Origin of the sequence: Sphingomonas sp. ID0503, assembly GCF_048565625.1 — a bacterium.
Lineage (GTDB): Bacteria > Pseudomonadota > Alphaproteobacteria > Sphingomonadales > Sphingomonadaceae > JBLZUR01.
The window spans coordinates 3,148,774-3,260,406 of sequence record NZ_JBLZUR010000002.1; the positions used below are offsets into that span (position 1 = coordinate 3,148,774).

At 65.9% G+C, this 111,633-nt stretch carries 115 protein-coding genes, 1 tRNA gene and 2 pseudogenes (2 of these 118 cut by a window edge); 53 read left to right on the forward strand and 65 right to left on the reverse strand.

Annotated elements, in window-relative coordinates; translation table 11 throughout:
* The 3 genes in view from ileS to ACM608_RS16440 are tightly spaced (at most 20 nt apart) and all read right to left on the reverse strand, a layout consistent with a single transcriptional unit that may run on beyond the window.
* On the reverse strand, window positions 1-294 hold the start of the coding sequence (gene ileS, locus ACM608_RS16430; RefSeq protein ID WP_419684648.1) for an isoleucine--tRNA ligase. The gene continues 2,658 nt to the left of window position 1, outside the view; the window shows 294 of its 2,952 coding nt (coding positions 1-294); its start codon is at window positions 292-294; its stop codon lies off the left edge, out of view.
* 10 nt (window positions 295-304) lie between these two features.
* The gene (locus ACM608_RS16435) at window positions 305-1,246 is read right to left on the reverse strand and encodes a bifunctional riboflavin kinase/FAD synthetase (RefSeq protein ID WP_419684649.1); all 942 of its coding nucleotides are present in this window, start codon (window positions 1,244-1,246) and stop codon (window positions 305-307) included.
* Between the two features lie 20 nt (window positions 1,247-1,266).
* A complete protein-coding gene (locus ACM608_RS16440; protein ID WP_419684651.1) occupies window positions 1,267-1,758 on the reverse strand; it encodes a dihydrofolate reductase in 492 nt (163 codons plus the stop codon).
* Between the two features lie 102 nt (window positions 1,759-1,860).
* Here ACM608_RS16440 and ACM608_RS16445 point away from each other — a divergent pair, with 102 nt between their 5' ends.
* Window positions 1,861-2,130: a GlsB/YeaQ/YmgE family stress response membrane protein gene (locus ACM608_RS16445; protein ID WP_419684653.1), complete on the forward strand. Its 270-nt coding sequence runs from the start codon at window positions 1,861-1,863 to the stop codon at window positions 2,128-2,130.
* A 4-nt stretch (window positions 2,131-2,134) separates the two neighbouring features.
* Here ACM608_RS16445 and ACM608_RS16450 read toward each other — a convergent pair whose 3' ends face one another.
* Both ACM608_RS16450 and thyA read right to left on the reverse strand, forming a co-directional pair.
* Window positions 2,135-2,353 carry a hypothetical protein gene (locus tag ACM608_RS16450; protein ID WP_419684655.1) on the reverse strand — a complete coding sequence of 73 codons (219 nt, stop codon included), beginning with the start codon at window positions 2,351-2,353 and terminating at the stop codon, window positions 2,135-2,137.
* Window positions 2,354-2,464: 111 nt separating this feature from the next.
* The gene (gene thyA / locus ACM608_RS16455) at window positions 2,465-3,421 is read right to left on the reverse strand and encodes a thymidylate synthase (protein ID WP_419684656.1); all 957 of its coding nucleotides are present in this window, start codon (window positions 3,419-3,421) and stop codon (window positions 2,465-2,467) included.
* Between the two features lie 137 nt (window positions 3,422-3,558).
* Between thyA and ACM608_RS16460 the strand changes: the two genes are divergently transcribed.
* Window positions 3,559-3,963: a JAB domain-containing protein gene (locus ACM608_RS16460; RefSeq protein ID WP_419684657.1), complete on the forward strand. Its 405-nt coding sequence runs from the start codon at window positions 3,559-3,561 to the stop codon at window positions 3,961-3,963.
* Here the strand turns inward: ACM608_RS16460 and prfB are convergent.
* From prfB to ACM608_RS16490, 6 genes are all read right to left on the reverse strand, one after another.
* On the reverse strand, window positions 3,960-5,087 hold the full coding sequence (prfB, locus tag ACM608_RS16465; RefSeq protein WP_419684658.1) for a peptide chain release factor 2: 1,128 nt from the start codon (window positions 5,085-5,087) through the stop codon (window positions 3,960-3,962). The genes ACM608_RS16460 and prfB overlap by 4 nt on opposite strands.
* Window positions 5,088-5,171: 84 nt before the next feature.
* The gene (locus tag ACM608_RS16470) at window positions 5,172-7,265 is read right to left on the reverse strand and encodes a RelA/SpoT family protein (RefSeq protein WP_419684659.1); all 2,094 of its coding nucleotides are present in this window, start codon (window positions 7,263-7,265) and stop codon (window positions 5,172-5,174) included.
* A gap of 161 nt (window positions 7,266-7,426) precedes the next feature.
* Window positions 7,427-7,768 (reverse strand): DNA-directed RNA polymerase subunit omega, encoded by a 342-nt coding sequence (gene rpoZ, locus ACM608_RS16475; protein ID WP_419684661.1) that lies wholly within the window; start codon window positions 7,766-7,768, stop codon window positions 7,427-7,429.
* 194 nt (window positions 7,769-7,962) lie between these two features.
* A complete protein-coding gene (gene nhaA, locus ACM608_RS16480; RefSeq protein WP_419685261.1) occupies window positions 7,963-9,066 on the reverse strand; it encodes a Na+/H+ antiporter NhaA in 1,104 nt (367 codons plus the stop codon).
* Window positions 9,067-9,200: 134 nt separating this feature from the next.
* On the reverse strand, window positions 9,201-9,629 hold the full coding sequence (locus ACM608_RS16485; RefSeq protein ID WP_419684662.1) for a glycine zipper 2TM domain-containing protein: 429 nt from the start codon (window positions 9,627-9,629) through the stop codon (window positions 9,201-9,203).
* A gap of 93 nt (window positions 9,630-9,722) precedes the next feature.
* Window positions 9,723-10,430 carry a DUF1134 domain-containing protein gene (locus ACM608_RS16490; RefSeq protein WP_419684664.1) on the reverse strand — a complete coding sequence of 236 codons (708 nt, stop codon included), beginning with the start codon at window positions 10,428-10,430 and terminating at the stop codon, window positions 9,723-9,725.
* Between the two features lie 198 nt (window positions 10,431-10,628).
* Here ACM608_RS16490 and ACM608_RS16495 point away from each other — a divergent pair, with 198 nt between their 5' ends.
* Entirely contained in the window at window positions 10,629-10,946 is a 318-nt protein-coding gene (locus tag ACM608_RS16495) for a 2Fe-2S iron-sulfur cluster-binding protein (RefSeq protein WP_419684666.1), read from the forward strand.
* A gap of 2 nt (window positions 10,947-10,948) precedes the next feature.
* Here ACM608_RS16495 and ACM608_RS16500 read toward each other — a convergent pair whose 3' ends face one another.
* From ACM608_RS16500 to hemC, 3 genes are read right to left on the reverse strand one after another with little or no spacing between them, the layout of a single operon-like run.
* Window positions 10,949-11,740 carry a hypothetical protein gene (locus ACM608_RS16500; protein WP_419684668.1) on the reverse strand — a complete coding sequence of 264 codons (792 nt, stop codon included), beginning with the start codon at window positions 11,738-11,740 and terminating at the stop codon, window positions 10,949-10,951.
* Entirely contained in the window at window positions 11,737-12,432 is a 696-nt protein-coding gene (locus tag ACM608_RS16505; protein WP_419684670.1) for a uroporphyrinogen-III synthase, read from the reverse strand. Before ACM608_RS16505 ends, ACM608_RS16500 begins: the two co-directional genes overlap by 4 nt.
* Complete coding sequence (gene hemC / locus ACM608_RS16510; protein WP_419684672.1) at window positions 12,429-13,316, reverse strand: hydroxymethylbilane synthase; 888 nt, start codon at window positions 13,314-13,316, stop codon at window positions 12,429-12,431. The genes ACM608_RS16505 and hemC overlap by 4 nt, the downstream gene beginning before the upstream one ends.
* A 56-nt stretch (window positions 13,317-13,372) precedes the next feature.
* Here hemC and tsaD point away from each other — a divergent pair, with 56 nt between their 5' ends.
* Window positions 13,373-14,407, forward strand: coding sequence for a tRNA (adenosine(37)-N6)-threonylcarbamoyltransferase complex transferase subunit TsaD (gene tsaD, locus ACM608_RS16515; RefSeq protein WP_419684673.1), 1,035 nt, complete (start codon window positions 13,373-13,375; stop codon window positions 14,405-14,407).
* Here the strand turns inward: tsaD and ACM608_RS16520 are convergent.
* Entirely contained in the window at window positions 14,404-15,162 is a 759-nt protein-coding gene (locus tag ACM608_RS16520; protein ID WP_419684675.1) for an NUDIX hydrolase, read from the reverse strand. The genes tsaD and ACM608_RS16520 overlap by 4 nt on opposite strands.
* Window positions 15,163-15,259: 97 nt before the next feature.
* Here ACM608_RS16520 and ACM608_RS16525 point away from each other — a divergent pair, with 97 nt between their 5' ends.
* Window positions 15,260-17,074, forward strand: coding sequence for a tetratricopeptide repeat protein (locus ACM608_RS16525; protein ID WP_419684677.1), 1,815 nt, complete (start codon window positions 15,260-15,262; stop codon window positions 17,072-17,074).
* A gap of 11 nt (window positions 17,075-17,085) precedes the next feature.
* Here the strand turns inward: ACM608_RS16525 and ACM608_RS16530 are convergent, their stop codons facing one another.
* Together ACM608_RS16530 and ACM608_RS16535 are read right to left on the reverse strand one after the other, a co-directional pair.
* On the reverse strand, window positions 17,086-18,249 hold the full coding sequence (locus ACM608_RS16530; protein ID WP_419684678.1) for an N-acetyltransferase: 1,164 nt from the start codon (window positions 18,247-18,249) through the stop codon (window positions 17,086-17,088).
* On the reverse strand, window positions 18,246-19,013 hold the full coding sequence (locus tag ACM608_RS16535) for a sterol desaturase family protein (RefSeq protein ID WP_419684680.1): 768 nt from the start codon (window positions 19,011-19,013) through the stop codon (window positions 18,246-18,248). Before ACM608_RS16535 ends, ACM608_RS16530 begins: the two co-directional genes overlap by 4 nt.
* Window positions 19,014-19,180: 167 nt before the next feature.
* On the opposite strand from ACM608_RS16535, the gene ACM608_RS16540 reads away from it, so the two are divergent.
* Entirely contained in the window at window positions 19,181-20,386 is a 1,206-nt protein-coding gene (locus ACM608_RS16540) for a glycosyltransferase (RefSeq protein WP_419684682.1), read from the forward strand.
* Here the strand turns inward: ACM608_RS16540 and ACM608_RS16545 are convergent.
* From ACM608_RS16545 to lptF, 3 genes are read right to left on the reverse strand one after another with little or no spacing between them, the layout of a single operon-like run.
* Window positions 20,383-21,909 (reverse strand): lipopolysaccharide biosynthesis protein, encoded by a 1,527-nt coding sequence (locus ACM608_RS16545; RefSeq protein ID WP_419684684.1) that lies wholly within the window; start codon window positions 21,907-21,909, stop codon window positions 20,383-20,385. The genes ACM608_RS16540 and ACM608_RS16545 overlap by 4 nt on opposite strands.
* A complete protein-coding gene (gene lptG / locus ACM608_RS16550) occupies window positions 21,906-23,003 on the reverse strand; it encodes an LPS export ABC transporter permease LptG (protein ID WP_419685263.1) in 1,098 nt (365 codons plus the stop codon). Before lptG ends, ACM608_RS16545 begins: the two co-directional genes overlap by 4 nt.
* Window positions 23,003-24,208 carry an LPS export ABC transporter permease LptF gene (gene lptF, locus ACM608_RS16555; RefSeq protein WP_419684685.1) on the reverse strand — a complete coding sequence of 402 codons (1,206 nt, stop codon included), beginning with the start codon at window positions 24,206-24,208 and terminating at the stop codon, window positions 23,003-23,005. Before lptF ends, lptG begins: the two co-directional genes overlap by 1 nt.
* Window positions 24,209-24,333: 125 nt before the next feature.
* Between lptF and ACM608_RS16560 the strand changes: the two genes are divergently transcribed.
* From ACM608_RS16560 to ACM608_RS16570, 3 genes are read left to right on the forward strand one after another with little or no spacing between them, the layout of a single operon-like run.
* Window positions 24,334-24,855 (forward strand): DUF2141 domain-containing protein, encoded by a 522-nt coding sequence (locus tag ACM608_RS16560; RefSeq protein ID WP_419684686.1) that lies wholly within the window; start codon window positions 24,334-24,336, stop codon window positions 24,853-24,855.
* Window positions 24,856-25,833, forward strand: coding sequence for a diacylglycerol/lipid kinase family protein (locus ACM608_RS16565; RefSeq protein WP_419684687.1), 978 nt, complete (start codon window positions 24,856-24,858; stop codon window positions 25,831-25,833).
* Complete coding sequence (locus ACM608_RS16570; protein ID WP_419684688.1) at window positions 25,830-26,720, forward strand: hypothetical protein; 891 nt, start codon at window positions 25,830-25,832, stop codon at window positions 26,718-26,720. The genes ACM608_RS16565 and ACM608_RS16570 overlap by 4 nt, the downstream gene beginning before the upstream one ends.
* On the opposite strand, the gene ACM608_RS16575 is transcribed toward ACM608_RS16570, so the two are convergent.
* Genes ACM608_RS16575 through ACM608_RS16585 form a run of 3 tightly spaced genes read right to left on the reverse strand, consistent with a single transcriptional unit; the run spans window position 26,677 to window position 30,207 of the window.
* On the reverse strand, window positions 26,677-28,659 hold the full coding sequence (locus ACM608_RS16575; protein ID WP_419684690.1) for an ATP-binding protein: 1,983 nt from the start codon (window positions 28,657-28,659) through the stop codon (window positions 26,677-26,679). The genes ACM608_RS16570 and ACM608_RS16575 overlap by 44 nt on opposite strands.
* Window positions 28,660-28,711: 52 nt before the next feature.
* Window positions 28,712-29,968 (reverse strand): serine palmitoyltransferase, encoded by a 1,257-nt coding sequence (gene spt / locus ACM608_RS16580; RefSeq protein WP_419684691.1) that lies wholly within the window; start codon window positions 29,966-29,968, stop codon window positions 28,712-28,714.
* Window positions 29,965-30,207 (reverse strand): acyl carrier protein, encoded by a 243-nt coding sequence (locus ACM608_RS16585; RefSeq protein WP_419684693.1) that lies wholly within the window; start codon window positions 30,205-30,207, stop codon window positions 29,965-29,967. The genes spt and ACM608_RS16585 overlap by 4 nt, the downstream gene beginning before the upstream one ends.
* Window positions 30,208-30,336: 129 nt before the next feature.
* Between ACM608_RS16585 and mgtE the strand changes: the two genes are divergently transcribed.
* Genes mgtE through ACM608_RS16600 form a run of 3 tightly spaced genes read left to right on the forward strand, consistent with a single transcriptional unit; the run spans window position 30,337 to window position 33,074 of the window.
* Window positions 30,337-31,737, forward strand: a complete 1,401-nt coding sequence (gene mgtE, locus ACM608_RS16590) for a magnesium transporter (protein ID WP_419684694.1) — start codon at window positions 30,337-30,339, stop codon at window positions 31,735-31,737.
* A gap of 28 nt (window positions 31,738-31,765) precedes the next feature.
* Window positions 31,766-32,170: a DUF1489 family protein gene (locus tag ACM608_RS16595; protein ID WP_419684695.1), complete on the forward strand. Its 405-nt coding sequence runs from the start codon at window positions 31,766-31,768 to the stop codon at window positions 32,168-32,170.
* Between the two features lie 22 nt (window positions 32,171-32,192).
* Window positions 32,193-33,074 carry a glycosyltransferase family 29 protein gene (locus ACM608_RS16600; RefSeq protein ID WP_419684696.1) on the forward strand — a complete coding sequence of 294 codons (882 nt, stop codon included), beginning with the start codon at window positions 32,193-32,195 and terminating at the stop codon, window positions 33,072-33,074.
* Here the strand turns inward: ACM608_RS16600 and ACM608_RS16605 are convergent.
* The 3 genes from ACM608_RS16605 to ACM608_RS16615 form a co-directional block, all read right to left on the reverse strand.
* Window positions 33,071-34,294, reverse strand: coding sequence for a polysaccharide pyruvyl transferase family protein (locus ACM608_RS16605; protein WP_419684698.1), 1,224 nt, complete (start codon window positions 34,292-34,294; stop codon window positions 33,071-33,073). The two genes, ACM608_RS16600 and ACM608_RS16605, sit on opposite strands and share 4 nt — an antisense overlap.
* Window positions 34,295-34,319: 25 nt before the next feature.
* Window positions 34,320-35,156 (reverse strand): glycosyltransferase family 2 protein, encoded by an 837-nt coding sequence (locus ACM608_RS16610; protein ID WP_419684700.1) that lies wholly within the window; start codon window positions 35,154-35,156, stop codon window positions 34,320-34,322.
* Between the two features lie 62 nt (window positions 35,157-35,218).
* Entirely contained in the window at window positions 35,219-36,370 is a 1,152-nt protein-coding gene (locus ACM608_RS16615; protein WP_419684702.1) for a glycosyltransferase family 61 protein, read from the reverse strand.
* A 36-nt stretch (window positions 36,371-36,406) separates the two neighbouring features.
* Here ACM608_RS16615 and ACM608_RS16620 point away from each other — a divergent pair, with 36 nt between their 5' ends.
* The 9 genes from ACM608_RS16620 to ACM608_RS16660 all read left to right on the forward strand — a co-directional run bounded on the left by ACM608_RS16620 (window position 36,407) and on the right by ACM608_RS16660 (window position 45,039).
* A complete protein-coding gene (locus ACM608_RS16620) occupies window positions 36,407-37,096 on the forward strand; it encodes a class I SAM-dependent methyltransferase (protein ID WP_419684704.1) in 690 nt (229 codons plus the stop codon).
* Complete coding sequence (locus ACM608_RS16625; RefSeq protein ID WP_419684705.1) at window positions 37,093-38,214, forward strand: hypothetical protein; 1,122 nt, start codon at window positions 37,093-37,095, stop codon at window positions 38,212-38,214. The genes ACM608_RS16620 and ACM608_RS16625 overlap by 4 nt, the downstream gene beginning before the upstream one ends.
* A 79-nt stretch (window positions 38,215-38,293) precedes the next feature.
* Complete coding sequence (gene gmd, locus ACM608_RS16630; RefSeq protein WP_419684707.1) at window positions 38,294-39,397, forward strand: GDP-mannose 4,6-dehydratase; 1,104 nt, start codon at window positions 38,294-38,296, stop codon at window positions 39,395-39,397.
* Window positions 39,394-40,347 (forward strand): GDP-L-fucose synthase family protein, encoded by a 954-nt coding sequence (locus tag ACM608_RS16635; RefSeq protein ID WP_419684709.1) that lies wholly within the window; start codon window positions 39,394-39,396, stop codon window positions 40,345-40,347. The genes gmd and ACM608_RS16635 overlap by 4 nt, the downstream gene beginning before the upstream one ends.
* Window positions 40,344-40,925 carry a class I SAM-dependent methyltransferase gene (locus ACM608_RS16640; protein WP_419684711.1) on the forward strand — a complete coding sequence of 194 codons (582 nt, stop codon included), beginning with the start codon at window positions 40,344-40,346 and terminating at the stop codon, window positions 40,923-40,925. The genes ACM608_RS16635 and ACM608_RS16640 overlap by 4 nt, the downstream gene beginning before the upstream one ends.
* A 31-nt stretch (window positions 40,926-40,956) precedes the next feature.
* Window positions 40,957-41,925: a hypothetical protein gene (locus ACM608_RS16645; RefSeq protein ID WP_419684713.1), complete on the forward strand. Its 969-nt coding sequence runs from the start codon at window positions 40,957-40,959 to the stop codon at window positions 41,923-41,925.
* 35 nt (window positions 41,926-41,960) lie between these two features.
* The gene (locus ACM608_RS16650) at window positions 41,961-42,599 is read left to right on the forward strand and encodes an FkbM family methyltransferase (protein ID WP_419684715.1); all 639 of its coding nucleotides are present in this window, start codon (window positions 41,961-41,963) and stop codon (window positions 42,597-42,599) included.
* Window positions 42,600-42,716: 117 nt separating this feature from the next.
* Window positions 42,717-43,424 (forward strand): hypothetical protein, encoded by a 708-nt coding sequence (locus tag ACM608_RS16655; RefSeq protein ID WP_419684716.1) that lies wholly within the window; start codon window positions 42,717-42,719, stop codon window positions 43,422-43,424.
* 28 nt (window positions 43,425-43,452) lie between these two features.
* The gene (locus ACM608_RS16660; protein WP_419684718.1) at window positions 43,453-45,039 is read left to right on the forward strand and encodes a DUF6492 family protein; all 1,587 of its coding nucleotides are present in this window, start codon (window positions 43,453-43,455) and stop codon (window positions 45,037-45,039) included.
* A 1-nt stretch (window position 45,040) separates the two neighbouring features.
* Here the strand turns inward: ACM608_RS16660 and ACM608_RS16665 are convergent, their stop codons facing one another.
* Complete coding sequence (locus ACM608_RS16665) at window positions 45,041-45,595, reverse strand: hypothetical protein (RefSeq protein ID WP_419684720.1); 555 nt, start codon at window positions 45,593-45,595, stop codon at window positions 45,041-45,043.
* 39 nt (window positions 45,596-45,634) lie between these two features.
* On the opposite strand from ACM608_RS16665, the gene ACM608_RS16670 reads away from it, so the two are divergent.
* Both ACM608_RS16670 and ACM608_RS16675 read left to right on the forward strand, forming a co-directional pair.
* Entirely contained in the window at window positions 45,635-46,030 is a 396-nt protein-coding gene (locus ACM608_RS16670) for a hypothetical protein (RefSeq protein WP_419684722.1), read from the forward strand.
* Between the two features lie 17 nt (window positions 46,031-46,047).
* Window positions 46,048-46,809, forward strand: a complete 762-nt coding sequence (locus tag ACM608_RS16675) for an FkbM family methyltransferase (RefSeq protein ID WP_419684724.1) — start codon at window positions 46,048-46,050, stop codon at window positions 46,807-46,809.
* Between the two features lie 70 nt (window positions 46,810-46,879).
* Here the strand turns inward: ACM608_RS16675 and ACM608_RS16680 are convergent, their stop codons facing one another.
* Together ACM608_RS16680 and ACM608_RS16685 are read right to left on the reverse strand one after the other, a co-directional pair.
* Window positions 46,880-48,013 carry a glycosyltransferase gene (locus tag ACM608_RS16680; RefSeq protein ID WP_419684726.1) on the reverse strand — a complete coding sequence of 378 codons (1,134 nt, stop codon included), beginning with the start codon at window positions 48,011-48,013 and terminating at the stop codon, window positions 46,880-46,882.
* Complete coding sequence (locus tag ACM608_RS16685) at window positions 48,010-50,295, reverse strand: glycosyltransferase family 2 protein (RefSeq protein WP_419684728.1); 2,286 nt, start codon at window positions 50,293-50,295, stop codon at window positions 48,010-48,012. The genes ACM608_RS16680 and ACM608_RS16685 overlap by 4 nt, the downstream gene beginning before the upstream one ends.
* A gap of 450 nt (window positions 50,296-50,745) precedes the next feature.
* On the opposite strand from ACM608_RS16685, the gene ACM608_RS16690 reads away from it, so the two are divergent.
* From ACM608_RS16690 to ACM608_RS16710, 5 genes are all read left to right on the forward strand, one after another.
* On the forward strand, window positions 50,746-51,051 hold the full coding sequence (locus ACM608_RS16690) for a hypothetical protein (RefSeq protein WP_419684730.1): 306 nt from the start codon (window positions 50,746-50,748) through the stop codon (window positions 51,049-51,051).
* 186 nt (window positions 51,052-51,237) lie between these two features.
* Entirely contained in the window at window positions 51,238-52,044 is an 807-nt protein-coding gene (kdsB, locus tag ACM608_RS16695; protein ID WP_419684732.1) for a 3-deoxy-manno-octulosonate cytidylyltransferase, read from the forward strand.
* Window positions 52,041-52,640, forward strand: coding sequence for a histidine phosphatase family protein (locus ACM608_RS16700; RefSeq protein WP_419684734.1), 600 nt, complete (start codon window positions 52,041-52,043; stop codon window positions 52,638-52,640). The genes kdsB and ACM608_RS16700 overlap by 4 nt, the downstream gene beginning before the upstream one ends.
* Window positions 52,630-53,457: a 3-deoxy-8-phosphooctulonate synthase gene (gene kdsA, locus ACM608_RS16705; protein ID WP_419684735.1), complete on the forward strand. Its 828-nt coding sequence runs from the start codon at window positions 52,630-52,632 to the stop codon at window positions 53,455-53,457. The genes ACM608_RS16700 and kdsA overlap by 11 nt, the downstream gene beginning before the upstream one ends.
* Window positions 53,458-53,527: 70 nt before the next feature.
* Entirely contained in the window at window positions 53,528-54,538 is a 1,011-nt protein-coding gene (locus ACM608_RS16710; protein WP_419684736.1) for a KpsF/GutQ family sugar-phosphate isomerase, read from the forward strand.
* Here ACM608_RS16710 and ACM608_RS16715 read toward each other — a convergent pair.
* The 7 genes from ACM608_RS16715 to ACM608_RS16745 are packed head-to-tail and all read right to left on the reverse strand — an operon-like array spanning window position 54,535 to window position 58,502.
* Complete coding sequence (locus ACM608_RS16715; protein WP_419684737.1) at window positions 54,535-55,215, reverse strand: ATP12 family chaperone protein; 681 nt, start codon at window positions 55,213-55,215, stop codon at window positions 54,535-54,537. The genes ACM608_RS16710 and ACM608_RS16715 overlap by 4 nt on opposite strands.
* Window positions 55,212-55,436: a hypothetical protein gene (locus ACM608_RS16720; RefSeq protein WP_419684739.1), complete on the reverse strand. Its 225-nt coding sequence runs from the start codon at window positions 55,434-55,436 to the stop codon at window positions 55,212-55,214. Before ACM608_RS16720 ends, ACM608_RS16715 begins: the two co-directional genes overlap by 4 nt.
* Entirely contained in the window at window positions 55,433-56,092 is a 660-nt protein-coding gene (locus tag ACM608_RS16725) for an HAD-IA family hydrolase (RefSeq protein WP_419684740.1), read from the reverse strand. Before ACM608_RS16725 ends, ACM608_RS16720 begins: the two co-directional genes overlap by 4 nt.
* Complete coding sequence (locus tag ACM608_RS16730; RefSeq protein WP_419684742.1) at window positions 56,089-57,180, reverse strand: RluA family pseudouridine synthase; 1,092 nt, start codon at window positions 57,178-57,180, stop codon at window positions 56,089-56,091. The genes ACM608_RS16725 and ACM608_RS16730 overlap by 4 nt, the downstream gene beginning before the upstream one ends.
* The gene (gene crcB, locus ACM608_RS16735; RefSeq protein WP_419684744.1) at window positions 57,173-57,550 is read right to left on the reverse strand and encodes a fluoride efflux transporter CrcB; all 378 of its coding nucleotides are present in this window, start codon (window positions 57,548-57,550) and stop codon (window positions 57,173-57,175) included. Before crcB ends, ACM608_RS16730 begins: the two co-directional genes overlap by 8 nt.
* A 17-nt stretch (window positions 57,551-57,567) precedes the next feature.
* Window positions 57,568-58,296, reverse strand: coding sequence for an extensin family protein (locus ACM608_RS16740; protein ID WP_419684746.1), 729 nt, complete (start codon window positions 58,294-58,296; stop codon window positions 57,568-57,570).
* Window positions 58,297-58,325: 29 nt separating this feature from the next.
* Window positions 58,326-58,502, reverse strand: coding sequence for a DUF1674 domain-containing protein (locus ACM608_RS16745; protein ID WP_419684748.1), 177 nt, complete (start codon window positions 58,500-58,502; stop codon window positions 58,326-58,328).
* A 51-nt stretch (window positions 58,503-58,553) separates the two neighbouring features.
* Here ACM608_RS16745 and ACM608_RS16750 point away from each other — a divergent pair, with 51 nt between their 5' ends.
* The 6 genes from ACM608_RS16750 to ACM608_RS16775 all read left to right on the forward strand — a co-directional run bounded on the left by ACM608_RS16750 (window position 58,554) and on the right by ACM608_RS16775 (window position 64,759).
* On the forward strand, window positions 58,554-59,843 hold the full coding sequence (locus ACM608_RS16750; protein ID WP_419684750.1) for an RsmB/NOP family class I SAM-dependent RNA methyltransferase: 1,290 nt from the start codon (window positions 58,554-58,556) through the stop codon (window positions 59,841-59,843).
* Between the two features lie 31 nt (window positions 59,844-59,874).
* A complete protein-coding gene (gene rpe, locus ACM608_RS16755; protein ID WP_419684752.1) occupies window positions 59,875-60,531 on the forward strand; it encodes a ribulose-phosphate 3-epimerase in 657 nt (218 codons plus the stop codon).
* 9 nt (window positions 60,532-60,540) lie between these two features.
* The gene (locus tag ACM608_RS16760; protein ID WP_419684754.1) at window positions 60,541-62,235 is read left to right on the forward strand and encodes a heparinase II/III family protein; all 1,695 of its coding nucleotides are present in this window, start codon (window positions 60,541-60,543) and stop codon (window positions 62,233-62,235) included.
* Window positions 62,236-62,266: 31 nt separating this feature from the next.
* Window positions 62,267-63,526 (forward strand): dipeptidase, encoded by a 1,260-nt coding sequence (locus tag ACM608_RS16765; protein ID WP_419685265.1) that lies wholly within the window; start codon window positions 62,267-62,269, stop codon window positions 63,524-63,526.
* A gap of 68 nt (window positions 63,527-63,594) precedes the next feature.
* Window positions 63,595-63,900 carry a reverse transcriptase-like protein gene (locus ACM608_RS16770; protein WP_419684756.1) on the forward strand — a complete coding sequence of 102 codons (306 nt, stop codon included), beginning with the start codon at window positions 63,595-63,597 and terminating at the stop codon, window positions 63,898-63,900.
* A gap of 37 nt (window positions 63,901-63,937) precedes the next feature.
* The gene (locus ACM608_RS16775) at window positions 63,938-64,759 is read left to right on the forward strand and encodes a metallophosphoesterase family protein (protein WP_419684758.1); all 822 of its coding nucleotides are present in this window, start codon (window positions 63,938-63,940) and stop codon (window positions 64,757-64,759) included.
* 97 nt (window positions 64,760-64,856) lie between these two features.
* On the opposite strand, the gene ACM608_RS16780 is transcribed toward ACM608_RS16775, so the two are convergent.
* The 8 genes from ACM608_RS16780 to ACM608_RS16815 form a co-directional block, all read right to left on the reverse strand.
* Window positions 64,857-65,528: a glutathione S-transferase family protein gene (locus ACM608_RS16780; protein ID WP_419684759.1), complete on the reverse strand. Its 672-nt coding sequence runs from the start codon at window positions 65,526-65,528 to the stop codon at window positions 64,857-64,859.
* A gap of 72 nt (window positions 65,529-65,600) precedes the next feature.
* Entirely contained in the window at window positions 65,601-70,136 is a 4,536-nt protein-coding gene (gene gltB / locus ACM608_RS16785; protein WP_419684760.1) for a glutamate synthase large subunit, read from the reverse strand.
* Complete coding sequence (locus tag ACM608_RS16790; RefSeq protein ID WP_419684761.1) at window positions 70,133-70,621, reverse strand: hypothetical protein; 489 nt, start codon at window positions 70,619-70,621, stop codon at window positions 70,133-70,135. Before ACM608_RS16790 ends, gltB begins: the two co-directional genes overlap by 4 nt.
* Entirely contained in the window at window positions 70,618-70,914 is a 297-nt protein-coding gene (locus tag ACM608_RS16795; RefSeq protein WP_419684762.1) for a hypothetical protein, read from the reverse strand. The genes ACM608_RS16790 and ACM608_RS16795 overlap by 4 nt, the downstream gene beginning before the upstream one ends.
* 9 nt (window positions 70,915-70,923) lie before the next feature.
* Window positions 70,924-71,496, reverse strand: a complete 573-nt coding sequence (locus ACM608_RS16800) for a DUF2059 domain-containing protein (protein WP_419684763.1) — start codon at window positions 71,494-71,496, stop codon at window positions 70,924-70,926.
* Entirely contained in the window at window positions 71,496-72,950 is a 1,455-nt protein-coding gene (locus ACM608_RS16805) for an NAD(P)-dependent oxidoreductase (protein ID WP_419684765.1), read from the reverse strand. Before ACM608_RS16805 ends, ACM608_RS16800 begins: the two co-directional genes overlap by 1 nt.
* Before the next feature lie 159 nt (window positions 72,951-73,109).
* A complete protein-coding gene (locus ACM608_RS16810) occupies window positions 73,110-73,913 on the reverse strand; it encodes an undecaprenyl-diphosphate phosphatase (protein ID WP_419684767.1) in 804 nt (267 codons plus the stop codon).
* A gap of 5 nt (window positions 73,914-73,918) precedes the next feature.
* Window positions 73,919-74,875 (reverse strand): complex I NDUFA9 subunit family protein, encoded by a 957-nt coding sequence (locus tag ACM608_RS16815; RefSeq protein ID WP_419684769.1) that lies wholly within the window; start codon window positions 74,873-74,875, stop codon window positions 73,919-73,921.
* A 105-nt stretch (window positions 74,876-74,980) separates the two neighbouring features.
* Between ACM608_RS16815 and ACM608_RS16820 the strand changes: the two genes are divergently transcribed.
* The 3 genes and pseudogenes from ACM608_RS16820 to ACM608_RS16830 all read left to right on the forward strand — a co-directional run bounded on the left by ACM608_RS16820 (window position 74,981) and on the right by ACM608_RS16830 (window position 76,391).
* Window positions 74,981-75,067: transfer RNA gene (locus ACM608_RS16820), tRNA-Leu, on the forward strand.
* 176 nt (window positions 75,068-75,243) lie between these two features.
* Window positions 75,244-75,444: pseudogene (locus tag ACM608_RS16825) on the forward strand (Arm DNA-binding domain-containing protein); the annotation flags it as partial.
* A 192-nt stretch (window positions 75,445-75,636) separates the two neighbouring features.
* A protein-coding gene (locus ACM608_RS16830) for an IS5 family transposase (protein WP_419681115.1) occupies window positions 75,637-76,391 on the forward strand; the annotation gives its coding sequence in 2 pieces (ribosomal slippage) (window positions 75,637-75,978 and window positions 75,981-76,391; 753 coding nt in all).
* Between the two features lie 9 nt (window positions 76,392-76,400).
* Here the strand turns inward: ACM608_RS16830 and ACM608_RS16835 are convergent.
* Together ACM608_RS16835 and ACM608_RS16840 are read right to left on the reverse strand one after the other, a co-directional pair.
* A complete protein-coding gene (locus ACM608_RS16835; protein ID WP_419684770.1) occupies window positions 76,401-76,523 on the reverse strand; it encodes a hypothetical protein in 123 nt (40 codons plus the stop codon).
* Window positions 76,524-76,993: 470 nt separating this feature from the next.
* On the reverse strand, window positions 76,994-78,148 hold the full coding sequence (locus ACM608_RS16840; protein WP_419684772.1) for a DUF4238 domain-containing protein: 1,155 nt from the start codon (window positions 78,146-78,148) through the stop codon (window positions 76,994-76,996).
* Window positions 78,149-78,182: 34 nt separating this feature from the next.
* On the opposite strand from ACM608_RS16840, the gene ACM608_RS16845 reads away from it, so the two are divergent.
* The 7 genes from ACM608_RS16845 to ACM608_RS16875 all read left to right on the forward strand — a co-directional run bounded on the left by ACM608_RS16845 (window position 78,183) and on the right by ACM608_RS16875 (window position 85,406).
* Window positions 78,183-79,136: a hypothetical protein gene (locus ACM608_RS16845; RefSeq protein ID WP_419684774.1), complete on the forward strand. Its 954-nt coding sequence runs from the start codon at window positions 78,183-78,185 to the stop codon at window positions 79,134-79,136.
* Complete coding sequence (locus ACM608_RS16850; protein ID WP_419684775.1) at window positions 79,070-80,965, forward strand: hypothetical protein; 1,896 nt, start codon at window positions 79,070-79,072, stop codon at window positions 80,963-80,965. Before ACM608_RS16845 ends, ACM608_RS16850 begins: the two co-directional genes overlap by 67 nt.
* Before the next feature lie 7 nt (window positions 80,966-80,972).
* A complete protein-coding gene (locus ACM608_RS16855) occupies window positions 80,973-81,413 on the forward strand; it encodes a very short patch repair endonuclease (protein ID WP_419684777.1) in 441 nt (146 codons plus the stop codon).
* Between the two features lie 33 nt (window positions 81,414-81,446).
* Entirely contained in the window at window positions 81,447-81,920 is a 474-nt protein-coding gene (locus tag ACM608_RS16860) for a hypothetical protein (RefSeq protein ID WP_419684780.1), read from the forward strand.
* A 190-nt stretch (window positions 81,921-82,110) separates the two neighbouring features.
* Window positions 82,111-82,701 (forward strand): hypothetical protein, encoded by a 591-nt coding sequence (locus ACM608_RS16865; protein ID WP_419684782.1) that lies wholly within the window; start codon window positions 82,111-82,113, stop codon window positions 82,699-82,701.
* Window positions 82,702-82,706: 5 nt separating this feature from the next.
* Entirely contained in the window at window positions 82,707-84,005 is a 1,299-nt protein-coding gene (locus ACM608_RS16870; protein ID WP_419684783.1) for an ImmA/IrrE family metallo-endopeptidase, read from the forward strand.
* A 252-nt stretch (window positions 84,006-84,257) separates the two neighbouring features.
* On the forward strand, window positions 84,258-85,406 hold the full coding sequence (locus tag ACM608_RS16875) for an HNH endonuclease (RefSeq protein WP_419684785.1): 1,149 nt from the start codon (window positions 84,258-84,260) through the stop codon (window positions 85,404-85,406).
* A 3-nt stretch (window positions 85,407-85,409) separates the two neighbouring features.
* On the opposite strand, the gene ACM608_RS16880 is transcribed toward ACM608_RS16875, so the two are convergent.
* A complete protein-coding gene (locus ACM608_RS16880; protein WP_419684787.1) occupies window positions 85,410-85,706 on the reverse strand; it encodes a hypothetical protein in 297 nt (98 codons plus the stop codon).
* Window positions 85,703-86,665, reverse strand: a complete 963-nt coding sequence (locus ACM608_RS16885) for a helix-turn-helix domain-containing protein (RefSeq protein WP_419684789.1) — start codon at window positions 86,663-86,665, stop codon at window positions 85,703-85,705. The genes ACM608_RS16880 and ACM608_RS16885 overlap by 4 nt, the downstream gene beginning before the upstream one ends.
* Window positions 86,666-87,401: 736 nt before the next feature.
* Between ACM608_RS16885 and ACM608_RS16890 the strand changes: the two genes are divergently transcribed.
* Both ACM608_RS16890 and ACM608_RS16895 read left to right on the forward strand, forming a co-directional pair.
* The gene (locus tag ACM608_RS16890; protein ID WP_419684791.1) at window positions 87,402-87,677 is read left to right on the forward strand and encodes an Arm DNA-binding domain-containing protein; all 276 of its coding nucleotides are present in this window, start codon (window positions 87,402-87,404) and stop codon (window positions 87,675-87,677) included.
* 243 nt (window positions 87,678-87,920) lie between these two features.
* Window positions 87,921-88,043: pseudogene (locus ACM608_RS16895) on the forward strand (IS481 family transposase); the annotation flags it as partial.
* Here ACM608_RS16895 and pdeM read toward each other — a convergent pair.
* The gene (pdeM, locus tag ACM608_RS16900; protein WP_419685267.1) at window positions 88,006-88,728 is read right to left on the reverse strand and encodes a ligase-associated DNA damage response endonuclease PdeM; all 723 of its coding nucleotides are present in this window, start codon (window positions 88,726-88,728) and stop codon (window positions 88,006-88,008) included. The pseudogene ACM608_RS16895 and the gene pdeM overlap by 38 nt on opposite strands.
* Window positions 88,729-88,911: 183 nt before the next feature.
* Window positions 88,912-90,156 carry a putative DNA modification/repair radical SAM protein gene (locus ACM608_RS16905; RefSeq protein WP_419684794.1) on the reverse strand — a complete coding sequence of 415 codons (1,245 nt, stop codon included), beginning with the start codon at window positions 90,154-90,156 and terminating at the stop codon, window positions 88,912-88,914.
* Between the two features lie 78 nt (window positions 90,157-90,234).
* Here ACM608_RS16905 and ACM608_RS16910 point away from each other — a divergent pair, with 78 nt between their 5' ends.
* A complete protein-coding gene (locus tag ACM608_RS16910) occupies window positions 90,235-92,016 on the forward strand; it encodes a DUF885 domain-containing protein (protein ID WP_419684796.1) in 1,782 nt (593 codons plus the stop codon).
* Here the strand turns inward: ACM608_RS16910 and ACM608_RS16915 are convergent.
* The 10 genes from ACM608_RS16915 to ACM608_RS16960 all read right to left on the reverse strand — a co-directional run bounded on the left by ACM608_RS16915 (window position 92,004) and on the right by ACM608_RS16960 (window position 99,270).
* Window positions 92,004-93,287, reverse strand: a complete 1,284-nt coding sequence (locus ACM608_RS16915) for a calcium-binding protein (RefSeq protein WP_419684798.1) — start codon at window positions 93,285-93,287, stop codon at window positions 92,004-92,006. The genes ACM608_RS16910 and ACM608_RS16915 overlap by 13 nt on opposite strands.
* Before the next feature lie 91 nt (window positions 93,288-93,378).
* Window positions 93,379-93,777 (reverse strand): hypothetical protein, encoded by a 399-nt coding sequence (locus ACM608_RS16920; RefSeq protein ID WP_419684800.1) that lies wholly within the window; start codon window positions 93,775-93,777, stop codon window positions 93,379-93,381.
* 59 nt (window positions 93,778-93,836) lie between these two features.
* Window positions 93,837-94,226: a hypothetical protein gene (locus ACM608_RS16925; RefSeq protein WP_419684802.1), complete on the reverse strand. Its 390-nt coding sequence runs from the start codon at window positions 94,224-94,226 to the stop codon at window positions 93,837-93,839.
* Window positions 94,227-94,447: 221 nt separating this feature from the next.
* Entirely contained in the window at window positions 94,448-94,960 is a 513-nt protein-coding gene (locus tag ACM608_RS16930) for a demethoxyubiquinone hydroxylase family protein (protein WP_419684804.1), read from the reverse strand.
* Complete coding sequence (locus tag ACM608_RS16935; protein WP_419684806.1) at window positions 94,957-95,412, reverse strand: disulfide bond formation protein B; 456 nt, start codon at window positions 95,410-95,412, stop codon at window positions 94,957-94,959. The genes ACM608_RS16930 and ACM608_RS16935 overlap by 4 nt, the downstream gene beginning before the upstream one ends.
* Window positions 95,413-95,419: 7 nt before the next feature.
* On the reverse strand, window positions 95,420-96,760 hold the full coding sequence (locus tag ACM608_RS16940) for a S41 family peptidase (protein ID WP_419684808.1): 1,341 nt from the start codon (window positions 96,758-96,760) through the stop codon (window positions 95,420-95,422).
* Window positions 96,761-96,903: 143 nt separating this feature from the next.
* Window positions 96,904-97,512, reverse strand: coding sequence for a murein hydrolase activator EnvC family protein (locus ACM608_RS16945; protein ID WP_419684810.1), 609 nt, complete (start codon window positions 97,510-97,512; stop codon window positions 96,904-96,906).
* Window positions 97,513-97,815: 303 nt separating this feature from the next.
* Window positions 97,816-98,238: a 23S rRNA (pseudouridine(1915)-N(3))-methyltransferase RlmH gene (locus ACM608_RS16950; RefSeq protein WP_419684812.1), complete on the reverse strand. Its 423-nt coding sequence runs from the start codon at window positions 98,236-98,238 to the stop codon at window positions 97,816-97,818.
* A 1-nt stretch (window position 98,239) separates the two neighbouring features.
* A complete protein-coding gene (gene rsfS / locus ACM608_RS16955; RefSeq protein ID WP_419685269.1) occupies window positions 98,240-98,560 on the reverse strand; it encodes a ribosome silencing factor in 321 nt (106 codons plus the stop codon).
* Between the two features lie 68 nt (window positions 98,561-98,628).
* A complete protein-coding gene (locus ACM608_RS16960; RefSeq protein WP_419684814.1) occupies window positions 98,629-99,270 on the reverse strand; it encodes a nicotinate-nucleotide adenylyltransferase in 642 nt (213 codons plus the stop codon).
* 87 nt (window positions 99,271-99,357) lie between these two features.
* Here ACM608_RS16960 and ACM608_RS16965 point away from each other — a divergent pair, with 87 nt between their 5' ends.
* Window positions 99,358-99,867, forward strand: coding sequence for a hypothetical protein (locus ACM608_RS16965; protein ID WP_419684815.1), 510 nt, complete (start codon window positions 99,358-99,360; stop codon window positions 99,865-99,867).
* Window positions 99,868-99,907: 40 nt separating this feature from the next.
* Here ACM608_RS16965 and ACM608_RS16970 read toward each other — a convergent pair whose 3' ends face one another.
* The gene (locus ACM608_RS16970) at window positions 99,908-101,767 is read right to left on the reverse strand and encodes an ABC-F family ATP-binding cassette domain-containing protein (protein ID WP_419684817.1); all 1,860 of its coding nucleotides are present in this window, start codon (window positions 101,765-101,767) and stop codon (window positions 99,908-99,910) included.
* A 74-nt stretch (window positions 101,768-101,841) separates the two neighbouring features.
* On the opposite strand from ACM608_RS16970, the gene ACM608_RS16975 reads away from it, so the two are divergent.
* Window positions 101,842-102,285 (forward strand): GreA/GreB family elongation factor, encoded by a 444-nt coding sequence (locus tag ACM608_RS16975; RefSeq protein ID WP_419684818.1) that lies wholly within the window; start codon window positions 101,842-101,844, stop codon window positions 102,283-102,285.
* Window positions 102,286-102,298: 13 nt separating this feature from the next.
* Window positions 102,299-104,071 carry an SLC13 family permease gene (locus ACM608_RS16980; protein ID WP_419684819.1) on the forward strand — a complete coding sequence of 591 codons (1,773 nt, stop codon included), beginning with the start codon at window positions 102,299-102,301 and terminating at the stop codon, window positions 104,069-104,071.
* Window positions 104,072-104,074: 3 nt separating this feature from the next.
* On the opposite strand, the gene ACM608_RS16985 is transcribed toward ACM608_RS16980, so the two are convergent.
* From ACM608_RS16985 to ACM608_RS17000, 4 genes are read right to left on the reverse strand one after another with little or no spacing between them, the layout of a single operon-like run.
* Entirely contained in the window at window positions 104,075-105,682 is a 1,608-nt protein-coding gene (locus ACM608_RS16985; RefSeq protein WP_419684820.1) for an FAD-dependent oxidoreductase, read from the reverse strand.
* Window positions 105,683-105,685: 3 nt separating this feature from the next.
* Window positions 105,686-106,438 carry an anti-sigma factor family protein gene (locus ACM608_RS16990; RefSeq protein WP_419684821.1) on the reverse strand — a complete coding sequence of 251 codons (753 nt, stop codon included), beginning with the start codon at window positions 106,436-106,438 and terminating at the stop codon, window positions 105,686-105,688.
* Window positions 106,431-106,958 (reverse strand): sigma-70 family RNA polymerase sigma factor, encoded by a 528-nt coding sequence (locus ACM608_RS16995; RefSeq protein WP_419684822.1) that lies wholly within the window; start codon window positions 106,956-106,958, stop codon window positions 106,431-106,433. The genes ACM608_RS16990 and ACM608_RS16995 overlap by 8 nt, the downstream gene beginning before the upstream one ends.
* A gap of 43 nt (window positions 106,959-107,001) precedes the next feature.
* Window positions 107,002-107,874 carry a peptidylprolyl isomerase gene (locus tag ACM608_RS17000; protein ID WP_419684823.1) on the reverse strand — a complete coding sequence of 291 codons (873 nt, stop codon included), beginning with the start codon at window positions 107,872-107,874 and terminating at the stop codon, window positions 107,002-107,004.
* Window positions 107,875-107,964: 90 nt separating this feature from the next.
* Here ACM608_RS17000 and otsB point away from each other — a divergent pair, with 90 nt between their 5' ends.
* The 3 genes in view from otsB to ACM608_RS17015 are tightly spaced (each overlapping or abutting the next) and all read left to right on the forward strand, a layout consistent with a single transcriptional unit that may run on beyond the window.
* Window positions 107,965-108,708: a trehalose-phosphatase gene (gene otsB / locus ACM608_RS17005; RefSeq protein WP_419684824.1), complete on the forward strand. Its 744-nt coding sequence runs from the start codon at window positions 107,965-107,967 to the stop codon at window positions 108,706-108,708.
* The gene (locus ACM608_RS17010; protein ID WP_419684825.1) at window positions 108,705-110,489 is read left to right on the forward strand and encodes a glycoside hydrolase family 15 protein; all 1,785 of its coding nucleotides are present in this window, start codon (window positions 108,705-108,707) and stop codon (window positions 110,487-110,489) included. Before otsB ends, ACM608_RS17010 begins: the two co-directional genes overlap by 4 nt.
* A protein-coding gene (locus ACM608_RS17015; protein WP_419684826.1) for an alpha,alpha-trehalose-phosphate synthase (UDP-forming) crosses the window boundary here: on the forward strand, window positions 110,486-111,633 show its 5' portion. 262 nt of this gene lie beyond the right edge of the window; 1,148 of the gene's 1,410 nt are visible here — the first part of the coding sequence; the start codon lies at window positions 110,486-110,488; its stop codon lies beyond the right edge, outside the window. The genes ACM608_RS17010 and ACM608_RS17015 overlap by 4 nt, the downstream gene beginning before the upstream one ends.

A 111,633-nucleotide genomic window follows, 5' to 3' on the forward strand; every position in this document is an offset into this window, starting at 1 on the left:
ATACGGCGCGTCGAACCCCTGCAGCGTCTTCGACCGGACGATGATGTCCTTCAGCACCTTGTTCAGCGCATGGCCCATATGGATGTCGCCATTGGCGTAGGGCGGGCCATCGTGGAGGATGTAGCGCGGCTTGCCGTTCCGCTTGGCGCGGACCTGGCCGTAGAGGTCCGCCGTCTCCCATTCCGCGAGAATGGCCGGCTCCTTCTGCGCGAGGCCGGCCTTCATCGGGAAGTCGGTCTTGGGCAGGAACACGGTCGCCCGGTAATCGGGGGCTTGATCGGCGGAATCGGACATGGCCTGCCGCTTAGGGGAGGCGGGATGTCCTCGCAAGGATGGCGCGGGCCTCGGCACAGTCCTTGTCCATCTGCGCGGTCAACGCGTCCAGCGTGTCGAACTTCGCCTCCGGCCGGATATAGCCGACGAACTCGACCCCGATCGTCTGTCCATAGAGGTCGCCCGCATAGTCGAAGAAGAACGCCTCCAGCAGCTCGATAGGCGGGTCAAAGGTCGGGCGGACGCCGATATTCGCCGCCCCCTCCAGCTCGCGGCCATCGGGCAGATGCCCGCGCACCGCATAGATGCCGTAGCGCGGCCGGATGTACCCGCCCAGCGCAACGTTGGCGGTCGGGTAGCCGATCGTCCGCCCCAGCTTTGCGCCATGCTCGACCTGCCCCTCGATCACGAAGGGACGGGTGAGCAGCGCCGCCGCCGTTCCGCAGTCGCCCTCGCGCAAGGCTTGCCGAATGCGGGATGAGGAGATGATTCCCTCGGCATCCCGCACCGGCTCCACGGCCTCGACGGTCAGGCCGTGCCGACCGCCAAGGTCCCGTAACAGCGCGATGTCGCCGCTGCGCCCCTTGCCGAAGGTGAAGTCCACGCCGGTCACCACGCCTTTGGCACCGATCGCGCCGACCAGCCGCTTCAGCACGAAGTCGTCCGCACTCTCCTCCGCCATCCGCGCGTCGAAGGGGAAGACCAGCATCGCGTCGGCCCCGGCCTCAGCGAAGAAGCGCTGGCGCTGCTCCAGCGTGGTCAGCTGGAATGGCGGCGTGTCAGGCCGGAAGAAGCACGCCGGATGCGGCGCGAAGGTCGCGATGATCGCCGGCCCGCCAATGGCGCGCGCACGCGCGATCGCCGCATCCGCAACGGCGCGATGCCCCCGGTGAAATCCGTCGAAATTGCCGAGCGCGATCACCCCGCCGCGGAACCCGGCGGGAAGCACGCTGCCGCCGTCCAGCCGCTCCATGCCCGCGGCTATAGGGGGGCTCAACGCCGTATCAAAGTCACGAATGCGAAGCCGGGCCGCTCTCCCTCGGACCCGTGGACCTCACGCTCTACTTCGACCCACACCGCTGGGTCGGGCGCAGGGATGGATGCGTCCCCTTCATAGTCGCGATTGATCTCGGTCAGTTCGATTCTGTCGGCGATGTCCGCGAAGACGGCGAAGATCTCCGCCCCGCCGATCACCGACACGCGTGTCCCCTCGACCGCCGCCAGCGCCTCCTCGGCGCTGTAGACCGCCATCGCGCCCTCCGCCGACCAATGCGGGTCCCGGGTCAGCACGATATGCGCGCGGCCCGGCAGCAGGCCGGGCAGGCTGTCGAATGTCTTGCGCCCCATGATCATCGGCGCGCCCTGCGTCTTCGCCTTGAAATGCTTCAGGTCGGCGGGGATGTGCCAGGGCAGCTTTCCGTCCCGCCCGATCACGCCGTTTCGGGCGCGGGCGACGACAAACACGATCTCCGGACGGCTCGACATCAGCATTGCTTACGCGTTTCCGCGCATTTCCGGAACCGGGCGGAGGTCTCCTGCGTAATGCGGAAAACGGGTCATAGAGGCCCGGACCGCAGGAGTACGGATATGGGCCTGATCATTCTACTCATCGTCGGCGGCGTGCTTGGCTGGCTGGCGAGCATCGTCATGCGTACCGACGCGCAGCAGGGCATCTTCCTCAACGTCGTGGTCGGGATCGCGGGCGCACTGCTCGCAGGCTTCCTGCTGACCCCGCTGCTCGGCGGCGCGCCGATCACCAGCGGTGCGTTCGACGTCCGCTCACTCCTCGTCTCGTTCCTCGGCGCGATCGTCCTTCTGGCGATCGTAAACCTCTTCCGTCGCGGAACGGTACGTTAAGAGGTCACACCAGCGGCGGCTGGGTCAGTCCTAGACCTACCGCCGCTACGAGGCCGGCGAGCATCACGAACAAGGCCGCTGAAAAGGACATGAGGCCATAGGCGGTCCATGTCAGGATGGTCGGCCCCATCCGCGCCTCACGGGCGTTGCGGCTTACGCTCTGGACGACGAAGATCGCCACCATCGCGTAGGTAAACAGCGCAAACTGCAGAACTTCACTCATCACCCAAGTCCCCCCGGATCTGGTTCGCCCATTCTGTTCGCAATCGCCGCAGAACGGAAGAGGGTTTCGATGAGCCGCCTTTAGAGCGCCGTGGTTAACAGCCTCTAAAGTTCACACGGCCACTGGCGCGGGAATATGCGGCTGGGGCGCATAGTCCTCCACCACGAAGTCCTCGATCCTGTGATCGAACACCGTCTCGGGCCTCCGAACGATCCGCAGCCTCGGCTCCCCGCCGGGCACCCGCGCCAGCTGCGTCTCCACCAGCGCCTCGTGATTGAGGTAGAGGTGGACGTCGGCTCCGAACCAGACCAGCTCTCCCGCTTCCAGATCGCATTGCAGCGCAATCATCCGCGTCAGCATCGCCGCCTCGAACAGGTTGAACGGCACGCCGAGCGCGAGATCGCAGGATCGCTGGTAGAGGCTGCACGACAGCCGCCCGCCCGACACATAGAACTGGTAGGTCATATGGCAGGGCGGCAGTGCCATGCCTTCCAGCTCCGCCACGTTCCAGCCGGTGAACAGCAGCCGGCGGGAGGTCGAGTTGGTCCGGATGGCGGTGATCAGATCGGCGATCTGGTTGATGCCCTGCGGATCGCGGGCGAACAGGCCCTCGCCCGCCGGCACATACTTCGGCCAGCGCACCCATTGCGCGCCATAGACGGGGCCTAGGTCGCCCCACTCCTCGGCAAAGCCCGGCTCCGCGATGATCCGCGCCTCGAAGGCATCACGGTCGATCGCCTCGCCCGTCGCGCGCCGATACCGATCCAGCGGCCAGTCCGTCCAGATATGCACGCCCTGCTCCACCAGCGGGCGGATCGAGGTATCGCCCGACAGGAACCAGATCATCTCGCGCGCCGCCGGTTTCCAATAGACCCGCTTGGTGGTCAGCAGGGGCACGCGATCGTCCGACAGGTCGAAGCGCATCGTCTCCCCGAACAGCGATCGCGTACCGACCCCGGTGCGATCCCGCCGCTCGTCACCCTCCACCCAGACGCGGCGCATCAGGTCGAGATATTGCTCCTCATAATGCGCCACAGGACGGTCGAGCGGGCGGAGGAGAGAGGCCATGGGCACTTAGTAAACGAGCCCGTCACTGCGCGAAAGGCTAGAAGAATGCTCCGAAATGAAGCGTTCTCTCAACGTGTTAACCATTCCGAAACAATCTTTAATTTGTTGAGCAGGCTTCTTGTGACGGAAATGGCACGGTGACTGCCCTCCATACCGTACCCGATGCAGACTACCTCCGAACGGAGGACGATCTAGCTGCGCTGTTCGAGGCCGAACTGTCGCGCGCCACCTTGGAAGAAGTCCGAGTCGCGCATCTCGACTCGTCCTACCGTCTGCTCGGCGTGGTGCGATGGTCCAGCGGCAGCCGGTTCGGGGCCGACATGCCCGTGCGGGCGATCGTCGAGGAGGCGTTCCGCCTCCGCTCGCGCGCGATCATCCTCGCCCACAACCACCCCTCGGGCGATCCGACCCCCAGCCGCGCCGATCACGCCGGCACCCGGCACCTCCGCGATGTCCTCTCGGCGGTCGAGATCACGCTGCTCGATCACGTCATCTTCGCCGGCGGAAACCGCTACAGCTTCCGGGCCAAGGGCCTGCTCTAGTCGACGTCCTCGACCTCGACGGTCTCGCCGGTCACCCGCTGCGACAGGGCGGCGGCCATGAACTTGTCGAGATCGCCATCCAGCACGTCCGAGGGGCTGGTGGAGGTCGCGCCGGTGCGCAGGTCCTTCACCAGCTGATAAGGCTGCAGCACATAGGACCGGATCTGGTGGCCCCAGCCGATGTCGGTCTTGGTCGCGTTCTGCGCATTCGCCGCCGCCTCGCGCTCGGCCAGCTCCCGCTCGTAAAGGCGCGCGCGAAGTTGGTTATAGGCCTCGGCCTTGTTCTTGTGCTGCGATCGCTGATTTTGGCACTGCACCACGATCCCGGTCGGCAGATGGGTGATACGCACCGCCGAATCGGTGGTGTTGATGTGCTGACCGCCGGCGCCTGACGCGCGATAGGTGTCGATGCGCAGGTCGCTCTCGACGATCTCAACGTCGATATTGTCGTCCACCACCGGATAGACCCAGACGCTGGCGAAGCTGGTATGTCGCCGCGCCGCCGAGTCGTACGGGCTGATGCGGACCAGGCGATGCACTCCGCTCTCGGTCTTGGCATAGCCATAGGCGTTCTCGCCCTTCAGCAGCATCGTGGCGGACTTGATCCCCGCCTGCTCGCCGGCGTGATGGTCGATCAGCTCGACCTTCAGCCCGTGCCGCTCCGCCCAGCGCTGGTACATCCGCTGCAGCATGCCGGCCCAGTCGTTCGATTCGGTGCCGCCCGCGCCGGAGTTGATCTCGACATAGGTGTCGTTGGCGTCCGCCTCGCCGGCCAGCAGCGCCTTGACCTTGTCCTGCTCCGCCCGCTCGGCCAGCGCCGCGAGCGCCGCCACGCCCTCCTGCGCCAGCGCCTCGTCACCCTCCGCCTCGGCCATCTCGATCAGCTCGGCCGTATCGTTCAGCTCGGTCTCGATCGCACGCGTCGCGCCGATCGCCTCGTCCAGCCGCCGCCGCTCGCGCATCACATCCTGCGCCGCCTTGGGGTCATTCCAGAGCGCCTGATCCTCGACGCGCGCGTTCAGCTCGTCGAGCCGGCGCAGCGCACGGTCCCAGTCCAGGAAGCGGCGGAGCAGGGCCAGCGCCTGGTTGATCTGATCGGCATAGGCTTGCGCTTCGGCGCGCATGGGACGGCTCCTGAACGGGAAGGCTATTAAGCGGGAGGCTGGGCAGATAGGTGCGCGGTGGCGCTGCTGGCAAGCCTCAGCCTGTCAGGCCCGCTCCGCCGAGGACACCGCGTCCGCCGCGCGCAGCGCCGCGAGGATGCGGGAGAGGTGCTGGTTGTCGTCCACCTCCAGATCGACCTCATAGGTGTGGAAGGCGTCCCGCGTGGTCAGCTTCAGGTTCAGGATGTTCGCGCCATGCTGCCCGAAGATGCCGGCCATCACGCCCAAAGCCCCCGGCTCGTTCTTCAGGATGACGCGGAGATGCGCGACGCTGCTCTCCCCGCCCGCCGTCCAGGACAGGTCCAGCCAGTCGGTATCGGCATCCACATCGGCCAGCGTCGAGCAGTCGATGGCATGAACCTCGATGCTCTCCCCCGCGCGGCGGAGCCCGACGATGCGATCACCGCGCACCGGGCGGCAACATTCGGCGAGGTGGAAGGCCACCCCCGGCGTCAGGCCCTGGATCGAAATCGCGTCCCGCGCCCGCCCGTTCGCGGCATGGCCATTGGCGCGCCCCGCCCCCGGCATCAGCGCATCCAGCACGGTCGCATCGTCGACCGTCCGCCGGGCGATCGCCTCCATCAGCGCCGCCTCGTCATGCAGCTTCAGCCGCTTCAGCGCCTCGCCCATCGCCGCCGCACCCAAGGGCGCGGGGAGGCGGGCGACGATCTCGTCGTAGATCTTGCGGCCGATGGCGATCGTCTCGTCGCGCTCCTTCTGCCGCATGAACCGCCGCACGGCCGCGCGCGCCTTGCCGGTGCCGGCGAAGCTCAGCCAAGCCGGATCGGGGTGCTGCGCCTGGGAGCGGAGGACCTGCACCTGATCGCCATTGTTGAGAACGGTGCGCAGCGGCACGACCCGCGAATTGACCTTGGCCCCGACCGCCTGATCGCCAAGATCGCTGTGGACCGCATAGGCGAAGTCGATGACCGTCGCCCCTTTGGGCAGCTGGATCAGCTCCCCCTTCGGCGTGAACGCGAAGATGCGGTCATGGTACATCGCCATGCGCGTATGTTCGAGCAGCTCCTCCGGGCTCTCCGCATTGTCGAGGATCTCGACCAGATCGCGGATCCAGGCGGATTGCCCGTCATGGTTCGACGCGCCCTGCTTGTACGCCCAATGCGCGGCGAGGCCGTATTCCGCCTGCAGGTGCATTTCCTGGCTGCGGATCTGCACCTCGATCCGCACCTTCTCCGAATGGATGACGGAGGTGTGGAGCGAGCGGTAGCCGTTGCGCTTCGGCGTCGAGATGAAGTCCTTGAACCGCCCCGGCACCATCGGCCAGCGCTGGTGGAGGAGCCCGAGGGCGCGGTAGCATTCCGGCTCGTCCGCCACGACCGCGCGGAACGCCATGACGTCCGACAGCTGCTCGAAGCTGATGTGCCGCTCGCTCATCTTGCGCCAGATCGAATAGGGATGCTTCTCGCGCCCGGAGACCTCGGCCTTGATGCCGTTCTTCTGGAGGAGGTGGGTGATGCCGGAGCGAATGCGCGCGATGCGGTCGCCCCCGCCGCCGTCCTTCAGCTGCTGGAGTCGCGCCGAGATCGAATCATACGCGTCCGGCTCCAGCTCGCGGAAGGCCAGAGTCTGCATCTCGCGCATGAACTCGTACATGCCGACCCGCTCTGCGAGCGGCGCGTAGATCTCCATCGTCTCCCGCGCGATGCGGCGGCGCTTCTCCGGATTGGGAATATGGTGGAGCGTCCGCATGTTGTGCAGCCGGTCCGCCAGCTTGACCAGAAGCACGCGGATGTCGTCCGACATGGCGAGCAGGAACTTGCGGAGGTTCTCGGCCGCCCGCTCGTTCTCCGACTGCGCCTCGATCTTGCTGAGCTTGGTGACCCCGTCCACCAGCCGAGCGACAGCCGGCCCGAACTTGGACTGGATCTCCTCCGGCGTGGCGACCGTATCTTCGATGGTGTCGTGGAGGATGGCGGTGGCGATCGTCTCGTCGTCCAGGCGCAGGTCCGTCAGGATGCCGGCGACCTCGATCGGATGGCTGAAATAAGGGTCGCCCGACGCCCGCTTCTGCGTGCCATGGGCCTGCATCGAAAAGACATATGCGCGGTTGAGCAGCGCCTCATCGGCATCGGGGTCATAGCGCTTGACCCGCTCGACGAGCTCGTACTGCCTTAACATCGCTCTTAGGATTTCATGGCTTGGCGCGGAAAAGCAACCTGCATTGCCGTGCAGGGCCACCAAATTGCGCATCTGCAACAAAAAAGCGCCGGGCGAGGCAATCCCCCGCCCGGCGCTCTGGTTCTCCGCAGGCTCTCCTCTCGGCCGAGGAGAGGCCCGGCTTATTCGTAATCGGGGCCGAGGTTCTGGTTGCGCGGCGGCGCCGCCGCGGTGAGCCGCAGGGCCTCCGCGGACGCGGCCAGCGATCCGATCTCGTCGGGCGTATCCTCGTCATCGACCTGGACGCGCTGCAGGCCGTTGACCAGAGTCTCCTTCAGGTCGTCCGGCGTGACCAGTTCTTCCGCGATCTCGCGCAGCGCCACGACCGGGTTCTTGTCGCGGTCGCGATCGAGCAGCAGCTCCGCACCGCCCGAAATCTGGCGCGCGCGCTGCGCGGCGAGAAGGACGAGATCGAAACGATTGGGGATCTTGTCGACGCAATCTTCGACAGTGACGCGCGCCATGAAACGCTCCGGGACAATGGAGATGAAGGTGAAGTGCGCGCCGCTAACAGGCGCAGCGCCAAGAGTCAAAGCGGATCGCGGAACCGCTGTCCTACAGCACGCCTTTCGAACCATAGAATCCGCATGTTGATTCGGCCCGCTCTCTCGCTCTCCGTTCGTCGCCGCCAGACGTTCGGTTGGTCGATGCCGCCGCGTTACGTATGCGTACCTTCGTTACCTTTGCCGCCCGCCAGCCACAGCACCGCAAAGCCCGCCAGCGCCGATGCGACCGATCCGCCGAGCACGCCCAGCTTCACTTCGTCGATCAGATGAGGATCGACGAAGGCGAGGCCGCCGATGAACAGGCTCATGGTGAAGCCGATGCCGCAGAGGAGCGCCACGCCGTAGACCTGGACCCAGCTCGTCCCGGACGGACGATACGCGATCCCCAGCCGGTCCGCTGCCCAGACCGCGCCGAAGATGCCGGCCTGCTTGCCGACAAAAAGGCCGAGACCAACCGCCAGCGGCAAGGTGAGATCGCCTGTTCCGCCGCCGATCGCCACGCCCGCGTTGACCAATCCGAACAGCGGCAGGATCGCATACGAGATCCAGGGGTGAAGGCCATGTTCCAGCCGGTGGAGCGGCGAATGATCGTCCCGGCCGAGCGGGATCGTGGCGGCGGCCAGCACACCCGCGACCGTGGCGTGGATGCCCGACGCCAGCACCGCACCCCAAAGCGCCACCGCCAGGATCAGGAACGGGGGCAGGCTCCGCACCCCACGGCGGTTCAGCCAGACCATCAAGAGGAGGACGACAGCCGCCATGCCCAAGGCGAGCAGGTTCAGCCCGCTGCTGTAGAACAGGGCGATGATCGCCACCGCCCCGATGTCGTCGACGATCGCCACCGTCGTCAGGAACAGCGCAAGCGCGGCGGGCGCACGCGGCCCGAGCAATGCCAGGACGCCGACCGCGAAGGCGATGTCGGTCGCCGCCGGCACCGCCCAGCCATGGTGCAGCTCCGGTCGTGCCGCCGCGATGGCGAGGTAGACGGCGGCGGGCATGGCCATGCCCGCAATGGCCGCGATCACCGGCAGGCGCCGGCCCCGCGGATCGGCAAGCCGCCCGCGCAGCAGCTCGCGCTTGATCTCCAACCCCACGCCCAGAAAGAACAGCGCCATCAGCCCGTCGTTGATGGCGTGATGCAGGTCGACCGGTCCCGCCCTCATGTGGATGAGGGCGGTGTAGAATGGCGCGGCCGAACTGTTGGCCAGCATCATGGCGACGGCGGCTGATGCGATCAGCACCAGTCCGGGCAGCATCCCCTTGTCGTGCAACTCACCCAGGCGGACTGGAAGGATTGCCGCACCCAGCCTTTGCCAGCTTCTCCGGTATCGCCGATTGTCACGCATCGTCCCCGCCTAGACGGCGGGGACCACGGATCAAGCGAAACCGGTCAGCGGCACTTCACGTCGCCGCGATCGATCTCGCGTCCGAGCAGGGCGCCACCGCCGGCGCCGAGCAGCGTGCCCAGCAACGACGAGCTGCCATTGTCGAGCGCGTTGCCGAGGACGCCGCCCGCGAGCGCACCGACGATCAGGCCGGTCGTGCCGTCATCGCGGCGGCAGTAATAGCGCCCGTCGCCGCCGCGATAGATGCGATCCTCGCGGCCCAGCGCACGCTCCCGATAATTGCCGCGCCGGTAGTAGCGCTCGGCATAATAGCGGTCGTCACGCTTGTCCCAGCGATCGTGATCATAGTCCCTGCCGTGGCGCCAGTCACGGTTATGACGACTGTTGGAATGGCGCGGCGGATCGGCGGCGGCGGGCGTCGCGAGCGGCAGCGTGGCTGCCGCGATCAGCGCCGCGATGATCGTCTTCTTCATGATGTCCTCCACGAAAGCCGAGGACAGAACCGCAGATCGGGAGGGCGGTTGCATGAACGGGAAACGACCCGCCGTTCATGCCGCGCACAGCGATCAGAACGGCAGGATGCGCGATTCCCGCGTGAAGCGCATGTAGCCGACATTCGCGCCCAGCCGCCATCCGACGCCCAGCCGGATGGGGATCGCCACGACATCACCGCGCCGCAGATAGCTCGCCGTGAACCCGCCGATCACATAGACATTTCCCTCCGCCGAGGGGAAGCTGCGGAACAGGTCGGCGGTGTCGTTGAGGTTGTAGAGCAGGACGAAGGTCTTGGCCCCGTTCGCGCCGAGGTCGAAGCCCAGCGAGGGTCCGGTCCAGTAAACCGGCATGTCGCCCTCGATCTTGTGGAACAGCGTGCCAGATCCGTAGCGGACGCCGATGGCGATCGCGCCGCCCGCCTCGCGCCCGGCGATATAGGCGCTCGGCTCGCCCTGGTCCTTCAGGACGCTCTCGATCATTTTGGCAAGACCTTCCGCGCCCTTGCCGAACACGCCCTCCGCCGCAGAAAGCACGTCGTTCTTCTGGTAGGTCGCTGTCTTGGCCGGAGCGGCGGCCGGTTGTGTCGCGGGGGCAGGTGCAGGTGCGGGCGGGGGCGCCTCCTCCTGCGGCAACGTCCCGCCGGTCTCGGGCTGGCCGCCGCCCTGAGACGCGGCCGCGTCATTGGGATCGATCGTTCTGATCTGGGCCGTGGCGGGGGGCGCGGTGATCGAGATCGTCAGGGCGACCAGCGCCGGGATGGTCCGAATGGTGAACTGCATGCGATCTCCCCTACCGGCGCAGTTATGGACCGCCAAGCTGTCCGCGCGGTGAACCGGCGTGACCATGCGGCCACCAGCCGCGAAAACTTGGCGAAACGCGTGGTTCGCGTCTCTTGCAAGTGGCCCCGCCACGCCATTATGGCGGCGGGGTATGCATCATCGCCAGCCTGTGCGGCGGCAATTCGGGGATCGATACCAATGGCTAAGCTGATCGTCACCACGCGCGAAGGCGCGGAGCAGGAATTCGAGGGCGCCGATGGCGTGTCGGTGATGGAGGTCATCCGCGACAACGGCGTCGACGAGCTGCTCGCTCTCTGCGGCGGCTGCTGCTCCTGCGCGACCTGCCACGTCTATGTCGATCCGGCTTTCGCCGATCAGCTGCCGGCGATGAGCGAGGACGAGAACGACCTTCTCGACAGCTCCGAGCATCGCAACGAGACCTCGCGCCTGTCGTGCCAGCTGCCCTTCAGCGCGGCGGTGGACGGCCTGCGCGTGACGATCGCGCCGGAGGACTGAGGTCAGCCGCGCGGCGCGAGCAGGGTCGCCATCTCGATCCGGTCGAGCGCGTTGCGGGAGGTCACGTAGCGCCTCGCCTCGCTGATCCAGCCGGCCGCCTTGTCGCGGCCGGGCAGGCGGGAGACTTCGGCCAGCGCGCGATCGACCTGGCCGTCGTCGATCAGGGTGCGTGCCCGGCTCAGCCGCTCGTCGGGTGTGACGACCGGCGTGTCGACGCGCTTGACGATCACGATGCCGGCCAGCTCGCGCTTGAACGATGGCCACCAGCCTTCGGACTTGTCCGCGACCAGCTCGCCCGTCGGCAGATCGCCAAGGCCGCGCCGGAGCTGATCGAGGGTGATCGGTCGCCGCGACGCCGCGATGATCGTCGCCACGGCCTGCGGGTCGCTTGCCCCGTAATGCTCGCGCAGCAGCCCTTCCAGGTAACCGAGCTCTAGGCCGCGATCCAGGGCACGGCGTGCCGCAAAGGTCAGCAACAGCCCCTCGGCTCGGTCGGCATTTCCGGCGACCTCGGCGCTCTTCTCGTCGACCTCGGCGACCTTCTGCTCAAGGCTGCCCAGCCTCGCCGCCACGGCCCGCACCGATGAGACCGGCTGCACCGGAACCGGCACCGTGCGGGTGACGACCACCGGGGCACCCAGCAGGCGGTTCCTCAGATCGGGCGAGCGGGCAAGCGCCCAGCCGGCAGCGATCAGCCCGATGACGAACGCGATAAGCACCGCCGCCAGCAGGCGCAGGACACCACCGCCTCGCCGGTCGATCGTCGCTACCGCGCTTTCGTCCATCTCGTTCATCCGGCTCCGTCCTGCCACGCTTGATCGCACAAGCGGCGCGCCGCTGCCAGCACCGCGTCATCGGTCGGGCTGGCCGCGACCGCGCTGCCCGCCCAGCCGCCCCCGGCTGCGGAGAGCGCAGCGGCACTGATCGCCGCCAATCTAACCGTGGCGCGGTCCAATGACGCAAGGTCCACCAGCATGGCGAAAGTGGCTCCGGCAACGGCCGAGTGGATCAATGCGATACAGCCGGCGTCGAGGGCAGCACGGGCAGCTTCGGGAAGCTGCGCAACCGGCTCCGCCGCATAGACCGTCCGGCTGATGATCCCGTCGATGGGCAGAGGCCGGTGCTCTGCGCCATGCGGATGGAGGATGGCGGCAGGGCTTCGGCCGCCCACTAGGCTGGCGAGGCTCTCAACGGTCCCGCCGCCGATGATAACATCGGTAAACCCCGCCTCCTCGGCCGCCGCAGCGGTGGCCGCAGCGACGGCGATCACCGGAATGTGGTGAAAGGCGGAAAGCTTCTCACCGCCATGCCGCACCGCATTCGCACTCGTCAGGACGAGCGCCTCGATCCCCTCAGGCGCGTCCCAGGAAACAGGTACGATCTTGAACAGCGGTGCCGTCACAGCGGCGAACCCCATCTTCATCGCCCGTTCCGCCGTTGTGGCCGCCCCCGGCTCTGGGCGCAGGACAAGGACTCCAGGGTTCATCCGGTGAAGAGCGCCCGGAGGCCTGGGCTTGCGCGGTCCAGCAGATCGCGCGCCAGCGCCTGCGGATCGGCGTCGGAGCCGCTCACGCACTCCCGCCCGTCCGGCGTCAGGATTTCGCCCCGGAACGACCCGTCACGCCAGAGCGCGGCAACGGGCGACCGGCAGTCCGCACCCAGAGCGGCGAGGAAGGCGCGTTCCGCCGCCACAGCCTCGGCGCTCGCCGCATCGTTCAGCGGGGAAAGCAGCCGGCGCACATCCTCTCGCTCGTCCAGCGTTTCGATCCCCACCGCACCTTGGGCGGGAGCCGGTAACATCTCCTCGACCTCGATGGCGTTACCGACCAGATAGCGTCCCAAGCGATCGAGGCCCGCCGCCGCCAGCAACGTTGCCGCCGCCTCCCCAGCGGAAAGCTTGGCGAGCCGCGTATCGACATTCCCGCGGAACAGCACGATCTCCAGATCCGGCCGAGCACGCAGCAACTGCGCAGATCGGCGCGGCGAAGATGTCCCCACCCGGGCACCTTCCGGGATATCGCCCACGCTGGCCGCTCCGATCAACCGGTCGCGGACATCGGCGCGCGGCAGGATCGCCGCGATCGCGATCTCTGGCGGGCGAATCGTCTCCACGTCTTTCATCGAATGGACCGCAAGATCGATCTCGCCTGCGATCAGCGCGCGATCGAGTTCCTTGGTCCACAGCGCCTTGCCACCGACCTCGGCAAGCGCCCGATCCTGGATGCGATCGCCGCTGGTCCGGATCGGGACGATCTCGACCGCAGTCGGGCCCCAGTCATGCGCGGCGCACAGCCCCGAAGCGACTATCTGGGCTTGGGCCAGTGCGAGAGGCGACCCGCGGGTGCCGAGGCGAAGGGGTTCGTGCGACATTGCACGCGGCAATAGGAGCCTTGTGCGGGGCGGACAACACGCACACATGCGCGCCGATGCCCGTGATCCTCGGCCTTGAATCGAGCTGCGACGAAACCGCTGCCGCCCTTGTGACAAGCGACAGGCAGATCCTCGCCCACAAGCTGGCAGGACAGGAGGCCGAACACCGGCCTTTCGGCGGCGTGGTGCCGGAAATCGCGGCGCGTGCGCATATCGAGGTGCTGACGCCGCTCGTCGAAGGGGCATTGGCAGAAGCCGGCATGGCCTTGTTCGACGTCGACGCGATCGCGGCCACCGCCGGCCCCGGCCTCATCGGCGGAGTGATGGTGGGCCTGGTGACCGGCAAGGCGTTGGCATTTGCGACGGGCAAGCCGCTCATCGCGGTCAATCATTTGGAGGGGCATGCCCTGTCGCCACGCCTCGCCGATCCGAACCTGAAGTTCCCCTATCTCCTCCTGTTGGTTTCCGGGGGCCATTGCCAGTTGCTGCTCGTGCAGGGCGGGGGACGATATCGTCGTCTCGCGACCACCATCGACGATGCGGCGGGCGAGGCGTTCGACAAGACCGCAAAGCTTCTCGGCCTCGGCTTTCCGGGAGGGCCGGCAGTCGAAAGGGCGGCCAGGGAGGGTGATCCGTCGGCGATCCGCTTCCCCCGTCCGCTGGTTGGATCGGCAGAGCCCCACTTCTCCTTCGCGGGGCTGAAGAGCGCGGTCCTGCGCGCACGCGACGCGGGCACTCACGCCACGGCTGATCTCGCCGCCTCTTTCCAGCAGGCGGTGATCGACTGTCTGGTCGATCGAACCCGCATCGCCCTGACTGCCCATAGCGATGTGACGGCTCTGGTGGTCGCCGGCGGCGTGGCGGCGAACGGTGCGATACGAAACGCGCTTTCCGCTCTGGCGGAGAGCTACGGCCTGCCGTTCAACGCGCCGCCACTCTGGTTGTGTACGGATAACGCCGCCATGATCGCCTGGGCCGGCGCGGAACGCCTGGCAGCAGGTCTATTCGATGATCTGGACGTTCCGGCCCGCGCACGCTGGCCGCTCGATCCCGATGCCGCTCCGGCTCGTGGTGCGGGCGTGAAGGCCTAGCCGTTCCAGATGTCGGATAGGAGGTGAGCGGTCTGCGGGTATCCGCTCCCTTCCGGAATGCAGATCCATTTCTCCCCGCCCCGCTCCTCGATCCAGGGGGACATGATGGCGAGACTGTCCGTGCTGCCGAGGTCCGGCAGGATTGCAGGCGCGACGTGCTGCGCCAGCCGTTGAAGATTGCACAGGGTCGGGAATACCAGCCGGTGCTGCTTCGCGGCCGCACCGTCCAGCGCGGCCTCCGCCGTCATCCACATGGCCCGTGTGATCTCTCCGCCGTCCGCTGTCGCACCGCCGTCCCCCTCGATCTCCGCGACGTAGAACCGGGTATCAAAGCGGCGATGACCCCAGCGGGGCATCCAGCGGGCGTAAGGCGCCAAGCGGTCCAGATCGAGGCTCAGCCCGTATGTGTTCAGAAGCCTTGCGAAGGGAACGCCATCCGCCAGCTCGGCGCGCATAGCCGAAATTGTCGCTGCGTCCGGCAGAGGATCCATCCCGACCGGCACACCGGCCTCTTCAATCGCCTCACGGATCGCCGCGACGCGGGCCGCCGAGTCGTCGGGCTCCAGCGCCGGGGCGATCTCCGCCCCGATCACCCGATCACCCACGTCCACCCGCCCACCGGGAAAGACCAGCGCCCCTGCTGCGAAGACGAGTGCTGTCGACCGTTCGAGCAGCAGGATCTCGGGCGCGGCACCGGCCTGGCTGCGTGTTACGATCAGTGTCCCGGCGGGGATCGGCTCAACCTGCTCTGCCATGAACGGTCGCTAACAGTCCGGATGGGGCGGTGGAAGGCGTCTGCCTTGCGGAGGCGCGACGATCGGCCTAGGGGCGGCGCGGTTCCGGAGATGAAAGTTGAGTGATCCGAGTAAGATGCTGATTGCGGTCAGGCGCGACGGGCTGCTCCCGCGCTTGGCGGCCCTGACCAACGCCCGACGCGTCGCGAAGGGGCTTGGCTGGAACTTCGGCTTTATCTGGCCGGCAGCGCCGGGGGTGCCCACCGCCGAGGCGTTGTTCGAGCCGGCCTTCGTCGCGGCGCATCTGGTGATCGACTACGATCCTCTCGAGTTCTCGGCGATGCCGCGGGGTCCCCTGCACGAGCGGACAGTCAAGTTGGTTGTCGAGGACGAGAAGCTGCGCGGCATTGCCGTCCAGCGGTCCGATCAACAGCTGACGCTCACCATGCGCAAGCCGCCGAAGCTGGGACCGGGTCTTCGCGAGGTCTTGTATGGTCTGCCTCTCCGCACGGAAACCCGGATGGTGATGGAACAGGTTCGGGACGCGATCGCGTCCGACGCCGTCGCGGTCGAGGTGAGCGCTTCGGTCGATCCGGAGACCTTCGTTCCCACCTCCATCCTGCGGCACCGGCTGGAGAGGCTGAAGGCGGCGGGTCGAACGACCGTTCTCGTCGGGGACGAGGACGAATTGATCCGGCCACTGGCAGGTCAGTACGGCGCCATCATCGCCCGCGATCTGGCCGCAGTCGACGGCGACGATCCACGCGCCCTCGCCGATGTCTCCGCGCTGCTCCGCTGCGGCGAACTGATCGGGGGCAGTCCTTCGGTCCGCGCGGCGCGTGCCATGGCTGACCGGCCGGTCAGCGCGATCGCTGATGGTCTCTCACCGGACGAACAGGCGCGGATTGTCGCGACGGAGGGTCTGGCCGCCCTCCGGCCCAAGTGGCGTGCGGCGACGCACTTCTTCCTGGCTGGCCTGTTGGACGAGGGCGGCGATGCGCAACTCGCCGCGCTTGAGGCCGCCCATGCTGACGATCCCGAAAGCAGCCTCTATGCCCGCAGGCTCGTCAGGCCGCTTGTCGCGCGTGGCCGCTTTGCTGAGGCGGAGACGATGATCCGCGAGAGTGCCGAACGGGCCTTCGAGGAATCGGGCAAGCGCGCCACCGGTCTCAAGGGCCTGCTGGACGATGCGGACAAGAAGGAGGAGGCGCGCCTCTTGAACGAGGCTTGCGCCGCTTTCCCCGGACCGTATCTTCACGCGCAACTGTCCGGCGTGCTCCACGATCTGGAGAGTTACGAGCGGTCCTACGCCGCCGCCCGTCGCGCCTTCCAACTCAATCCCTCCAGTGCGTTGCTCGCGCTTCGCCTGGGCGAACAGGCGTTCCGCGCGCGCCATCATGAGGTCGCGCGTGAGGCGTTCGCCAAGGCCGTTGAGGATGCGCCGGACAGCGCGATCGCTCATCTGGGATATGCCGACGCCCTGATCGCGCTCGGCAACTACAACCAGGCCTATGATTCCCTGTCGGAAGCGTCGAGGCTGGACCCGGAGAATGCCATCTATGTGGCCCGTTTGGCCTATATGGAGGAGGGCCGGAGCAATCCCGATGCGGCCGACACGCTGATCCTGCGGGCGACGGCCTTGGCCCCCGGAGATGCCGAGGTGCTGGGCGTCGTGTCACGCATCTACGAGATGCGGCGCGACTTCGGCCAGGCAATGCGGACGCTGCAGAGCGTCGACACGTCCGAGAAGGAGGTGCGCGGCATGAAGGGCCGCGAGAAGGTGCTGCGCAAGGCGATCCGCGAGGCGCAGTCCGGACCACCGAAGCGCCGGCCAGGCCGCGTCGAGAGCGCGGGCGAGAAGCCGCCGAAGACGAACCTTATCGTCGCGGTTCAGGACGCACTTACGAAGTGGTGGACGGCCGGAAAGAACTGACCAGCCCTGATTCAGAGCGTCTTGGAATAGACCCGGTAAACCTTATTGACCTGGCTATCGATCGTCTCTGCAATCGACCGCATGCCTTGATTGCTGTCGAGGATCCAGCCGATCTCGCTCCGCGTCGCACCATATTTGGCGACCGAGTCCTGACGAATGTATTCGATCATCATGAAGGCGAGTTGGCTGGCAAGGCGCGACGCCTGCAGCTTCTTCTTCACCCCCATCAGCGGCACGCGCATGGTGCGGACCTGCGGCCGACCGGAGAACCCGCCGTTCAGTCGCCAGAGCAGCTTGGCGAAACCGAAGGGGAATAGCCGCCCGCCCAAGTCTCGAGTGAGTTCGTTCAGGTCCGGCCAGGTCATCATGAAGGCGACCGGCTCGCCCTCGACCTCGGCAACGCGGATGAGATCCTCGAAGACGATCGGGCGCAGCTTCTTGCCGGCATAGGCGATCTCGGATGCGGTGATCGGCACGAAACCCCAGTTGTCGGACCAGGCGTCGTTCAGGATCGACAGGATCAGTGCCGCTTCCTCGTCGAACCTCGACTTGTCGACCTTGCGTATGCGGATGCGTGGGTTCTTCTCGCCCGACTGGATGATGCGCTGGATCAAAGGCGGGAAGGGCTTGGTGATGTCGAGGTCGTAGGTCAGCAGATCGCGGATGCCGCCATAGTCGAGCGATTCGATCCAGCCCTGATAGGCGGGATTGGCATGGCCCATCATCACCGTCGGCGGGTGATCATGCCCCTGCACCAGCAGGCCAGGCTCTTCCCAGATCGAGCAGCTGATCGGCGCCATCGCGCTGGTCATGCCCTTGGCGCGGAGCCAATCCTCGGCCGTCGCGATCAGCGCCTCAGCGGTCTCGCAATCGGCTGCTTCCAGCAGGCCCCAGTTCCCGACACCCGGCCCGCCACCTTGTTCCGCCGGCATGGACAGCAGCAGCTTGTCAATGTGAGCGGAGATACGGCCGACCGCCTCTCCGCTGCGATACGCCATGAAGAGCTGTTGCTCGGCATGTTCGTAGAACGGGTTCTTGCCAGGTGTGATCAACTCCAGCGCCTCGCTACGAAGCGGCGGTATCCAGTTGGGATCGCCCGCGTTCAGGCGAAAGGCCAGATCGACAAAGGCCTTGCGCTCAGCCTTCGTGCCGACCGGCTTGATCGTGAGGCTCACCGGGCGGATCGGGTGGTGGGACGATCGGGACCAACGCGGCCGGTCAGCCGTGCGACATGTGGATAGCGCTTCGCGACTTCGGCGGTGTAGCCGAGATTGTGGACCGTCGGGCTCTTCTTCCGCTCGCCGATCCGCTCGTAGTAGGTGCCGAAGACGCGATCCCACAGATAGTTGGTGATTCCGTAGTTCCCATCCTCGTTGTGGAAGTGATGGGCCAGATGGCGCTGCTTGATATGCGCCACCCACTTGTTCTTCGGCTTATAGCCAAGATGCTGGATGCAATGAAAAAACTCGTAGACGCAGGTGGTGACCAGGCCCGCCGCGATCGCCATGCACGCGCCCCCCCACCCGCCGATCAGCCAGCCGACCGGCGCCGTCGCCGCCAGGATCGTCGGCAGCGTGGTGTGCAGGCCGCCGAACAGCACCTCCAGATTATTGGGGTCTTGATGATGGTCGTAGTGTATCCGCTTCCAGGTGCCGGCAAGCAGCGAGGACCGCCACATCCACTTGGAATGCAGGACCCAGCGATGGAGCACATACCAGACGAGCGGGTAGATCAGCACCGCGGCAAGGATCGCCGCCATGGTCTGGAGCGGGGAGGACGGCCGGTACAACCAGCCGCCGAACGCCAGCGCCGCACAACCGATATAGGCGAGAATGGCGGGATACTGGAAATACGCGATCCACAGCTCGCGCAGGTTCATGCGGTCGAGATGATGCGTGCGGCTCCAGAAGCCGGTGCGGGAACTGGATACGGTGCTCACCAGTAAATGCCTCGTTCAGAAGCCGGGTCGCATCGCAGCGACCTTGCCGGCATGGGCCGTGGAAGTGAAGGCTCAATATGGCGGATTTAGGACTGCGCGGCCAAGATTCCATCGCAATCCAGCGCTACACCGTCACGAATGCAGATGATTATCAGTCGGTTGGCCCGATGAGCGCATCTTCGCCGCATCCCGGCACGGTGGCAATCGTGAACCGCTCGATGCATGGCACCGGCACGGTCGCAAAGTCGATTGAGATCGCGACCGCTCTTCATGAGGCGGGCATTCCGGTTGAGATCTGGGCGGCGCGGCCTGATGGCGTACTCGCAGGACGCGTGCCCGCCGGCGTGCCGCTGATTGATCTCGGCCGCGGACGGCGGCTGAGGGGTGCTGGGCGTGAGATGTTGGCGCTCGGGCGGACGCTTCGGGAACGCAAGCCGGCGCTTCTCCTCTCCGCAGGCAAGCATTTTCATCTTGTCGCGCGTGGCGGTCTCCTGCTCTCGCGACGGCGTTCGTCTACGGTGTTCGGCGGCAGGGCGAGCAACTCCGGGGTTCGGCCGGGTCGTGGACCGATCAGGAACGCCATCGCCAACATGCTCTACCGGCCCAAATATCGGGGCATGGACTTTATCGTGGCGGTATCCTCCGACATCGAGCGGGAGGTTGCCGGCAAGCTCGGGCCACACGCTCCGCCGATCCACTGCATCCCGAACGGCGTCGATCTTAGCCCGGCCTGGGCCAGCCGCATGCCCGCACGATCGCACCGCTGGATAGATGATCCCGCTCTGCGTGTGCTTGTCTCTGCCGGGCGCCTTGATCCGCAGAAAGGGTACGACGTCTTGCTCCGCGCCCTGGCTGAACTCCGCGATGTGAGCGATCTTCGCCTCCTTATCGCCGGCGATGGTGGTCCGGACACCCGCAAGACACTGGAGCGGCTTGCAGAAGGCCTTGGCGTCGCCGACCGCATCGACTTCCTGGGATACTTGGCGGATCCCTTTGCCCTGATCGGAAAGGGCGATCTGTTCGTCCTGCCGTCGAGATGGGAGGGCGCGAGCAATGCCCTGCTGGAAGCGATGGCCTGCGGGCTGCCCATCGTCGCCACCGATTGTCCAGGCGGTTCTCGCGAAATCCTGGGCGGCGGCGCGCATGGCCGGCTTACGCCTGTCGATGACCCTCGCGCCTTGGCGGCGGCGATCCGTGCCGAACTTGCGGAGCGGCGCGATCCCGCCATTCAGCGGGCGGCGGCGCGGCGCTTCGACCTGACCTCGTGCATGGACGAATATGTCAGCCTGCTCGATCGCTACCGCCGCCACGGTGCGGTCTCGAGCGTCGGGCAGCCTCTTTCGGCACCTCAGTACCGCCCGCGTTTCGGCTAGATCAGCCGCAGTTTACGCCCCATCTTGCCCAGGCTTTCCCGGTCTGCGGCGGGAAGGGCAAAGCGCAGTGACATCCAGAGCGTCGCCAAGAGGATCGCGATCAGCACGCCCACGCACGGAAGCGGCGGCCGCGCCGGCACCAGAAGGGCTAAAGCGCCTCCACCCAGGCAGATCACGAAGCTGCGCCAGACAACCTGCCAGAAGGGTTGTGGAAAGGGATGGATGCCGCCCTCCCACCACAGGGCGACCACAATTGCCAGTGATGACACCACCAAGCCCGACGAGACGGCAACCGCCATGCCAGTTGCGCCATATGTGCGCGTCAGAGGAGGTGCCAAGATCGCCGCTACGAGCAGGGCGGCCAGGCTGGTGAACAGCGGGATGTGGCGGGCGGATGCGACCTGTTGAATCGAACTGCCCGGCCCCGTCATCGCGTCGAACAGCCGCGCGATGATCAACGGCACGATCAAGGGCGCACCAGCCTGCGCCTCTGGCCCGAACAGCCCCAACACCGGCTCCCGTCCTGCGATGAGCAGCGTGGCGATCGGCAAGGCGAGAACCGTCGCCATCCGGGTCGCATAGGCATAGAGCGTCTGTACTTCACCACGGTCGTGCCGCACGGTCGCCGATACCAACGGGCCGATGACGTAGCCAAGCGCCACACGGACCATCTGCACCAGGCTCGAAAGCTTGCGGGCGATGCCATAAAGGCCCGCCGCCGCCGCTCCGCCGGCCCCCGGGATGATCAGGTTCAGAACGACCGGCGGCGCGTCCCCGAAGACCCGACTGACGATGTTCGTCGGCAGCACTGACAATCCGGCGAGCAGCGTGTCGCCCATGACGCCGGGGCGTCCGGGCATCCGGAACAAAAGGCCGAGATCGTAATATCGCCGCAGCAGCCGGATGCTCAGTCCCGCCGTGATCGACAACGAGATCAGATGCGCGACGATCAAGCCCAGCGTCGAAACGCCCGCCAGCCAGAGGGTCGCCGCGATGGCGAGGCGGATCAGCTGTTCCCAAACAATGCGAAGCCGTATCTCCGGACCGAAGGCCTGCCGCGCGCGGAGCGCGGAGGTGCAAACTTCCACGATCGCCCAGAGCGGCAGTGCCCAGGCGAAGATCGCCACCGCCGTTTCCAGCTGCGGCCGATCCGCCGCCGCGACATTCATCGCCCCAGAGATAAGGGGTGCGCCGAGGCTGCAGGCCAGCGCGATCAGCGTACACGGCACGAGCGCCAGGATCAGCGACGCCCGCAACGCGGCAACCGCCTCTTCCTCGCTCGCCGCCTGCGGCACCACGCGCTGCAGCGCGGAGGTCATGCCCAGATCCGCGATGTTCTCGATCAGGTTCACCGCCGCCCAAAGGACGGTGTAGAGGCCGTATGTCGCAAGCCCGAACATCGCCACATAAGCGGGCTGCGCCACGACCTCGATAACGGAGCCCAGGCGAGCCAGGAACGCGGCGCCCGCACCCCGGGCGATATCGCGATGAGTGGCCACGCCATCAACGCGGCGCCGGCTCATTCCTCCGAGCGGATCAGCACCGCCTCGCCGATCAGGAAGAAAAGGATGAAGGGCGCCCAGGCGGCGAGGAAAGGCGGGTAGGCGCCGAGATTGCCCATGGCCAATGCGAAATTGTCAGCGACGAAATAGGCGAAGCCGAGGACCATCCCGATCACCGCGCGGACGAACAGGAGACCGGATCGCGCGAGGCCGAACGCGGCAACCGACCCGAGAAGCGGCATCAGGATGGACGAGAGCGGTCCCGCGATCTTGTGCCACCAACCCGCTTCCAATGCACCGACCGGGCGGCCGGCAGCGGACAGGTCGGCGATGGCGAGGCGGAGCGCGCCCAGCGACTTCTCGTCAGGCGACACGCTGGCGAGGGTGAACTGCTCTGGCTTGACCTCCTTCGCCACCAGCGGCGAGCCGGCGTCGGAAAGCTTGCCCGTCGTCACGTCGAACCGGCGAGCGGTGCTCAGCCGCCAGGCGTCGCCCTCCGGCTGGCCGCGGTCGGCCCGGAGGATCGACACGAGGCGCCCGCCGTCGCGCTCGAAGATGCGGACGCCGCGCAGCCTTGTGCCGCTGCCCCTGCCGCCGGCCGCCTGTGCCTCGATCAGGTCGTCGCCATCGCGAACCCAGACATTGCGGACGATACCACGATCCGGCGGGATTGCCCCGTAGTCGGCGTCCTGCCAGGCGTTCAGCGTCTCCGTTGATCGGACGACCACGCGCTCGTTGAAGACGAACGAGGTGGCCGCGATGCCGATGCTGGCAACGACCAGAGGAGCCAGGATCTGATGGGCGGAGGCACCGGCCGCCTTCATCGAGATCACCTCGCTGTTCTGGTTGAGCGTGACGAAGGTGACCAGCGTGCCGAGCAGCACCGAGAAGGGCAGGAATCGCGCGACGATCTGCGGCAGGCGGAGCGTGACATAATGCCAGAGCGCCGCGTCGCCATTGCCCGGATGGGCAAGGATGTTCCCCGATTCACCCAGCAGGTCGAGCGTCTGCAGGACCAGCACCAGCGCCGCGAGGATCGCGAAGCTGCGGAGCAGGAACATCCGCGCCATGTAGAGGGCCAGGGTTCGCGACGGGAAGAAGCGCAGCATGTACATCATGCCACACCCCTCCGCCGCCACAGCCGGAGCCAGCCGAAGATCCGCGCGCCCACCTTGGCGGCGACGCGCTCAAGCGCGCCGATCGGTTGTCCGCCCGGCACATAGGCCAGCGTCCGGAACATCCACCAGGTCAGTCCGCAGAAGATCAGGAACGGTGTCCAGGACGCGATCACGGGATCGACCTTGCCAAGGGCACCAAGCGCCTCCGCATACTGGTTCACCTTGTGATAGGTGACGATCATCACGATCGAGAGGAATACGCCCAGCGCTGATGTCGACCGCTTCGGCGGCACGGCCAATGCCACCGCCAGCAGAGGCAGCAGGAACATCGTCGCGACCTCCACCATGCGGAAATGGAAATTGGCGCGCACCTGGCTTCGCTGTTGCGGGGTAGTGGCGGCATCGCGGTTGATGCGCACGAGTTCGGGAAGGGTCAGCTCGACATCTCCCTCGCCGCGATCTCGGAACGCCTCCATCTTCGGCAGGTCGATGGGCAAGTCGTGGCCCTTGAAACTGAGCACTCGCGGAGCGGAGAAACCCGGCGCGTTGTGGACTAACGTGCCGTTCGTCAGCCGAAAGATGATTGTATCGGGATCGTCGGTGGCGAGGAAGGTGCCATGCTCGGCCGTCACGGCCAAGGACTTCCCAATATCGCCACGCGCCATCACGAAGATGCCGGACAAGTCGCGCCCGCTGTTCGCGCTCTGCTCGACCCGCAGGGTCATGCCGCGTCCCAGCTTGCTGAACTCGCCGACCTTGATCGACGCGCCCAAAGCGCCCGATCGCAGTTCGAACCGGAGCCCTTCATAGGCATAGCGGGCATAAGGCTGTACGAAGCCGACCAGCGCTAGGTTCACGGCCGCGAGCGCGATAGCGAACATGTATGGCACGCGCAGCAGCCGGCCATAGCCCATGCCCACGCCGCGCAGGACGTCCAACTCCGATGACAGCGCCAGGCGGCGGAAGGCGAGCAGGATACCCAGCATCAGGCCGATGGGAATGCCGAGCGAAAGGTATTCGGGGATCAGGTTAGCCAGCATCCGCCAGACCACGCTGACAGGCCCACCCTGTTCGACCACGAAGTCGAACAGGCGCAGCATCTTGTCCAGGAGCAGCAACATGGCCGCAAGTACCAGCGTGGCCAGCAGCGGGACGGCAATGGCGCGCGCGAGATAGCGATCGACGAGACTGAGCCTGCTCAAGTTTTGGACGCCCGATCACCACATTTTAGCCGCAAGCAATCCCCAACTACGGGAGCATTGGGGGATGCTTGCCAGAACCGCCCGGATAGGCGGAGCCGGCTATAGCTTCCAGGAGTAGGCAGGTCATGTTGAAAAAGGCGGCGGCGATGATCGGGGCGGCTCTGCTCGCCGGGTCAGCCATGCCGGCGTCCGGCGCGGTGCTGGGCGAATATGCCGAAGCATGTGAGGCGGGCCGTGGCCCGGCCATGCTCGTTCACATCACCGGGTTGAAGACGCGGACCGGCATGTTGCGGGTGCAGAGCTACGGCGGCGCCCCGCGCAGCTATTTCGAAAAGGGCGCCTGGCAGCGTCGCATCGAGGTGAGGGTGCCGGCCACCGGGCCTGTAGACGTCTGCGTACCGGTTGCGGCGAACGGCACCTATGCCGTGTCCGTCCGCCATGATCTCAACGGTTCGGGCAAGACTGACATGAAGGACGGGGGCGGCATGTCAGGAAATCCGCACCTTTCGCTCTGGGACGTCATGCTGAAGCGCAAGCCTGAGCCGCAGGAGGTTCAGGTCTCCGTGCGCGGCGTCACGCGGGTTCCAGTCACACTGAACTACGTGCAAGGCGGGACTTTCAAGCCCGTCGCTCTGGCAGCACGCTGAGTGGCGCGCGTAGCTCTTCTGTCCAACCCGCGATCGACGGGAAACCGCGCGCACCTGCCACGGGTGCGCAGCTTCTGCGCGCGGCATAGCGACGTGTTCCACTATGAGGTGGAGTCGGTCGATCAGGTGGCGGAGGCGCTGCGTATCATCGCTCGGGTAAAGCCGAAGGTTCTGGTCATCAACGGCGGCGACGGCACGGTCCAGACGGCTTTGACCGAGTTGTACTGCGGCGGTCATTTCGATGGCGCGCCGCCCCCGGTCGCGGTGCTTCCGAACGGCAAGACCAACTTAATCGCGCTCGATCTCGGGGCAGGCGACGATCCGATCGCCACGCTCGAGCGCGTGATCGAGCTCGCCCGCTCCGACAGTCTTGCCGATCACGTCGTCGCGCGTGAGCTGATCTCGCTCTCGGGCGGTGATCACGAGGAGCGTCCGGTTCTCGGCATGTTCCTGGGTGGTGCGGGATTGGCCAATTCGATCCTGTTCTGCCGCAACAAGGTCTATCCGCTCGGCCTACCGAACGGCCTCAGCCATGTGCTGACCGCGATCGCCGTGTTGATCACGCTCCTGCTTGGCATCCGGGCCGCTTTCCTGCCGCCGCGCGCAAGGCCGGTCACCGTCTCGGTGATGAAGGGGGGCGCGATCGAGGGGCGCTATGCGCTCCTGATCGTCACCACGCTCGAACGCCTGCTCCTCAATACCGACGCGAAGCTGCCGGGTGAGAAGCGGGGCGCTCTCCAGCTCATGCTTGTCGAACAAAGTCCCGTGGCGCTTGTCCGCGCAATCATCGCGGGCGTCCTCGGGAAGCTCGGCAAGTCCGTGGTAGCCGGGGTGCATCTTGGCCGCGGCGACGAGATCCGGATTGAAGGCGATCGGTCTAGCGTCATCCTGGATGGCGAGATCTTCCAGGCCGGACATGGCCGCCCGATCGTGCTGACCCAGACTGCGCCCGTGCCCTTCCTCAAGTTGGCGGCGTGACCACGATACTGGTGTCGCTCATCGGAGCGGAACTGGGGGAGCGCGCGGATCCGCGTGTGTCCGACATGGCGGCGAAGATTGCGGCAGCATATCCCGGCACCGCCCGCGGGGTTCTCTTCTATGGCTCTTGCCTCTGGAAGCAGGGTCAGGGCCTCGACGGCCAGATGCTCGACTTCTACCTGATCGTCTCCAGCTACCGCGCCGCTTATGGCTCCGGATGGAAGGCGCTCGCCAACCACCTCCTTCCCCCCAACGTGTTTCCGTTCGCGCATGACGGGCTTGCGGCGAAATATGCCGTTCTGAGCGAGGCGGACCTTGCCCGCATGACACACGGCACCCGTGCTCGCGACGTCTCGGTATGGGCCCGCTTCGCACAACCATCGCGGCTGGTCTGGGTCGCGGATGAGACTGCTCGAGCGAAGGTCGTGGAAGCCATTTCCGGCGCTGCACCAACGCTGCTCCGCCTGACCCAGCCGATGACCGGGAATACAGACGCTCTCGATGTCTGGCGTGCCGGTTTTTCGCTCACCTACCGGAGCGAGCTTCGGGCGGAGCGCGGCGATCGATCGGACCAGGTCGTCGATCACGATCCTCAGCGCTACCGCGCAATTTACGACGCGGTTACGCGACCGTCGGGTGATGCGATGCTTTCAGCAACGCGTGCCGCGCGTCTCTGGGCCGGCTTCAGGCGCCGGGGCAAGGTCCTGACGCTGCTGCGTCTCGCCAAGGCGACGACGACCTTCGCCGGCGGCATCGACTATCTCGCCTGGAAGATAAACCGCCACGCCGGCACTGCGATCGCCATCAAACCCTGGCAGCGACGCTGGCCCTTGCTCGGTGCCATCACGCTTCTGCCGAAACTGCTGGCGGGCGGCGCGGTCCGCTGACGGCGCGCGCCAGCGCGTTGTCCACGCCGCGCTGCAAGGCGGCCAAGGTGAAGGGTTTGCGCAGGATCTCATAACCGCTCAGATCGCCGGTCTCGGCCTCGCCGGTGAAGCCGGTCACCATCAATATGGCGGTGCCTGGATGTTGCGACCCGATATGCCCGACCAACTCGACACCGCTCATGCCCGGCATGACGATGTCCGACACGACCAGCCGCACGTCCTGTCGACGTGCCATGACTTCCAGCGCCTCCTCCCCGCTGCCGCAGGGGAGCGGCGCATGGCCGAGTTCGGTCAGTCCCGCGATCGTTGTTGCCCGCACGCGGGGATCGTCCTCCACCACCAGAACCACACCGTCCACGGGCTTCTCGCCAGGGGGTGGAGCGGGTGCGAGGGCGGGGATTGCCGGCGCGCTTACCGTATCGCCATGCCGGGGAAGGTAGATCGACACCGTCGTCCCGCTCGACAGTTCCGACTTGATGGTAACCGCCCCATGTGACTGCCGCGCGAAGGCGAAGACCTGGGCGAGGCCGAGACCCGTGCCCTTGCCCACGGGCTTGGTCGTGAAGAACGGCTCGAACGCCCGCTCCATCACCTGCTCGGGCATGCCCTCACCCGTGTCCGACACGGCAATCCGGAGATAGGGGCCGGGGGCCAGCTCAGGTACGGTCCCTGTCGAAACGTGCACATTGGCGGTCTCAATGTGCAGCGTTCCCTCCCCCGCCATGGCGTCGCGGGCGTTCACGGCCAGATTGAGGAGGGCGTTCTCGAACTGATGGGGGTCGGCCCAGACCGGCCAGGGCGGCTCGGTAAAGTCGGTGTCAATCCGGATGCGCTCGCCCAAGGTCCTGTCGAGCAGCTCGGAAAGCCGGCCGATCAGCGCTTCGGCATCGACGCTCTCCGGAAGAAGGGGCTCGGACCGCGCGAGGGCGAGGAGCCGCCGCGTCAACTCGGCGGCACGGTTTGCCCCTTCCATCGCGTTTTCCAAATGTCGCCGCGCTTCGGCATCACGTCCGCTCAGCCGACGCAGCGCGATCTCGACTCCTCCGACGACGACCGCCAGCATGTTGTTGAAGTCGTGCGCGATACCGCCCGTCAGCTGCCCCACCGCCTCCATCTTCTGAACCTGGCGCAAGGTCGCTTCCGCCTGTGCCCGCTCCTGTGCCTCGGCACGAAGGCGGCGGTTGGCACCTTCCAACTCTCGGGTCCGCTCCGCTACTCGAGCCTCGAGCGTTTCCGCGCGCTCCTGTTCGCGTCGGAAGTTGCGGCGGGCGATGCCGCGCTGCGCCACCGCCTGCACCGTTGCCGCTCCCAGAGCCGCGGCACTGAGCACCAGACAAATACCGAGGAAGGAGAGTAGCGCGGCCATCATGTTCGACCGTTCGGCCGACGCCTGCGCTTCATCGGCACGGCGTGCGAGAAGACCCTGTTCGCGCAAGGCCAGCTGGCGCAGGATCGCGCGCATCGCCGGCCCCTCCGGCTTCTGCCCGACCTTGTAGAACAGCGAGATCGCCGCCCAGCCCTTTTTGTAGTTGGCTAAGGTCGCAGCCTGCGCGAGGTCCTTGCCGTGAAGCGCGTAGAGCGCCTCGAATCGGCCGACGAGTTTCGAGCTGGCCGGATCGTCGTAGGTGAGCCGCTTCAGCTTGCCCAAGGCCGAGCCTGCACGCAGCCATTCGTGATAGTACCGCGTCCCCACCTGCCGGTCGCCGCTCATCACATAGCGGCCGAGCGCCGCCTCCGACGACTCGATTGCTCCGCCGAGGCCGTAGGTGGTCGTCATCACCTCATAGCTGTGGCGTTCCCGCGCGTGATCCTCATCTCGTTTGGTGTTCGAGATGTAGACTAGGCCGACGAGCGCGATCAGGAGGATCGCGGCGGCGAAGGCGAGCAAGCTGGCCAGCCCGCGCCAGACGACGTCGGGAATGACCGGCTCGGCGGTCACGATTGGTGCCTCCTGGCCCATGGCCGGATTAGCCGCTTCGAAGCTTAGGAAGTCAACCGATCACGCCTGTGGCACGCCCCGCCGCGGCGAACTTCTCCAGGATCTCGCCCACCTGCGCGGACGTATGCTCGGCGCAGAGCGAGCAGCGCAGCAGGAACATGCCGGCCGGTGTCGCCGGGGGCCGCGCCATGTTCACGTAGACGCCGGATTCCAGCAGCGCCTGCCACATGGCGACGCCGCGCTGCTGATCCGGCAGGATCAGCGCGATGATCGCCGACTGCGCCGTCTCGGTGCCGAGCGTGAAACCGAGGTCGCGCAGGCCCTGGTGCAGGCGGCGGCTGTTCTCCCAGAGGTGCGTGCGCTTGTCCCCGGCCTGCATCAGTTTGCGGATCGAGGTCGCCGCCGTCGCCACCACAGACGGCGGCAACGATGCGGTGAAGACGTATGGCCGGCAGACGAGGCGCAGCACCTCGAACTTGGGATGGTTCGACACGCAGAAGCCGCCGACTGTCCCCACGGACTTGGAGAAGGTGCCGACCACGAAGTCGATGTCCTTCTCGCAACCCAGCTCCTCGTAGACGCCGCGGCCGTTCGGACCGAAAAAGCCCATGCCGTGCGCCTCGTCGCAGAGGATCATGGCACCGTGCTTCTTCGCGACCGCCACCATTTCGGGCAGCGGTGCGATGTCGCCGAGCATCGAATAGACGCCCTCCAGCACGACCAGCTTACCCGCTTCTTTCGGCAGCCGACCGAGCCGCTTGTCGAGATCCTCGACCGAGTTATGGCGGAACCGCACGATCTCCGCATCGCCGAGCCAGCAGCCGTCATAGATCGAGGCGTGGCTGTCGGCGTCGAGGATGATGTAGTCGCCCTTGCCGGCGATGGTCGAAATCATGCCGAGATTGGCCTGATATCCTGTCGAGAACACGATCGCGTGCTCGGTGCCGTAGAAGTCCTTGAGCGCGTCCTCGCACTCCTTGTGGCCCTGGTAAGTGCCGTTCAGCACGCGGCTGCCGGTTGTGCCCGCGCCGAAATCGTCCAGCGCCTTCTTCCCCGCCGCGACGACATCCGGGTCGAAGGTCATGCCCATGTAGTTGTAGGTGCCGAGCAGGATCGTCGGCTTGCCGTTGATGATCGCCTCGGTCGGCGACCGCACCTCGGTCATCACGATCGCATAAGGATCGCGCACGCCTGTCGCGAGCAGCGCCTCACGCTCCGCGATCAGGCCGTCGAACTTGGAGAAGAGGTCCCGTCCGCCGGTATCGTCACCCAGACGCGCGTCCTCGGGAGTCAGTGCGGCCTCGCTCATCCCTTGAGCTTCTCCACCGCATCGACCAGCTGGCCGACCGTCTCGATCTCGGCCTGCATGTTCATCGTGATGATGATGTCGAAGTCGTCCTCAACCGCCGCGACGAAGTCCATCACCGTCAGGCTGTCCCATTCGAGATCGCCGGCGAAGGTCGTCGCTTCGGTCAGGCTCACGCCCTTACGGTTGAAGGGTTCGATCAGGGTGGCGACCTTGTCGAAGGTCTCGGTACGCTCTGTCATCCGCGGTCCTTAGCCATATGGCCGGATCGATGCCAACCGATTGCGGCGGGAAGGGGGCGACGCGGCGTTGTCCTCATGCCGTTTCGCTCCTAAGCAGCGCGGGAACCCTGATCCGGCGCGGGAGGCGTGATGAGCGAAACCGACCTCGACGACGCGCTGCCCGAGGAAACCCGGCTGGACGAGGACGACCGGCTGAAGCCCGAGTTCGTCCGCGAAGTCGTCGCCTGTCTGGAGGCCGGCAATCCCGACGGCGCACGCCTGATCGTGGCACCCCTCCATGCCGCCGACATCGCCGATCTCTTCGAACAGGTGCCCGGCGAGTACCGCGCCCCCCTCGCCGCCGCCCTTGGCGAAAGCCTCGATGCCGACGTGCTCGCCGAGATGAACGAGTGGGTCCGCGACGAGCTGATCGAGGCGCTCGAACCGCATCAGGTCGCCGATATCGCGGCGCAGATGGATACCGATGACGCCGTCGCGATCATCGAGGAAATGGACGACGAGGACCAGCGTGCGGTGCTGCGCGCGCTGGAGCCTGACGACCGCGCCGCGATCGAAGAGGCGCTGTCCTATCCCGAGGAGTCCGCCGGTCGCCTGATGCAGCGCGAGCTGATCGCCGTGCCGGAGCACTGGCATGTCGGCGACGTGCTCGACTATCTCCGTCGCAATGCCGAACTGACCACCGACTTCTGGGAGATCTTCGTCGTCGATCCCGGCCACAAGCCGGTCGGCACCTGCAAGCTCAGCTGGATCCTGCGCACGCCGAGCGAGATCGCGATCGGCGACGTCATGCAGCGCGAACAGACGCTGATCCCCGTCGATATGGATCAGGAGGAGGTGGCCCTCCGCTTCCAGAAATACGCGCTGATCTCGGCCGCCGTTGTCGATGCGGCAGGGCGGCTGGTGGGCATGATCACCGTCGATGACGTCGTCCACATCATTCAGGAGGAAGCCGGCGAGGACATCCTCCGCCTCTCCGGGGCTGGCGAAGGCGACATCAACGAGCCGGTGCTCGACAGCTACAAGACCCGCGTCCGCTGGCTCATCGCCAACCTCTTCACCGCCTTGGTCGCATCCAGCATCATCGCCGCGTTCGAGGGCACGATCGCGCGGATGGTGGCGCTCGCGACGCTGATGCCGATCGTGGCCGGCGTCGGCGGCAATGCCGGCACGCAGACGATGGCGGTTACCGTCCGCGCGCTCGCCACCAACCAGCTGACCAAGTCGAACACATGGCGCAGCATCATGCGCGAGATCCGCGTCGCCATGCTGAACGGCGCGACGGTGGCGGCGGTGATCGGCTGCGGCGTCGGGATCGTCTTCCGCAATGGGGAGCTTGGTGCCGTGATCGCCGCCGCCATGATGACCAACATCCTGATCGCGGGCATGGCCGGCGTGCTGGTGCCGATCGGCCTCGAACGGACCGGCGCGGATCCCGCAATCTCCTCCTCGATCTTCGTCACCATGACGACCGACTCGATGGGGTTCCTCGCCTTTCTCGGTCTTGCGACGGCGGCAGGCTTGGGTGGCTGAAGCGGGTCGCGCTTCCTAGATAGCCCGCATGGGTTTGCACATCACGAAGGTCGCGGTTGCTTGTGAGACGGTGGACGATCTGCGGGAGCGGCTGGCAGGCCGCGCGGCTGGGGGAGAAGTCGCGGTCGTCACCCGCTACAAGCCGACCCGCGCGGCGGAACTGATCGGCGGATCGCTCTACTGGATCCACAAGCACCGCCTCATCGGTCGCCAGACGATCCTCCGCTTCGCCGAGACCGAGGAGGGCCGATGCGCGATCTGGCTAGACGCGCGTCTGATCCCCGTTGCCACCATGCCGAAGCGGGCGCATCAGGGCTGGCGCTACCTGGAGGCCTCGGCGGCTCCCCCCGATCTCGGCGGCGCGGCGGCAAGCGATCTGGCTGTCATGCCGCCACGGATGGTCGAGGAACTGGCGGCGCTGGCACTGCTCTGACCAATCGGGCACCAGTAAGGACATGGAGGTCATCACACCCTTCGATTTCCGCGACATGTTCGCGGAGGGCGGCTCGCTCGCCATCATCGGCAATGCGCCTTCTCTGGTTGGCGAAGGGCTGGGTGCCTGGATCGACAGCCACGATGTCGTGGTCCGCTTCAATGAGGCGGCCCTGGCCGGGTTCGAGGCGGATCTCGGATCGCGCACCGACATCCTTGTCACCAATCCTTATCCGGAGGGCCGCGACAGACCGCCGCTCGACGGCTTCGAATGCCGGATGGTGCTGGCGATCGCCCCGCTCACCCGCCGCGGCGATGCGGCGACCTTCGTCGTGGTCCGCTTCAATGAGGCGGCCCTGGCCGGGTTCGAGGCGGATCTCGGATCGCGCACCGACATCCTTGTCACCAATCCTTATCCGGAGGGCCGCGACAGACCGCCGCTCGACGGCTTCGAATGCCGGATGGTGCTGGCGATCGCCCCGCTCACCCGCCGCGGCGATGCGGCGACCTTCCGGGCTTGGGTGGGCGATCGCCGCGTGCTTTTCACCTATACGCCGGACCCCGGCGGGCTGGCTTCACCGCGCATCGGCGGGCTGACCACCGGGGTCGCTGCCTATCCGCTGCTCCGCCGCATCTTGCGACCGAGCGCGATCACGCTGGCCAACTTCACCATGTTCCAGGGTGAGACGGCGCATAGCTATTGGACCGAGGCGACCCCGCCGGGTGTCGCCAAGCACGACATGCGCTCCAATGCGCAGGCGCTGGTGGAGATGATCAATGGCTCGGGTAAAAACGGGATCACCGTCACCTCCGACCTGCGGTGGATGGCGGCGCAGGCTGGCGTGAAACTATCCAAATATGTGCAGGTAAAGGAGCTGACGGCGTTCCCGCCTGATGCCGGCTAGGCGGCGCTCTTCCGCCTCCTCGGTGCCACGAAGGGCAACAGTGCCGCATCGATCCCGTCCGCACTCATACGATCGCGGAGATACGCCGCCATGAACTGCCGCTGCTTCTCTGACGGCGAACTCGCCAACGCGTCGGCGATCCGCGCCCAATGCGCCTCGACGGCATCGAGCAACGCCGGGGAGGGGCCAAACGCTGGTCCCCGCTTACCCAGCCGTTCCGCTGCGGCGGCCATGGCCTGCTCCCACGATCCGACCGCATCTTCCTTCCGTCCTGCATGGCCGAGGAAACCGTCGAACTTCGCGATCGCCGGTTGCGCGACCAGAACGGCAGGAACGCAATATGAGAACGCGGTGATGTACCCGTGCAGCGAGGCGCCGACGAACACCTCCGCATGGGCGATCAGCGCGGCGATCTCCCGCAGCTCCCGCGCCCGGTCCAGCAGCAAGAGGGCGCCGCCGATCCGCTCGCCCAGACTGGCGGCAAGGGTGTCGTCGCCATGGCAGGGGCCGATCGCGACGAGAGCCGGCACTACGCCGTTGTCGCGGCAGAAGGTCGCGATCCGCGCGGCGACGGCCTCCTCTCCTTCCGCCTGAACCGCCCGCGCCTTCGCGTGGAACACCGCGACGCGGCTGCCTGCATCCAACCCGCTCTGCGCCAACATGTCCCTGAATACCGGCGTCAGGCTCTCGCGTGGCCACATCTGCGCCACCTCGACCGCGCTGTCGGGCATGATGGCGGGCGCGAAGCCCTCCGGCAGGTTCGCGGCACTCGCCGCGTCGCGCACGCTGAGGTAACTTGCGGCTGAAATCGCCAGCGGCACGGCCGGCGGCGCATCGGCGTCGAACGGCAGCGGCACGCCGGGCGCGTTCCAGATCAGCGGTACCTCCTGAGTCGACGCCGCCAGCGCCGCGCCCAACCAGAGCGAGAGATATGCCCAGGCCCGCATGTTGCCCTGTTGATAGTCGGGCAGCTTCACGGCCGAGCGATGGATGATGCTCCCGCCTCCCACCAGCACGGCATCCACCGGCCGCTCTCCCCGCATGAACGCTTCGACGGCCATCGGGCGGAGGGCGTCACGCCAGGGAACTGCGCTGCTAGTCGGAGATACCGGAACGACGTCGAAGCCGAGCCTCTCAAGCCGCCAGCGCGTGAGCAGCGGGAACAGGCAATCGCCGTAATTGGCGACGTCGAAAGTCCCGAAAACGGCGGCGGTCTTCATCCGACGGCCCGGCCAGCGATGCGGTTCAGGCGGCCGTTTCCACAGGCGTCCGCACTTCGAATGGTGCGAAGAATCCAGGTGCCTCCACCTGAGAGACGTCGATGCCGGCGGCGCGTTGCTCTTCCAGGAAGGCCGCGCGCTCGGCCTCGTCGTTCCACGGCATCCGGAACGGCGGCTCGCTCTTCAGCTGCTTGAAGATCTCCTTGTTGACCGCGACGGACGCATTGTCGCGCCAGCTTTTCGCGTCTTCCGCAAGGAGGCCACCCTTGATGTAGAGGTTGGCGCGCGGCCGCCTTCCGTCGGGAAGCTCGATGCGGCGAAAGCCGTAGCCGACATGCTTGATCCGGCTCGTCCACTCGGCGTGTCCGACGCCATAGCCGTGGAAGCGGGTGTCGAGGAAGCCCACCTTCTGCATTGCGCGGAGCGAGACCGCCGTGCATTGCGCCGTCGCCTTGTTGTTGACGTAGGGATCGGCGGCTGTCCCTGCTCCGGAGACGATCTGCGCGGCGATCTTGTCATGCGCATAGGCGAGGTGGTCATGCGCCTGCGTCGCGCGGTCCCACTCTTCTTCCCAGCCGAACTCGACAGGGTAGATGTCGTCTTCTAGCAGCAGCAGCGTCTCGCATCCGCGCGCAAGCAGCGCGTAGAGACCGCGGTTCTTGTTCCAGCAAACCCCCCGGTTCTCGCGCCCAATCACGGTGAACCCGGCCTGCCTGAACCAGTCTCCCGTGCCATCCGTGCTGCCGTCGTCCGCAATGACCAGCTCGATGGGGCTTCGCGTCTGCTCGATGACCCGTCCGATCACCTGCCGCGCGCGATCGAAGCGATTGTACGTGATCAGCGCAATTCCGATTTTCGCCATTCGATTTTCCTGTCTTGCGGGCGAGACTTGGCAGCGGGCGGCGCCTCCCGCAAGTCGCCTGTTCAACCGACCATGGTGTCGAGGGCGCGTGCCACCTCATCCATATCGACCGAGTAATCCTGATTGCGCGGAGACTGCGTCATGTCCGACGGGGTTCCAAGCACAAAGCCGCAGCGCGCCTGGCGGTAGGCTGCGATGATGGCATCGTCCGCGAACGTGAATGTCATAGGCGCGAGGATGATGGCGGTCTCCGGCCGCCGCTGGAACAGGGCCAAGTACGTCTGGCTGCCGATGGCGCCGGCGAGATGCTTGGCGCTCGCCACGGCTGCCATCTGTTCCAGAACGCTTAGTTGTTCAGGAAAGACAATTTCGTAGCCACGCTCTTGGAACAGTGCTTCCACCGCCTCTTCGTTCTGCAGGATCCGTCGCTTTCCCCAGCAGCGACGGCTCAGGTATACGCGCTCAGGCTGGCGGTAAGTCGCCAGCCGTGCCGAAAGAATTTCGGTGACTTGCATACAGGTCTCGAAGAATGCCGGATTTGCTCCCCGGTGGAGATCGTAAAGAGCAAGCGGCTTGAAAAGCCTGCTGAAACGCGCGGGCTCGTTGAGGATGGTGACATCTCCACGCGACAAGCCGACCGCCTCAAAGAATGGAGATTGGTAGGTCGCGCGCGATAGATCGTAGTCGGCATGTGCGACGATCTCGTAGCCGTACTCCTTTGCCCATTGAACGGGCCACAGGCGAGGCAGCAAATCGAGGAGGAAGTGGCCGAACTGCTTTGGAATTGTGCCCAGGTACAGCACGGGGCGCGTGAACTCGCGTCCGATTCGCACCTCCGCGCGCGCGACGAAACGTCTTCCCTCTCGAACGATGACATCCCCACGGACCGGCTTGCCGCCGTGTACCGTGGATTGGGCGAAGGTCCGGCCTGCTGCATTGGCCAAGCAGTCCTGACCGAGGTGCAACGCGTCTTTCAAACTCACCATTCTCGTGGGGATCGGCTTCGTCTCTCGGTCCCGCCAGCCCTCCATGTACAAGGCGCTTGCGGACGGAGCAGCCTCGCCGCACGCTTCTAGCGAAAGCGTCCGGCTGTCGGGCGCAGGCCCGATCTGATAGATTCCATCGGCAGCAGCACATCGAAGGGCCCTCAGGTCTGGGATGTGGTGCGGCTGAAGCTCTGTCGCCGCAAACAAGTGGCCTGCCTCGAAACGCATGCTTCCTCCGGATGCCCCGGAACGGTAGGGTGGGGCGTGACGAAGTGGAAGAGGGCGCAATCACAAGCGTCCGGAATGAGTCAGCTGTCGGGGTGGAAAATGAACGTATTGCCCTCGTTGCATGAGCTTGGGCTCGCCGCCGGTACTGACAAGGCCAGCAGGCACAATTACCTACACGCCTATCAGGCGGCTTTGGAAGCGCATCGCTCGACAGCGGACCTGGTCGTCGAAATCGGCGTCAAGGACGGCGCTTCGCTCCGCATGTGGAAGCGCTATTTTTCTAAAGCGCGGATCATCGGGATCGACATTCAGCCGCGCTGCATTGACCATGTCGAAGAACGCATCGCCGTGCACATTGGTGAGCAGACGGACACGGCCTTCCTTGATGCAACCTTAGGAGGCGCGCGACCCGATGTGATCATCGATGATGGATCGCACCGGTGGACGCACCAGATCGAAACCTTCCTGCACCTTTTTCCGAAACTCGCGCCAGAGGGCGTGTACGTGATCGAAGATCTTCAGACGAGCCATGTCACGCTGGCGAGCCGTTATGGCGAAGCGGGCAAGGAGACGGCGGTACACTATCTAGGACGCCTCGCCGCTTCGGTCATGGCGACTGGTGACATTCCGGATGCGCCGTCCGATCCAGTGCTGGAGGCTATCCGCAAGACCATCGAGCAGGTGACGCTCGGCCAGCGCTACTGCATCCTGAAGAAAAAGAGGTGAGCGGCGCCATCGCAGAACTGCCTGTGTCCCACGATGATGGATCGGGATTGAACCAAGGTACTGAGCGACTTCTTTTCCTGCACGTGGGTCGGGGGAAGACAGGAACCACGAGTCTGCAGGCTGCTCTCGCCGCCAATCGTGAGCGCCTTCTTCATGCCGGTTGCGCTTACCCGCTACCACCCGCGCAGGAAAACGACGGCCTGGGCCTAGTCGCTGCGAACGCCAGCTGGCTCTTCGGAAGCCCCGCCGCGCTCCCGTTCCAGTTGCAGGGTCAGGCTACGCGCGAGGACATGATCGTTGAGAACTTCCGTCGATGGCTTCCGCTGTTCCCTCCGACGCAGAAATGTATCGTCTCGAGCGAGTTCCTGTGGGGCCTTTCCGAAGATGCCCTCCGCAACATCGCCCACCTAATCGCCGCAGCAGGCTTCAGGCCGGTTGTGATCGCCTATCTGCGCGAGCAGGCAGATCACTTGGTTTCCTGGTACTGTCAGAACGTTCGGAAGCGCCGCATCGTCGCCCCCCTGGCAGAAGTGTTTCTCAAAAGAGCGACGAAGCTTGCGGCAGATGACACCGGCATGGACGCGTCGAACTACGACGTGGCGATAGGCAAACTTGAACGGGCGTTCGACTCAGAGAATATTCTACCGCGGGTCTGGCAGCGAGATCGCTTGGTCGGCGGAGGCACCTCGGCCGACTTCCTGGCCCAATTGGGCGTCGGACTCCCGCTATCTCTCTCCGAACCATCGATGAACCAGAGTGCAGGGGTCGTTGAGGTCGAAGCGATGCGGCGAATAATGATTTCGGGAGAATATCCTGATATTAGAATCTCAACGTTGAGCAAGATCGCGCTGAAGAGGGGCGCATTGCCGGTGCGCGATTTCATCGCTCAGGTCGCACCTGAGATCGTGGAAGACTTCCGTGCAGCTTATCGCGCGTCCAACGAACGTGTTCGGGCGCGGTATTTCAACAGTCAGACGCTCTTGTTTGATATGGCGCCCTTTGGCGAACAACCCTCGACTGCGACGATTGAAGCAGAAGTGGCCGATCTCGTGAGAGCATATAGGAAGCGGAGAGCGCGCGAAACGCGGCCTGCGAACTTACAAGCCGCGAACGGCTGACACCATCGTAGGGGATGTTGAACAAGCCAGATAGTCGGCGCTTTTCTTCGAAGGTTTGCCAGCGGATGTCTCACCAGCTATGCCGCTCGATATAGGGAGCGCGGGCTTGGGCGGACGGACGAAAGTTGCACTGATCACCGGGGTCACCGGGCAGGACGGCGCCTATCTTGCGCAGCTTCTCGTCGCCAAGGGGTACGAGGTTCACGGGATCAAGCGCCGGTCCTCCTCCTTCAACACCGCGCGCATCGACCAGATGATCCGCGATGCGCAGGACTCGGGTGCTCCGATCACCCTGCACTACGGCGACATGACGGATTCCACCAACCTGATCCGGATCATTCAGGAGGTTCAGCCGGACGAGATCTACAATCTTGCCGCGCAGAGCCATGTGCAGGTGAGCTTCGAGACGCCGGAGTACACCGCCAACGCCGATGCGATCGGCGTGCTGCGGATTCTGGAGGCAATCCGCATCCTGAAGATGGAGGACAAGGTCCGCTTCTACCAGGCGTCCACCTCCGAACTGTACGGCAAGGTGGTCGAAACGCCGCAGTCCGAGACCACGCCCTTCTACCCGCGCTCGCCCTACGGCGTTGCCAAGCTCTACGGCTACTGGATCGCGGTGAACTATCGCGAGGCCTATGGCATGTTCGCGTGCAACGGCATCCTGTTCAATCACGAAAGCCCGATCCGGGGGGAGACCTTCGTCACCCGCAAGATCACGCGCGCCGTGGCGGAGATCGCGCTCGGCCGGCGTGAGAAGTTCTGGCTCGGCAACCTCGACGCCAAGCGCGATTGGGGTCACGCGCGCGATTATGTCGAAGGCATGTGGCGCATTCTCCAGCATGACGAAGCAGACGACTTCGTGCTGGCGACCGGCGTATTGCGGTCGGTGCGCGAGTTCGTCGAATGCGCGTTCCGCCGGATCGACGTCGAAATCGCCTGGGAGGGCAGCGGCACCGACGAGGTCGGGCGCTGCAGCAAGACGGGCAAGGTCCATATCGGCATCGATCCGCGCTATTTCCGCCCGACCGAAGTGGATCTCCTGCTCGGCGACAGCACCAAGGCGCGAACGCGTCTCGGATGGGAGCCGAAGGTGGAGTTCGACGCTCTCGTGGAGGAGATGGTCGCCTGCGATCTCGTGGCGATCGCCGAAGAGAACCGCATCGCGCTGGACCAGAAATGAGCGGTTCTTCAGCCTCTCGTGGCCGGGTGCTGGTCTGCGGCCATCGCGGCATGGTCGGCTCGGCGCTCGTCCGCCGGCTGCAGCGAGATGGGGAAGAGGTGGCGACGCTCGGCCGCGCCGAGGTCGACTTTCTCGATCAGGCGGCGACCTTCGCCGCGATCGCTGCGCTCAAGCCCGACGCGATCATCGTGGCGGCGGCGAAGGTCGGCGGTATCCATGCCAACGCCACCCAGCCCAAGCCGTTCATCTACGATAACATCGTCAGCGCCGCGAACATCATGGAGGGCGCACACCGGGCGGACGTGAACCGCCTCCTGTTCCTCGGTTCTTCGTGCATCTACCCGCGGGAGGCGCCTCAGCCGATCCGGGAGGAATACCTCCTGACGGGGCCTCTGGAGCCGACGAACGAGTGGTATGCGGTTGCCAAGATCGCCGGGATCAAGCTTGCCCAAGCGTACCGGCGCAGTCACGGCCGTGATTACATCGCGGCCATGCCGACCAACCTCTACGGCCCGGGGGACAACTATCATCCGGAGAACAGTCACGTTCCCGCAGGCCTCATCCGTCGCTTCCACGAAGCAAAGGAGAGGCAGGATGCCCAGGCCGTGGTGTGGGGCAGCGGAAAGCCACGGCGCGAATTCATGCATGTCGACGATCTGGCCGATGCGTGCATCCACCTGCTCGATCATTACAGCGGGGACATGCCGATCAATCTCGGGACCGGGCAGGACGTCTCGATCGCGGAGTTCGCGACTCTGGTTGCGAAGGTTGTCGGCTTCGAGGGGAATCTGGTCTTCGACGCCAGCCGCCCGGACGGTGCGCCACGCAAGCTCCTCGATGTCACGCGTCTGAAGGCGCTCGGATGGCGGGCGAGCATCGGACTGGAGGCCGGCCTTTCCGATGCCTACCGCGACTTCCAGTCCCGCTTTGTGACGGAGGCGGCCGCTTGAGCGATATTCGCGAGGCGTCCGCCGACGCCACCATGCTGAAGCTTCACCTCGGCTGCGGGAGGAAGCATCTTCCCGGCTGGGTTCACGTCGATGCGCTGCCCTATCCTCATGTCGACCATGTGGGTGCCGTCGAAGCGCTGCCCTTTATTGAAAGCGGCACCGTCGATCTCATCTACAGCTGCCATGTGCTCGAACATTTCGGCCGCAACGAATATCAGGCAGTCCTGGCCGAGTGGCACAGGGTGCTGCGGAAGCCGGGTGGCGTGTTGCGGCTGGCTGTTCCTGACTTCAGGGCCTGTGCTGAACTCTATCTTTCGGGGACGCTGGACCGGGGTATCGTGGACGTGATGGGCCTTCTGATGGGCGGTCAGCGGGATCAATACGACTATCATAAGGTCCTGTTCGATGAGCCCACGCTCACAGAGGCTCTTATGCAGGCGGGCTTCGCATCAGTGCGGACGTGGGATTGGCGCAAGACGGAACATGCGGGTATGGACGATTATTCGCAGGCCTATCTGCCGCACATGGACAAGGTGAACGGCCGGCTGGTCAGCCTCAATCTCGAAGCTGTGGCGTAAGAACCATGCAAAGCTGCGACCGCGCTCGGCGATGACATCCACCCCGCTGATCCAGATCGTTCCGAACGGGAACACGGGCAACCGGATGATCCAGCATATCCTGGCGCTTGGCATCCAGTCGCATGTTCCGTCCGCCCGCATCGTCGGAACGCATCTGCCGGAATGGAACATCTCGGTGCCGTACGAGGAGACCGATGCTCCGGTCCGCCGGCTGGTCGGGCACCGCGTCAAGTTCCGGACTGCACTGAAGCGCCTTATTTCCGGCGATATCGGGGGCGTGCGCATCTCCACGCCCTGCTCGCGGATGGAATATCTGGAACGGTATATCAAGCTTGCGCGGCGGGCGTTCAGGATGAAGCCGGTTCCCAACATGGATCTTTCGGACAAGCTTGTCATACACGTCCGCTTGAACAAGATGGACAAGCTCCGGCAGGGGCAGGCCAGCCTCGGTCACAGAGACTATCCGGCATTGCCCATTGCCTATTATGAGCAGCTGGTCGACGAGACGCATCTGGAGCCGCTGTTTGTCGGCGAGTTCGGTGAAGACCCTGTTTCGGTCGCTCTGAAGAAGAGGTTTCCCGCCGCATCATTCATTCGGCAACCGGATGCGATGAAGGACTGGCGGCTCATCTACTCGGCGGAGACGGTTGCGATCAGTCCCAGCACGTTCTCCTGGCTGGCGAGCTGGCTGTCCCCTTACAGCCGGACGATCTATCTGCCGATGGCAGGGTTCCTGAATCCGGAGCAGCGGCCAGACATCGATCTCCTCCCGATCCGCGACCCGCGCTTCAAGTTCTACGACTTTCCGGTGGAACACTGGACTGCCTCTCCGGATCAGATCGGCAGGGTCGTTGACGGCCCCGGAAGCAAGGGACAATTGACCAACGAGCAGGTGGCCGAGCGTCTACAACAGGCGGACGTCCGAAGCGCGGAGATGCAAGCGGCACGCGCCGGGGACATCGACACGCCAGCCTTAGCCGAAGAAGGCGAATCGCGGTGACAACACCTCTGCGGCTTCTCACCCGCCTTCGAGCCGTGCCCAAGGGCGTGGTTCATGTCGGCGCCAGCACCGGTCAGGAGGTTCCGGAATATGCCGAGGCTCAGCTCCGCGCCGGCTTGTTTGTCGAACCCCTGCTGGAGCCATTTCTTGCGTTGGAGCAACGCGTGGCGGAGCATCCGCAGTTCAAGGCGGTGCAGGCTGTCTGCAGCGACCGGGACGGCGCCGAGGTGAGCCTGAACGTTGCCTCCAACGGCGGCGAGTCCTCCAGCATACTGACGCCGGCAGCACACACCGTCCTGCATGGCAGCGTGACTTTCGACAGGGTCGAGCTGATGCAGTCGCAACGACTGGACACCTTATGCGCACGCGTCGAGCAGGCCTCGCCGGGGTTCATAGATCAGATCGACACTCTCGTCATGGATGTCCAAGGCGCGGAGCTTCTGGTCCTGAAGGGCGCAGTCGAGACGCTTCGTCAGATCAACTATGTCTACAGCGAAGTCTCTCTTCTTGATCTCTACGCTGGCAATGCCAAGTTGCATGAGATCATCGCTTTCATGCGCTTGTTCGGATTCGAGCTGTTCAACTGCAACATCAACCGGAAGTTCTACGGCGATGCGCTGTTCGTCAGAATGTCGCATCTCACGGGCAGGCTGGGGGATGCGCTGAAGGCGTGATGCCGATGCCGTCGGCCATAAGCGAATGTCACGGCGCTTGTTCGGCATCCCGCGAAATCCTATCGTTGTTCCACGAAACGGCAGGCGGCCCGCGATCTGCAACAAGGACTTTTCTGAGTGCACCCTGACGAGCCGACGCCCGCCGAACCCGATCTCGGAAAACTGCCGCCTGAGGTGAAGGAAGCCCTTGGTCGCATCCTTGCACTCCGAGGAGGGGCGAAGGCGCTCAAGCGGGCCTTCGCGGAAGAGCGTAGCTTCCTTGTCCGATCACAATGGATTGAGTCGATCGCCACGCAACAGCCGGACTTCGGCGGCGAGAAGGTGCCGTGGTTCAACTATGCGATGGTGCGGCTGCTTCGCGAGCGGGTTCGCCCGGACATGCGCATCTTCGAGTACGGGTCCGGGTTTTCGACCTTGTGGTGGGCCAAGCACGCGCGGAGCGTCGCTGCGGTCGAGCATCATGACGGTTGGGCCGCGCAGGTCTCGGAGATGATCGCCGAATATAAGAACGCGTCCCTAGAGCATGTTCCTCTGGATGAGGATGGCGAATACTGCCGGGCGGTCCGTCGCGCCGAAGGTGAGTTTTCGATCGTCGTGGTGGACGGTCGGGATCGGGTGAACTGCATGTGGCAGTCGCTGGACAAGCTGACTCCCGACGGTATCGTGCTGTTCGACAACAGCCAGCGGGAAAAGTATCGGCCCGCGATCATGGACCTGCGGGCACGGGGCTGGCGCGAGTTGCAGCTTTCGGGGCTTGCCCCCATGACTTGGGTGGAATCCTACACCTCCCTGCTCTACCGTCCGGAAAATTGTTTCGGATTGTGAGTTTGGATGTGTTTCCGGCCGAGCCGTCGTGATTGATGTCGTCATGCCCCTCCATCCTGGGAAGGGGGATCTCCTCGATCTGCTCAGGGCGGCAAGCTGTATCGGCTCGTTCGTTGCGAGCGGCTCCGAACCGGCCATCGGCAACTACTTCGTCGTTTACCCTCGGGGACACCGGTCGCTTACCACGACGCTGTGCGACCTCTCGCCGAAGGTGCGGCTCGTCTATGAGGACGAACTTTTCTCCACCCGCGAATATGCGGCGATCATGACCTTCGGCGGCTGGCGCCGGCAACAGTTCATCAAGCTCGCCGCCAGCCGTCTGTCCGACCCCTCGGCCTTCCTCGCCTGCGATGCGGACGTCACGAACATCAACCGGGTCGAGATGGACGCCTGCGTCAAGGACGGGCGGGTCCTCTATCAGGCTGGCTCGCAGATCCGTAAGTGGGTAGAAGCATCGTTCGCGCTCGTCGGCGCCGAACGTCCGCAAAACTTCATGTCCGTCACCCCGACTTTTCTATCCCCGGCCGGCTTGCGCCACATGCACGACTTCTTCGGACGGAGCGGCAGCCGAAACTGGGTCGTCAATCTTTCCCGGTCTGCCGAGGCCGGTGTCGAGTGGACCGAGTACACGCTGTATCAGGCGGTGCTGGTGAAGCTCGGTCTGTGGGACGGCCTTCACTTCCGCGGGGCCGGCTACCCCATTAACCAGGGAATTTGGCGACGCTCTCTCGACAACAGCGCACTGATCGAGAAGCTGCAAGCCAGACGCCCGATGTTCTTCGTTTATCAGAGCACACGCGAGGACTTCTTCCTTTCTCAGAAGAAGCTGGCTGCGGCGGGAATGCCGACGCTCGCGACATTGCCCATGGAGGCGCAGCGGGACGTTCAATCCGCGCTTCTTGAGCATCATGAGGTGCGGAGATACTGGAACAAGGCCGCCGAGCCGAGCCTCGGCCGCTTCCGAACGGAGTACACCGACCTCCTTCGGACCATGCTGTGCGGCGGCCCCGCGCTCTCGCAAGAAGAAACCTTCGTCGCGCTGACGATAATGTGGCTGGGCGCGACCCTCGTTGCCGAGCGCCTCATCGACAAGGAGCGTTTCAAGGAGACGTCCAACGCCGCCGCGGCCGCAATGCGCGCATGGGCCCCCCTGCGTCCGGTCATCGATGAATCGGCAGACTTCCAGACCCTGCTGCGCGTCGTGCAAGGCGCGAAGGAGGTTCTTCCGTCCGCCATCGCGTACATTCTCGCCCGCGAAGACACATCACGTCCGCTTTTCCGGCACCTGCTCGTCCGCATGCGGAGCGGTTCGGTGGAAGACCTTCTGGCGATCCTTGACGCACGGATCGAGCGGAGGCGCGTGCCGATGCATGCCGTCACCGATATTGCCGTGTGGCTCTCTCACCGGGATCTTGGCCGCGCGCTGTCGCTCATGCGGAGGAATGCGACGACGTTCCGCAACCGCCCGCATTTCTGGCGAGAGCTGGCGAAGATCTGGACGACCGCCAAGAAGCCGGAAGCGGCCGCACGCGCGACCGAGCGATCGGAGCGGGTGGCGCGTGAGATCGAGGCGCTGCAGCTGGCAGAGCGCCAAGCGGAGCCCGTCGCCGCCTAAATTATCGGCGGACGAGCATTTCCCCCGCTCGATTATAGGCCCAATGTTCCGATCCCTCCCCGTTCCACCGTGCTTCGTTGAAGAGCGAGTTGGAAAAGGACGATCGGGTCAGCCCCACGTAACAGGGCAGGTTCCGGCAGAGGGCGTAGTCGATCATCGATCGCTTTATTGGCGAGTCCGGCAGCACGATCTCGGCGGGCAAGTCCGTCTTGAACAGAAGCTTGAGGCCGTGATCCGCCGCGATGCGGCGCAGCTCTGACTTCGGAACGGTCAGATCGCCCTCATCGCAACATGCCCAGACCGTCGTGGTCTCCGCGAAAGCCGGTGTTCGCCGAAGCTTGCCGAGAATGACATGCGGGTTCGTCGTCACCATCTCGCGTGAGCTGTCGATGCGCTCGGCCACCTTCTTGCGTCGTATATAATTCTGCCAGTCCCGCTCGATCCGGAGCTGCAGGCCGACGCACCCTGTCCGGCCGAGCGGGGCCTGTCCGGCTAGCCACTGCGTGATCGCCGCCGCCATGTCTTGCAGCGGACGGGCGGCAACAAGGGCACGCATCAGTGCGCGTCCGAAGTCATCACCGCGATCGCGGAGTGCGTGGCCGCCGGCCGCAAAACACGCGCTCATCGGTACGAATTCCAGGTCGGAGTCGCCGTCCGCCACATCCGCGACCGATTCAGCGACAGCGAAGAATGTGCGTCGATCGAACAGATCAAATGGGTCGTGAAGTGCCTGCTGCGCCTCCTCGCGTGGTATGTGATCGAGGATGCGCGGGAGCATGCGCGCCTTGAGACCGCGCTTTCTTGCAAGGGCGAACAGGCCTACGATACACATCCGCTGATTGTTCAGGCCCGAGAAGAACGGCTCGGCGGTCAGGACTGTCACTGCAGGTGTGGTCTTGTTAACATTCCGACCTTGTTCCATAGATCGAGGGCCGGCGGCAAACTGGAATTCTTTCGTGGCCCTCGGGTTTATAGCTCGGATTTACCATAGAACAGGGTCTGTACAAGATGGCGATGGAGAACATTGGGTTTGAAGATCGTCTCAACAAGCTTGAGACGAAATTGGACCAGCTCATGGCATTGGCACGATATAGCGCTCTTGGTGCTGATCGGATTCTGTCATTTATCTATAATGATCATATGATCAGACTATACCTGCCGTTTGCCGACGTCGACAAGATCCAGCAGATCATCCTTCAGCATCGGTCTTTCTTCGAAACCAGGTTCCTTGCCGAAGTTGGTGCGATGATACCCGCGAACGCTGTTGTCATCGATGCGGGCGCGAACATCGGCAATCATACGGTGTTTTTCTCCAAGGTCCTAGGCGCCGCGGAAGTGTGGGCTTTCGAGGTCATGCGTGAGACCTACCGTATTCTCGAACGCAACATTGAACTCAATGATCTGAAGAACGTCCGCCCCTTGAATGTCGGGCTGGGCGCACGAGAAGGACGTGCAAACCTTTCCCGGTTCAAGTTGTCGAACATCGGCGGAACGGAGGTCACGGTTGCCGAAGACGGTCTTTACCCTATCCGCGCCATCGACAGCTTCGACATTCCCAAGGTCGATTTCATCAAGATCGATGTCGAGGGTGGGCAGATCGACGTGCTGGAGGGCGCCAAGGAAACGTTGGGCCGCTGCAAACCGCTCGTCTGGGTTGAGATGCGGGCGCCTTATGGCGAGGTTGAACCCGGCACCGCAAAGCTCGAGTCGCTTGGATACACCCTGAAACGCCAGATGACCCGCAGCGACTTCATCTTCGCTCCGCGCTGAACGAGTAGGGGCTCTTTGCCCTTATCGATCGATCTCCCTTCCCGGCAGAGGAGGGGGATCGGCACTTTTATCAAGCTCTCAGCATCGACTCGAACAAGGCGAGTTCGCTGGAGACCGCACGGTCGATGCTGAAGGCCATGGCTGTCTCGATACCCGCCATCTTCATCTCATGTCGTCCCTCGATCGACATGGCGATGAACGCGCGCAGCGCCGCCTTTACCGCCTCGTCGCTTCGCGTATCGACGACGAAGGCGTTCTTGCCGTCCACCGCATATTCCGAGCTGCCGCCCAGCACCGGCACCACCGGGATGCAGCCGGAGGACATCGCCTCAAGCCCGGTGCGGCCGAACGCCTGATAGTCTGAGAGGTCGAGGAACATATCGCTCCGGCGCAGTACCTGCGGCACCTGCGTGCGGCGGAGTTGCCCGTGATTGACCGCCGCCTCGGGTAGCGCGACCCCGGCCAGCTTCAGATCCTCGTCGCTGCATCCGAACACCTCGATATGGACGAGATCGGGATATTCGCGGGCTAGCCAGTTGAGGATGCGCGCGGTGCGGAACGGCGCGCGTCGGCGCGTCTTCGGCCGCACCATCGCCGCAATGACCAGCGGCCCGCCGGTCGGGCGGGAGTAATCCGGGTAATAGATCTCGTGGTCGATGCTCGCCTGCACCCGTGAGACCCGCGTGCCGTGGTTCTGCTCGACCATCGCGCAGATCCAGTCGGTCTTGGCGAACATCCGCATGCCCGGGATCAGCGTGTACGACGCGAAAGCTTCCGACCAGCTCGGCGTGCCATGATCGAAGAACAGCGGCTCGTAATCCTGCACATAATATGCGGGCTGCGGCGGCTGCACCCCCTTCGGGACCGCCTCCATCGCACTGCGGAGGAGTTGGACCGACAGCGCGGTCGTCGCGCAGGCGATCTGCACCGTGCCGATCATCGCGCCTAGCGCCGCCGCGTTGTCGAACTCGCGGATCTGCACCGCAGCGGTCAGCAATTCCGGATAGTTGCGTTGAAAGGTCGCCGCATTGCCGCTGTTGACGAAGATCGAGACGGCGCAGCCCCAGCGGCTGAGCCCCAACGCCTCCTGCACGATAGAATTGGCGCCGCCGCCGCCGCCGGACGCCGGCAGGACGAAGCCGATCGAAAGCGCCTTGTCGTGGGAAGACCGGGGGGCCGGCTTGATGCGGTTGATGGTGTTCATAGCGCCGCGATCGCCTGCCGGAGTGCCTTGCGGAGCTCGATCAACGGCACCGATTCCGCGAGTTGGTTCTGCAGGGCTTGGAAATTCGTGTCCGGGTGCTTGGCGCGCAGGGCCTCGTTGCCCGCCCGGGACAATTGCTTGCGCCGCTCACTGCCGAAACTCGCCGATTTCGAATGATAGACATAGACGTCGTCGGCGATGACCAGATGATGCCCCGCCTTTTGCGCGCGCACGCAAAGGTCGCTTTCCTCGCCATAGCCCATCGGAAAGCTGCGCTCATCCAGATAGCCAAGTTCTTCGAGAACCGACGTCTTCATCAGTGTGCAGAACCCGTTGAGCAGAGGCACGACAGGCCGCTGACGAACCGAGTGTTTGCTGACGACGCGCGCCATCTCCGCCGGTCCGAACCCGTCCGGCAAGGTATTCACCTTCCAGCCGCCGGCGTCGTCCTTGACGTCGGGAACCGACTGCCAGGTGGCCGCATTCGAAACCGGCCCGACGAAGGCGATCTGCGGGTCGGACAACGCGCATTCCATCATGCGCTCCAGCCATTGAGGCGTGACGATCGTATCGCTGTTGAGCAGGACGACCCACGCCGCGTCCGAGCTGGCCAAGCCGCGATTGGCGCTACGGGTGTACCCAAGGTTCTCCTCATTGGGACGAAGGCGCACCCAAGGCTTTCCTTCGGCGAAGCGCCGCAGCATCGATCGCGTGACGAGTTCGGAGCCGTCGTCGATGATCGTCAGCGTGTGCGGCACGTTCGTGTTGCGCAGCACGGAGTCGAGGCACGCGGCGACCTCGTCATGCGCATTGTAGACGCAGATCACAATGTCGATTGACGGAAAGTCGCGCTCCGGCCGCTTCCAGGGAAGAAGCGGCTGGCCGCCCGCCGGCCGCAACGGCGATATCGGCTCGCGCGAGGTCCAGGCGGAGACCATCTGGAGATGCGCAAGCTGGTTCGTGATTCGAGGATCCTCGAAGCCGATGAACCCCCCGTCGCCCGCCTCGTCGTTCTCCACGGCGCGGGTCAGGGTCAGCTTGGCGAGCGACGCGTCGACCAGGCCTGCGAAGGTGAAGCTGAGGAACAGGCCCGCATTGGGGTCGCGCAGAACGGCCTGTGCGGTTTCCTGGATGATGTCCGCGCGGTCGGGCGGGATCATCACCTGCTCCTGCCGTCCTGCCCGGCTGAGGGTCAGCCGGCGCGCGAGCGACGTTATCCTCCTCGTCGTTGATTTCTGAGCGTCCGACGGATCGGCCTGCCGCACGACAACGGATATCTCGTCGATCTGACCCTTCTGCGAGCAGGCCGCAAAGAAGGAAAGAAGGGTGGGAGGACGCCGGAACAGTGCGGCGACGTCCAAATCGGTATCCAGCCGGATACTGCCGCTTTCCACCTTGCCGCGAATCGTAAGGGCATAGACGTCCTCGGCGCCGATACCCTTGGCAGGATCGCGCGCCTCGATCCGGTCGAGCAGGATCTCGGCTTGAGGATTGGGCACCCGGCCGAACGCAGCCCACCCTTCGGTCACGGAAAGCTGGCGCTTGTTCAGGCCCTGCCGCAGCGAACCAGTCCACTTCGTGAAATCGCCATGCCGGATCGCATTAACCGCTGCCCATTGCGGTATGGCGTCTGGACTGTCTTCGACGGTGAACCCGACAGCGCCGATGCCCACCTGCAGGATTGCATAGCCCTCTGGCACCGGGCCGGTCAGCGCGATCTCGAGTTCTGCCGTACCCGCGTAGTCGGCAGCGGGCTTCGGCAGGATAAGGCGCGCCAATCGGTTCGAATAGCCGGCCGAGGCCACCAACTCTGCCTTCACATCGGCGAAATCACCCCCGGGCGTTTCGAGGCGGAGCGTCAGACCGATATCCGCGGATTCGGAGAGATGCTGGTCGATCAGCAGGTCGAGCCTGCGCCCTTCGCCAAGTTCCCTGATCGAGAACTTTGCCGACAGGAGCCTCAGGCCCTTTTCATCCCTGAAGTCACTCAGGTTGAACTGGATTCCGTTGTCGGTGGCCCCGCCAGCCGGCATCAGGTGTTGGAGGAGGGAGGCCGGTACGGTCCAACCGACCGGCGCATTGTCCACCCATTCCCGGAATGCCGGATTGGCGAGCAGGTTGTCGCCCGCGGGCGGAACGATCGTAACCGGCTCGCCCAACGCGAGGCCCGTCGTCGCCTCGACGGCTCGCAACGCCGGCATCTGCGACGGACGTCCGTCCGGCAGAGGGACCGCAAAGGGATAAAGCGTATCGTTCCCCTGCGGCGTGCCGGCGGTCAGCACGTCGATGGTCCGATCGCCTATCATCAGTTCAATCGTGTACCCGGCGGAGCCGGAGCCGGGCACGACGACTACTCCCTCAAGGAAGCTGCGTCCGACCCGCTGGATCAGGATCGAGACCGCGCGTCGACCGAGATGCTCGGCTCCCAGGTCGATTGCCTGCTGGGTGCCAGCCGTTTCAACGCGGATCTCGTCGTGCAGGACGTCATGGGCAACCGCCCCGACATCCAGGGTGAAGACGCTGCGGCCTGATCCGTCGTTGGTCCCTGTCTCCGTGCTTTCAGGAGAAGCGGTGATACGGCCGGCGACGGAGCCGTTGCAGTAGACGACCAGTTCGAGCGATGCAGGTGGCGCCGCGGGATTGGCGTTCACGCAATAGCCTGTAACCACGCCTCCCGCGATCGATAGAAGGCCCCCGCTATAGTCGGCGAACTCCTCTTCCATGAGGGTCTGGTGGACCGGCCTCTTCAGGAAGTCCGCGCCGCCCAGCACCCGGACGCCGAAGAAGTGGCGGCGTCCATCGTAAACCCCCGATGGAACGCGGATCGCGAAGCCGTGCCGTCCGTCGCCAATGCCCTTTGCAGCCAAATCCGCCCGATATTCATCCGCAACGGCCGTCGCCACGACAGTGCCATCCACGACCAGCTCGACATTGGGCCTGTACACCGGATCCTCGGGATCGAAGAACCAGCCGCGGACGCATCCGCTGACCACACTGCCTGCCCGGCCCCGCATGTCGATCGCACTGTCGGCCTCTGACAGAAAAACCTCCACTCGGTTTAGTTGTGGCGGCTATGTGTCCGCACATCCGTTGCAAATGCGAACTCCCGTCCCCCAGGATCCCGCATTGCCGATATCATTAGGTGGAGCAGGCGGGGGCGACAAGCAAGGAATGGCGCCTTGCCGCGGCGCGAGCGGGCGGTTAACGGATGCTATGAGGCCGTCGTGAACCTTGTTGTTATCCCTGCACGCTACGGCTCCTCACGCTTCCCCGGAAAGCCGCTTGCCCAAGTCCGGGGAACCTCGATGCTTCAACGTGTCTGGGCGCTGGTCCGCGCTGGCGCGCCCGAAGCCCGCATCCTTGTCGCGACGGACGACGCGCGGATCGCCGCGCACGCCGTCGCCTTTGGGGCCGAGGCGATCATGACCTCTGACTCGGTCGCGAATGGCACCGAGCGAGCGGCGGCCGTCCTCGCGGCTCTGGACGATGAAGCCCTCTCCTTCATCGTCAACCTTCAGGGCGACGCCGTCCTCACGCCGCCCTGGGTCATCTCCGCGATGATCGAAGCCGGCCGGTCCGGTATCGATATGGTGACGCCCGCGACCGTCATGTCAGCCCCTGCGGCTGAAGCGCTGCGGGCCGCAAAGGCGCGCGGCGAAGTCGGCGGAACGACCGTGGTCTTCGATCGGGAGGGGAGGGCGCTCTACTTCTCCAAATCGATCATCCCGTTCGTGCGGCCGGGCGGCGCGCCCGTGGCGCTCCACCGTCACATCGGCCTGTACGGCTACCGCCCCGACGTTTTGCGTCGCCTGGTGTCGCTGCCGCCCGGCCCGCTGGAGCAGGCGGAACAGCTGGAGCAACTCCGGGCGCTTGAGAACGGCATTCCGATCCAGGTGGTCACCGTCGACTATCGCGGGCGCACCCATTGGGGCGTGGACACGCCCGAGGATCTTGCCCGCTGCGAAGCGCTGATCGATGCCGAGGGCGAACTGCTGACCGCCTATGACGGCAGCGGCCGGGTCGCCGCATGATCATCCTCGCCCGCCACGGCAACACATTCGAACAGGGTTCGACTGCCGTCTGGGTCGGCGCGGCGAGTGACCTGCCGCTGACGACTGAGGGGCATGCGCAGGCGAAGCGTCTGGCAGCGGAACTGCTCCGCCGCGGCTTCGCGCCGGCGACCATCATCAGCGGCCCGCTTCAGCGAACGCGCGCCTCGGCCGAGGCGGTGGCGGCGACCGTTGGTCAGCCGGTGGAGATCGACGCCGATCTGACCGAACTGGACTATGGCGCCTGGGAGGGGCTGACGACCGATGCGGTGGCGGCGCGCTTCGGCATGGAGGCGCTGACGGACTGGGAGAGCCGCCTCGGATGGCAGGCCTGCTTCGGCGAAAGCGAGCAGGCCGTCGACACGCGCGTGCGCCGCTTCCTCGATCGCGCCGCGACCCTGCCAGCCCCCGTTTTCGCCTGCACGTCGAACGGCATCCTCCGATTCGTCCGCAAGATCGTGGAGGGCCGTCCGGCCGGGCGTGCCGCCAAGGTCGCGACCGGTGCTTACTGCCTTCTGGATGCCCGCGCGGAGGGTTTGCGCATCCTCGAATGGAATGTCCGCCCGAATGAAAGCTAACAGCACCGTCACCGTCGGCAATGTCGCGTTCGGCAATCATCTGCCCTTCGTGCTGATCGCCGGCCCCTGCGCGATGGAGAGCCGCGAGCATGCGCTCCAGACCGCCGAGGCGCTGGTCCGCATCGCCGGAGAGCGCGGCATCCCGCTCGTCTACAAGAGCTCCTTCGACAAGGCGAACCGCTCTTCTGCCGACAGCCCGCGCGGCATCGGGCTGGAGGCGGCCCTGCCGATCTTCGCGGAGATCAAGGCGCGTTTCGCCGTTCCCGTCATCACCGATGTCCACGATGCCGCGCAATGTGCGGCGGCGGCCGAGGTCGTCGACATCCTGCAGATCCCGGCATTCCTCTGCCGCCAGACCGACCTCCTCATTGCCGCCGCAAGGACCGGGCGGGTGGTCAATGTGAAGAAAGGTCAGTTTCTGGCACCCCATGACATGGCGAATGTCGCCGCCAAGGTGACTGGCGCGGGCAACCCCGACGTGCTCCTGACCGAGCGGGGGGTGAGCTTCGGCTACAACACGCTCGTCTCCGACATGCGCGCCTTGCCGATCATGGCGCAGACCGGCGCCCCCATCGTCTTCGACGCCACCCATTCGGTGCAGGAGCCGGGCGGTCGCGGCACCACCTCGGGCGGCAAGCGGGAGTTCGTTCCCGTGCTCGCCCGCGCGGCCATCGCAGTCGGTGTCGCCGCCGTCTTCATGGAGACCCATGAGGACCCGGACCGCGCGCCGTCGGACGGCCCGAACATGGTGCCGCTGGCCGATATGCCCGCTCTGCTCGACAGGCTGGTGGCGCATGACCGGATCGCCAAAGCCTGATATCATTGACTAACTTCGGCGATCGTCGCAGGTGTCCGTGGTCCGAACAAGAAAACCAAAGGGGTCGGTGTTGATCGCGCGAGACTTTGCGGCCGTGCCGCGTACCGATCTGCGATCGGAGATCGCCGCCCTGATCGACGGCTCCATCGACACCCAGCTTTCCGCGATGCGGATGCTCCAGGCGATGATGAGTTCCGGCGCCTTGCGAGAGAGCGTCATCGCCGCGATCGAGCTGATCCTGAAGTGCCGGAGCCGCCTGATCGTCACTGGCGTGGGCAAGAGCGGCCATATCGGCCGCAAGGTCGCCGCCACCTTTGCGTCCACCGGGACCACCGCCTCCTTCGTCCACGCGACGGAGGCAAGCCATGGCGATCTTGGCATGGTCGCCGAGAGCGACGTGATCCTCGCCTTCTCCTGGTCAGGCGAGACGACCGAGCTGTTCGACATCGTCAACTATGCGCAGAGGACGGGCGTCCCGGTAATCGCGGTGACCAGCACCGCCGAGAGCACCTTGGCCCGGCACGCCACCGTTCCCCTGGTCCTGCCGCGGGTGCGGGAGATCTGCCAGCACGGTCTGGCGCCGTCCTCCTCGACGCTCATCCAGCTGGCCGTGGGCGACGTCCTGGCGATCGCCGTCTCCGAACAGCGTGGCTTCGACGCCGCCGACTTTCATGATCGGCACCCGGGCGGCAAGCTCGGCGCGATGCTCTCGACGGTCGAGGATCTCATGGCCACCGGCGCCAGCATCCCGCTCGTCCAGCAGCATACGCCCATGTCGGACGTTATTCTGACCATGACCAGCGGCCGCTTCGGCACCGCAGGCGTGGTGGACGATGCGGGCCTGCTGGTCGGCGTCATCACCGATGGCGACATCCGCCGAGGCATGTCGCCCAGCTTCCTTGATCAGACCGCCGCCGAGATCATGCACGCCGATCCGAAATGCCTCGCCGGGGGCACGCGCGTCGGCGATGCGCTCGCCTTTATGTCGGATGCGAAGATCACCGTCGCCTTCGTCGTGGACGATGGCCGGCCGAGCGGCATCATCCACATGCACGATCTCGTCCGAACGAACGTCGTCTAGCGGATCAGTTCCAGGAAGCGTGCTGCGGCCATAAAGTCGGCCCGGCGTGCCGCCTGCGCTTTGGCGGCGAGGTCGTCCACGCCCCATTTCTCGGCCTGCCAGTCCTCGTCCGCCTGCACCGCCGTCCAGGCGGCATCCGCATCGATCGCGCCTTCGTGCAGCATCAGCGCGATCACAAGCGACCCGCCTAGGGTGATGAGGTGGTAAAGGCCGGCGAGCTCAAACGCCTCACGCGCCGCCAGTGCTGCGGCCAGCCGCTCGACCGTCGCGAACGGCTGCGGCCGGTGCGAGATGCCGGTGACCACCTCGAACGTCACGTCATATCGCGCTCGCGCCCATGCGAGCGGCGGATCCCAGAGCTCGGCTTGCCGCGTGACCAAGCTCGCGGGTCCCTCTGCCCGGTAACAGGTCAGGTCGGTCTCGGCATAGGCAGCCAGCGGGCGGACGAAGTCCGGGGCATCGGGCGTAACGATGTCGATCGCCGCATTGGAAAGGCCGGTGAACGGCATCGTCCCGGGCACGATCTCGTCCCCCTGCGCCCGCCATTCTGCCGCCACGGCCTCGGCCAGCGCGTCCGTCGGGAGTGCCAACAACGCGCGCTTGGGCGTTCGCACCGGGCGACCGTCCAGGTGGATCGCCCGATCGACCACCTCGACGCTCTTATAGAACCGCTTCATGGCCGCTCCGTCCGCCAGCGATGGGCCAGGCTGCGGGGGATCAGCGTCGCCAGCACCGTCCCGGCCAGCAGGATCGGTATGCCGACCCCCGGCACACCGCCCGGCCTCAGGATGTCGCCCCAGCCCAGCAAGGCACCCAGCGCCATCATCACCAAGCCCGCAAGCTTCAGGAGCGACAACAGCGCAAAGCGACGGCGCGCCAGCCGGTCGGACGGTGTCATGCGAATACCTTCAGCAAAGCCGCCAGCTCCTCGGCATCGCGCGCCACTGCCTCAGCGCCCGACGCGATCAGCTCCTCCGCATCATGATAACCCCACGCCACGCCGATCGCCCGCACACCGGCGTTGCGCGCCATTTCCATATCGTAGCTGGTGTCACCGATCATCACGGTCGTCTCCGGTTCCGCTCCCGCTTCCGCCATTGCGGAGTGCAGCATCGCGGGATGAGGCTTCGAAGGATGCCGGTCGGCAGTCTGCAGCGTCACGAACCGGGGCAGCAGGCCATGTTGCGCAAGGCAGAGGTTCAGCCCCCGGTCCGACTTGCCCGTGGCGATGCCGAGCAGCCAGCCGCCGTCATCCAGCGCCTCGACCAGCGCACCGACGCCGTCGAACAGCGGCTCGTGCACCATCCCTTCGGCCCTCAGCGTCTGGAATGCGCGCTTATAGCCCTCTGCCAGCTCGACATGATGATCGCCGGTCCCGTCGGGGTGGAGCACCTGCATCACCTCGACGAGGCTCAGCCCCACCACCCGCCGCGTCGCCTGGCGGCTCGGCGCGGCCAGACCCGCGCTGGCAAAGCAGGCCTCCATCGCGCTGCAGATATGCGCCTGGCTATCCACCAGCGTCCCGTCGCAGTCGAATACCGCCAGCCGGTTCACGCCCGCCCGCGTCCCCGTCGCTCACCCTTGCGCTCTTTGCGCCGTGCCTTGGCGGCCTGACCCTCGGCGCGCTTCTTGCCCTCCGGCGTGTCGCGGAACTTCACCTCGTCAATCTCGACGTCGCCCATGATCGGCGAGAAGCCGAGATGCGCGATGCTTTCGGAGAAGTGGGAGGGTGGGTCGGCCATCACGTCGATCCGCCCGCCATCGGGATGGTCCACGCGGATGCGCCGCGCATGGAGGTGCATCTTGCGGCTGATCCCGCCCGACAGAAACGCGTCCTTGCCGCCATACTTGCCGTCGCCGACGATCGGATGGCCGATCGCCGCCATGTGGACGCGCAGCTGGTGGGTCCGTCCGGTATACGGTTCCAGCGCGACCCAGCAGGCGGCGTTTCCCGCGCGCTCGACCACGCGATAGCGGGTGCGTGCCGGCGACCCCTCCTTCTCGTCGACGAACATCTTTTCGCCCCCGGTGCCCGGCTGCTTGGCGATCGGCAGTTCGACCATACCGTCCTCGATGGACGGTACGCCGATCACCAGCGCCCAATAGAGCTTGCGCGCGCTGCGGCTGGAAAATGCCTTGGCGAAGAAGGCCGCCGATCGCGCCGACCGTGCGATCAGCAGCGCGCCGGACGTATCCTTGTCCAGCCGGTGGACCAGCTTCGGCCGGCTCTCCGCCTCGTACTGCAACGCGTCGAGCAGCCCATCGACATGCTCGGTCGTCTTCGTCCCACCCTGCGTTGCCAGGCCCGGCGGCTTGTTGATGACGATGGCTTGGGGATCGATATGGATCACCAGTTCCTGCGCGAACGCCGCCTCCTCGGCGCTGATCTCCCGCCGCGGCTTTGGTGCGCTCGGGGCAGAGGCCGCGACCGGCTCCGCCCGCGGTACGCGGATCTGCTGCCCGGACTCGATCCGATCGCCCGGCGTCGCCCGCTTGCCGTCCACGCGCAACTGCCCCGTCCGCGCCCAGCGCGACACGATGTTGAAGCTCGCCTCTGGCAGATGCCGCTTGAACCAGCGGTCTAGCCGAATCCCGTCATCGTCGGGCGCGACGGTGAAGTTGCGGATGCCCTCCTCAGCCATAGACGCGCATCAGCTCCGCGCCCGCGATCAGCAGGATGACCGCGCCCGTCACCGAAGACACCGCATAGGCCGCCGCCATGACGTGATCGCCCCGGTTGATCATGTTGAACGTCTCAAGGCTGAACGCCGAAAAGGTCGTGAACCCACCCAGCACGCCGACGCCCAGGAACAGGCGCAGATACTCGCCATGGCCCGGCGTCTTCGCCAGCGTTCCCGCCAGGATTCCCATCAGGAACCCGCCCAGCAGGTTGACGATGAACGTCCCCCAGGGAAAGTTCGTCCCCATGTTGCGCAGGGCGACGGCGCTGATCTGATAGCGAAAACCGGCGCCGATCGCGCCGCCGGCCATCACGAGTGCGTATTTGAGCATCACGTGCGCTTAAACGCTTAGCGGCAGGCGCGCCACCCGGCAGCACCCCGCGCCGCCTGATCAAGGTGCAGGTGATCGCGATGCGCGGCGTTGTATTCGGGCGACAGCACCGTCGCAAACAGATCGCAAGCACCGTCACGCACCTGACGGAGGAAGGCGCGGCCCTTCGCATCCTCACCGTTCCAGCCGTTCACCACCGTCACGCGCCGACCATCCTCCAGCCGGAATCCCGCGACATCGATCGCATTGGCGGTCGCATGTTCGGACCATGCGCCCTCGCCGCGCCCGTACATGCGGCGGCAGGAATAGCTGCCGAAATGGTCGATGCGGGCGACCTGCTGTCCGTAGATCTTGAGCGCCGCCGGCTGGACGACATTCCATTCCCAGGCCGACAATCCCGCCGCGACAGGGCAGGAGACGCCCAGATCGGTCGGATCGAAGCGGATGTTGCGCGCACCATCGCGCTCGAACCTAACGGCATCTTGGTAGCCGCACTGCCCCGAAGTCCTCGGCGGCAACGCATTGTAGGTGACGCCGGCACGATCGAGAGCAGCATGACAGGAGGGGCCTTCACGCCCCAGCGCCACGATCTTGCGCCCGGTGAACACACCCACCGGCGTACCGAGATCGAGCTTGGTCCAGGGCACATCCTGCGGGCGCTCACTCGAAAGGATCAGCAACCCCGCGCCGATCCCCGCAAGAACAAGCAGGACGGCGATCAAGCGGAGGACGAGGCGCACCGCCATTCTACGAACAGGGCGGCGGTCCGTTGCCGTCAGAAGTCGACCGCGATGCCCTTCCGCTCCCAATCGCCATAGCGCACCGGGTCCAACCGTCCTTCGTCGTCCTCTGGCTTCCAGTCCGTCTCGCCGGGCTGAGGCACGGGCGGGCTGGGCGGCAGCTTCGGCGGCACGAGGCCTTGCGGGCGTTCGCCGGGCTTGCGGTCGGTCATGGCTGTTCCTCGGATTGCGGCGACACGCGTTCCCGACCACATAGGCCGCCCATGCCGACGAACAAGCCCAAGCGACCCCACCGCCGCACGCCATCTGCCTTGCCGTCCGGGGTGCCTGCGCGCGGCGCCGCGCTCCGCCTCCTCGACGCCGTCCTTCGCCAGGGCCTCCCCTTAGAGGCGGCGCTGCCCCGCGCGACCGAGGCGCTGGAACGCTCCGACCGTGCGCTCGCCCGCAATCTCGCTTCCGGCGTCCTCCGCCACCTGACCGATCTCGACGCGCTGATCGACGCAGCCACTGCCCGCCCGCTGGCGGAGGATGCCAAGGCGCGCATGGTCCTCCGGATCGCGCTCTACCAGGCCCTCGGCCTCGGCACGCCCGGCCACGCCGCAATTGCCACCGTCCTGCCGCTGGTCGACGGCGGCCCGCGACGGCTGGTCCACGGCGTCTTCTCGACCGTCACCCGCGCCAACGACACGCTGCCCAACCCACCCAGCCTCCCCGCCGAAGTAGCGACGCGCTGGTCCACCAACTGGGGTGAGGCCGTGGTCGATGCGGCGCGCGCTCTGCTTGCCGAACCGCCGCTCGACCTGACTCTCAAGACCCCGGACGCACCCGCGCCCGAAGGCGAGTCGCTGGCACCCGGCCATGTCCGCCTGCCCGGCACGACCCCGATCGCCGAACTCCACGGTTATGCCGAAGGCGGCTGGTGGGTACAGGACATCGCCGCCTCGATCCCCGCCCGCCTGATCGGCGCAGGAAAGGGGAGGGTGGCACTCGATCTCTGCGCCGCCCCCGGCGGCAAGACGATGCAGCTTGCCGCCAATGGCTGGCGCGTCACCGCCGTCGATCTCGTAGAAAGTCGCCTAAGACGACTTTCCGAGAACCTCGTGCGCACCAACCTCTCCGCCGATCTCGTCACCGCCGATGTCATGGAATGGCAACCGCCTGCACCCGCCGACGCCGTCCTGATCGACGCGCCCTGCTCCGCCACCGGCATCTTCCGCCGCCATCCCGAGGTGCTCTACCGCGCCGGCCCGCGGCAGATCGAGGAGGCGGCACAGCTCCAGGCGAAGCTCATCGCCCGCGCCGCCGATTGGGTCAGCCCGGGCGGCCTGCTCGTCTACGCCGTCTGCTCGCTGGAGCCGGATGAGGGGGAGGCCATCCTCGACGGCTTCCTCGCGACACGCGACGACTTCACGATCGAGCCGCCCGCCGACGGCGAACTCCCCACCGGCATCACCCCCTTGCCCGGCGGTGCCATCCGCATCCTACCCGGCACCCTCGCACAGGCCGGCGGAGCGGACGGCTTTTTCATCGCAAGGTTCCGCCGCCGCCGTTGATCGCCCACCCGCTTGGCGCATAAGGACGGATATGTCCGTCCTCATCTCCCCCTCGATCCTCTCCGCCGACTTCGCGAAGCTGGGGGAGGAGGTGCGCGCCATCAACGCGGCCGGGGCTGACTGGATCCATGTCGATGTCATGGACGGCCATTTCGTGCCGAACATCACCATCGGCCCGAACGTCGTGAAGGCGCTCCGTCCGCACACCGCCAAGACCTTCGACGTCCACCTGATGATCTCGCCGGTGGACAGCTTCCTCGACGCCTTCGCCGAGGCCGGCGCCGACATCATCACCGTCCATCCGGAGGCGGGGCCCCATGTCCACCGCACGATCCAGCGCATCAAGGCGCTCGGCAAGAAGGCAGGCATCTCGCTCAACCCCGCTACCCCGGCCAAGATGCTCGACTATCTGCTGGAGGATCTCGACCTCGTCCTGGTGATGAGCGTCAATCCCGGCTTCGGCGGACAGAGCTTCATCTCCAGCCAGCTCCGCAAGATCGAGGCGATCCGCAAGTCGATCGACAAGCTCGGCAAGCCCATCGACCTGGAGGTAGACGGCGGCATCGACGCGACCACCGCCCCGCTCGCCATCTCCGCCGGCGCGAACGTCCTCGTCGCCGGCACCGCCACGTTCAAGGGCGGCCCCACCGTCTATGCGGACAACATCGCCCGACTGCGCGGGAACTGACGCGCGCACATGGCGGGGGATGATCAGACTGGCGAGGAGCGCCTCCGCCTGATCCGGCCGGACATGTCGGCCGGTCTGTCCTTGTCGCAACGCCTCGCCCACGGGCTCGACCGGATGATCTGGAAGACCCCTCTCCATCACCTCCGCCTTCGCGGCCGCCCGCCGCTGCAGCTGCTCGCCGTGCCCGAGGATCCGGTCAGGGGCGACAAGCAGGCCGGCTTCGCCATTCTCGAAGGCCGCGTCGAGCTGGTGCGGGAGGAGGTCGACCTCGGTACGCTCGACTTCGCCAAGCTCTCGGTCTCTCCCGCGCTTGCCGAACACATCCACAGCTTCGCCTGGCTTCGCGATCTCGACGCTGCCGGACATCGTCAGGACGCGCTGCCGATCGCGCAGTTCATCCTCGGCCGCTGGCTCCTCATCCACGCCCGCGCGATCAGCGATCCTGCATGGCGACCCGACGTATGTGGTCGCCGCATGCTGTTCTGGGCCGCCTACGCCCCGCTGCTCGCGACCGATCCGGCCTTCCGCCGCAACCTCCTCAACACCATGCACCGCACAGCGCGGCATCTGGAAACGACGGCGGTCAAGACGCCGGTCGGCCTGCCGCGCGTCCAGGCGGCGGCGGGCCTCGTCGTCGCTGGCCTCCTCCTCTCCGGCAGCGACACCGTGCTCGATCGCGCGGAGACCGCCTTCGCCCGCGCCGTCGAACTGTCGATGCACGGCGACGGCGGTCTGGTCAGCCGCACGCCCGCCGATCAGGTGGCGCTGGTCGAAACGCTCGCCATGCTGCGCGCCGCCTACCGCTCCGTCGCGCAGGATACCCGCCCGATTGATCCCCTGCTGAACCGGGCGGCGGCGGCGCTCGCCGGCATCACCCTGGGCGACGGTCGGCTCTCCACCTGGCAGGGCAGCCGCCCGATCGTCTCCGCGCCCGCACTCGCCGCCGCCGAGCGGGAGGGGGCGGCCGCAGCCCCGCTCCTCCAGCCGCAGGAATGGGGCTATCAGCGCCTCGTCTCCGGCGATGCCGTCGTCATCGTGGACGCCGCGCCGCCCCCCACCGTCGCGATCGCGTCGGGCGGCTGCGCCTCCACCCTCGCCTTTGAGATGTCGGACGGCCCCACCCGCCTCATCATCAATTGCGGCCGCACCGACGCCTTCGGGCCGGAACTCGGGCAGGGCCTCCGGTCCACCGCTGCCCACTCCACCCTCGTCCTCGCCGACAGCAACTCGACCGCGATCCACGCCGACGGATCGCTCGGCCGCGGCGTGTCGGAGGTGGAGATCGACCGGCAGGTGACCGATGAGGGCACCCGCCTCGACGCCACGCATCAGGGCTATGCCAAACGCTTCGGCTTCATCCACGAACGCCAGCTCGCCCTTCGCGCCGACGGACGCGAGTTGCGAGGCGACGACATCCTCCGCCCTGCGGCGAAGAAGCGCCCGGCCGAAACCACCGCCTCGGTCCGCTTCCACCTCGCGCCCGGCATCGAGGTCACGTCCACCGCCGATGGCCTCGGCGCGCTCCTCCGTCCCTCCGGCGGCCCGCTCTGGCAGTTCCGCTGCCGCGGTGGCGATCTGGTGGTGGAGGACAGCCTGTGGGTGGACGGCACCGGCACGCCGAAACCGACGCTGCAGTTGGTGGTCATGGCCAAGGTCCCATCGGAGGGACTAACGCTCAGCTGGATGCTTCGCCGCGCGCAGTAGACCTGGGGCGGTGCGCATGGAACAAGGCGTCATGCGCCGCCTGATCCTCGCCCTTGCCCCGTTCCTCATCGCCGCCGCGCCCGCATCCGACTACGCCGCGCGGATCGACCGCATCCTCGCACGCACACCGCTCATCGACGGGCACAATGACTGGCCGGAGGTCCTGCGCGAGCGGGAAGGGGAGGGCCGCTGGACCCTCGACCTGCGGCAGGGTCTCGCCGCCCGGCCGATCCCCTACAACACCGACATCGCCCGCCTACGCGCCGGCAGAGTCGGCGGGCAGTTCTGGTCGGTCTACGTCTCGGCCGACAAGCCCGGCCTGGAACAGGTCAAGGAAACGCTCGAACAGATCGACCTCGTGAAGCAGATCGCCGCGCGCTATCCGGACGCCTTCGAACTCGCCCGCACCGCCGCCGACGTCCGCCGCATCCACAAGGCCGGGCGAATCGCATCCCTGATCGGCGTCGAGGGTGGCGGGCAGATCGACGAGAGCCTGTCGGTGCTCCGCGCCTATCACGATCTCGGCGCCGGCTACCTGACCCTCACCCACTTCGCGACGATCGCCTGGGCCGATTCGGCAACCGACGATCCTAAACACGGCGGGCTGACCCCGTTCGGTGAAGCGGTCGTCCGCGAACTCAACCGCCTCGGCATGTTGGTCGATCTCAGCCATGTCAGCGAGGGAACGATGGATGATGCGATCCGCGTCTCGAAAGCGCCGGTCATCTTCTCGCATTCCAGCACGGCGGCGATCAACGACCATCCACGCAACGTCTCCGACGCGATCCTGAGGCGCCTGCCCGCAAACGGCGGCATTGTGATGGTCAACTATGCCGAAGGCTATGTGTCGGCCGCGGTCCGCGCCTGGATCGTCGATCGCGCTGCCGAGGAGGCGCGCCAGACCCGGCTTCTCGTCGGGCGGCCGGATGCGCGCAAGGCTGCCATGGCTGCCTGGGAGAAGGCGCATCCGCAGCCCAGGGCCACCCTCGGTGAGGTCGCCGACCATATCGATCACATTGCGAAGGTCGCGGGCGTCGATCACGTCGGCCTCGGCTCCGACTTCGACGGCGTCGGCAACGAGCTGCCCGAAGGGTTGGACTCGGTCGCTACCTACCCGGCTCTCCTTGCCGAGCTGATGCGGCGTGGCTGGAGCGATGCCGACATCGCCAAGCTGGCGGGCGAGAACATCCTCCGTGTGATGACGGCGGCGGAGAAGATCGCGGTATCGATGAGGTCGGAACCTGCCGCCATCGCAACCGTCGCGGCACCAGACGAGAAGGCAGCACGATAAGCAGGCTCCGTCTCTTCTTCGACGGCGGTTGCCGCCCGAACCCCGGCGCGATCGAAACCGCCGTCGTCGTGCGCGGGGTGACCCACGTTCAGCCCGCTGCGGGTACGGGCACCAACAGCGATGCGGAGTGGCTCGCGCTCATCCACGCGGCACATATCGCGGTGGCAATGGGGGCCGAGGACGTGGAGTTCGTCGGCGACTCCGCATTGGTCGTGGATCAGGCGAATGGCGCCCTCTGCCGATCCGACACGCTGAAAGCCCACCAGGAGCGATATCGTTCGATCGTCGAGAACATCCCAAAGGTCCGGCTCCGACGGGTTCCGCGCTCCAAGAACCTCGCCGGCATCGCGCTCGAACAGCGCCGCCGCTTCTGAACCGGAGAGCCGCTACTTCGCCGCCATCGCCTCGACCTTGTTCCTCCAGATCGGAAAGGAGGACAGCTGGTTGGTTGCGGCCGGCGGAACCCCGGTGCCGCCGCTGCTTTGTGTTGCTATGCCGACCGCCCGCTTGTTCCACGTCTCCGATCTCCACTTCGGTCGGGAGGACCCGGCGGCGCTCGACTGGTTCGCAGGCCTTGTACGGAATGAGCGGCCCGATGCCGTCGTCATCACCGGCGACTTCACCTTCCGTGCGACCAAGCCGGAGTTCGCCGCCGCGATCGCCTATCTGGAGCGTCTGGATGTTCCGCTCTCTCTGGAGCCGGGCAATCACGATCTGCCCTATTACAACGATCCGCTGCGCCGCCTCTTCCGCCCCTATCGGCGGTTCGCCAAGTTCGAAGGTCGGATCGAACAGCCGCTCACCCTAAGCGCGGCGGCGATCGTCCCGCTGAAGACCGTCAGCCGCTTTCAATGGCGCGTGAACCAGTCGCTCGGGGTGGTCCGCCCCGCTTCGCTTGCCGCCGCAATGGAGCGCATCGCCGCTGCGCCGAAGAACTGCGCACCGATCGTCGCCTGCCATCATCCCCTTGCCGACATCCCCGACATGGCGGAGCCGCAGCATACGCGCGGGGGTAAGGCGGCGCTCGCCGCATTGGCGGCGGCGGGCGCGAAGGCGGTGCTTACGGGCCATATCCACGATCCATTCGATCGGATGTGGGAAACCGCCGCCGGGCCGATCCGCCTAATCGGCGCGGGCACCTTGTCCGAACGCCTGCGCTCCAGCCGCCCGTCGTTCAACGAAATCAGCGTGGAAGAGGGCCGAATCGAGAACCGGGTAAGAACCCTCACCTAGCGTCCTACCACCGTTCGCCCTGAGCTTGTCGAAGGGCCAGCACCGACCCTCTCACTGGCGCTCCGACAGGCTCAGCGCGAACGGTCGAGAGGGTGCATCAGAAATCCGGCTTATCGTAATGCGAAGGCGGCCCGATCACCTCCATCCGCTCGGACAGAAGTGGGCGAAAGCTTGGCCGCGACTTCAGCCCCGCATACCATTGCCGCGTCTGGTCATGCCCACGCCAGTCGATGCCGCCGAGGTAATCCGCCACCGACAAATGCGCCGCCGCCGTCAGATCGGCGAGGCTGAGCAGCGGCCCCGCCATCCACCGGCGGTGATCGAGTAGATAGTCGAGATAGTCGAGATGGGTGTTCGCCTGCCGCATCGCATCGCGCAGCGCACCCGCATCGGGTGACGCGCGGTGGACCAGCCGCTTCTCCATCCGCTCGTACATCAGCGGGCGCACCACCTCGCCATACAGCTTCTCGTCGAACCACATGGTGAGGCGGCGGATCTCCGCGCGGTTCGGCGCGGTGCCGCCGATCATCGGCACGCGGTCGATCGTTTCTTCCAGATACTCGATGATCGGCTGCGACCCGATCAGGATCAGCCCGCCCTCATCCTCCGCCATCACCGGCGTCTGCCCCGCCGGGTTCATGTCGAGAAACTCGTCGCGCCGCTCCCAGGGCGATTCCCGCAGCAGCTGATACGGCTCCCCTTTCTCGCCCAGCACGAGCCGGACCTTGCGCGAAAAGGGACAGAGCGGGAATTGATAGAGCTGCCACATGCGGGTGACTGTTAGCGCTCGTAGTTACTCCCGCAACGGCGATTATCGCCGATCGGCGAGTAGTGGCGCGGATTACTCCGCCGCCACCACCTCTTCCTCGGCACCGGCATCCGACAGCGGATAGTCCAGCCGCCCGACCATCTCGATCGGACAGACCTGCCAAATCCGACCGCGCCAGCGGTCCCAGTCGTCCAGCACGCTGTGCGCCCATTTGCTGTCGGTCGCCTCGGCATGTTCGGCGATCAGCGCCTTGGCGCGCATCTCCCAATAGGCGGATGACAGGCGGCACCACATGATCGTGCCCGGATTGGCGTTCCGTTCGAAGCTGCCGTCCTCGTCCAGCACAAAGGCCATGCCACCGGTCATGCCCGCGCCGAAATTGTCGCCGACCTTACCCAGGATCACCGCCGTGCCGCCGGTCATGTATTCGCAACCGTTCGCGCCGCAGCCTTCGACCACCACCGTCGCGCCCGAGTTGCGCACCGCGAACCGCTCGCCCGCCTGCCCCGCCGCGAACAGCTTGCCGCTGGTCGCCCCGTAGAGGACGGTGTTGCCGACGATGGTGTTCGCCTTGGTCTCAAGCGGGGAGGAGACCATCGGCCGCACCGTGATGATCCCGCCGGACAGGCCCTTGCCGACATAGTCGTTCGAATCGCCGAACACCTGCAGTGTAATGCCCTTGCACAGGAACGCGCCCAGCGACTGGCCGGCGCTCCCACGCAGCCGCACGGTGACATGCCCGTCCGCCAGTTCCGACATGCCGAACTTGCGCGTGATCTCCGAAGACAGCCGCGTGCCCACCGCGCGATGCGTGTTCCGGACCGAATAGGTCAGCTGCATCTTCTCGCCCCGCTCGAACACGGCGGCCGCGTCCTTGATCATCTGCGCGTCGAGGCTGTCGGGCACCTCGTTCCGGAACATGCCCGGGGCGAGGCGGCGGGCATGGTCCGGCGCGTCGACCTTGGCGAGGATCGGGTTGAGGTCGAGATCGTCGAGATGCTCGGCACCACGGCTCACCTGCCGCAGCAGCTCGGTCCGCCCGATCACCTCGTCCAGGCTCTTCGCGCCCAGCTTGGCGAGGATCTCGCGCACCTCCTCCGCGATGAAGGTCATCAAGTTGATGACCTTCTCCGGCGATCCGGTGAACTTCTGGCGCAGCGCCTCGTCCTGCGTGCAGACGCCCACCGGGCAGGTGTTCGAATGGCACTGCCGCACCATGATGCAGCCCATCGCCACCAGGCTCAGCGTGCCGATCCCGTACTCTTCCGCGCCCAGGATCGCGGCGATGACGATGTCGCGCCCGGTCTTCAGGCCGCCGTCCGTGCGCAGCTTCACCTTGTTACGCAGGCCGTTCAGCGTCAGCACCTGGTTCGCCTCGGTCAGCCCCATCTCCCAGGGCGTGCCCGCGTACTTCACCGAAGTCTGTGGGCTGGCGCCCGTCCCGCCGACATGGCCGGCGACGAGGATGACGTCGGCATGGGCCTTGGCGACGCCCGCCGCGACCGTACCGATGCCGGCCGAGCTGACCAGCTTCACGCAGACCCGCGCGCGCGGGTTGATCTGCTTCAGGTCGTAGATCAGCTGCGCCAGATCCTCGATCGAGTAGATGTCGTGATGCGGCGGCGGGCTGATCAGCATTACGCCGGGCGTCGAGTGACGCAGCCGCGCGATCATCTCGGTCACCTTGAAGCCGGGCAGCTGCCCGCCCTCGCCGGGCTTCGCACCCTGCGCGACCTTGATCTCCAGCTCCTCGGCGGCGTTCAGATATTCCGCCGTCACGCCGAAGCGGCCGGACGCGATCTGCTTGATGGTCGAGTTCGCGTTGTCGCCGTTCGCATAGGGCTTGTAGCGGATCTTGTCCTCGCCGCCCTCGCCCGAAACCGCCTTCGCGCCGATCCGGTTCATCGCGATCGCCAGTGTCTCATGCGCCTCCGGGCTCAGCGCGCCCAGGCTCATGCCCGGCGTCACGAAGCGCTTGCGAATCTCGGTGATCGCTTCGACCGCGTCGATCGGCGCCGGCTCCTTCGCCCAGTTGAACTCCAGCAGGTCGCGCAGATAGACCGGCGGCAGGTCCTTCACCCCGCGCGAAAACTGCAGATAGGTCGAATAGCTGTCGGTCGCGACCGAGGTTTGCAGCAGGTGCATCAGCTGCGCCGAATAGGCATGCGCCTCCCCGCCGTTCCGCTGACGGTAAAAGCCGCCGACCGGCAGCGCGATCACGCCCTCGTCGAACGCCGCCTCATGCCGGTCGCTCGCGTTCAACTGCAGCGAGGCATAGCCCTCTCCCGAGATCTTGCACGGCATGCCCGGGAACATGTCGTTCACGATCGCACGGCTGAGGCCCACCGCCTCGAAATTATACCCACCGCGATAGGAGGAGATCACCGCGATCCCCATCTTGGACATGATCTTGAGGAGACCGTCGTCGATCGCCTTGCGATGCCGCTTCAGGCAGTCCTCAAGCGCGAGGTCGCCGAACAGCCCGCGCCCATGCCGATCGGCGATCGCCGCCTCCGCCAGGTACGCGTTCACCGTCGTCGCACCCACGCCGATCAGCACCGCGTAATAATGCGTGTCGAGGCACTCCGCCGACCGCACGTTGACCGACGCATAGGAGCGAAGCCCGGCGCGGACGAGATGCGTGTGCACCGCCGCCGCCGCCAGGATCATCTGGATGGCGACACGCCCCGGCCCGACATTCTCGTCCGTCAGGAACAGCTCGGTCTTGCCCTCGCGCACCGCCTGCTCGGCCTTGCGGCGGACCTCGGCGATGGCGTTGCGCAGCGCATGGTCGCCGCCGTCCATCGCATAGGTGCAGTCGATCTCCGCCGCGCTCGGCCCGAAATGCGCCTTCAGCGTCGCCCAGTCGCGCCCGGTCAGCACCGGCGAATCGAGGATCAGCACGTCCGACTGCGCGCTGTCGGTGTCGAGGATGTTGGCGAGGTTCCCGAACCGGGTCTTGAGGCTCATCACGCGGGTCTCGCGCAATGAGTCGATCGGCGGGTTGGTCACCTGGCTGAAGTTCTGGCGGAAGAAATGGCTGATCGTCCGCGGCCGGTCGGAGATGACGGCGAGCGGCGTGTCGTCGCCCATCGATCCGATCGCTTCCTTGGCGTCCTCGACCATCGGCGCGAGGATCAGCTCCATGTCCTCCAGCGTCTGCCCTGCCGCGACCTGACGGCGCAGCAACTCGGCCCGGTCGTAGCGGGTGACATGGTCGCCCTTCGGCGTGGCGAGGTCGGCCAGGGTGCGGAAATCCTTGACCCACTCGCCATAGGGCCGCTCGCTCGCGATCTGGTCCTTGATCTGGGAGTCTATGAAGAATACGCCCTCGTCCAGATCGACAGCGATCATCTGCCCCGGCCCGAGGCGGCCCTTGGCGACCACCTGCGCCTCTGGCACCACGACCATGCCCGTCTCCGATCCGACGATCAGCAGATGGTCGGCGGTCAGTGTGGTGCGCAACGGACGGAGTGCGTTGCGGTCGAGCCCCGCCACCGCCCAGCGGCCGTCGGTCATCGCCAAAGCCGCCGGCCCGTCCCAGGGCTCCATGACCGAGGCGAGATAGGAATACATGTCGCGATGCGCCTGCGGCAGGTCCGGACTCTCCTGCCAGGCCTCCGGCACCAGCATGATCTTGGCTGTCGGCGCGTCGCGGCCGGACCGCACGATCGCCTCGAACACGGCGTCAAGCGCGGCGGTATCGGACGCGCCCGCCGGGATCAGCGGCTTGATCTCGTCGGAATGCTCGCCAAAGGCGAGCGCCGCCATCTTGATCTCGTGGCTCTTCATCCAGTTCTTGTTGCCGCGGATCGTGTTGATCTCGCCGTTATGGGCGAGCGCGCGGAACGGCTGGGCCAGCCACCATTGCGGGAAGGTGTTGGTTGAATAACGCTGGTGGAAGATCGCAACCCGGCTGACGAACCGCTCGTCCAGCAGGTCGGGGAAGAACTCGGACAGGCTCTCCGCCAGGAACAGGCCCTTGTAGATGATCGAGCGGCAGCTGAGCGAACAGGCGTAGAAGCCCTGGATCTGCGCCTCGATCACCTTCCGCTCGATGCGGCGGCGGATCAGGTAGAGGTTCTTCTCGAACTCGGCGGCAGACATCTCGTCCGGCGAGGGGCCCTGGATCATGATCTGCTCGATTTCCGGCCGGGTCATCATCGCCTTGTCGCCGATGACCGACACGTCCACCGGCACCTGCCGCCAGCCGTAGATGGTGTAGCCGAAATCGATGATCTCGCTCTCGACGATCATCCGGCACATCTCCTGCGCGCCGAGGTCGGTTCGCGGCATGAAGATCATGCCCACCGCCAGCCGCCCGGCACCGGGGACATGGCCCGACAGCTCGATCGCCTCGTTGAAGAACTCGATCGGCAGGTCGACGTGGATACCGGCGCCATCACCGGTCTTGCCGTCGGCATCGACCGCGCCGCGATGCCACACCGCCTTCAGCGCATCGATCGCCGCCGATACGACGCGCCGCGACGGCTTCCCATCGGTCGCCGCCACCAAGCCCACGCCACAGGCATCGCCCTCGAACTCGGGACGATACATGCCCTCGCTGGCGAGGCGCTCATGCTCGGGGGAAAGGAAGGTCTGGGTCATGGCTTTTCCCGGGTGCGAAGGTTGTGCTTATCGGCAAAGGCAGCTGCCCGCTCGATCTGGTCGAGCAGGAGCGGGGCCATCGCCCATGCGGTGTTCAGGTCCTGCGCCCGCTCGGCGAGGCCCATGACATACTCGTGGGTCAGACGGTTGCGGAGCTGCTGTAGGGCGGTCCAGGTGTCGGTGCCGTCGATGGCTCCCAGACGGTCCAAACGTTCAAGAAGCTCTCGGAAGACGAAGGCTACGGACGTCTCGTCCGCCGCCGCGACCAGTCGCGGGAGCAGCTTGCGTAGAATCTGATCGGCGGTTTGCTGAAAGCGTTGCAGGAAAGCGTCCAACGCCTTGAGATCGGCACTGCCCGCTCCGGCAAGGCTTCCTTCGCTCATCGGGAAGAGTGCGGCATCCTCTTCCAACGACGACCGCAACCGTGCGCCGACCTGGACCAGCGCGTCCAGCGTCTGTCCGAGCTGTATGGCGAAGGCGGTCACAGCACGATGCCCTCGGCATACGCAACCCGATCGATCGGCCGCATCGGCGCATCAGGAGCGCGGTAGACAAGGTCGATCTGCCGTTCATCAATCATCCGAAAAAGGCGATCGACAAAACGGGCTTCGCCCCAAGCGTCCGGGCGGCCGTTTCGAAGTTCGAGATGGAGGTCGATGTCGCCGCCACGCAGATGGTCATGTACCCGGCTGCCGAACAGGCGCACGACGGCATCCGCGCCAAAAGCTTCAGCCACCGCCGCCTTGATTGCGTCCACCTCGGATTGCGTCAGCCGCACGATAACCTTCTAGCTCGCGCTCGGCTGGACAAGCTTGGCCTTGTCAGCGGGGTGATCACGCATCCAGTCTGCAACGATCTGCTTCATCTTGGCCATGAAGACCTCCTGCTGCGGCTTCATCGCGGCCATCATCGCCGGCATCAGCTCACCGGTGATCGCCGGCGTCACGTCCCTTAATTTGGCCATCGCCGGATCGCGCATCAATGCGGTCAGCCGGCGGAGGTCGGCGGCGGAGAGATGGCGCGCGTAGATCGTCGCCATCTGGTCGATCAGCTCAGGCGTGAAGACACCATCGAACGTCGCCATATGCGCGCGGATCGCGACCATGAACTCGGTCTGCAGCCCTTCGGGCACCGCATTCTGGCCAAACATCTGCTGGACGTTCGCCCTCGCCGCCTCACTGACCTTCGGCATGATCGCGCGCATCTGGCCGCGAATGTCGGTGGTCGCCATGAACTCCCGCGCGGCGGCGAGCGTCCCCGCGTCCGGAGCCGCCTGGACCGCTTTGGCAGGAGCGGGTTCAGCAGCCGCCGCCGCGTCGGATAGCCCCAGGGCGGCAGCGAGCAGAACGAGGCACCGCATCACGCCGCCACCTTCTGCTTCGGCACCGCCTTTGCCTTCGCCTTCAGGAAGCCATGCATCCGCTCGGCCACGTCGCGGCCGTCGCGGATCGCCCAGACGACCAGGCTCGCACCACGCACGATGTCACCGGCGGCAAATACGCCCTCAAGGCTCGTCTGCATCGTCTTGTGATCCACGCGGAGCGTGCCCCAGCGGGTGACCGACAGTTCCGGCGCGCCGAACATCTTCGGCAGCTCCTCCGGCTCGAAACCGAGCGCCTTGATGACCAGCGTCGCGTTCAGCCGATAGCCGCCTTGCGGATCCGGTTCCGGCGCGCGGCGGCCGCTGGCGTCCGGCTGGCCGAGGCGCATCTTGGCGACGTGAACCCCGCTTACCGCGCCCTCGCCGTCGAACGCCTCGGGGGCGGAGAGCCAGACAAACTCGACGCCTTCCTCTTCGGCATTAGCGACCTCGCGCTGCGATCCCGGCATGTTCTCCCGGTCGCGGCGGTAGAGACACTTCACCGACGTCGCGCCCTGCCGCACCGCCGTGCGCACGCAGTCCATCGCCGTATCGCCGCCGCCGATCACGACGACATCTTTGCCCGCCGCGTCGAGCGCACCCGAATCGAAGTCCGGCACCGCATCGCCGAAGCCCTTGCGGTTCGAGGCGATCAGGTAATCCAGCGCCTTGACGACCCCGCTCGCGCCTACGCCCGGCGCCTTGATATCGCGCGCCTTGTAGACCCCCGTCGCGATCAGCAGCGCGTCGTGCTTCGCGCGCAGCTGCTCCAGCGTCGCGTCACGCCCGACTTCGAATCCCTCGTGGAAGACGATCCCGCCATCCTTCAGCCGCTGGACCCGGCGCATCACCACGTCCTTCTCCAGCTTGAAGCCGGGGATGCCATAGGTCAGCAGCCCGCCCGCACGGTCATGCCGATCGTAGACATGAACGTCATAACCGCGCTTGCGCAGATACTCCGCCGTGGTCAGCCCCGCCGGACCCGCGCCGATGATCCCCACCGACTGGCCCGAACGGTCGGCGACCGGCACCAAGGGCTCGATCCAGCCCTGTTCCCATGCGGTGTCGGTGATGAACTTCTCGACCGATCCGATGGTGACCGCGCCGTGGCCCGAAAACTCGATGACGCAATTGCCCTCGCACAGCCGGTCCTGCGGGCAGATGCGGCCGCAGATCTCCGGCATGGAGGAGGTCGCGTTGGACAATTCATAGGCTTCGCGCAGCCGCCCCTCGGCGGTCAGGCGCAGCCAGTCGGGGATATGGTTGTGCAGCGGGCAGTGCGTCGAACAATAAGGCACGCCGCATTGCGAACAACGCGACGACTGCTCTTCCGCCTTGGCGACCGCGAACTTGCGCGAGATCTCGGCGAAGTCCTCGTTACGCTCCTCCGCCGCGCGCTTCTCGGGGTAATCCTGCCCCACGGCCACGAACTTCAGCATTGGATTGTCCGCCATCTACGCCTCCTGCGAGACGGTAGATGACAGAGTTCCGCTGGAGAGTCACGCACGAAAGGGCAGAAAGGTAAGAACGCCTTACCTATTACACTGCACTTAGGCGGCCATCACGTTCTTGCGAGCCATTCTCACCTTCTAAGAAGGTCCGGATCGGCCGGTTCAGCTCGAAAGCCACGCGAAAGCGGCGATCCCTGCGATGATGCGATACCAGGCAAACGGTCCGAACCCGTGCCGCGATACGAAGGTCACGAACCCCTTGATCACCGCGATCGCCACAAGGAACGACACGACGAACCCGACCGCGATCGCATCCCAGCCGACCACCGAAGTTGTCAGCGCCTCATGGTTCTTCACCAACTCCAGCACCGTCGCGCCCAGCATCGTGGGGATCGCCAGGAAGAAGCTGAACTCCGCCGCCGTCCGTCGCTCGACGCCCAGGCTGATCGCGCCCAGGATCGTCGCGCCCGACCGGCTCACCCCCGGCACCATCGCCAGGCACTGGATGAGCCCGACGCCGATCACGCGCGGCAGCGGAATGTCAGCCACCCCATGCGTGTCGCCCGGCTTCACCAGCCGCTCGATCAGCAGGATCGCGATCCCGCCGACGACCAAGGCCACCGCCACGATCTTCGGCTCGCCCAGCATCGCCTCGATCTTCGAGTGCAGCGCGAGGCCGATCACCGCCGATGGCAGGAACGCGACGGAGACGTTGCGGAAGAACCGCCAGGACACCGGGTTCTTCTGCGCCATGCCGGACAGGACGGCCCAGAACGTCCGCCAGTACAGCACGATCACCGCCAAGATCGCCCCCAGCTGGATCACCACGTTGAACGTTGCCCAGACCTCCGCGTCATAGCCGAGCAGCGCGCTCGCCATGATCAGGTGGCCGGTGGACGAGACAGGCAGGAACTCGGTCAGCCCCTCGACAACGCCGAGGAGCGCGGCGGTCAGCAGCGTGCTCACCAGGATCAGGCCGTGCGCAGTTTGGCGAAGCGGCCCTGCCGCCGGTATCGCACCAGCCAGTCGGGCGCGACCGCCGCCATCGGCGTCGGCTTGATGCCAAACGCATCGAGACCCTCGACGCCCGCACCCGCGACATTGTCCTTCTGCAGCATCAGCCACTGGTCGCGGGTAATCGGCGCGCCGGGCAGGAAGCCGAAGCGCGACACGATGTCTCCGATCATGTCAGGCAGCACCAGCGGCGCCCGCTTGTGCCCGATCCACTCCAGCACGCGGCCGTTCAGCTCGGCCATCGTCAATACCTCCGGCCCGCCGATCTCGAAGGTGCGGCCTGCATAAGATGGATCGAGCGCGGCCTTGGCGATCGCGGCCGCCAGATCGACGACATAGACCGGCTGGAACTTCGCGCCCGCACCGACGACCGGCAGGACGGGCATGATCTGGCCCATCCGCGCGAAACGATTGATGAAATTGTCCTCCGGCCCGAACACGACCGAGGGCCGGATGATGGTCGCGTTCGGGAAAGCGCGTGTTGCCTCGCGTTCACCCTCCCCTTTGCTCCGCGCATAGGCCGACGCGCTCGCCGGATCGGCGCCGATGGCGGAAATCTGCACCAGCCGGGCGACACCCTCGGCCTTGGCCGCATTCGCGATCACCCGCACCGCATCGACATGCGCCGCGTCGAAATCGCCATCCAGCGTCCCGATCAGGTTCACCGCCGCGTCAGCGCCACGCAGCGCCGCCGCGACGGTGCCCGGCTTCGCCGGCCCCGCCGCCAGGAACTGCACCTGGCCGAGCGCCGCCTGCGGCTTCAGGAAGAAAGCCCGCTTCGGATTGCGCCCCGCGATACGCACCCGGGCTCCCGCGCGCAACAGCGCCTGGGCGACATAGCGCCCGATGAACCCGTCGCCGCCGAACAGCGTGACGATTTTATCGCTTTCGTTGCCCAGCTCACGCCCAGCCATTGCACCATCCTTTGCGCGCTTGAGATCGCGATTGCCGCAATGCCGCATCGAGGCTCCGGTTGACAAGCGCCGACCCGCGCCGCTAAGCGCCGCCGCCTACCCCGTGCCCAGATGGCGGAATTGGTAGACGCACCAGCTTCAGGTGCTGGCGATCGCAAGGTCGTGGAGGTTCGAGTCCTCTTCTGGGCACCAATACTGGCTCTGGATACGTCCAGCAGCGTCCAGTAAGCGACTGGTTTCAAAGCATTTTCAGACCGAGAATCGCCAGACACCGTCCGGCGAAATCCGGCTAAGGGCATGTGCAGCGACCACAAATGCTGCCCTTTTTGTTGCCCTCGGATCGACCCGGCCTTGCTGGGAAAACGACCATGCTGACCTACATCCAGATCAATGCCGCCAAGCCGAGAGCGAAGGCGTGGAACCTATCCGATTCTCAGAACCTCTACCTCGTCATCCAGCCGAACGGCTCGAAGCTTTGGCGCTTCAACTACCGTTTCCTCGACAAGCAGAAGAAGCTTCATCTCGGTGGGTGGCCGACCATAAGCCTCGCGGAAGCGCGCGCCCGGCGCGACGAGGCTAAGAAGGAGATTGCCGAGGGGATCGACCCGGCACTGGAGAAGAAGCGTGCGCGGATCGCCGCTAAATACGCCGCCGCCAACACGTTTCAGGCGGTTGCCGAGGAGTGGCTAGGGTCCGGACCCAATAATGGCTTTTGCTACCGCTTGGATCGTGATTCACTGCGTTGGTGTGGAGGCGGTGGAATGGCTGATTTCTTCTGGTTTTCCGATGCGCAGTGGGAGCGGATCGCACCACTGCTGCCGACGGACGTTCGCGGCAAGGCACGTGTGGATGATCGCCGGGTGCTGAGCGGGATCGTGCATGCGCTCCGCTGCGGCGGTCGCTGGGTGGACTGCTCGGACGTGTACGGGCCAAAGAAGACGCTCTACAATCGCTTCGTGCGCTGGTCCGAGCGCGGCATCTGGGAGGGGATTTTCAGCGCGCTGGCAGGCGCCGACGACGCGCCGGACCGGCTGTTCATCGATAGCAGCTGCATCAAGGTCCACCGCTGCGCAGGCGGTGGAAAAGGGGGGCCTTGGCCCATGGTATCGGCCGCACCAAAGGCGGCCGGAACACCAAGGTCCATGCCGTCTGCGACGCCAAGGGCCGCCCTCACGTCCTCCTGCTGACGCCCGGCAACGTCCACGACTGCAAGGTCGCCAAGACCTGCATCGCGGCGCTGCCCCCATCCGTCGAACTCGTCGCCGACAAGGGCTATGACAGTCAGGAGTTGCGCGAGTGGCTCGACCAGCGCGGCACCCAGGCCGTCATCCCGCCGCGCTGCAACCGCAAGGTCCAGTACGACTACGACCGCACCATCTACAAACAGCGCAACGTCATCGAGCGCATGTTCTGCCGCCTCAAGGACTGGAGGCGGCTCGCCACCCGCTTCGATCGCAACATCAAGAACTTCATGGGCGCCATCGCCCTCGCCGCCACCGTCATCTGGTGGTTGTGAGTCCGGACCCTAATCTGCCTGGCGGATCGAGATTGGTTCGCCGTCGAATTCAATCTCGATAATGGCCGCGATAGCCAGCATCTCGATCTCGACTAGCAGCCGCTTTGCCAGATCACGACGACCGATATCCACTACATGCCATTTGCCGCGTGCTGCCCGCAGGAGTGTGAGGCCGCGCGTGGCCCTGAAGCTCCCCGCTCGTGAATAGATCGTGTGCAGCGTACCGCGATCCCTTGCGAGTTGCCGGGGATCACGAACCCTAATCCGCGCTTGGTGACGTTCGCCGTTCCAGACGCTAATTGGATAGTAGCGCGTGCCGGCGATGTTAAGTTTCCTAGATCGCATGGTCCTTACCGTTCCTCATGAACGGGTCCGCGCCACGGCACACGACCCCGTCCACAACATCGTTGTAGAAGAGTCAGCGGCCGCACGTCTTCGGCGGTTCAGCGACTTCCTGCCGTGGCGGAATCGCGTCTTATGGAAAGCCTATCGGCTCTCGACCTGACGCGGCCTGAAATAGCCCACTTCGAAGACGAGCTCAACCGCGGGCGTTCTGCGCTGCAAGGCTCAACGACGTCAGTTCTGGCCAGGCTGCGGTCGCCTCAGTCGCCTTCACCGCGCGCAGCGACCGCTTGGCTGATATCGCCAAGAAGATCGCAGATGGCCGACAGATCCTCGTTCATCGTGAACGAGGGATGCGAAATGAACTCCCGCTCCGCGGACTGGAGGAGGGCCGCTGAAATCCTGGTCGCGAGCATATGATCGGCGCGCAGGTAATGCGGTACGATCCGTTTCTCGCTTTCGCGATCCGCTAAGGTGACGAAGCAGGCCCGCGGCGTGAGCGGCACGACCATGCGCAAACCGTCGCCGAGATCGCCGCCCAGCCCGAACGTATCAGGCAAGACGAACAGCGGTTCCTCCGACCGCACGATCGCCCATTGATTCCACATGATCGGCCGAGCCATCCGGTCGTAGAGTTCGTTGTTCTGGTAGATGGTCTCGTACGCCTTCGAAGGCATGTCAGGGTCGTCGCCATATCCTTCGTCGGCGATCACCGGCGCGATCCCGCGCTGCATCTTTTCGATGAAATAGGGATTGCGCAGAACCTGGATCACGAGAAACCCGACAAGCGCGTCGCGCTGCGGACCATTGAGCGGGCGGGTGTCGAGAAGCATCTCGATTGGCCGCTTTGCATCGCCTTCCAGGAGCGCGAGATAGGCTTCCAGCCGATCGCTGTAGAGCTTGTGCCGAAAGCCCCATTCACCAAAGCCACGGCGAGCCGACGTCCAGCCCATCTCGCTCCTGCGCCATCGCAGGACCTTGCCGTCCACCGCCCAGTTATCGCGAATGAACCACCGTGGAATGAAGTGATTCTTGCCAACCGGCTTGACCGCGAGCTTGGCCGCGCGAGGATTCTTCTCACGTTCCGCCGCCTTTGCCGATTTGGGCTTCCAGCGCTCGTCCAGCCTGCGCTTCCAGATATGCTCATGCGCCATGTGCGCCGTGCCGGTGATGGTGAGGCCACCCTCTGCGCCAAGGCAAGCTTCGCGTTCGGCGTCACGATCGATGTCGGCGATCTCGCGCCCGCCGGTGCGCTTCTCGATGACCCGCTCTCCGAGCCAGAACTGCAGCTGCGCAAGTTCGAGCGCCATGTCCTCGCGGACGTTGATATGGAGCGGCGTCGCCTCGGGGAGCGACAGCGACATCATTTCCTGCACGATGCGATGTACAACCTCGTCCCAGATCGTGCCGAGCACCTTGATTCGGGCCTCGTCCGCGTCGGGGTACCGCTTGCGGATCGCGTCCGCGCACAGCGGAACCGGAAGCGGTTCGAATGGCAATTCCGCCGAGGGTTGCTGGTCTTGGGAAGGCTTCGTCATCGATCGATCTTGGCGGCGGGTTACGGGAGCGTCGCGGTGCAGGTTCGTCGAGATCTTCGACGACAGGACCGAGGACGCGCGGCCGGACGACGCGAAGATCGCCAACCTGTCGGAGGACACGCGGAACGCGGTCCGCTGGTTCGCGGGGCAACCCCCGCGCACCATTCCCGACTTGGGTATCATCGCGCAGCTCGACATGACCGAGCCCGGCGCGGCGGAGGTGGAGCAGCGCACGCCGCTTGGCTTCGGCGCACTGTCGCGGCATCGCATTCGCCGCCAGCTGCCGCGCGTCTTCCTCCATGAATCACGCCAGTCCACGCCGCCCGCCCAAAGCGGCGAGGTGCTGGCGGACAAGGTGGGAAGCCTCGCCGCGGCGATCGAGAACCTATCGCCCGTGCCCGTCGGCCTGCAGTTCGCGCCCAACGTGCACGAGGTGAAGCACATGCTCCGCGAGCGGCGCACGGACTTCGTCGCGGTGTCGTCGTCGGCAATCGACCCGGCTTGCTTCCTCGGGGGCTGGCTGGAGGGCGCCTACCTCTGGGACTACGAGCTGCCCTCTTATTCGCATCGCTCCGGCGACACGAACGGCTACTACCTCCTCTCGCAGGTCACCGACGCAGACCGAGAGGCCTTGGCCAAGGCCCTGGCCCGCCTCCCTGGATGCGAGGGCATCGCGCCCGGGAAGGTCAGCGACGTCCTGCTCGAGGTGGCGCGCCGCGGCATCCCGACCATCAAGGGGCTCGCCGGGGACGATGCAGGGGCGACGGGCGACCTGGGGGTGACCGCAAGGACCTTGCATTGCTGCGGCCGGACCTCGTCGTGGTGGGCGTCGAGTTCGCGGGCGGCGCACCTCGCATCAAGCTGACACCCGTGGAGGTCAAGTGCCGGCCAACGGCAACCTACGGCGCCGGCGAAGCAGTCGAGGCGCTCGACCAGGCCAAGGCGCTGTCCTCGCTGCTCGGCGCGATGGCGCCGCACGATGGTCAGCCCCGCCTGTGGGCGCTGGCCTTCCAGCACCTCGTGCTGTCGATCATCGGGTTCGGCATGCGGGTCTACAGCCAGCAGGACGACGTTCGTGGCAATTCCGGCCAGTGGGCCAGGCTGCATGAATCCATCGCGAGGGCGGTGCTCGACGGGTTCGACTGCATCGAGGTTGACCCGCGGGGGCGGCTCATCGTCGTCGACGAGTCGCACTCGAGCACGTCCCGCGACCATGATGGCGACGGGTTCGACGAGACGATCGTCGTCGGCCGCGAGGACGCGGGCAAGATCGTCGCAGGCGACCCAACGACGTTCTACGGCATGGTCCATGCCCGGCTTGGCAACTGGGACCTCATGCCATCGAGGGCCGCAGGGCAGGTGGCCGCCGAGGCGTCGCCCGCTCCAGCCGACGCAACCGCTGGCGCGGTGCCAGCCGACGTCGAGCTAGCCAGTATCGTTGCTACGGCCGACGAGTCGCCGCTGGACGCCGACGCATCAACGGCCGCGGCCGCCTCGCCGGCGCCACCCGCTGGCGGCCCGGGCGGCGGCGACGTTGTTCCAGCGGCGGTCCAGGGCGCGGGCGTCGTGCTTCAGGTTGGCCGTACCGTCGACGGGTTCAAGGCGCGGGACCTGGCGCTCAACATCTCCGACACCAGGCTGAACCAGCTGAACATGGGCGTCGTGGGCGACCTTGGCACGGGCAAGACGCAGCTCCTGAAGTCGCTGATCTGCCAGATCGCCGGCTCGGGCGAGGAGAACCGGGGTATTCGGCCGCGCTTCCTGATCTTCGACTACAAGCGCGACTACAGCAGCGAGGACTTCGTCGCCGCCACTGGGGCGCGTGTCGTCAGGCCGCACCGGCTTCCGCTCAACCTGTTCGACACGAGGACCCTCGGGGACGTCCCCACGCCATGGCTGGACCGGTTCCGGTTCTTCGCCGACGTGCTCGGCAAGATCTATCCCGGGATCGGGCCCGTCCAGCGGGACAAGCTGAAGCGCGCGGTCCGCGAGGCCTACGAGGCAGCGCCGACAGGCATGCCACCAACCTTGCGCGACGTGCACGAGGCCTACGCCACCATCCTCGACGGGAAGTCGGACTCGCCGATGGCGATCATCGACGACCTGATGGACATGGAGATCTTCGAGCCCGACCAGTCGCGCACGGTCCCGTTCGACCAATTCCTGGATGGCGTGGTGGTCATCGCGCTGGATGCACTTGGCCAGGACGACCACAGCAAGAACATGCTCGTCGCCGTCATGCTGAACATGTTCTACGAGAACATGCTGCGGACGCCAAAGCGGCCGTTCCTTCGCAGCGACCCGCAGCTGCGCGCCGTCGACTCCTACCTGCTGGTCGACGAGGCCGACAACATCATGCGGTACGAGTTCGATGTCCTTCGCAAGCTGCTGCTGCAAGGGCGCGAGTTCGGTACCGGGGTCATCCTCGCGTCGCAGTACCTGCGGCACTTCAAGGCCGGTGCCACCGACTACAGGGAGCCGCTGCTGAGCTGGTTCGTGCACAAGGTTCCCAACGTGACCGCCTCCGAGCTCTCGGCGCTGGGGCTAGCGGCAAGTGCAGGCGAGGTTGCCGAGCGGGTGAAGACCCTTGGCAACCACCAGTGCCTCTACAAGTCGTTCGACGTCGGCGGCGAGATCATCCGGGGATATCCCTTCTTCGAGCTTGTCCGGGACCGTATTGGGGGAGGCAGCTAGCGGCCTCATGGCCGACTTCCTCTCACCAGAGGCGCGATCGGAGCGCATGTCTCGCATCCGGTCCAAGGATACCTCTCCCGAGCTGGCGCTCCGGAAGGCACTGCACGCCCTCGGCCTTCGGTTTCGCATCCACGACAAGCGCCTGCCCGGGAAGCCGGACATCGTGCTGCCTAGGTTCAAGGCAGTCGTGCTCGTGCACGGCTGCTTCTGGCATCGGCACGGGGGGTGCAAGGTTGCGACGACCCCGAAGAGCAACACCCCGTTCTGGCAGGAGAAGTTCGACCGGAACGTCGAGCGCGACCGACGCAACGTTGCCGCGCTCGAGGGACTTGGCTGGAGGGTCCTCGTTGCATGGGAATGCGAGCTTGGATCGCAGCGGAAGGCCGAGGCGGTGGCGCTACAGATTGCGAGGGAGATTGGCCACAGTCCACGGAAGTTGCATGAATGACGGACGTGGCCGATCGATAGGGAGGCAGCCGCCATGTCAGTGCCGTCACCGCATCCGGAGCTGGACGATCTGGCGACCGAGATGTTCAGGCTATTCTCGCGGATCGAATATGCGTTGAAGGCGGTCGGCCTGCTCACCAAGCAGGACGGCCCGGCCGAGGCCGACTGGCCCAGCTTCGCGGACCGCATCAATGCCCACGGCCTAGCTGGCGCGCCCGCCGACGTGGTCGCCGCAGTGACCTTCATGCTCACCGAGCCACCGCGGAAACAGGCGGCGGAAAAGGGAAAGCTGGTCTGGGTTACCGGCGATCCGGGCGCGCAGTCGCAAGCGCGCTTGCTGGCCGTGTACATCTGCCGCGTGCGGAACAACCTCTTCCACGGCGGCAAGTTTGCGGGCCACTGGTTCGATCCCGAGCGCAGCAAGGCGCTGCTCGAGGCCTCGATTCTCCTCCTCCAACATTTCGTCTCGATCGACGGAGAGGTGCAGGCTGCGTTCCACGGCGCGTAAGGCGCCGATGTCGAGACGATCTGACCGAGCCTTCGCTGCGATTTCAGTCAAAGCGGTGTTTTCACCGTTTGTTGGAATGGGCGCTTTGATTGAAAAAACCACGACCTGAAGACCAAGCGCCCCAAGCTCGAAGCAGTCTCCGCTTGTTACGGAAAAATAGCCGCGACGCCCATGCCGGCTCTCAGCTTGCATGGCCTCAGTCGCTGTCGCAGATACGCGCGATGCGCAAGGAAGAACAGAGATTCGTGTTGTGAGGAGAAAGCCGCCGCTACGCGTTCACCTTCCTCGACTGAGCGAAAATGAGAAGCGTGATCTATCGCTCGACGAGCCTGACGAAGCAGCACGCACCGCGCTTGCAGGCAGGGCTCGTTACGAGGGCTACGGCAAGCATAAGCGAAATCTCCATTTGTGGAACTTGGCTGCGTTTCATGGTTACGCGCCGGACCGCACCTTCTGCGAAGACGTGGGCTTTGAGCGCCGCGATGAGCAGCGGATTCCAGTCCTCCTGCACCGTGGTATCGCGGCTGGGCTGTTTGGCGACCTTCACCGCCAAGGAGATCCCACGATGCTGTGGACGATCGACGACAATGGCTGGATCTACGAAATGCGCCAAACCAACTCCGGCCAAGCATTGTACCATGGCTACCCCATGGCACCGACGAACGCCTTGGGCCGCAAAGTGATTGCTCGCTTCGAAACCTGGATCTTCTCGTTTCCGCGAGAGGAACGGGACCCTGCACTGCTTGCGGCGTTGCGAGACGCCCAAGATCGATATAGTTGAATAAAGTGGCATTTCGCATTGACCCTCGATGGCCCAACGCGGCGCGTGGCCCGGTCCAAGACGTTGCTGACATCACGTTGTCAGCGAGCGGCCGGGTGTTCTCCCGCTTGTTTGATGGGCATGAAGGTCGGGTGCGAGATCATGTGCGCGCATCGACGATCAATCTCGCCTTCTGGTTCGCGGATCGCTGGTGGCGTCTTCGGTGGGAGCCGATTGGTGACCCGCGGTTTGTCTCGCCAGAGTGGCGGTTGCGGCACGAACTCAGTTCCGCCTCGGGAGACACATTGCTACCGCCGTTCATGATCTATGGAAGCGGCCCGAGGGTGATGGTCGCACCGATCATCGGGTCGGGCGTTGCCTGGGGCCCAATTCGCTATCTCGAAGATCGTCCAGTGACAGTGTCCGCCCAGGATTTTGAAACCGGGGTTGATGATTTCTTCCAGACCGTGCTGCGTGTGTGCGGGAATCATCCAGATGCCAATGCCTTGGACCATCTTGTCGGCCAATTGGCTCGCGAGCGGGACGACGACGAGCTAGCCGGCTGGCGACGTCTTGAGGCATGCCTTGGCTATGATCCGGACCAGGCGCCCGAGGCCGTCATCAACGCGTTGGTCGACTTCGAGGCGCGGATAGGTGAGACGGCGATCGACGAGGCTGCCGTGGCTGCCCCTGGCGAGCAGGCAGTCGAAACCCTCCAGTCTGTCGTCGCCGCAACCGAGGCGTCCGATCTTGTCGTGGATTTCTCGACGATCGACGGCTTGATCGATCCCCAGGATCTTTCTGGACGCGCACCATGGCAAGCCGCTGAAGATGCCGCGACCCACTTGCGCACCGTGCTCAATCTCGGCGCGACGGTGTCGTGGCAGGATCTTGGCGACATGTTGCGGACCCAGTGGACCGCGCTCAAGACTGCGACCGCAACAGCGCGCGGCCTGCCCTATGCTGCGATGGCCGAGGAAGACGCTCTTGGCAGGCTGGCGGTGGCAATGGGACCGCCGGTCCATCGCCGCTTCGAACTTGCCCGCATGATCGGCGATCGCATTTGGACGGGCGAGCAGAACAGCTTCGGGGTGGTCAGCCGCGCCCGAACGGATCGCCAGAAATTCCAACGAGCGTTTGCCCAAGCGTTGCTGTGCCCGCTTGAAGCGCTGCGGGAAGTTGTAGACGTCAACCAGCCCACGATTGAGGATATCGATCGTGCGGCGCGACGCTTTCTTATCGACCGCTCTGCCGTAATCGCAGTCCTGCGCAATCATGGATACCTGCCGCATGAGACCGTAGCGGATCTTCTCGAGGCTGCATGAAGCCATGCGCTCGCGCCGCAACTCGGACTGATCGCTCCACGGATGCACCTTGTTACCGAACCTGAAGTATCCCGCGACGCATTTGCCCATTGGCATGAGGCGCTAGGCGCCGGTCCCGCCGATGGCGCGACCCGCAGCATCACCGGCCACGATGTCTGGCTGCAGGCAAGGGACAGCAAGGCCGGGATCGATGCGAAGCTCGGCCTCGATGCGAATGGCCGCGAATGGTCGGTCGAGATCAACGCACCCCCGGTGGCGGGCGATCATAATCGCCTGTCCGGGATTGCGCGCGACGAGAGCGGTGGATTGCATCTGCTGCGCCAGGGCTGGTTGCGTGGTCGACGGCCATCGCCCGATATCCGCGAGCAGGAATTCACCGAGAAGACTGGGCTCGTGGCGATTCCGGTCGCAGCCACCGGAAAGGCCGCAGCACGCCGCTGGTTCCTCGTTGCAAGTCTGGACGACCCGCCCGAGAGCATTCGCCGCAGGGCGCGGTTCGTCCAACTCTGCGAAAAGGCGCGCACCGGGAAGACGCTGGCGGCAGCGACGACAAGATCGCATTCGTCACCGACCTCGACCAGTTGTTCGCCAACGTCGCGATCCTCGACGCGGTGCGCACCGAAGGTGTCGCCAGACAACGCGGCCTATCTCAGTCTCATCAAGCGCGGCACCTGCTTCCTACCCTATGCCACGCCGGACGGGATCGCCTTCGCTCCTTCGCGCTTCATTGGCTATGCCGGAAATAGTTTCGCCAGGCATGCCGCCAACGAGGCACGCGACGGGCGCCTGACCAATGGCGCGATCAATACGGTCCTCGGACACGCGCCGGTGCTCGAACCGGCTCTGGAAAACCGTTATCAGCAGTTTTGCGCGCAGCTTGGCTTTTCCCCTTCCCAGACCGGGACCTTCGGTGTCACCCGCAAGTACTGGCTCACCGCCGATATGCGTGAGCGCCTCGAGCTGTTGGCTGAGCAGGAGGTAGTCGAGGACCCAACGCTCACAGCCACCCAGAAAGAGCAGCTGATCCAGGCGCGCATTGGGCAGGGGGCATTCCGGGACGCTTTGCTCGACCATTGGCATGGCCGGTGCTGCGTCACCGACTGTGCGATCCGGCCGGTGCTCCGTGCGTCGCATATCAAGCCCTGGCGGGCATCGTCGAACAGCGAACGGCTCGATCACTTCAATGGGCTGCTGCTCGTCGCCAATGTCGATGCGCTGTTCGACCGCTTCCTCATCTCGTTCAGCGATATGGGCGAGATGCTGGTTGGACCCGATATCGACCGGGATGACCTGATCGCGCTAGGTTGCGATTCTGGTCGGCGCATCGCAGTACCCGCCGGGCATTCCTCCTATCTGGAATGGCACCGCGCAGAATTTCGCGAGCGGGGTGGCAAGGGTTGAGGCTCATCGACGCCAGCAGGCAGTGACCACCTGCCCGTCGTCGGCGATCACTGCATAGCAGGCACGGTAGCGTTCGAAGTGACGCGCTTCCTGCCCGAGATAGGAAGCGAACCGCTTCCACGCCCTCTTGGTAAAATAGCAGGTCTCTGCACCAGGGCCCGACCGTGCACGCTCGCCGAAATCGAGCAGTGCATCGACCACCGACGCGGGGATCGACCGCTGCCGGACCCGCGTCGTCGCATGGCGCGAGAGCCGGGTGCGGCGTCCCGCCGCACAGCCGCTTGCGATCGTCGCGCTCACAGCCCGATCTCCCCGATCCCGAGCGTCTCCAGCCATGCGGCATTCTTCGCGCCGAGTTCGGCTGCGCGGTCCTTCACCCAGGTCGCCCGCGCCGCGGCCTGATCGGCATCGCGCATTTCCCTGGGGATTTCGTGCAGGCCGACCCGGCCGGTGACGATCTCCTCGCCGGCCTCGGCGTCGCCACCCAAGTAGGCATGCGCCTGCTCGCGGCAGATTTCGTAGCGCGGTGGATAGCCGTCCGACCAATAGTCGAACAGTTCGGGTTCGCTGCCCGTCGGCTGGATCGCAGCGAGCCGCGCGCGCAGCTGGGCGACGAACGGGTTATCGACGCTATCGTCATAGTCGAGCGGGCGAGTGTCGACGAAGTCGTCACCCTCGTCGACCTTGTCGCCGCGCAGGTCGCGCGCCGCGATCGAGCGCTCCTCGCGCAGCTCGATTTCCTCGCCACTCCAATCGTTGAGCATCCGCTCATGGAGATGCGGGAAGCTGCCCGACATATCCGAAATCCGGCCGCGCAGCTCACGCAGGCTGGCAAGCTGTGTGGCGCGCTCTTTGAGCGTTTCGGCAGCAACCACATGGAACAGCAATGGTGCGAGTTCGATGATGTCGAGCGGCCTAATGCCATAGTGCCAGGCGACCAGATGCAGCGCATTGCGGATTTCGTGCGGCACGCGGACATTAAGTTGTGACCGGTAGGAGAACAGGCTCTCCGGTCCGCCCTCGACATCGTTGCCTGCGCTGTCATCCGCGGCCACCTCGATGGCAGTTAGCTGGTCGGGTTCGAGCCTGAAGACCTTGGCTAGCCGAGTGACGACATGTTCGGCATTGCGCGTCATGCGGCCGGTCTCAATGCGATGGAGAGTTGTCCGATCGACGCCGGCCCTGCGCGCCAGGTCGTCAAGACTGAGCTTCAATTTCTGTCGTTCGCGTTTTGCGACAATCGAGTTGATCAATGCCATCACGTCCTCCTGATGGTTGATTAATGAGCGGCAAATCGCAGCATCTCAATATGCATCTTGAGGTAATGAGCACGTATTTATAGCTAGAGATCGGCAAAAAGGGGAAAGAACCTGCACATTGTTCGCTCATTCTAGCGTTTAATAGCGGATTTTGAACGACAACAGGCGCGGCGTAGGCGCGTTCATATGCTCATCGCGCCCGCATCGAACAGGCGCCAAAAAGGAGCCCGCCCTGTCAAGCGCGCGCGTGCAGAAGGCAGCCCAAGCTGGCGGTTCCGCCTGCCAGTCCTCGAGGTTCGAGCCGGCGGCGACCTCCCGTACGGGACACGTGTGACAAATTCTGGGTCTCAAGTCGTCCAGACCTAGAATTTGTCACGGTCGAAATGTGGATCCATCGAGCACTAAACCACACGATCGTGGATGCATGCCGCGAAAGCTAAGCTGCGCAAACTCCGCGCGAGGCGCGAACAAACCGGCCTCTAAAAATCCAAATGGCAGGGGTGGGCGACGCGCACTCGAAATGGTCTGTCCAGCGTCATCCAGCCTTTTCCACGCGATCTGATTGTGCTAGCGATGTCTCCGGCGGCTTCGCAAGTCTATGACTTGACTGCGAAACCAATCGCTTAGCTGCCCAGCGAGCAAGCTCTTCTGGGCACCACCTTCTGGCGCTAAGTGCGTCCAGTAAGCGGCTGGTTTCATAGCATAAATCGACGGATGATCGCCGGCGAAATTTGCGGTGACGTCCGGCTATGACCATCAACAGGACCACCACGATTGGGGTGCCTTCGAAGGCCTCGGATCGAACCGGCTTACTGGGATGATTTCTGTGCTCACTCACATCAAGATCACGTCCGCGAAGCCCTCAGAAAAGCTCTACCGGCTTCACGACAGCCTCGGCCTGTTTCTTGCCGTCAAGCCGAACGGCTCGAAGCTCTGGCGCATGAGCTATTGCTTCCTGGGCAAGCAAAGGGAACTTCACATCGGACTTTGGCCACACAGGTCCGCATTGTAGACTGCGGATTTGTCCCGAGGAGGCGTGGGCCGAGATCGCGAACGGAATCGATCCCGCGATAGAGAAAAGCGCGTGCATCGCTGCGAGTTTGTGGCGACCATATGCGCTCACTCGACGATTATGCGGCTCTGACCGAAGACACCATCGGTGCGCCGGACATCCGGCCGTTGCTGCTCGAGTACCTATTGTGGGTGGAGGAAGGTAGCTTGCGATCCAACTTTTCCCGTTAAGGTCAGCAGGAAGTTCGCCGGTCGGCTGAAGACGCACAGCGGCCTCACGTCCTACGAGTACATCGCCAAAATCTGGACGTCAGAGCCAGACCGCTTCATCAGCAACCCGATCCACCAGATGCCGGGACTGAACACCTGGTTGCGACCTGACCGGGTCCGATCGGGAAGCGGAGCATGCGCTGGCCGACCGGCACGAGCGCGCGGGCGCGGGGACCGGCGGCGCCGCGGATCGCGGGGTCGGTGGCGTCAAGCCCGCCGGTGAGCGCGCCGAAGGAGGGCAGGATCAGCTTGGTGGCGCTGGCGATGAAGCAGCGCCGGACGATCGCCCGGCCGCGCTGGACGAGGCGCAGCTTCGGGTGGAAATGACCGGAGAGCTCGGGGCGTGGCTCGCGCGGGTCGGCCTCGTGACGGAAGAGCAGGCGGTCGACCTCTTCCTCATCCACGACGCGGCCACCGCAATGATCGGCGAGGCGGGCGGCACCGATGTCGTGGTTGCCGGTGATCCAGGTCCAGTGGGTTGCGCTGGTGAGGCGACGGAGAAGGGCCTGTGCGTCCGGGGCCAAGCGTTCGCAGCCTTGCGCGTCGTGGAAGCTGTCGCCGAGGCACCAGACCTCCCGTGCGCCGGTGGCGGCGAGGACGGCGGCGATGGCGGTCAGGACGGCGATGGAGTCATAGGGGGGAAGCATCTGGCCGGCGCGGGCGAAGAAGCTCGCCTTTTCGAGGTGCAGGTCGGCGAAGATCAGGGCTTGGCGATCGGGCCAGAACAAAGCGCCTTCGGCCGAGGCGAGGAAGTCGGTGCCTGCGAACGAAAAGGGAACCATGTGAGGGCGCATGGCGGAGAGAAGGGCGGCGATCAAGCCTCATCCTCCCTGAGCTTGCTCAGGGAGGGGGACCGCGACGCGAAGCGGCGTGGTGGAGGGGCCGGCGCGAAGACGGCGGTTACACCGCCGCCCCTCCACCGCCTTCGGCGGTCCCCCTCCCCATCTTTGATGGGGAGGATGAGGTTAGGCCGCGAACAGCTCCATTTGCTCCTGCTTGGGGCGCATTCTTGCGGCGAGGTCGGCGCGGTCTGTGAGGATCGTGGGGCGCCAGTCCTCGGTAACGATGAAGGGGCGCAGCTTGGCGATGGAAACCGTCAGGCGCGCGACGTCGTCGAGGCGGAGCTTGCGCCAGCGCCGGCTGCGGAGGACGGCGTCAACCGCCTTCACGCCAAGGCCGGGGATGCGGAGCAGCGCCTCGCGCGGGGCGCGGTTGATGTCGACCGGGAAGTGCTCGCGAAAGCGGAGCGCCCAGGCGAGCTTCGGGTCGATGTCGAGGGGCAGCATGCCGTCCGCGCCTGCTGCTGCCGCGACCTCCGTGGGCGCAAAACCGTAGAAGCGCATCAGCCAGTCTGACTGATAGAGCCGGTGCTCGCGCATCAGCGGCGGGCGCTTGAGCGGCAGGATGGCGGATGCGTCGGGGATCGGACTGAAGGCGGAATAGTAGACGCGGCGCAGGCCGAAGCGGTCGTAAAGGCGACTGGCCTTGGTGATGATGTCGCCGTCGTTCGCGGCATCCGCGCCGACGATCATCTGCGTTGACTGGCCGGCCGGCGCAAAGCTGGGGGCGGAGCGGTAGCGCTTTTTGGCGTCGGCACCGTCTTCAATGGCCGACTTCATGCCCTTCATCGCGCCTTCGATGCCGGCCGCCGATTTTTCAGGGGCGAGGCGCGCAAGGCCGGTCTCGGTAGGCAGTTCGACATTGATCGAGACGCGATCGGCGTAGAGACCCGCCTGGTGGATCAGTTCCGGATCGGCATCGGGAATGGTCTTGAGGTGAATGTAGCCGCGAAAATCGTGATCTTCGCGGAGCGCGCGGGCGACCTCGACCATCTGCTCCATCGTGTAGTTGGAGGAGCGGATGATGCCGGAGGAGAGGAACAGCCCCTCAATATAGTTGCGCCGGTAAAAGGCGAGGGTGAGCTGCACCACCTCCTCCGCCGTAAAGCGGGCGCGGCGGACGTTCGAGCTCTTGCGGTTGATGCAGTAATGGCAGTCGAAAATGCAGCTGTTGGTCAGCAGAATCTTCAGCAGCGAGATGCAGCGCCCGTCAGGCGCATAGGCGTGGCAGATGCCCATGCCCTCGGTCGAGCCGATGCCCTTGCCGCCGCTGCTGTCACGCTTCTTCGTGCCGGACGAGGCGCAGGACGCATCGTATTTCGCGGCGTCGGCAAGGATCGCGAGCTTCTGCCGGGTGTCGAGCTGCGCCATGCGTTCGATATATGTTCGCGGGTTGCGCCTGTCCAGTTGTGGCCGCATCCTGCTGCTTGAAAAACAGGGAGTTGAGCGATGCGCTGGCTGATCGGGATGGCTCTGGTGATGGCGGGTCCGGCGGCGGCGAGCCCGGCGGACGATTTGGCGGCCGTGATCGCCGATCATTGGCAGTGGACGCTGCGGACCTATCCGACCCTCGCCAGCACGCTCGGCGACCGGCGCTACGACGGCAAGCTGGCGGATCGGAGCGTCGCCGGTATGGCGGCGCAGGCGGGCGAGGCGACGGCGTTGCTGAAGCGGGTGGATGCGATCCCCGAGGCGGGACTGGACGCGACGCAGCGAGTCAACAAGGCTATCCTCCGCCGCCTGCTGGACGAGGCGGTGACCGGCAGCCGCTTTCCCGAGCGAATGGTGCAGTTCAGCAGTTATTCGAGCCCGTGGCAGGAGTTCGCGGGACTGGCGGACGACCTGCCCTTCGCGACCAAGGCGGATTACAGGTCCTATGTCGATCGGCTGAAGGCCTATCCGGCGCAGATGGGGCAGGTGATCGCGACCGGCGACGCCGCGATCACGACGAAGGTGACGCAGCCTTGCGAGACCCTGGGTGGGCTTGCCGGATCGATCTCCGGCCTGATCGCGGAGCCCGAGGCGACACGGTACTATGCGCCGTTCGGCCGCAAGAAGCCGGCGGATGCGAGCGCGGCGGAGTGGGCGGCGCTGCAGACGGAGGGCAGGGCGGCGATCCGCGACGTCGTGATCCCGCAGAACCGCACGCTGCTCGAATGGGCTAATGCACGCTATCTGCCGGCCTGCCGGAAGACGGCGGGCGCTTCGACGCTGCCGGAGGGCGAGGCCTGGTATGCCTGGCGGGTGAAGGTGGAGACGACCACCGAAATGACGCCCGATCAGGTCCATGCGCTCGGCCAGTCCGAGGTGGCGCGCATCCGGGCCGAGATGGACGGGGTCGCGGCGAAAGCGGGCTATCCCTCACGCCAAGCGATGATCGCGAGCATGAAGAGCGATCCGAAGTACTTCGCGAAAACGCCGGAGGAGATGCTGGCGGCGGCGGCGCGGATGGCGAAAATCATCGACGGCAAGATGCCGGCCCTGTTCACGCATCTGCCGCGCTTGCCTTATGGCGTCCGCGCGATCCCGGCAGAGACGGCGGAGGGGACGACCACCGCTTATTATTCGCCGGGCAGCCCCGCCTCCGGCATCGCGGGCAATTACTACGTCAACACCTCCAAGCTGGACCAGCGGCCGCTCTGGGAATTGCCGGCGCTGACCAGTCATGAGGCGGTGCCGGGGCACCATCACCAAATCGCGTTGCAGCAGGAACTCGACCTTCCCGATTTCCGCCGGCACGTCGCCTATTTCACCGCCTTCACCGAGGGTTGGGGCTTGTATTCGGAGCATCTCGGCCTCGACATCGGCCTGTACGACACGCCCGAAAAGGACATGGGGCGGCTGTCCTACGAGATGTGGCGCGCCTGCCGGTTGGTGGTGGACACCGGCCTTCATGCAAAGGGCTGGACCAAGGACCAGGCGGTCGCCTTTATGCGCGACAATTCGGCGCTGACCGACGCGAACATCGACGCGGAGGTGAACCGGTACATCAGCTGGCCGGGACAGGCGCTCGGCTACAAGGTCGGCGAGCTGCGCTTTCGCGCGCTGCGGGACAAGGCGGAGAAGGCGCTTGGCCCCGGGTTCAACCTGCGACGGTTCAACGATGCCGTCGTCGCGCAGGGCAGCGTGCCGATGGACGTGCTTGAGGCGCAGATCGACGGGTGGATCGCAGCGGGAGGGCAAGAAGGCGGCGGGGTGACCGCCGCCTTCGGAGGCCGTCAGCCGAAGTAGAAGTCGGCGGCAACCAGCTTCACGGCAGGGTCGAGGATGACCATGAAGTCGGCCTTCTTGTCGCCGTTGGTGTCGCCGTAGACAAAGGTGTCGCCGCTCTTGATCTCGTAACGGAGTTCGCCCGCGACGCCCTTGAAGGCGGCGGTCCCGACGAAGGCGAAGTCCTGAACGCCCGTCTTCTTGGTGTTGGCGTCATAGCCGGACAAGTCGATCCGGTCCTTCTGCGCGTGGCTGAAGTCGGTGATGTGGTCGGCCGTCTTGCTGGACGTCGTGGTGTCCCCCTTCAGGAAGGCGAAGCGGTCGGCGCCCGATCCGCCGGTCAGCTTGTCAGTGCCTGCGCCACCGGCCAGCGTGTCGTTGCCCTTTCCACCCGACAGGACGTCGTTGCCGGCTAGGCCGAACAGCTTGTTCGCGCCGTCATTACCGATGAGCGTGTTGGCAAGCGTGTTGCCGGTGCCGCTCAGCGCCGCCTTGCCGGTGAGAGTCAGGTGCTCGACATTCGTGGTGAGCGTGAAGTTCACCGCCGCCTTCACGGTATCGGTGCCGGCGCTCTTGGCCTCGACCACCTTGTCCTTGGTCGAATCGACGATGTAGGTGTCGTTGCCCTTGCCGCCGGTCAGCGTGTCAGCGCCCTTGCCCCCATCGAGGATGTTGTTCGCGGCGTTACCGGTGATCGCGTTCGCGGCGATGTTGCCGGTGCCGTTGATCTTGCCCGAACCGGTGAGAGCAAGATTCTCGATATTCGCTGCTAGGCTGTGGGTAACAGACGCCTTGACCGTGTCGGTGCCCTCCTGAGCGTACTCCATGACGCGATCCTTGGCATTGTCCACGATGTAGGTGTCGTTGCCCTTGCCGCCGACCAGCGTGTCCGCGCCGCCCTTGCCGTCCAGCGCGTCGTTGCCCGCGAAGCTCAGGAGAACATCGGCGCCGGCATTACCGGTAAAAGTGTCGTTCCCCTTGAACCCGAGTGCTAGAGCACCCGCGACATCCCCTGCGAAAACGTAGTCGAGGAAGGTCGCGACCGACACCGATGCATTGCTGATCGTATAGAGTTTCACATCGTTATATGTTTCCGACATGCCTGTCAGAGTGCCGCCGGTCGGACCGAACTGATTGTAGGTGAAGTCGGTGCCGAAAAAATCGTTGAACCAGCCCGGGCTGTATTCGATGCGCAGCGCGGTGGAGTTCGCGATGGTTGCGTCCCCGTCAAAATCCAGATTGAAGTCGTCCATATCGAGACCAGCGCGGGTCTCTACCGTAAATTTCGCCATCGTACTGCCCCCCGAATCACATGAACAGAAGGTGGCGATTAGCGCCTTTGTACGTGACGAGCGAGCCAAACTCGTGCCTGAGCACAGATGCTTACGGAATCTCGGCGGCCTCTTTCTTAGCTTGCCGTTGTTCAGCGGCCCATTTCTGGCGGAATTGGCGGTAGCAGCCGGTCTGGCCGCCCGAGCCGACGGGTGAGCAGCTGTCGGGGAGGCCGGCGCGGCTGACCATGTCGAGGGTGGCGGCGCGGTTTACCCAGCCGTCGCTGACGGCGTCCTTCTCCTTGTGTCGGAAGCGCCCGGGGATGCGGTAGCGGTCGCTTTCGGGCAGGCGGGCGCAGACGACGATCTCATCATCGCTGCTTTTGGGGCAGGGATCGTTGCCGAAGACGATCAGGGTGGACATGCGCGCGGCCGGTTCGGCGGGCGGGGCCTCCTCCGCCGGCGCCGGCATGGGCGCGATCAGCAGGGCAACGGCAAGCAGTCTACGCATCACGGACTCCGATCGGATGCGTGGATTGGGGCTGAAAGGATGAATGCGGGTGGAACGGCTTACTTGGCCGAGGCGGCGGTGGTGTTCTGCGCCGGCTGCTTCGCCTCGGCGCGGGCCTGACGCATCAGCTCGGACCAGCAGCCGGTCCAGCCGCCCTGGCCGGAGGCGGAGCAGCTGGCGGCACCGGAGGCACCGACATATTCCAGTTCCGAGGCGCGGGCGGCCCAGGTCTTGTTGGCGACCGATCCTTCGCCGCGCAGTTTTTCGGGGATGCGGTAACGATCACCCTCCGGCTTGCGGGCGCAGACGACGATCTCGCCATCGCCGCTGACCGGGCAGGGATCGGAGCCGAAGACCTCGACATAGCGCTCGATCGCCTGCGCGGCGGCCGGGGCTGGAATTGCCCAAAGCGCGGCGGCGGTGAGGGCGGCGAATGCGAGCGTCTTCATGGATGTCCACCTTGGTCGCGGGTCAAACGATCCAACGCCGCTTCGTCTCCATATTGGGGAGGTGGACATGAAAAGTCACCACCTAAGCCCTCTCCCCTTGTGGGAGAGGGTTGGGAGAGGGGTGCGAGCGCTAGCGAGCGCTGTGCGCGTCGCATTCGGAGGCATCGAGCCTCCTCACGCGAACCCCTCTCCCTAGCCCTCTCCCACAAGGGGAGAGGGAGTTAAATCCGCTTGCTCAGGCCGATCGCGGCGCGGCAGCCGAGGCGGATGGCGGCGGAGAGGAGGGGGTAGACGGGGGCTTGTTCGGCACCCTGGGCGATGGCGGTGTCGCGATGCTCGACCTCCTCCGCCTGGAACTCGGCGATGACCTCGGACAGCTCGGGATCGGTGTTGCCGAGGGCCGTGAGCTGTTCCTCGTAATGACGGTCGATCTCGGTCTCGATCGCGGCGGTGCAGGCCATCGCCGCCTTGGGTCCGATCAGCGCGGTGGCGGCGCCAAGGGCGAAGCCGGCGGCGTTCCAGAGCGGGTGGAGCGCGGTCGGGCGGACCCCGCGTTCGGCGATCATGCGATCGAAGCGGAGGCGGTGGCGCTCCTCCTGCGCGGCCATGCGGGCGATGGTGCGGGCGATCGGGTGACGATCGCCGAGGACCGCCATCTGCCCGGCATAGATACGGGTCGCGCCGAACTCACCCGCCTGATCGACGCGCAGCATGGCGTCTGGTGTCTCGGTCATGCCCGGCTGAGCCTCCACAGGATCAGGAGGGCGAACGGGATCGAGACGATCGCGTTCCATCCGGCGAGCGAGATGCCGAACAGGTCCCAGGGCGCGGTGTCGCAGCGGATCGTGGGGGTGGCCATGATCTCCTTGAGGAAGTCCGCGCCGCTTGCGGCCGGGGCGGTGGCGGCGCAGCGGGTCAGGCCTTCCCACCAGCGATATTCTACACCGGCATGGAAGACGCCGATCGCGCCGCTGATCAGGATGGCGGTTGCCGCCAGCGCCACAAGCGCCCGCTTCGGCACGGCGAAGGCGAGGAGTGCCAAGGCGATGGCCGCGAAATGCGGGTAGCGTTGCCACCAGCACATCTCGCAAGGGGGATAGCCGCTGAACTGGAAGGCATAAGCCCCCGCGACCAGCGCCAGCGGCACGGCGAGCGCCAGCGCGCGGGCTTGGCCGAACCGGGTCACGGGACCGTTACGGGCGGGCGGCAGTCTTGCCGACGGCGGCGCTGCGCACGCCGGTGCTGGCAAGGCGGCTGATCGTCGAGACGGCGTAGTCGAGCTGGAAGTCCTTCACGCCCTTCTTCTCCAGCTCGGCCGCGGTGGCGGCGAAGCGGGGATCGGGCTTGTCGTCCGACTGCAGGATCTTGTCGTCCACCTTCGCCTCGTTGATGAGGTGGCGGCGCAGGTCCGCCTCACGCAGGACGGGGCGGGTCTTGTAGTCGGGGTCGTTCAGCTGCGGCACGGCGATGTCCGGCGTCACGCCACCTTCCTGCACCGATCGGCCCGAGGGCAGATAATAACGCGCGGTGGTGAGGCGGAGCGCGGTGTCCTCGCTGAGCGGGAGCAGCGTCTGCACCGATCCCTTGCCGAAGCTCTGTTCGCCAAGGACAAGGGCGCGGCGCTGGTCCTGGAGCGCGCCCGCGACGATCTCGGCGGCGGAGGCGGAGCCGCTGTCGACCAGCACGACCACCGGCAGGCCACGGGCGAGGTCACCGGGGCGGGCGTAATAGCGTTCGATATCCGCCTTCTCACGCCCGCGCTGCGACACGATCTCGCCGTGATCGAGGAACACGTCGCTGACGTCGATCGCCTGGTCGAGCAGGCCGCCGGGATTGGACCGCAGATCGACGACATAGCCGAGCACATTGCCGCCGGTTGCCTTGTCGATGCCGGTGATCGCGGCGCGGACCGAGTCGCCGGTGCTCTTGTTGAAGGTGTTGATGTTTATGATGCCGACGTTCTGCTTCACCTCCCACTTCACCGGCTTCAGCGAGATCAGCTCCCGCTTCAGGGTGACGTCGAAGGGCTTGTCGCGTCCGGGGCGGACGATGGTGAGCTTGATGTCGGTGCCGGGCGCGCCCTTCATCTGCGACACCGCCTCGTCCAGCGTGCCGCCGTAGAGGAGCTTGCCGTTCAGATGGGTGATGTAGTCGCCTGCCTTGACGCCGGCGCGATAGGCGGGCGTGTCCTCGGTCGGCGCGATGACCTTGACCGCGCCGTCCTCCATCGAGACCGAAAGGCCGATCCCGCCATAGGCACCGTCGGTCTGCGTCTTCAGCGTGTCGAAATCCTTGACACCAAGATAGGAGCTGTGGGGATCGAGGCTGGCCAGCATCCCTTCGATCGCGCCGTCGATCAGCTTGTTGTCATCGACCTTGTCGACATATTGCGCGCGCACCCGCTCGAACACGTTCATGAAGCGATCGAGGTCGCGATAGGCCGCGACGTCGGTCGCGGCGAGGCCGGCGGTGGTCGCGGGGATCAGGGCGACGGCGGAAACCAGCGCGATGGCGCGGAGCGGCAGACGGATCATTCCGGGCACTTTCTACAGAGTCTCCGCGAGATACAAGAGTTTGGGTTGGGGTGACAGCCCATCACAACGCCGTTCGCCCTGAGCTTGTCGAAGGGCCAGCGCTGGGGCTTCGACGGGCCCAACCCGAACGGGGTGGGCGATGGTTATGCTCCCGCCATCGTGAGCGCGTCATAAGGCTGGCCACGGCGGCGGAGTTCGACGGTGACGAGGCTATCGGCCGGCCCTGCATAACCGATGGTGTCGCCGCCGTGGACGCGCATGCCGACCTTCACCGCGGTGCGAGTGAGACCGGAGACGGTGCTGGTCCAGCCATGGCCGTGGTCGACGATGACCACGAGGCCGTAGACGCCGAAATTGCCGGCGAAGCGAACCCGGCCGCCGGCGGGCGCGACGACCGGGCTGCCCGCCTCCGCCATGATCGAAGGGCCGCGTGCGACGGCACCGCTGGGCAGTTCCTCGCCGAAGCCGGTGACGATCACGCCGGCGACCGGGAGGCGGTAGAGCGGCTGGCGGGCGGGAGCGCGGGGGAGCTGCGCTGTCTTGAGCGCGATCGCCTTCTCGACGCCAGAGCGGAGCAGGCGGAGATGGGCGAGGTCCGCGGCGGAGCGGGCGTGGAGATAGGAGAGCCAAGGGGTGGCGCGGCTCCATGCGACCAATGCGGCAACGGTGCGGGAGGGGTCTTCCTGCGCCAACGCAGGGGTGGCGAGGTGGCCGGCGACGGCGACGGCGACCGCAAGTTCCTTAAGCCTCAAACTCCACATCCGTTCGCACTGAGCTTGTCGAAGTGCTGCGCTTCTAGCGCGCTGGGCGGGGAAGGACAGTGCTTCGACAGGCTCAGCACGAGCGGCGTTCCGATGGGTCGTGAGCGGTCGGAAGTTGTGGAAGTTGCGGCTCGGTGCGCGCTTTTGGCCTCCTTGCGGCAGGGAAGCGGCGGGTTTGCGCCACCGACGCGGCAGTTGCGCGGCACTGGTGAACTTGGGCGGGCGAACTGAGGCATTCGCGAGGGTGAAGCAGAAAAGGGGGCTGTAGGACAGCATGACGGAGGGTAGGCGTTGCTAACCCTCCCGATGATACGGGTGACCGGCGAGGATGCTGGTCGCGCGCCAGAGTTGTTCGGCGAGCATGGCGCGGGCGAGCATATGGGGCCAGGTGGCGGCACCGAAGGAGAGGAGGAGATCGGCCTTGTTACGATCTGCTTGATCGTGGCCGTCGGCGGCGCCGATCAGGAAGCGCGCCTCTCGTCGGCCATCATCGCGCCAGCGGCCGAGCTTGTCCGCGAAGCTGGTTGAAGGAAGGGACTGGCCCTTCTCGTCGAGGACGATGAGGACGCTGTTGCCCTCCATCGCGGGCATTTTGCCGCCGGTGTCGGGCAACTCGGTCACGCGGACGGGCCAGGCGATCCGCTTCAGGTAACGATCGACCAGATCGCCTTCCGCGCTGCGGCCGATGCGGCCGCGCGCGACGATGTGGAGGAGCAAGCTACTGGACGGCGGTGGGCGCGGGCGCCTCGCCGAAGTTCCACATACGCTCGAGATTGTAGAAGCTGCGCACCTCCGGCCGGAAGAGGTGGACGATCACGTCGTCGGCGTCGATCAGCACCCAGTCGGCGGTCGGCAGCCCTTCGATGCGGACGTTACGGCCCAGCTCGCGCTTGATGCGGTCGGCAAGCTTCTGCGCCATCGACGCGACCTGACGGGTCGAGCGGCCGGAGGCGATGACCATATGGTCGGCGATGGTCGACTTGCCGGCGAGCGGGATCGAGACCAGTTCGACCGCCTGATCGTCGTCGAGCGAGCTCATCACGATATCGTGCAGCTTTTCCGAGGGATCGTCAGAATGGGCAATGGGCTGGGCTGAGCCTGACAAGGTCAATCCTTCATGTGGAGGAGGGTGCGGCGCGTCACGGCGTCGCGGGGGGTGGAACGAGAGAATGCGAGATGCCAGTCGGGATGGGCCGCGCGAAGCCGCGTGGCGGAGCCGGGGTCAGGAGGCGAGCGCAACATCACGAGCGCAGGCGGTCTCCGTTTGGTCCAACATCCTCTCTCGACTGCAGGCCGGACGAAGCGCCGCAGCCAGCCCATCGCCACCGAGCGTCGGGCTGCCGCATCATAACCCGGACGGGGGAAAACGGCAATCGGAACCATCCGCGCGATCCGCCGCCAGTCCTTCCAGCGGTGAAACTGCGCCAGATTGTCCGCGCCCATCAGCCAGATGAAGCGGCGGTGGGGATAGCGGCGGGTGAGCTTGGCCAGCGTCTCGGCGGTGTAGCGTGTGGCGAGTCGCGCCTCGATCGCGGTGGCGCGGATGGGGGCACCGCGCGCCATGCTGCGTGCGGAGGCCAGGCGCGCGGCGAGCGGGGCCATGCCCTTTTGTGGCTTCAGCGGGTTGCCAGGGGACACGAGCCACCAGACCTCATCCAGTTCGAGCGCGCGGATGGCGTGGAGGGTGATGCGGCGGTGGCTGCGGTGCGCGGGGTTGAACGAGCCGCCTAGGAGGCCGGTGGGGATCATGGCCCCGCCTCGCACGAGGCGGCGGTTTTGTGAAGGCGCGGTTTGGTCCTAACCTCGCTCACACGAATCGAACAGGGGAGTGCGGAGATGAGGGGTTTGGCGCTGGCGATGCTTGGCCTGCTGACAACGACGTCGGCGATGGCGGGTGAGGTCGAGACGTTCCTCAGGACCACGAGCGTGACGGATGTCGATGCGGCGGCGCTGACCGCGCGCTGCACGGCGGCGGAGACGCTGGCGCGGCGGCTGAAAGGCGAGCTGGAGGGGCACAAGGGCGCGGCCACGGTCGCGAAGGACTTCGCGGCTTACGATCGGCTGGTCTGGCAGGTGTCGAACATCGCGGGCGAGATGTCGCTGATCAGCGAGACCGCGCCGGCCAAGGATGCGGAGCCGGCGGTCGCCTATACGCTGTCGCGCGCGCTGCTCGGCTACCGCCTGTCGGGGGTCGACAAGGATGCGGCGACGTGGGCGAAGGCGGTGCTGAACGCGGGCAGCACGATGAGCGCGGACGATCTGGTGAAGACGTTCCTCGGCCGGCCGTGGACGCCGGACGCGCTGCGCGACCAGCTGAAGCCGCTGCCGGTGCCGGAGAAGCGGTAGTTCCCTCTCCTCAATCCTCTCCCGCAAGGGGGAGAGGAGGTCAGGCGGCTACCTGCTCCAGAGCCTCGCTCGCTTCCATCCAGCGGGCTTCGGCGTCGTCCAGCTTGCTCTGCAGCGCGGCGCGCTGGCGGCTGAGGTCGCCCATCGACAGCTTGGCGAAGCGGGGTTCGGCGGTCGAGGGGTCGAACATCGCGCGGTCGATGGCGTTGCGGTCGGCGGTGAGCTTCGCGGTCTCCGCCTCCAGATCCTTGATCGTCTTGCGGAGGGTCTGCTGCTTTTCGCGCGCGGCCGCCGCCGCCTTCTTGTCGGTCTTGGCCGCCTTTGAACCGCCGCTCGCCTTGTCGCCCTTCAGGATGAAGGCGACATAGTCGTCGAGGCTGCCGTCATATTCGCGTGCCGTGCCCTCATCGACCAGCACGAGGCGGTCGGCGGTGAGTTCGACCATGTGGCGGTCGTGGCTAACCAGAAGGACCGCGCCGGTATAGTCGTTGAGCGCCTGCACCAAGGCCTCGCGCGCATCGACGTCGAGGTGGTTGGTCGGCTCGTCGAGGATCAGGAGATGCGGCGCGTCGCGGGTGATGAGGGCAAGGGCGAGGCGCGCCTTTTCGCCGCCCGACATCTTGCCGACCTTGCCGGTCGCGCGCTCGCCCGAGAAGCCGAAGCGGCCGAGCTGGGCGCGGACGGCCGCGGGGGTGGCACCCTTCATCACCCGGGTCATGTGTTCGAGCGGCGTGTCGTCAGAGTCCAGTTCCTCGACCTGGTACTGGGTGAAATAGCCGACCTTCATCTTGCCGCTGGCGGTCATGTCGCCGTCCATCGGCGTCAGCTGCGCGGCGAGGAGGCGGGCGAGGGTGGTCTTGCCGTTGCCGTTGCGGCCGAGGAGCGCGACGCGATCGTCCGGGTCGATGCGGAGGTTGAGCCGCTTCAGGATCGGGGTGTCGCCATAACCGACCGAGGCGAGATCGAGCGTGATGAGCGGAGGCCTGAGTTCGGTCGGGTTGGGGAAACCGAAGGACAGGGTCGGGTCCTCCGCCGCCGAGGCGATCGGCTGCATCTTGGCCAGCATCTTGGCGCGGCTCTGCGCCTGCTTGGCGGTCGAGGCGCGGGCGGAGTTGCGGGCGACATAGTCCTGCAGCTTCGCGCGCTGCGCCTCCTGATTGGCGCGGGCGGCGGCGAGCTGGGCGAGGCGCTCGGCACGCTGCCGCTCGAAGCTGTCATAGCCGCCGGTGTAGAGCGTGATCTTGCCGCCCTGCAGGTGCAGGATGTGATCGACGATGTTGTTGAGGAAGTCGCGCTCGTGACTGACGACCACGATCGTCGCGGGGTAGGTCTTGAGAAAGTCCTCCAGCCACATCACCGCTTCGAGATCGAGGTGGTTCGACGGCTCGTCGAGGAGGAGCAGGTCCGGCTGCGAGAAGAGGAGCGCGGCGAGCGCCACGCGCATCTTCCACCCGCCCGAGAAGCTGTCGAGCGGGCGCTGCTGCATGTCGCTGTCGAAGCCGAGGCCTGAGAGGATCGTTCCGGCGCGCGCGGGGGCGGTATAGGCATCGATCGCGATCAGCCGCTCGTAGATGTCGCCGAGCTTGTCGGGATCGGTCTCCGTCTCGCTTTCGATCATCAGGCGGGCACGTTCGGTATCCGCCTCCAGCACGGTATCGAAGGGCGTCTTCTCGCCCGAGGGTGCCTCCTGCGCGATATAGCCGATGCGGGCGCCGCGCGGCATTTCGGCGGCGCCGCCATCCGGCTCCAACTGGCCGGCGATGACGCGGACGAGGGTCGACTTGCCCGCACCATTACGGCCGATCAGGCCGACGCGGCTGCCGGGCGGGAGCGCGGCGGAGGCCGCGTCGAGGATCGTGCGCCCGCCGAGGCGGACGGTGATGCTATTGAGGTTCAGCATGGCGCGCGCCTATCACTTTCCCATCGCATCCGAAACCGCACCCGCGCGTTGCCATGCGGTCGAGGAGATGTGCCGTGAGCGTGGCGTTCAGGCGTGAGAGTGACGAGGAACATCTCGAGCCCCGGTTCGAGCTGCCGATCCCGCCCGGCCCCAATCTGGTCACGCCGCGCGGGCTTGCGCTGATGAAGGCGCAGGTGTCGCGGCTGGAGGGTATCGCCAGCCCGAGCGACGAGGAGAAGCGCGACCTTCGCTATTGGCGGACCCGACTGGCGACGGCGGAGATCGCGCCCGACTCGCCGGCCGACGAGGTGGCGTTCGGATCGACGGTGAAGCTACGCCTGAACGGACAGGTGCGGACGCTGACCCTGGTCGGCAGCGACGAGGCGGATCCCGCCAATGGCCTCCTCGCCTTCACCTCGCCGATCGCCCAGGCCCTGATCGGCGGCTACGCCGGCGAGGCGGTCGGCTTCGACGGGCGGCAGATCGACATCCTTTCCATCGAAAGCGGCGACCGTTGAGCATCGCCGCCGGGTGACGGCCGACCAGATCCTGTCCGTCGCCATTCTCGTGGGGATGATGGGCCTCTTCATCTGGGGCCGGCTGCGCTACGATCTCGTGGCAATTCTGGCCCTGCTCGCATCCTTGCTGGCGGGGACGGTGAAGCCGAAGGAGGCGTTCACCGGGTTCAGCGACGATATCGTCATCATCGTGGCGAGCGCGCTGGTGGTCAGCGCGGCGGTGGCGCGATCGGGCGTGATCGAACTGGCGCTCTCCAAGCTGGCCGGGCGGGTCACGCGGGTGCGGACGCAGCTCCTGCTGCTGGCCGGCTCCGTCACCTTCCTGTCGGCGATGGTGAAGAATATCGGCGCGCTTGCCATGCTGATGCCCGCCGCGCTCAAGATGGCGAAGAAGTCGGAAGTGTCGCCCTCCGCCTTCCTGATGCCGATGTCCTTCGGGTCGCTGCTGGGCGGGTTGATCACGCTGGTCGGCACGTCGCCCAACATCATCGTGTCGCGGGTGCGGGAGGAGATGACCGGCCAGCCCTTCGGCATGTTCGACTACACGCCGGTGGGGCTTGGCCTTTCCGTCATGGGCCTGATCTTCCTGCGCTTCGGCTATCGCCTGCTCCCGCGTGACCGGCGTGGTCCGGCGCAGATGGGCGAGGCGTTCAACATCGAGGCGTATACGACCGAGGCGCGCGTCACCGAGGACAGCGCGATCGCGGGCAAGACGGTGGCCGAGTTCCGCGCCGCCAGCGAGGAGGTGGAGATCACCTCCATCCTGCGCCATCGCGGCGACCGCGTCCTGCCGACCGAGGCCACTATATTCGAAGCCGGCGACACGCTGATGATGAAGGGCGATCCCGACGCGCTGGAGCGGGCGATCGTCGATGCCGACCTGACGCTGGAAGGGCAGGACCGCAGCACGGTGACCGACACCGCCGCCGACGACATCGGCGTGGTCGAGGCGGTGGTGACGGGCGACTCGCTGCTGATCAACCGTGCCGCCGGGCGGATGGCGCTGCACGACCGCTACGGGGTCAACCTGCTGGCGATCTCGCGATCGGGCGAGCGGCTGGACCGGCGGCTGCGCGACACGCAGCTGCGCGCCGGCGATGTGATCGTGCTGCAGGGTCCTTTGGACATCCTGCCGGAGCAGATCGCCGCGCTCGGCTGCCTGCCGCTCGCCGAGCGCTCGCTGCGGCTGGGGGGCATGCGCAAGCGGCTCCTGCCGCTCGGTATCTTGGCGGCGGCGATGGCGCTGACCGCCATGGGCGTCGTTCCGGTGGCTGTCGCCTTCTTCACGGCGGCCGGGCTGATCATGATAACCGGCGCCCTGCCGCTGCGTGCCGCCTATGAAGCGATCGAGTGGCCGATCCTGATCATGCTCGGCGCGCTGATCCCGGTCAGCGAAGCGCTGCAGAAGACCGGCGTGACCGACATCATCGCCAACTGGCTGTCGGCGACGGCGGTGATGCTGCCGCCCTGGGGGGCGGTCGCGCTGATCATGGTCGCGGCGATGGCGGTGACGCCGTTCCTGAACAATGCGGCGACGGTGCTGGTGATGGCGCCGATCGCGGCGACCTTCGCCAACGATATCGGATTGAAGCCGGAGGCGTTCCTGATGGCGGTGGCAGTCGGCGCGGGATGCGATTTCCTGACGCCCATCGGCCACCAGTGCAACACGCTGGTGATGGGTCCGGGCGGGTACAAGTTCGGCGATTATGCCCGTCTGGGCGCGCCGTTGTCGGCGATGGTGGTGCTGGTGGGCGTGCCGCTGATCCTGGCTTTCTGGCCGGTCTAGGCCTCATGCCGCGCTGCGCCGCTGCTGTCGGCGGGCGATGGTGTCGGCGGTGCGGAGCGCCAGGGCGACGATGGTGAGCGTCGGGTTCGCCCAGCCGCCGGTCGGGAAGAGTGAACTGCCGGCGACATAGAGATTGCCGATGCCGTGGACGCGGCCGTCGCCGTCGGTGACGCCGGTCCGCGGATTGCCCGACATGCGGGTGGTGCCGATATGGTGGTAGCCGCCGATCGGGTGAGCGCTGATCAGCGGATCGGTAACCCATTGCTGCGCTGGATCGGAGAGCCAGGACGCCGCCTCGACACGGCCCTTGCCGCTTGCCGCAAGCGCGCGGTCGAGCGCGGCGAGGAGGCCGGCGACGCTGTGCACGTCGAGCGCGGAGGTGCGCCAGTCGAGCACGGCGCGCGGCATTCCCGCCGCATCGCGGTCTTTGGACAAAGTGACGCGGCTGTCCGGGTTGGGCGCCTGTTCGCCACGGACCACCAGGGCGATGTCGAGCACGCCCGCCTTGTTGAGGATGTACGGGCGCAGGGGATCGCTGTAGCGTTGCAGCCAGCCGACCGCGCGTTTCGTCGCCTTCCACAGATTGCGGCCGAGGCGGTTGGGGTCGGTCCTGTGCTTGGCGCGGAGATAGAGGCGCATTCCCAGGCTCTCGCGGCCATCCGCCGGACGGCGGCCGGCGATGGTGAGCGAGGTGTTGAGCAGACCCTCCCGCTCTTGCAGCGCGGCCGAGGGGGCGATGAGTGCGGCGGCGGTGCCGTTCGCGAGGCGGTGCTTGGCGAAGGCGCGGAGCAGCGCCATCGCGTCGCCGCCGACGATCCGGCCGCCACGCGCATGGGGATGCTCCATAAAATAGCGGCCGACCTGATCGTGGCCGTTGCCGAGGCCTGCGGGCACGACCGAGTTGGATGCGAGGAGGAGGCGCGCGTTCTCGATCCCGCCGGCGGCGAGGACATAATCACGCGCCTCGACCCGCAGTCGCCGACCGCCGAGCGAGCGGACGTCGAGCGCGGCGATGCCGGTGCCGGAATGTTCGGCGAGGATCTCGCGGACATTGGCGTGGGTGAAGACGGTCATGCGCGGATGATCGATCAGCCCTCGCCAGCGGCTGAAGGAGAAGCGGTCGAACTGCTCGTCGAAGCCCCAGCAGGGGGTGACGAGATCGCGGCCGAGATCGGGCATGGCGATGCCGGCGGCGGCGAGGTCGGCGGCGCGGGGCATCCGCCCGGGCAGGCCGAAACGCTCCCGCGCCTCGGCATAGAAGGGGGCGATCGTCTCATAGCCGAAGGGCCAGCCGGAATGCGGGACCCAGTTGCGGCGTGCGAAATCGATCGGATCGAGTTCCGAGCAGCGGCCGCCCCAGATCGCGGTGGTGCCGCCGAACATGCGCAGACGGGCATGATCGAGCGGGTAGTAGTCGAGACCGGCATTCTCGCCCGCGTTGAGCGCGGCCGACGCGCCTTCGTAGTCGATGCCACCGCTTTCGAGCAGCACGACGCGCAGGCCGGCCTCGATCAGCCGGTCGGCAAGCGAGATGCCGGCAGCACCCGCGCCGATGACGGCGACATCGGCCTGAACGCGGTCAGGCCCGCCCTTCCCAAGATCGATGTGCATTCGTCAGAGTGCCTGATTGTCCGCAAGGTCGTCGGCCGCGACGTCCAGCGCCTCGGGCGCCTCGATGCCGGTCAGCGCATAGGAGGTGCTGCCCGTACGCCAATAGGCGACGGACTTGTCGCCATGCCGCATGGTGACGGGCGAGGTCGGTGCATCGCTGTGGGCGTGGACGGCGAAGATGGAGATCGGGCGATCCGTCGGCGTGCGGACCATGATCTGCAGTGCGGGCCCCTCGTCCGAGGGGAAGATCTGCACGTCGGTGATCGTCCATTCGGCCGGCAGGCGCGGGATGCGGATGCTGGTCCGGCGCATGATGTCCGGCGCGTCGAGGCTGACCGTTTCGACCTGGGAGACCATCGCACGGCGGAGGAGGCCGGTCTGGTAGGCCTGCACGGCGTCCGCGACATAGGCGGGCGGGTTGGCCTGAACCGCCGGGATCGGGACCATGGTAACAGCGAGAGCGGCGGCGGCGGCAAACACGGCAGCGCCTCCGGCCGGGCGGCGCCACAGGCTCAGCCTGCGGCGTTCGAGCTTGCGGGTCAGGCGCTGCGCGAGCGTGGTGTCCGGTTGGCGCGCCTCGCCCAGCGCCCCGTCGAGGAGCATGCGCAGGCCGGTGCGATTGCCGGCGTCGCGCATCATCCGCGCCGCCTCGGCCGGATGGGCGGCGAGATAGGTCTCGACGGCGAGGCGGCGGCTGAGGTCCAGCTCATCATCGACATAGGCGTCGATCTCGGCCTGAGCGATGCTTTCAGCCATCGTCGCGGCCCTGGACGAGGCGCAGTTTGCCCCGGCCGGTCTCCTCCGGCTCGCGGAGCTGGGCGCGGGCGCGGCTGAGGCGCGACATGATCGTGCCGATCGGCACCTCCAACGCGGCGGCGGCCTCGGCGTAGCTCAGCCCCTCGACTGCGACGAGATGAAGGGTGGCGCGCTGCGTTTCGGGCAGTTCGGCGAAGCGGGCGGCGAGTTCGCGCAGGCGGACGGCCTGTTCCTGATCGCCGTCCACCGCCTCGCTCTGGATCTCCGCAAAGGCGGTGTCGCGCCGCTGCTGCGCGCGTTCGCGACGCAGGCCGCTCACGAACGAATTGTGGACGATGCTGAGCAGCCAGCTGCGCAGCGACCGCCCGGTCCGGAACGTATCCGCCTTTTCGAAGGCGCGCAGCAGCGTGTCGTGGACGAGATCGTCGGCGGTATGGCGATCGCGTGTCAGCACCAGCGCATAGCGCCGCATGCTGCCGAGATGCGGCACCACGTCGAAATCGTCCTCGGTCATTGCCATGCGCCGTCTACGCCCGACGGCGCGATATTATTCCGTGCTGGTTCTACGGCGCAGGGCGGGTGGGGACGGGAGCGTTGCAGATGTCCACCGCGCCGGCCGCTCGGATGTAGAAGCCGTCGCCGCGATTGGCGCGGGCGTGGAGGTAGGTGGCGAAGGTGCGGGTGTCGGTCGCAAGCAGCTGATAACGCGGACGTTCCGACGCGGGCATGTCGCTGGCGAGGCGGGCGCGGGTAATTCCGGTGTTCTCCCTCGGGTCGGCGTAGCAGCCCATCTCGGCCGTGCCGCGCGGCAGAGCGGAGAGCGCGTCCATGCCGTCGATCACCCGGCCGACCAGTGCGATGTTGCGATCGAGGTTGCGGGGCGCGTGGCCGATGACGGTGTAGAGTTCCGCGCCGGTGCCGGTATCCGGCGGCATGTCGCGGCCGACGCCGACCATGCCGTAGCAATGGGGAAGCCAGGCGCTCTTCCCGTCGCTCGCGACCGGCCATCCGCCTGCGAAGCCGGCGGTCTTCGCATAGCTGTCGGGCGAGCCGAGTGGGGTGATCTTCAGGCCCTCGAGTGGGCGTTCGTATTCGGCCGGCGGGGTCGGTGTGACGCCTGCCGGAGCGGGCCGCTTCGGGTCGGCACCGCCCCATTGTGTGACGTAATTGTCCTGCACGCGGATGATGGCGTTGCTGTCGAACCAGCCTCCACGCACCAGCGCGCGGATGTTGGCGATGTGGACCGGCGCGAACGCGGGGGCGAGAGCGATCACCACGCGGCGACCGCTGGCGAGGTCCATGACCATCAGGTCGTCGGCCGGAATGTCGCGCCAGTCGGCGGCGGGTGCGGCGGCGACGATCTCGGACGGGGTCTTCGCCGGCGCGGCCAGAGCGGGTGTAGCGAGGGTGAAGGCGAGGGCGAGGAGAGTGCGCATGAGACGGGTGTGCCATCACCGGCGATCCGGCGAAAGGGACGGTTATGGGCGCAATGGAACGATCCTCGGCCTCCTGCCTTTACCCCTTTCATGCAGGATCTGCCGCCGCCGCCCGACGACCTCCTGAACGGCGCGAGCCTGTTCCTCGACTTCGACGGGACGCTCGTCGATCTCGCGCCCCGGCCGGAGGACGTGCGGGTCGATGACGCGCTTCGCCTGCTGGTCGCGCGACTGGGCCGGGCGATGGAGGGGCGGCTGGCGATCGTCAGCGGGCGGGCGATCGAGGCGATCGACCGCCATCTCGGGCCGGAAGGCATCTCGGTGAGCGGAAGCCACGGGCTGGAGCTTCGCGGGGCGGACGGACGTCTGACGGTGCCGGAAAGGCCCGCTGCCCTCGCCGCCCTGACCGAGCGCGCGCGGGCCTTCGGTGCGGCCAATCCCGGCGTGGTGATCGAGGAAAAGCCGTTCGGCCTCGGCTTTCACTACCGGCTCGTACCCGAGGCGGAGGCGGCGTCACATGCTTTGGCGGAGGCGATGGCGGCCGAGGCGGGCCTGCACCTGCAGCCCGGCAAGATGATGATCGAGCTGCGGGTGGCCGGCGGCGACAAGGGCACGGCGCTGGCGACGATGATGAAGGGGGCGGGCATGGCGGGCACGCGACCGGTGTTCATCGGCGACGACCTTACCGACGAACCCGCCTTCGTACAGGCGGAGGCGATGGGCGGCGCGGGAATCCTCGTCGGTCCGGCGCGCGCCACGGGTGCGCGCTACCGGCTGGACGATGTTGCGGCGACGCTCGGCTGGCTCGACGCCTTCGCGCGGGCGGCGGCATGAGCGCGGACCTAGACCTCTGGCCGATCGGCAATTGCCAGGTCAGCGCGCTGATCGACCGGAAGGGCACCTTCATCTGGGGCTGCGTCCCGCGCGTCGATGGCGACCCTTTGTTCTCCGCGCTGCTGGGCGGCGAGGAGCCGGCGGACGGGTACTGGTCGATCGAGCTGGAGGACTCCGCCAGCATTGAGCAGAGCTATTTCCGTAATACGGCGATCCTGGTCTCCCGCCATACCGACAAGGCCGGGAACGCCGTCGAAGTCATCGATTTCTGCCCCCGGTTCCAGCATGACGGGCGCGTCTATCGCCCGACGGCCTTCGCGCGGATCGTGCGGCCGGTGGCGGGGAGCCCGCGCATCCGCGTCCGCCTGCGCCCGACCTGCGGCTGGGGCAACAGCTGCAGCACGCAGGTCGGCGGGTCCAACCATCTTCGCTTCGTCTCCGGCAAGCTGGCGCTGCGGCTGAGCACCACCGCGCCGGTCGGCTATGTCGAGGAGGAGAGCCTCTTCCGGGTCGAGCGGCCGCTGCACTTCTTCCTAGGGCCGGACGAGAGCTTCGTCGGCGACCTCGCCAACACGCTCGACCGGATGCTGAGCGACACGGTGCGCGAGTGGCAGCACTGGGTCCGCGGCCTCGCCATCCTGCCCGAATGGCAGGACGTGGTGATCCGCTCCGCCATCACGCTGAAGCTGTGCCAGCACGAGGAGACGGGCGCGATCGTCGCGGCGCTCACCAGCTCGGTTCCCGAACATGCCAATTCGGAGCGGAACTGGGACTATCGCTACTGCTGGATCCGCGACGCCTATTACACGGTGCAGGCGCTCAACCGGTTGGGCGCGCTCGACGTGCTGGAGGGGTATCTCGGCTATCTCCGCAACATCGTCGACAATGCGCGAGGGGGACATATCCAGCCGCTCTACGGCGTGCTGGGCGAGGCGGTGCTGGAGGAGAAGATCGCCCCCGACCTGCCGGGCTATCGCGGCATGGGGCCGGTGCGCGTCGGCAATCAGGCCTATGAGCAGATCCAGCACGATGCCTATGGCCAGATCGTCTTGTGCAACGTCCACGCCTTCATTGACCAGCGGCTCTACCGCATGGCCGGGATCGAGGACTTCGAGGCGCTGGAGCGGGTCGGTGAGCGGGCGTGGAAGTACCATGACCAGCCGGATGCCGGCCTCTGGGAGCTGCGCACGCGCCAGAGCGTCCACACCTACTCCTCGGCGATGTGCTGGGCGGCATGCGACCGTTTGGCGAAGGGTGCGGAGATGCTGGGCCTGAGCGACAAAGCGAGTTTCTGGGCCGACCGGGCGGAGAAGATCCGGGCGAGCATCCTCGACAATGCCTGGCGGCCCGAAACCAACCGCATGTCGGCGACGTTCAGCGGCGACGACCTCGACGCCAGCCTGATCCAGTTGCTCGACCTGCGCTTCCTCTCGCCCGACGATCCCCGATTCCAGGGGACGCTGACGGCCGTCGAGGAGGGGCTGCGGCGCGGGTCGCACATGCTTCGCTATGCGACGGAGGACGATTTCGGCCTGCCGGAGACGGCGTTCAACGTCTGCACGTTCTGGCTGATCGAGGCGCTGTGGATGACAGGGCGCAAGGATGATGCGCGCGCTCTGTTCGAGGAGGTTCTGACACGGCGCACCGCATCCGGCTTGCTGTCGGAGGATATCGACCCGATTACCGGCGAACTCTGGGGCAATTTCCCGCAAACCTATTCGCTGGTCGGCATGATCAACTGTGCCAGCCTGCTCAGCATTCCGTGGAGCGCCGTCCGGTGAGCCGGCTCATCATCATCTCCAACCGCGTGTCGGCGAGCACGGGATCGCAATCCGGCGCGCAGGGCGGCTTGTCGGTCGCGCTGACGGCGGCATTGCGGGAAAACGGCGGGATCTGGTTCGGCTGGTCGGGCGAGGCGACCGAGCATTTCACCGGCCATATCAACTTCCAGAAGCAGGATGGCGTGACGACCGCCACGGTCGACCTGGAAGAGCAGGATATCGAGGAATATTACAACGGCTACGCCAATCGCACGCTATGGCCGCTGTTCCATTATCGCATCGACCTCGCCGAATATGAGCGCGGCTTTGCAGGCGGGTATCAGCGGGTCAACGAGCGGTTCGCGGATACGGTCTACCCGCTGATCGACTCGGACGATCTGGTCTGGGTGCAGGACTACCACCTTCTCCCGCTCGGGCAGGAGTTGCGGAAGCGCGGGCTGAACAACCGCCTCGGTTTCTTCCTCCACACGCCCTGGCCGCCGCGCCGCCTGCTCTCGACCCTTCCCGAGGCTGAGGAGCTGGTGGCGACGATGTTCGCCTATGACGTGATCGGATTCCACACCGAGGAGTGGCGCGACAGCTTCTACAACTTCGTCGTGGACGAGATGGGCGCGCGGGCGGATGGCGACGACCTGATCCTCGGCGACCACGTGGTGAAGGCGATCGTCTGTCCGATCGGCATCGACGCCAAGGAGTTCACGGCCCTGGCGTCCAGCCCCCGCGCGCGGCTGACCTATCGCCAGATGCGCGACAGCGCGGTCGGGCGCGACATGATCGTCGGGGTCGACCGGCTCGATTATTCCAAGGGGCTGGAGGAGCGCTTCCTCGGCTACGAACGCTTCCTGCGGGAGCATCCCGAGGAGCGGAAGGAGATCTTCCTTCTCCAGATTGCGCCTCCCTCGCGCGGGGAAGTCGGAAGCTACCAGAAGATCAGAACCGCGCTGGAGGGCCTCGCCGGGCGGATCAACGGGGCCTATGCCGATCTCGACTGGGTGCCGATCCGCTACGTCAACCAGGGCTATGCGCGGATCGAGCTGGCGGGCGTGTACCGTGCGGCGAAGATCGGGCTGGTGACGCCGCTTCGCGACGGCATGAACCTCGTCGCCAAGGAGTATATCGCCGCGCAGGACCCGGAGGATCCGGG

What these genes read in the sequence shown, in the direction of transcription:
- ACM608_RS16615 (WP_419684702.1), bottom strand. Translation starts at nt 36,370, where the DNA reads ATGCGTTTCGAGGCAGGCCACTTGTTTGCGGCGACAGAGCTTCAGCCG.
- ACM608_RS16995 (WP_419684822.1), bottom strand. Translation starts at nt 106,958, where the DNA reads ATGGCAATGACCGAGGACGATTTCGACGTGGTGCCGCATCTCGGCAGC.
- ACM608_RS16645 (WP_419684713.1), top strand. Translation starts at nt 40,957, where the DNA reads ATGACATCCACCCCGCTGATCCAGATCGTTCCGAACGGGAACACGGGC.
- tsaD (WP_419684673.1), top strand. Translation starts at nt 13,373, where the DNA reads ATGCCCGTGATCCTCGGCCTTGAATCGAGCTGCGACGAAACCGCTGCC.
- ACM608_RS16760 (WP_419684754.1), top strand. Translation starts at nt 60,541, where the DNA reads ATGGCGGGGGATGATCAGACTGGCGAGGAGCGCCTCCGCCTGATCCGG.
- ACM608_RS16740 (WP_419684746.1), bottom strand. Translation starts at nt 58,296, where the DNA reads ATGGCGGTGCGCCTCGTCCTCCGCTTGATCGCCGTCCTGCTTGTTCTT.
- ACM608_RS16765 (WP_419685265.1), top strand. Translation starts at nt 62,267, where the DNA reads ATGCGCCGCCTGATCCTCGCCCTTGCCCCGTTCCTCATCGCCGCCGCG.
- ACM608_RS16560 (WP_419684686.1), top strand. Translation starts at nt 24,334, where the DNA reads ATGTTGAAAAAGGCGGCGGCGATGATCGGGGCGGCTCTGCTCGCCGGG.
- ACM608_RS16635 (WP_419684709.1), top strand. Translation starts at nt 39,394, where the DNA reads ATGAGCGGTTCTTCAGCCTCTCGTGGCCGGGTGCTGGTCTGCGGCCAT.
- ACM608_RS16780 (WP_419684759.1), bottom strand. Translation starts at nt 65,528, where the DNA reads ATGTGGCAGCTCTATCAATTCCCGCTCTGTCCCTTTTCGCGCAAGGTC.
- ACM608_RS16505 (WP_419684670.1), bottom strand. Translation starts at nt 12,432, where the DNA reads ATGAACCCTGGAGTCCTTGTCCTGCGCCCAGAGCCGGGGGCGGCCACA.
- ACM608_RS16485 (WP_419684662.1), bottom strand. Translation starts at nt 9,629, where the DNA reads ATGAAGAAGACGATCATCGCGGCGCTGATCGCGGCAGCCACGCTGCCG.
- ACM608_RS16930 (WP_419684804.1), bottom strand. Translation starts at nt 94,960, where the DNA reads ATGACCGAGACACCAGACGCCATGCTGCGCGTCGATCAGGCGGGTGAG.
- ACM608_RS16910 (WP_419684796.1), top strand. Translation starts at nt 90,235, where the DNA reads ATGCGCTGGCTGATCGGGATGGCTCTGGTGATGGCGGGTCCGGCGGCG.
- ACM608_RS16720 (WP_419684739.1), bottom strand. Translation starts at nt 55,436, where the DNA reads ATGACACCGTCCGACCGGCTGGCGCGCCGTCGCTTTGCGCTGTTGTCG.
- ACM608_RS16885 (WP_419684789.1), bottom strand. Translation starts at nt 86,665, where the DNA reads ATGGCATTGATCAACTCGATTGTCGCAAAACGCGAACGACAGAAATTG.
- ACM608_RS16495 (WP_419684666.1), top strand. Translation starts at nt 10,629, where the DNA reads ATGGCTAAGCTGATCGTCACCACGCGCGAAGGCGCGGAGCAGGAATTC.
- ACM608_RS16445 (WP_419684653.1), top strand. Translation starts at nt 1,861, where the DNA reads ATGGGCCTGATCATTCTACTCATCGTCGGCGGCGTGCTTGGCTGGCTG.
- prfB (WP_419684658.1), bottom strand. Translation starts at nt 5,087, where the DNA reads ATGCGCGCCGAAGCGCAAGCCTATGCCGATCAGATCAACCAGGCGCTG.
- ACM608_RS16915 (WP_419684798.1), bottom strand. Translation starts at nt 93,287, where the DNA reads ATGGCGAAATTTACGGTAGAGACCCGCGCTGGTCTCGATATGGACGAC.
- ACM608_RS16920 (WP_419684800.1), bottom strand. Translation starts at nt 93,777, where the DNA reads ATGCGTAGACTGCTTGCCGTTGCCCTGCTGATCGCGCCCATGCCGGCG.
- ACM608_RS16500 (WP_419684668.1), bottom strand. Translation starts at nt 11,740, where the DNA reads ATGAACGAGATGGACGAAAGCGCGGTAGCGACGATCGACCGGCGAGGC.
- otsB (WP_419684824.1), top strand. Translation starts at nt 107,965, where the DNA reads ATGCAGGATCTGCCGCCGCCGCCCGACGACCTCCTGAACGGCGCGAGC.
- ACM608_RS16545 (WP_419684684.1), bottom strand. Translation starts at nt 21,909, where the DNA reads ATGAGCCGGCGCCGCGTTGATGGCGTGGCCACTCATCGCGATATCGCC.
- rpe (WP_419684752.1), top strand. Translation starts at nt 59,875, where the DNA reads ATGTCCGTCCTCATCTCCCCCTCGATCCTCTCCGCCGACTTCGCGAAG.
- crcB (WP_419684744.1), bottom strand. Translation starts at nt 57,550, where the DNA reads ATGCTCAAATACGCACTCGTGATGGCCGGCGGCGCGATCGGCGCCGGT.
- ACM608_RS16860 (WP_419684780.1), top strand. Translation starts at nt 81,447, where the DNA reads ATGTCAGTGCCGTCACCGCATCCGGAGCTGGACGATCTGGCGACCGAG.
- ACM608_RS16435 (WP_419684649.1), bottom strand. Translation starts at nt 1,246, where the DNA reads ATGGAGCGGCTGGACGGCGGCAGCGTGCTTCCCGCCGGGTTCCGCGGC.
- gltB (WP_419684760.1), bottom strand. Translation starts at nt 70,136, where the DNA reads ATGACCCAGACCTTCCTTTCCCCCGAGCATGAGCGCCTCGCCAGCGAG.
- ACM608_RS16960 (WP_419684814.1), bottom strand. Translation starts at nt 99,270, where the DNA reads ATGATCCCCACCGGCCTCCTAGGCGGCTCGTTCAACCCCGCGCACCGC.
- hemC (WP_419684672.1), bottom strand. Translation starts at nt 13,316, where the DNA reads ATGTCGCACGAACCCCTTCGCCTCGGCACCCGCGGGTCGCCTCTCGCA.
- ACM608_RS16940 (WP_419684808.1), bottom strand. Translation starts at nt 96,760, where the DNA reads ATGATCCGTCTGCCGCTCCGCGCCATCGCGCTGGTTTCCGCCGTCGCC.
- ACM608_RS16745 (WP_419684748.1), bottom strand. Translation starts at nt 58,502, where the DNA reads ATGACCGACCGCAAGCCCGGCGAACGCCCGCAAGGCCTCGTGCCGCCG.
- ACM608_RS16965 (WP_419684815.1), top strand. Translation starts at nt 99,358, where the DNA reads ATGAGGGGTTTGGCGCTGGCGATGCTTGGCCTGCTGACAACGACGTCG.
- ACM608_RS16610 (WP_419684700.1), bottom strand. Translation starts at nt 35,156, where the DNA reads ATGGCGAAAATCGGAATTGCGCTGATCACGTACAATCGCTTCGATCGC.
- rsfS (WP_419685269.1), bottom strand. Translation starts at nt 98,560, where the DNA reads ATGAGCTCGCTCGACGACGATCAGGCGGTCGAACTGGTCTCGATCCCG.
- nhaA (WP_419685261.1), bottom strand. Translation starts at nt 9,066, where the DNA reads ATGCTGCCCGGACTGGTGCTGATCGCATCAGCCGCCGTCGCCATGATG.
- ACM608_RS16595 (WP_419684695.1), top strand. Translation starts at nt 31,766, where the DNA reads ATGGGTTTGCACATCACGAAGGTCGCGGTTGCTTGTGAGACGGTGGAC.
- thyA (WP_419684656.1), bottom strand. Translation starts at nt 3,421, where the DNA reads ATGGCCTCTCTCCTCCGCCCGCTCGACCGTCCTGTGGCGCATTATGAG.
- ACM608_RS16905 (WP_419684794.1), bottom strand. Translation starts at nt 90,156, where the DNA reads ATGGCGCAGCTCGACACCCGGCAGAAGCTCGCGATCCTTGCCGACGCC.
- ACM608_RS16865 (WP_419684782.1), top strand. Translation starts at nt 82,111, where the DNA reads ATGGCCTCAGTCGCTGTCGCAGATACGCGCGATGCGCAAGGAAGAACA.
- pdeM (WP_419685267.1), bottom strand. Translation starts at nt 88,728, where the DNA reads ATGGTTCCCTTTTCGTTCGCAGGCACCGACTTCCTCGCCTCGGCCGAA.
- ACM608_RS16450 (WP_419684655.1), bottom strand. Translation starts at nt 2,353, where the DNA reads ATGAGTGAAGTTCTGCAGTTTGCGCTGTTTACCTACGCGATGGTGGCG.
- lptG (WP_419685263.1), bottom strand. Translation starts at nt 23,003, where the DNA reads ATGTACATGCTGCGCTTCTTCCCGTCGCGAACCCTGGCCCTCTACATG.
- ACM608_RS16585 (WP_419684693.1), bottom strand. Translation starts at nt 30,207, where the DNA reads ATGACAGAGCGTACCGAGACCTTCGACAAGGTCGCCACCCTGATCGAA.
- ACM608_RS16925 (WP_419684802.1), bottom strand. Translation starts at nt 94,226, where the DNA reads ATGAAGACGCTCGCATTCGCCGCCCTCACCGCCGCCGCGCTTTGGGCA.
- ACM608_RS16750 (WP_419684750.1), top strand. Translation starts at nt 58,554, where the DNA reads ATGCCGACGAACAAGCCCAAGCGACCCCACCGCCGCACGCCATCTGCC.
- mgtE (WP_419684694.1), top strand. Translation starts at nt 30,337, where the DNA reads ATGAGCGAAACCGACCTCGACGACGCGCTGCCCGAGGAAACCCGGCTG.
- ACM608_RS16805 (WP_419684765.1), bottom strand. Translation starts at nt 72,950, where the DNA reads ATGGCGGACAATCCAATGCTGAAGTTCGTGGCCGTGGGGCAGGATTAC.
- ACM608_RS16675 (WP_419684724.1), top strand. Translation starts at nt 46,048, where the DNA reads ATGGCGATGGAGAACATTGGGTTTGAAGATCGTCTCAACAAGCTTGAG.
- ACM608_RS16490 (WP_419684664.1), bottom strand. Translation starts at nt 10,430, where the DNA reads ATGCAGTTCACCATTCGGACCATCCCGGCGCTGGTCGCCCTGACGATC.
- ACM608_RS16600 (WP_419684696.1), top strand. Translation starts at nt 32,193, where the DNA reads ATGGAGGTCATCACACCCTTCGATTTCCGCGACATGTTCGCGGAGGGC.
- ACM608_RS16715 (WP_419684737.1), bottom strand. Translation starts at nt 55,215, where the DNA reads ATGAAGCGGTTCTATAAGAGCGTCGAGGTGGTCGATCGGGCGATCCAC.
- ACM608_RS16680 (WP_419684726.1), bottom strand. Translation starts at nt 48,013, where the DNA reads ATGAACACCATCAACCGCATCAAGCCGGCCCCCCGGTCTTCCCACGAC.
- ACM608_RS16440 (WP_419684651.1), bottom strand. Translation starts at nt 1,758, where the DNA reads ATGTCGAGCCGTCCGGAGATCGTGTTTGTCGTCGCCCGCGCCCGAAAC.
- ACM608_RS16605 (WP_419684698.1), bottom strand. Translation starts at nt 34,294, where the DNA reads ATGAAGACCGCCGCCGTTTTCGGGACTTTCGACGTCGCCAATTACGGC.
- ACM608_RS16665 (WP_419684720.1), bottom strand. Translation starts at nt 45,595, where the DNA reads ATGCGTGCCCTTGTTGCCGCCCGTCCGCTGCAAGACATGGCGGCGGCG.
- ACM608_RS16990 (WP_419684821.1), bottom strand. Translation starts at nt 106,438, where the DNA reads ATGGCTGAAAGCATCGCTCAGGCCGAGATCGACGCCTATGTCGATGAT.
- ACM608_RS16730 (WP_419684742.1), bottom strand. Translation starts at nt 57,180, where the DNA reads ATGGCTGAGGAGGGCATCCGCAACTTCACCGTCGCGCCCGACGATGAC.
- gmd (WP_419684707.1), top strand. Translation starts at nt 38,294, where the DNA reads ATGCCGCTCGATATAGGGAGCGCGGGCTTGGGCGGACGGACGAAAGTT.
- ACM608_RS17010 (WP_419684825.1), top strand. Translation starts at nt 108,705, where the DNA reads ATGAGCGCGGACCTAGACCTCTGGCCGATCGGCAATTGCCAGGTCAGC.
- ACM608_RS16800 (WP_419684763.1), bottom strand. Translation starts at nt 71,496, where the DNA reads ATGCGGTGCCTCGTTCTGCTCGCTGCCGCCCTGGGGCTATCCGACGCG.
- ACM608_RS16540 (WP_419684682.1), top strand. Translation starts at nt 19,181, where the DNA reads ATGAGCGCATCTTCGCCGCATCCCGGCACGGTGGCAATCGTGAACCGC.
- ACM608_RS16700 (WP_419684734.1), top strand. Translation starts at nt 52,041, where the DNA reads ATGATCATCCTCGCCCGCCACGGCAACACATTCGAACAGGGTTCGACT.
- ACM608_RS16855 (WP_419684777.1), top strand. Translation starts at nt 80,973, where the DNA reads ATGGCCGACTTCCTCTCACCAGAGGCGCGATCGGAGCGCATGTCTCGC.
- ACM608_RS16985 (WP_419684820.1), bottom strand. Translation starts at nt 105,682, where the DNA reads ATGCACATCGATCTTGGGAAGGGCGGGCCTGACCGCGTTCAGGCCGAT.
- ACM608_RS17000 (WP_419684823.1), bottom strand. Translation starts at nt 107,874, where the DNA reads ATGCGCACTCTCCTCGCCCTCGCCTTCACCCTCGCTACACCCGCTCTG.
- rpoZ (WP_419684661.1), bottom strand. Translation starts at nt 7,768, where the DNA reads ATGGCGCGCGTCACTGTCGAAGATTGCGTCGACAAGATCCCCAATCGT.
- kdsA (WP_419684735.1), top strand. Translation starts at nt 52,630, where the DNA reads ATGAAAGCTAACAGCACCGTCACCGTCGGCAATGTCGCGTTCGGCAAT.
- ACM608_RS16470 (WP_419684659.1), bottom strand. Translation starts at nt 7,265, where the DNA reads ATGTTAAGGCAGTACGAGCTCGTCGAGCGGGTCAAGCGCTATGACCCC.
- ACM608_RS16815 (WP_419684769.1), bottom strand. Translation starts at nt 74,875, where the DNA reads ATGGCTGGGCGTGAGCTGGGCAACGAAAGCGATAAAATCGTCACGCTG.
- ACM608_RS16520 (WP_419684675.1), bottom strand. Translation starts at nt 15,162, where the DNA reads ATGGCAGAGCAGGTTGAGCCGATCCCCGCCGGGACACTGATCGTAACA.
- spt (WP_419684691.1), bottom strand. Translation starts at nt 29,968, where the DNA reads ATGAGCGAGGCCGCACTGACTCCCGAGGACGCGCGTCTGGGTGACGAT.
- ACM608_RS16970 (WP_419684817.1), bottom strand. Translation starts at nt 101,767, where the DNA reads ATGCTGAACCTCAATAGCATCACCGTCCGCCTCGGCGGGCGCACGATC.